We start from the raw sequence: 115,343 nt of genomic DNA on the forward strand, positions 1-115,343 counted from the left end.
GGCTGCGGGATGGCCGGTGGCGGGATCGGCAGCGGGCGAACCAATGTGCTGTCGTTGTCCTCGGCCGGCGCCTGGACCGTCAGGCGGTCCAGCGCGACCAGCAACGCCGCCGCGTCGGCGAAGCGCTCGTTGGGATCCTTGGCCAGCAGACCGCGCAGGATGTCCTGGTAGCGGCCATGTTCGATGGGCAGCTCCGGCAGCGGCTCGGTCAGATGCGCCAGCGCCGTGGACAACGCATCGGTGCCGTTGTACGGCAGCTTGCCGACGAGGATTTCGTACAGCACCACACCCAGTGCATACAGGTCGGCGCGCCCGTCGATCTCCATGCCGCGCGCCTGTTCCGGGCTCATGTAGCTCGGCGTGCCGACGGCGAAACCGGCCTGGGTGAACTGGGTGCGGTCATCCAGCGACTTGGCGATGCCGAAATCCGACAGCACCGCAGTGCCATCAGCGCGGAACAGGATGTTGGCAGGCTTGACGTCGCGATGCACCAGGCCCTGGGCATGGGCATAACCCAGCGCCTGGGCGATCTGGCGTACGTAGGCCAGGCCCTGCTCGGGCGTCAGCCCCGCGGCGATCCGCTCCTTCAGCGTGCCGCTGGGCAGGTACTCCATGGCCATGTAGTACAGCTCGCCGACATTGCCGATGTCATGGATGGTGGCGATGTTCGGGTGCGCCAGCCGCGCCAGGGTGCGGCCCTCGCGCAGGAAGCGCTCGCAGAAGGTCGGGTCGGCGGCCAGGCTCGCTGCCATGATCTTCAGCGCCACCTTGCGCTCCAGGGAGCGCTGGGTGGCGAGGTACACGCTGGCCATGGCGCCCTGGCCAAGCTCGCTGTCGATGTCGAATCCGGGAATCTGCATGTCCATGATGTCTTCAGCTGGCCTTCACGACGACGGCGGTGATGTTGTCGGGGGCGCCACGGGTCAGCCCCAGGTGTACGAGGCTGCGCACCACCTCATAAGGATCGGCGTGGCCGAGCACCTCGGCGATCTCGTGGTCCTCGGCGGTCTTGTTCAGGCCGTCGCTGCACAACAGGTAGGTGTCGCCGGGCTGCACCTGCAAGGCGACGGCCTGCAGCTCGAGGTGGTCCTCGACGCCGATGGCGCGGGTGACGATGTTGCCGCGAGGATGCACACGGGCTTCGGCTTCGTTGAGCAGGCCGCTGTCCTGCAGCTCCTGGACGTAGCTGTGGTCGTGGCTCAGGCGCTCGATACGGCCGTCGCGCAGGCGATACAGGCGGCTGTCGCCGGCCCACAGGCCGATGGCCTGGTCGCCTCGGGCGGCCAACACCACCACGGTACTGCCCATCATCGCCACGCCACGGCGCGCGGTTTCCTCGCGCACGATGCCGTTGACCCAGGCGAGGCCGTCGCGCACTTCGCCGGCAAAGTCGTCCAGGGAATCGAGCCTCGGCAGGCTGCGCAGGCTATCGACCGCCAGGCTGCTGACATAATCGCCCGCCGCATGACCGCCCATGCCGTCGGCCACCGCCCACAGGCCTGCCCAGGTCAACTCCAGGCAGGCGTCCTCATTGATCTTGCGCACCATGCCGACATGGCTGTAGCTGGCGGCTGTGTACTGCATGCCGGTCATCCGATCCGCGCCTCGCTACCCAATAGAAAACCGGCGAAATCCTCGCTACGCGGCAATCCCGCGCAGCGCATCAGCCCCGGGGCGATCCGTTCGGAACCCCTGCCCCACCAAAGGCTCATGCCTTCGCAGGCGCATTCGGCCAAGGCCAGGGCGCGCCCCTGCGGCGTGATCGCATCCAACCGCTGCAGCCCGCCCAGCGTCGCACGCGGCTCTTGCACAAGCGGCCTCGCGCGGCAAAAAGGCTGCAAGGCAGCCTCGAAATCTTCAAAGGCAGCACCCGGCTCAAGCGTCGCCAGCAAGGTCTCCTCGACCGCCTCGAACCATTCCTCGGCCCCGGCCACCACAGGCGCCAGCGGCTCACCCGGCTCCAGCACCTGGGCCACGGTCAGCGGGAAATACCGCCCCACCCGGTCGATGCTCGGCATCAGCACCCCGACCACCGCTTCTGGCCCGCAAAGCCCCGGCGCCAGGGCGAAACGCCACAAGGGGCTGACCAGATAGGCCTCGAGCCAGTGCTCGCCCAGGGCCTGCTGGCTCGCCTGGAGCCCCGCCGCCAGCCACTGGTCCCAGGGCTGGATGAAACCGTGCGGCAGGCCGCGGCTGACAAAGTCGCCGCGGCAGGCCAGCTTTCCGTAGAAACCCACGTCGTTCACAGATGCTCCGGCAGGCTGAAACCGCTGAGCACTCGGCTGCGGAACGGGTTGAAGGCGCTGCTGGCACGCAGCTCGTAGGACACGCTGGCGCCGTCGACGCGCAGGCGCAGGTTGAAGCGCTCCGGCGAGCCACCGGCCACCAGGTCGGACTGGTCGAGCAGGCGGAACCAGGCCCACGGCCCCTCCACGGTCAGTCCCGAACGACCGCTGGCCGAGGGCGGCGAGATCGACAGGCGCACCACGCCGATGCTGTTGGGGTTCGGCCACTGCAACGCCACCGGCCGGCTCGGGCCGTGGTCGTAGCTCACCTGCTGGCCGTCGAGGTCGAGCAGGAACTGGGTGATGGTCGCGTCCATCGCCACCGGCTTGAGCTCGAAGCGCACTCCCGGCTGCACGCCGTTGCTGTTGCGGAAGAACGCGTCGCGGATGCTCGCCGCACGCTGGAAGGTGTACAACACGTTGCTGTTGATCCCCAGCTTCTGCGCCGCGCCCGGCTGCCAGCTCCAGGGGGTGCTGGAGGTGTTGACGTAGGGTTGCAGGTACTTGCGGAAGTAGTTGTCCATCACCCCGCCGACGCCGAAGAACAGGCCGAAGTCCTCCAGGGTCGCATCCCGCGAGCTGCCGGCCACCAACGGATAGCGACCGCTGAGGGACTGGCGATAGACGTTCACCACCTCGCTGGTCCAGGCGGCGTTGAGCTGGTTGCGCACCCCGCCCATGACCAGGTTGTGGGTCGAGCCAAGCACCGAGCTCACCAGGTTCTGCACCACCTTCGGCTGACGCGCGGCCCCTAGGGCAACCCGCTGCGCGGCGGCCTGGGCCTGGTTCTTGGCCTCGCCCAGCAGCGCATCGCCACTGGCGCCGACCATGGCGCTGACCTGAACGTACAGGGCATTGAGGTCGGTAAGCAGGCCGTCGATGGCCGCAGGCTGACCTTCGCCGGTTTCCACCAGCGCGGCCAGTTCAGCGAAGTGCGCGGTGACCGGGTCCACCTCGCGGGCGGCCGGGTTGTCGCTGGGCAACGGGGCATCGCCGAGCAGGCCGCCGAGGCGCTGGCGCAGTTGATCGACGCCCGCCTGTTCAGCCTTGGCCTGGACCTTGTCGAGGGTGGTCGGCTGCTCCAGGTTGGTCTCCTTGGCGACCGCCTGCAGCAGCTTCTTCATCGGCGAAGTCGGCCCGGACAACACCCGCAGCACATCGGCGGCCTGGCCGACGCTGGTGATCGGCACGAAGTCCAGGTCGGCCAGCAAGGCATCCCAATGGCGGATGTAGTCCTGGTAGTACAGCTGCAGCACATCGTCGGCCAGGCGCTTGGCATCGGCCGATTCGCTGGCCTCGCGACCCAGCACCCAGCGCTCCTCGGCCAGGGTCTCGCTGTGGGCCAGGCTGGCGGCGAGGAAGGCCTTGCGGTAGCCCTCGACAGTGAAGATGCCCGGCAGCGGTTCGCTCAGCGGCTTGCCGTCCTTGAAGCGGAACACCAGCGCGGCGTCACGCCCGGCGGCATCGCTGACGCGGAAGTCGCTGACCCCGGCGGGCAGCTTCTGGCGCTTGACCCGATCGTAGACCCGTTGCGCCACCGGCAGTTGCTGCAGCTGGCGGCGGGTATCGTCGATCAGGCGCTGGTCCAGGCGGGCGTTCGGCGGACGCTTGTCGAACAGCGCCGCCAGGTGCTGCTCCAGGGCCTGGCGCAGATCCGGGGCCAGGTCGCGCGGCAGGCTGCGCTCCCAGTCGAGGGTGACCCAGGCCTTGATGAACTCGGCGTCATAGTGTTCGCCGTCGGCCAGCATCAGGTAGGCCTTGAGCCCCTCGTAGAGGTAGTCGGACGGACCACCGCCATACAGCTGCTCCTCGATGCGGGTGACCAGGCGCGGGGCGAAGATGGCGATCAGCAGCTTGCGGTAGACGCTGTCCGACTCGCCTTCGAGCATGTCGCCCTGGTACAGCCCCAGGCCCTCGGCCCAGCCGGGCGGATCCTCGGCCAGGCGGCGCACGCCATTGAGCAGCGGCAGCACCTCGACCACGTTGCGCTGCGCCGGGCTCAGCTCCTGCACGCTCTTGCCCAGCGGCTTGAGGCGGCTGTCGACCTCGGCGATGTATTGCTGGTTGGCGCGGTAGCTCAGTGTCCACAGGGTACCGACCACCAGCACCAGGGCCACGCTCAGGGCCAGGGCGCCACGGGCGATCCACTTGCGCCGCTGCTCGATCTTCGGGTTGCTGCCAACCAGGCCACGCTCGGCGAAGGCCACGGCGCTGAACAGCTTCTCGATGAAGTAGCTGCGCCCGGTGCCGTTCTGTCGTGCCAGATGGGCACGGTCCAGGCCCATGCTCTGGGCCATGCTGCCGATCAGGCGGTCGATGGGGCTGCCTTCCTGGGTACCGCTGGTGAAATACACACCGCGCAGCAGCGCACGCTCTTCGAAGGCGTTGGGCTTGAAGATGCCGTCGAGGAAGGTTTTCAGGTTGCCGCGCAAGGCGGCGAACTGCTGGACGAAGCCGTAGACCAGGTCGCGCCGCGCCGGATCGCGCTCCTGCTGCAGGCGCTCGACCAGGCGTTGGTTCAGGCGCTGTTCCAGCAAGGCGAATTCATTGCCGAACTGCGCCAGCGGCCCGTCGCCCTGCTGGCCATCGTCGAGCGGGAAGGTCATGCCCCAAACCTGGGCGCGTTCTTCCTTGCTCAGGGTGTCGAAGAACTCCATGAACCCCGGCACCAGGTCGAGCTTGGTCAGCATCAGGTAGATCGGGAAGCGCACGCCCAGCTGGCTGTACAGCTCCTGGATGCGGGTACGGATCGCCGCCGCGTGGGCAGCGCGCTCGGCATCGCTGCCCAGCAGCAGGTCGGACAGGCTGATGGCGATGAACGCGCCGTCGATGGGGCGGCGTGAGCGTTGGCTCTTGAGCAGGTCGAGGAAGCCCAGCCAGGCCGCCTTGTCCACTTGGGCATGACTGTCCTGGGTGGTGTAGCGGCCGGCGGTGTCCAGCAGCACGGCCTGGTCGGTGAACCACCAGTCGCAGTTGCGCGTACCGCCAACCCCACGGATGGCGCCCTCGCCCAGCTGCGCCGCCAGCGGGAAGTGCAGGCCGGAATTGACCAGCGCCGTGGTCTTGCCCGAGCCGGGCGGGCCGATGATCACGTACCACGGCAGTTCATACAGGTTGCGTCGCTCGTCGCCACCCAGGCGTGCCTTCTTCAGCAGCACCAGGGCTTCGTCCATGCGCTGGCGCAGGGTCGCCAGCTCTTCAGCGGTGGCCACGCTGGCGGGGTCCGCCGCGGTTTCTGCGGCCAGGCTCTGCATGACCTTGGCCGCCTGACGGCGGGCCTGGACGATGCGCCACACGCGGTAGGCGACCCACACCGCGAACAACAGGCCGATAAGCACCAGGCGCGGAGCGGCAGGCACCAGCATGTCCAGCAGCGGGCCGAGGAACCAGATGATCAGGCTCAGGGCCAGCAGGCCCAGCAGCGGAACTACCCAGCGAATGACAAAACTGAAAAACGCCTTCACTCGACGCCCTCCGCCAGAACGGTGATTTCAACCCGGCGATTCTTCGCCCGGCCTTGCGCGCTGTCGTTTGACGCCAGCGGTTCGGTGTCGCTCAGGCCCTGCGCGGTAAAGCGCTCGGGCTGGCCGGTGCGGGCGGCGAGGAGGTTCTTCACCTCTTCGGCGCGGGCCTGGGACAACGCCCAGTTGGACGGGAAGCGCAGCGTGGCGATGCGCTGGTTGTCGCTGTGGCCGGTGACTTTCACGTTGCCTTTCACTTTCGCCACGGCTTCGGCGATGCGCAGCATCAACGGCTCGAAGTCGCCCTTGATGCTGGCGCTGGCCGAGGCGAACAGTTCGTCGCCACGGATGGTCACCACCGAACGGTCCACCGCGTCCTGCACGGCGACCCGGCCGGCCTTGATGTCTTCGACGAGGAAACCGGCCAGGCGCGGACGCTCCACGGGCTTGGGCTGCACCACCGGACGATCCATGGCCTGCACCGGGATCTCGCCCAGGGCATGAATGCCGCGGAACACAGGCTCCGCGTCGGCCGCCAGCTTCAGGCGCAGGCCGAACAGCACCAGCAGCAGCAACGCCAGGGCCACCGCCAGGCCGACCCAGGGCGGCACGAACTGCGCCAGGCGATCGCGGGCCACGGTGACACCGCGCCAGTGCGGCGACAGCTCGCGCTCGAACTCGCCACGGGCGCTGCGGATGGTCGCGGCGGTGCGTTCGCGCAGGGCCTCGAGCTGGGCGCGGCCACCGTTCATCACCCGGTAGCGGCCTTCGAAGCCCAGGCTGGTGCACAGGTACAGCAACTCCAGCAGGTGCAGGCGTTCACGCGGGCTCTGCAGGCAATGCTCCATCAGCTGGAACACCTTCTCGCCGCCCCAGGCCTCGTTGTGCACGGTGATCAGCAGGCTCTGCTTGCCCCAGTCACTGGCGCTGCCCCAGGGCGTGCTCAGCACCGCCTCGTCGAGCGCGGTGCACAAGGCATAGCGCGCCAGCAGCACCTCGTTGCGCGGCACCCCGGCGGCCTCGGCACGCTCTTCGAACTGGCGCAGGTAGGCCAGCAGTTGCGCACGCAGGCTGGCCGGGGCCGGATGGGCGATGGTGTTGCGCAGGCGCGTGAGCAGCGCCAACAATGGACCGGCCGCCTGCTCCAGCGGGTTCAGGCCCGCCGCCTGGCCCGGCGCCAGCGGTTCGGCCGGCACGTTCAGGGGTGGCGGCGGCGCAGCTTGCGCAGGCCCCGGCGCGGCCGGTTGCGGGCCACGGCCACCGGGGCGCGGCATGAACTGGGTGCGGTCGTTGGCGAGCGGATCGTCCGATTGCATCGCGGCTTATCCTCGAATGGCCCAGAAGGCCAGGTTCAGGCCGGGGAACTCGCCAGCGACGTAGAAGGCAAAACCACCGGAATGCTGCAGTTGCTTCCAGTGTTCGCTGCCCCGGTCGAGTTCGAAGTAGGTGGAACCGGCGTGGAACGGAATCTGCCGTGGCGCCACCGGCAGCGGCAGCAGGCCGATGCCCGGCAGTTGCAGGTTGACCAGGTCGCGGATGTGCTCCACCGCGCCGATCTTGCTCTGCTGGCCAAAGCGGCTGCGCAGGGTCTCGCTGGGCACGTCGGCGCGCACCACCAGCACGAAGCTGGCGCTGTCGAGCAGGCTGCGGTCGGCGAGCATGCCGACATGGATGCCGTAGGCCTTCTCGACCAGCGGGATGGCCACGGCCTTGCTGTCGATCAGCATCGACAGCGCCTCGCGCAGCGCGGCCATTACCGGGGCGAAGGTCGCCGCCAGGTCGTCGTGCTGGTACACCGGGTAGCTTTCCGGACGGCGGCCATCGCGGGTGAAGGTGGCGAACTCGCCGGCCAGGGCCACCAGCTCGCTGTACAGCCGCTCGGGGTGCAGCGGCGTCAGCTGGTTGAGGTGCTCGACCAGCGGCTGGGCGCGGTTGACCAGTTGCAGCAGCATGAAGTCGGCGATCTCCGAGGCGCCGCCATTGGCCGAGGCGACCACGCGCCCGGCCAAGGCTTCGCCGCGCTGGTGCAGCAGGCCCAGCAGCTCGCCACGAAAGCCCGAGAGCTGGTTGCTGGTGGCCACATCGAGCAGCGGCGGGATGTAGCTGTCATCCAGCACCAGTGCGCGGTCGGCACGCTTCTCGCGGATACGCACCACGCCCAACGCGGCATAGTCGCTCAGGCCATCCTCGGCGCGCAGCAGGCGCAGGGCACGGCTGCCCAGGGCAAGCGGCGCGCGGTTTTCGAACGGGGCGTTGTCGTCGCGCACTTCGCTGACGCGGCTGACGTACCGCGCACCGTCAGGCACCTCGCCGTCGTCGACGGTATCGCGGGCGCCGGCACGCTTGAGCGGCAGACCGAGGTGGATCACACCGTTGCGCAGGTCGTCGGGAATCTCCAGCGGCGCGGGCGGCAGGTCGTCACGGGGAATATCGAACGGCGTGCCATCCGGCAGCAGGCCACGGGCGCTGAGGATCGCCAGCTTGCCCTGGGCCAGCAGGCCCTGATCGATCAGCAGTTCGGAAAAGCCCCAGGCGGCGGCACTGAGCGGCCGGCTGCGGGCATCGACGAAGTTTTCCAGGTAGCGGTCGTGCTGCTGGAAGTGCTGGGTGGTGATGAACATCCCTTCCGACCAGACCACGCGATTGTTCCAGGACATGCTTTCTCCGATTGCCTAGCGGGCAGGCTCAGGTTGTGGGGTGGCCACGGCGCTGCGCACGGCGCGCACATCGAGGCTGATCTGATAGTCACGGGGCGGTACCGGCAGCACGCTGCGCCACTGGGCGCGGTCGACCTCGCGGTAACCGACCACCAGGCCGACCTGGCGCGTGGCCGGGTCGAGCGGGCGCTCCAGGCGCAGCTGCTCGCCGGGCTGGAGCAGGACTTCATCCTGATCGATCAGGTCGGCGGCCAAGGTGGCCTGGGCGCGTTCGGCCAGGGCGAAATAGTCGGCACGGGCGAAGGCGGCGCTGTTCTTCAGCTCGTAGATGCGCACCCGTACCGGCGCGGGCATGCCGCTGGCACCGGGGTTGAGCCCGGCGGCGGCGCTGAAGTACAGGGTGACTCCCGTGGCGGGCGCCGCCTCGGGGGCAGGCTCGCTTGGCGTGTCCTTGCTGCAGGCACTGAGCAGCACCATGGCCAGGGCTGCGATCAGTCTTGTTGCACTCATCCTCGTCCTCATGACGTCTTGTGTTCTTCCTGTATCCCGGGCGCTGGCCTCAGGAACGTTGAATGCGTTGGCTGTGGGCCTCGTAGGCGCGGCTGAACTCGCGGCCGAACAGGTCCTGGAAGTCGTCTTCGGCCTCTCGGGAAATCTGGCTGTAGAGCTCGGTGAACTGCTGCCAGCAGTGGGCCTGGCGCGAACCGCCGAACAGCTTGGCCAGCCCGGCGGCAGGTGCCAGACGCTCTTCCAGGCGGGCGGGTTCGAAGCGTTTGAGCAGGTGCTTGAGCGCCGCCTCGATGCCTGCCATCACCGCCAGTTGGTGGGCGCGCAGGTCGTCGAAGCTGTCGCGTACCGCCTGGTCGGGGGCCATGAACGCCTGGTTGCCCTCGCGCAGCAACAACAACAGCGCTTCGTCGGCATTGGGAGCGAACTTCAGCGGGTTGTTCTGTACCGGGGCGATGGTGGTCTGCTGCATGCGGAACTCGCCTTTCAGGCTGCTGCGCGCGCGCAACACATCGATCAGGCCCTCGACCATGAGCCGGTAGCTGCGGCCAATGGCCTCCATCTGCGCGGCGGCATCGACGGCGTCGATGCGCAGGTGCTCGATGCCTGCGCCACGCAGGAAAGCCTGGAGCAGCGCATCGCTGTCAGCAGACGCGGCAGCCGTCACGACGGGCTGCGGCCGAACAACAGGCTCGCTCGGGGTCAGCGGCTCCGGCAGCGGCGGTGGCGGTGCTGGCGCCAGTACCGGGGCGGGCTGGAGAACAGGTGCCGGGGTTTCATCGAACAGGTTCCAGTCATCTGGGATCACGCCCGGCGCGCCGGGCGTGGCTGCCGGTAACGGCGCGGGCGGCGGCGCCACCGGCGTGGGTGGTCGAAAATCATGCTGCTGCGCGGGGACATGATCCGGCTGGCTGACAGGCGGCACGCTGGAAGGGCCGAGGAAATCGAACAGATCCGGCAGGGTGTCGTGGCTCGACGCCCCCTGCAGGAAGGCGGCAGGCGCACCGGCGATGGGCGCATTGGGGGTGGCCCCCTGGTTGGCCATCAAGGCCTCGAAACTATGAGCCTCGGGCTGCCCGGCAAACGGGATCGACAGGCCGGAATCAATACGTGGGCGGTTGCAGGAGCTGAGTGCAACACGGTCATTGAATTGAAACTGGAGCATCATGCCGCATAGCCATGGCCTTCTGCATCACCTCGCCCATAACTTCGATTGGGCATTTGAAGTCGAAGCGCTTACGCGGACGCATGTTCAGTTGCAGTGCGATGGCATTCAGTTCTTCCTGGCTGTGTACCGACAGGTCTGTGCCTTTGGGCAGGTACTGGCGGATCAGGCCATTGATGTTTTCGTTGCTACCGCGCTGCCAAGGGCTGTGCGGGTCGCAGAAGTAGATCGCCACGCCGGTTCTTTGGGTGATCTCGGCGTGTCGCGCCATCTCCCGGCCCTGGTCGTAAGTCATGCTCTTTCGCATCTCCAGCGGCATGCCATTGAGCGCGGCGCTGAAGCCTTCCAGCGCCGAAGTCGCCGTCGCGTCGTTCATCTTTACCAGCATCAGGTAGCCACTGGTGCGTTCCACCAGCGTACCGACGGACGAGGCGTTGGCCTTACCCTTGATGAGGTCGCCTTCCCAATGCCCCGGCATCTGCCTGTCTTCAATCTCCGGCGGGCGCACATGAATACTGACCATCTCGGGGATCTGGCCGCGCCGATCCACACCACCAGAGCGCGGTCGGCGTGTCGTCTTGCTTTGCCGCAGGCAGATGATCAGCTCCTTGCGCAGTTCACCGACCGGCAGGGCATAGATCGCGTTATAGATCGTCTCGCGACAGACGTAGGCATCTCTGAGGCTGGGAATGTTCATGCTGCGCAGCTTGCCGGCAATCTGCTCGGGAGACAAACGCTCACGGAGCATATGCGCCACCAACTCGAAGCGCTCACCACCCGGCAACAGCTTTCGCTTCGGTCGACACACCTGGCGGCGAGCCTGCATCTGCTGCTGGGCCGCGTGGGCCGAGTAGCCGCCACAGACATCTCGATTGCGGCGCAGCTCCCGGCTGATGGTCGAAGGGGATCGGTTGATCAAGCAGGCAATCCTACGCAGGCTGAAGCCTTGAGTACGACCGATTTGAATGGTGGCGCGCTCTTCAACGCTGAGTTCGGTATAAGACATAGTGGCAGCACCGTACCGGAAAGGTCAGGTGTTGCACTCAGTTTTTGCCGCCGCCGTGCCTGGATCTCGTAATCGCCAATTCGAATAACTTCGCCGTCCATCAACGGCTCACTGTTACCGCGACGCAGGCGAATACCGGCATGCACCAACTCCACGCCATTGGTGCTGTTATCGGTCAAATAGTAGCGACCATCCTTGAACTGGATCACACAATGTTTCGAAGAAACAAGGCGTTCCGGATCGGGAAGTACCCAATCATTATCCGCAGCCCGACCGACGCTGATGGCACCGTTTTCCAGCAACTTCTCCGGGCACTGGCCCGGGGTGATCTTGTGATAACTGGTAATGGTCAGGCAAAGTGCCATCATGCCTCCTTGCATATATATGAAACACTCATCTATCCATTTGAGTGGATAAACGAGCCCGACCTGGCATTTCGACCAGACCCTTTGAAATCAAGGGCCCGATGCCAAAACACGCTTCCCGGAAGGTCGTATTAAACCCTATCGGCAAGGCACTTTGATGGCACCTGACCAATGGACGCCAAGGGTTGCCAACTGGTTCACAGTCGCCTTGCGCGGCGCGTAGCTTACCTTGACAGCAATTTGGAAATAAACCATAAATGCGCAACTTAAGAGTGCCAAAGTGATATCACCGTGATATCAACTTCGCATTCTTTGACAAGTTTGTGCGCCAATTCACATTTGTAACTTGGCGCATACGAAGCCCTCGCCAAGGGCCGATATGGAGATCGATTTCTGGTGAACTCACCGCAGCTGCTCGCCGCTGTTTCCGCAGACTTCCCGTGCGGCGACGACCTCGAATACGACGCCGATTTCCTGCAACTGGAACGCGATGCCCAGGGCCGCCCCGAGCGCGTGATGGGCGATGCCGTGCAAGCAGCCGAACCGCCGCAGTGGCGTTCCATCGAACAGTCCTGCACCGACCTGCTGCAACGCAGCAAGGACCTGCGCATCACCCACTTCCTGGTCCAGGCCAACCTGGCCCTGCACGGCCTGCCGGGCCTGGCCGCCAGCCTCGAGCTGATCCGCGACCTGCTCGGCGAGTACTGGCTGCACCTGCACCCGCAGCTGGACGCCGCCGACGACAACGACCCTACCGTACGCATCAATGCCCTGGCCGGCCTTACCTGCGACACCAACATCGGCCTGCTGCGCGACGCCGTGCTGGTGCGCTCCCGGGCGTTCGGCCCGGTGACCCTGCGCGCCGCCCTGCATGCGGCCGGTGTGCAGCACTTCGCCAGCGAACAGCTGAGCGCCGAGGAACTGGCCGCCGCCCTGCGCGATGCCGACCCCGAGCAGCTCGAACAGTGCCGCCAGGCGCTGCAACTGGCCCGCGACGCCCTTGACGTCATCGAGAGCCGGGTCAATGACCAGGTCGGCTCGTCCAGCGGCGTCGATCTGTCTGCGTTGCGCCAGCCGCTGCGCCAGGTCCAGCAAGTGCTGGCCGACTACAGCCCGGAAGGCGCAGCGCCGCCTTCGGGCAGCAGCGAAGAGCAACCCGCCAGCAGCAGCGATGACGACCGGCAACCCGTTGCCAGCGCCGCCGCCCCCCGCCCGACGGCGCGGCCCGGCGAAGTGAACAGCCGCGACGACGTGCTGCAGAGCCTCGAACGCCTGCTCCAGTACTACGCCCGCCACGAGCCCTCGAGCCCGTTGCCGGTGCTGCTGCGCCGGGCGAAGAACCTGGTCAACGCCGATTTCGCGACCATCGTCCGCGACCTGATCCCCGAGGGTCTGTCGCAATTCGAGAACCTGCGCGGCCCCGAAGGCGACAACTGACGCCTCGACACCGCATCAACACCGACGCCCGCAACAAGCAACGCCGCCGTACCGGCGACCAGGAGGAACAACGTGGCGAAAGACAGCTCCCAGAAGTTCATCGCGCGCAACCGTGCGCCGCGGGTGCAGATCGAATATGACGTCGAGCTGTACGGCGCCGAGAAGAAGGTCCAGCTGCCCTTTGTCATGGGCGTGCTCTCGGACCTCGCCGGCAAGCCCGCCGAGCCACTGCCGGCGGTGGCCGACCGCAAGTTCCTGGAGATCGACGTCGACAACTTCGACTCGCGCCTCAAGGCCATGAAGCCCCGCGTGGCGTTCAACGTGCCCAACGAGCTGACTGGTGAAGGCAACCTGAGCCTGGACATCACCTTCGAGAGCATGGACGACTTCAGCCCCGCCGCCGTGGCACGCAAGGTCGACGCGCTGAACCAGCTGCTCGAGGCCCGTACCCAGCTGGCCAACCTGCTGACCTACATGGACGGCAAGACCGGTGCCGAGGACATCATCCTCAAGGCCATCAAGGACCCGGCCCTGCTGCAGGCCCTGGCCAGCGCGCCGAAACCCGCCGACACCGAGCCGAAGGCCTGAGGAGACCGACCATGAACGATCCGTTGCGCGACAGCCAGGCCCCGCAGGCGGCCACCCAGGACCCGAGCGAGTTCGCCAGCCTGCTGCTGCAGGAGTTCAAGCCCAAGACCGAGCGGGCCAAGGAAGCCGTCGAGAGCGCCGTGCGCACCCTCGCCGAGCAGGCCCTGGCGCAGACCAGCCTGGTGTCCAACGATGCCATCGGCTCGATCGAGCAGATCATCGCCGCCATCGACGCCAAGCTCACCGCCCAGGTCAACCAGATCATCCACCACGATGACTTCCAGAAACTGGAAAGCGCCTGGCGTGGCCTGCACTACCTGGTCAACAACACCGAGAGCGACGAGCAGCTGAAGATCCGCGTGCTCAACATCTCGAAGACCGACCTGCACAAGACCCTGAAGAAGTTCAAGGGCACCGCCTGGGACCAGAGCCCGGTGTTCAAGAAGCTCTACGAAGAGGAATACGGCCAGTTCGGCGGCGAGCCGTACGGCTGCCTGGTGGGCGACTACTACTTCGACCAGTCGCCGCCCGACGTCGAGCTGCTCGGCGAAGTGTCCAAGGTCTGCGCCTCGATGCACGCGCCGTTCATCTCCGCCGCCTCGCCGACGGTGATGGGCATGGGCTCGTGGCAGGAACTGAGCAACCCGCGCGACCTGACCAAGATCTTCACCACCCCGGAATACGCCGGCTGGCGCTCGCTGCGCGAATCGGAAGACTCGCGCTACATCGGCCTGACCATGCCGCGCTTCCTGGCGCGCCTGCCCTACGGCGCCAAGACCGACCCGGTGGAGGCCTTCGCCTTCGAGGAAGACACCGACGGCGCCGACAGCAGCAAGTACACCTGGGCCAACGCCGCCTACGCCATGGCCGTGAACATCAACCGTTCGTTCAAGCACTACGGCTGGTGCTCGCGCATCCGCGGCGTGGAGTCGGGCGGTGAAGTCGAAGGCCTGCCGGCGCACACCTTCCCCACCGACGACGGTGGCGTGGACATGAAGTGCCCGACCGAGATCGCCATTTCCGACCGCCGCGAGGCGGAACTGGCCAAGAACGGCTTCATGCCACTGCTGCACAAGAAGAACACCGACTTTGCCGCCTTCATCGGCGCGCAGTCGCTGCAGAAACCGGCCGAGTACGATGATCCGGACGCCACCGCCAACGCCAACCTGGCCGCGCGCCTGCCGTACCTGTTCGCCACCTGCCGCTTCGCCCATTACCTGAAGTGCATCGTTCGCGACAAGATCGGCTCGTTCAAGGAAAAGGACGAGATGCAGCGCTGGCTGCAGGACTGGATCCTCAACTACGTCGATGGCGACCCGGCGCACTCCACCGAGACCACCAAGGCCCAGCACCCGCTGGCGGCCGCCGAAGTGGTGGTCGAGGAAGTCGAAGGCAACCCGGGTTACTACAACTCGCGCTTCTACCTGCGCCCGCACTACCAGCTCGAAGGGCTGACCGTGTCGCTGCGCCTGGTGTCGAAGCTGCCTTCGGCCAAAGGGGCCTGATCATCGCGGGGCCCGCCCGCGCCCACAGTGGGGGCGGGCCCCGCGATCAGCCAATACCACCGCTAACCGACGCGAAATCCCGAGGACATCATGGCTGTAGATATTTTCATCAAGATCGGCGACATCAAGGGCGAGTCCCACGACAAGGCCCACAAGGACGAAATCGACGTGCTGAACTGGAGCTGGGGCATGTCCCAGTCCGGCAACATGCACCTGGGCAGCGGCGGCGGTTCGGGCAAGGTCAACATCCAGGACCTGTCGATCACCAAGTACATCGACAAGTCCAGCCCCAACCTGATGGCTCACTGCTCCAGCGGCAAGCACATCGACAAGGTCAAGCTGACGGTGCGCAAGGCCGGCGGTGAAAGCCAGGTCGAGTACCTGATCATCAACCTCGAAGAGGTGATCATCAGCTCGCTGAGCACCGGCGGTTCGGGCAGCGACGACCGCCTGACCGAGAACGTGACCCTGAACTTCGCCAAGGTCACCGTCGACTACCAGCCGCAGAAAGCCGACGGCACCAAGGAAGGCGGCCCGATCAAGTACGGCTGGAACATCCGCTCGAACGTCAAGATCTGATCGACCGCGCCCGTGCCGCGCCTGGGCGCGGCGCGGGCGCACCTCCCCACGCGTCACCCGCTCACGGTGAACATAATGGCCAAGCCTTCTTTCATCAACCTGTGGAATGCCTACCCGAGCGTGTCCTCGCCCTGCGACGGCCCGTGGGACAACCAGTGCGCCATCCGCATGAGCATCGCGCTCAACGGCGAGATGAGCCTCAAGGTCAACAAATCGACCTATACCGAACCCAAGTGCGCCCACGAGCATGCCCGTGGCGCCGAATCCCTGGCCAACTGGCTGGAGACACGATTGTTCTACCCGCTGAAGATTGCCGGTACCGCCCAGGCCCGCGAAGCGCTCAAGGCCAAGACCGGGATCATCTTCTACAGAGACTGCTTCGCCCGCACCGGGCAGAGCCAGGAGAACCGCACGGGCGACCATATCGACCTGTGGAACCGCGGCCTGACCAAAGGTTTCTCCGACCACAACTACCAGTCGAAGCAAGTCTGGTTCTGGGAGCTCACATGACCCGCGCTGCCCTGGCCGGCGCCCTGCTGTTGGCCTTGAGCGCTTGCGCCGACGCCGAACTGCTGAACCAGGCCAACCTGGGCGGGCAGACCGTGACGCTGAGCGAGAATGCCGGCCAGTGTGTGCTCGATCGCGGCGAACAGCGCCTGGCGCTGGACATGCAATGGCCCTGCGGCCTGAGCCCGGACCGCGCCGGCAAGGCCCGGGTCGAGCAGTTCAATGGCACGCCAATCGTGCTGGTGACCCATGTGCAGCCACACCCGACGCTCAAGGGCGAATGCCTGAAGACCTCGCGCGCCGTGCGCCTGACCCAGGCCGGCCTGCTGGAAGCCTCAACGCCGGCGCCGAGCGCCTCGTGCGACACCGGTTTCGAAGACCAGAAAATGTTCACAGGGATGTTCCAGTGGTAGCCGAAATCGCCACCCGCGACCGCCTGCAGCCTTCGCTGCTGGATCGCCTGACCGACGATGACCCGGGCAACCCACAGGAAGCCCCCGACAAGCGCGTGCTCAGCCTGCAGCAGCTCAAGGCCTCGGTACTGCGCGACCTGGCCTGGCTGCTCAACACCACGTCGCTGCTCGACACCGGCGCCACGCTGAACTCCCCGGCCGGCGCCTCGGTAATCAACTACGGGTTGCCGGCATTGGCCGGCAACAGCGCGTCGAACATCGACCTCAACGCGCTCGAACGCATCATCCACCAGGCCATCGCCACCTACGAGCCGCGCATCCTCGCCCATACCCTGAAGGTACGCGCCCAGGCCGCGCCCGGCGAGATGAACGCCAACGCCCTGAGCTTCGAGATCGAAGGCGACCTGTGGGCCCAGCCTGCAGCCCTGCCGCTGCTGCTGCAGACCGACGTCGACCTGGAATCCGGGCACGTGCGCGTGGCCCCCGCCGACCGCCGGAGGCGCGCATGAACCCGCGGCTGCTCGAGCTGTATAACCAGGAACTGCAGCACATCCGCGAGGGTGCCGCGGAGTTCGCCAAGGAATACCCGAAGATCGCCGGGCGCCTGACGCTGTCCGGGATCGAGTGCGCCGACCCATACGTCGAGCGCCTGCTCGAAGGTTTCGCCTACCTCACCGCGCGGGTGCAGCTCAAGCTCGACGCCGAGTACCCGACCTTCACCCACAACCTGCTGGAAATCGCCTACCCGCACTACCTGGCGCCGACGCCATCGATGACCGTGGTGCAACTGCAGACCGATCCCGACGAAGGCTCGCTGGCCGCCGGATTCCAGCTACCCCGTGACAGCGTCCTGCGCGCCAATCTTGGGCGCAATTCGCAGACGCCCTGCGAATTTCGCAGCACCCAGGACGTCACCCTGTGGCCGTTGCAGGTTGCCCGGGCCGAGTACTTCGGCAACCCCGGGGCTGTGCTCGGGCGCCTGGCCGCCAGCGAACCGAAAGCCCGCGCCGGACTGCGCCTGACCCTGCGCAGCGGCGCCGAGATTCCGTTCTCCAGCCTGCCGCTGACGCACTTGCCGCTGTACCTCAACGGTGCCGACGAAACCCCGTTCCGCCTGTACGAACAACTGCTGGGCAGCGCCTGCGCGGTGTTCGTGCGCCAGCCGGGCGCCGACTGGGTCGAACGCATCCCGGTCGAGGACGCCTTGCTGCCCTGTGGCTTCGATGACCGCGAAGCAGCGTTGCCGGTGGTGCCGCAGGCCTTCCAGGGCTATCGCCTGTTGCAGGAGTATTTCGCCCTGCCCCAGCGCTATCTGTTCGTCGACTTCGCCGGGCTGGAGCGCGCGGTCAAGCGCTGCGACGGCCAGGAGCTGGAGCTGCTGGTGCTGTTCGACCGTATCGACGCCGCGCTGGAAAGCAGCGTGGGCCCCGCCCAGTTCGTGCCGTTCTGCACCCCGGCGATCAACCTGTTCCCGCGCCGGGTGGATCGCATCCACCTGACCGACCGGGTCCACGAGCACCATGTGATCGCCGACCGTACCCGGCCCACCGATTTCGAGATCCACTCACTGCAGCGGGTCACCGGCCACGGTACCGGGCCGGACCAGGAATTCCTGCCGTTCTACGCGGTGCGCGACCCGTCGCGCTATGGCCGTGACCAGGCGTACTACCTGGTGCGCCGCGAACCGCGCGTGCTCTCCAGCGAGCAGCGGCGCAACGGTACGCGCTCCAGCTACATGGGCAGCGAGACCTTCGTCAGCCTGGTCGATGGCAACCAGGCGCCGTACCGCCATGACCTGCGCCAGCTGGGCATCAGCGCGCTGTGCAGCAACCGCGACCTGCCGCTGTTCATGAATGTCGGCGACGGGCGCAGCGACTTCAGCCTGGCCGACAGCGCACCGGTATCCGCCGTGCGCTGCCTGGCCGGCCCCAGCCGACCGAAGGCCAGCCACGCCCACGACAACCGGGCCTGGCGCCTGATCAGCCAGTTGTCGCTGAACTACCTGTCACTGGCCGAGCAAGGCCAGGGCGCCGCCGCCCTGCGCGAGCTGCTGCGCCTGTACGGCGACCAGCAGGACAGCGCCCTGCAGCTGCAGATCGACGGCCTGCGCGAAGTCAGCTGCAAACCCTGCACGCGGCGCCTGCCGATGCCCGGGCCGATCGTCTTCGGCCGTGGCCTGGAGATCACCCTGACGTTCGACGAGAACGCCTTCCGCGGCACCGGTGTGTTCCTGCTGGGCGCGGTGTTCGAGCGCTTCCTGACCCGCTATGTGTCGATCAACAGCTTCACCGAAACCGTGCTGCGCACCAGCGAAAGAGGCGAGATCATGCGCTGGAAAGCCAAGCCCGGGCGCAGGCCGAACCTGTGAACACGCTACAGGCCATGCAGGCCGAGCCCTGGGAATACGATTTCTTCCAGGCGCTGCGTCGCCTCGAGGCGGAGAACCCCGAGCTGCCCCGCTTCGGCCACTCGCTGCGCCTGGCCGACGAACCGGTGCGCCTGGGCCAGCGCCTGGACTGCGGCTTCGCCCCGGCGACGCTGGCCTCGGTCACGGCCAACGACGACCAGCCAGCGCGCCTGGAGCAGTTCTTCTTCGGCCTCGGCGGTCCCAACGGCCCGCTACCGCTGCACCTGACCGAGTACATGCGCGAGCGCCAGCGCAACCACGCCGACCCGACCAGCAAGCGCTTCCTCGATGTCTTCCACCACCGCCTGCTGAGCCTGTTCTATCGCGCCTGGGCCGAGGCCCGGCCGACCGTCAGCCATGACCGCCCGGGCGACGATTACTGGGCCGCGCGCCTGGCCGCCCTCAGCGGCCGCGGTCAACCGGAGCTGCAAGGCCAGGGGCCGCTGGCCGATACCGCCAAGCTGCACTGGTCCGGCCACCTGGCGGCGCAGACCCGCTACCCGGATGGCCTGTGCAGCATCCTGGCCAGCTACTTCGGCGTGCCGGTGAAGCTCGAGGAATACGTCGGCCAGTGGCTGGAGCTGCCTGAACGCAGCCAGCTCGGCGTGCGCGCCAACCGCCTGGGTGTCGACCTGTGCCTGGGCCGCTACGTCTGGGACCGCCAGCACAAGTTCCGCCTGTGCCTGGGCCCGCTGACCCTCGACCAGTACCACGCCCTGCTCCCCGGCGGGCAGGCGTTCGTCGAGCTGGCCGCGTGGGTCGCCGAGTACCTGGGCCAGGAACTGGACTGGGACCTCAACCTCATTCTCGCGCAGGGCCAGGTGCCCGCGCTGCAACTCAATGCCGGCCAACGCCTGGGGTTCGATACCTGGCTCGGCCGGCCGTCGCACGATGCCAACGACCTGAAGCTTGCCCGGTACTACGCCGAGCGGCCGGTCAACGCCCCGCCAACAAGGAGTCAGGACCATGGGTGAAATCAGCCGCGCCGCGCTGTTCGGCAAACTCAACAGTGTCGCCTACAAGGCCATCGAGGCCGCCACGGTGTTCTGCAAGCTGCGGGGCAACCCCTATGTCGAATTGGCGCACTGGCTGCACCAGCTGCTGCAGCTGCAGGACAGCGACCTGCACCGCATCATCCGCCAGTTCAACGTCGAGTCGGCGCGCCTGGCCCGCGACCTGACCGACGCCCTGGACCGCCTGCCGCGGGGTTCGACGTCGATCACCGACCTGTCCTCCCAGGTCGAGGAAGCCGTCGAGCGCGGCTGGGTGTACGGCAGCCTGATGTTCGGCGAAAGCCAGGTGCGCACCGGCTACCTGCTGGTCGGCATCCTCAAGACCCCGAGCCTGCGCAACGCCCTGCTGGGGCTGTCCAGCGAATTCGCCAAGCTGAAGGTCGAGGCCCTGAGCGAGCGCTTCGACGAGTACGTCGGCGACTCGCCGGAAAACAACCTGGCTGCCAGCGACGGCTTCAGCGCTGCCGCCCCGGGCGAAGCCAGCGGCGCGGTGGCGCCAGCGGCGATGGGCAAGCAGGAGGCACTCAAGCGCTTCACCGTCGACCTCACCGAACAGGCGCGCAGCGGCAAGCTCGACCCCATCGTCGGCCGTGATGAGGAAATTCGCCAACTGGTGGACATCCTCATGCGCCGCCGCCAGAACAACCCGATCCTCACCGGCGAGGCCGGCGTCGGCAAGACCGCCGTGGTCGAAGGCTTCGCCCTGCGCATCGTCGCCGGCGATGTGCCGCCGGCCTTGAAAGACGTCGAACTGCGCAGCCTGGATGTCGGCCTGCTGCAGGCCGGCGCCAGCATGAAGGGCGAGTTCGAGCAGCGCCTACGCCAGGTCATCGAAGACGTGCAGGCTTCGCCCAAGCCGATCATCCTGTTCATCGACGAAGCCCACACACTGGTCGGCGCTGGCGGCGCGGCCGGCACGGGCGATGCCGCCAACCTGCTCAAGCCGGCCCTTGCTCGTGGCAGCCTGCGCACCGTGGCGGCGACCACCTGGGCCGAGTACAAGAAGCATATCGAGAAGGACCCGGCGCTGACCCGGCGCTTCCAGGTCGTCCAGGTGGACGAGCCGAGCGAAGCCAAGGCGCTGCTGATGATGCGCGGCGTGGCCTCGACCATGGAGAAGCACCACCAGGTACAGATCCTCGACGAAGCGCTGGAAGCCGCCGTGAAGCTGTCGCACCGCTACATTCCGGCGCGCCAGCTGCCCGACAAGTCGGTGAGCCTGCTCGACACCGCCTGCGCCCGCGTGGCCATCAGCCTGCACGCAGTGCCGGCCGAGGTGGACGACAGCCGTCGGCGCATCGAGGCGCTGGAAGTCGAGCTGCAGATCATCGCCCGCGAAGCCGCCATCGGTGTCAACACCGGGCAACGTCAGGCCCAGGCCGACAGCCTGCTGGCCGAGGAGCGCGAGCGCCTGGCCGCCCTGGAAAGCCGTTGGGCCGAGGAGAAAGCCATGGTCGACGAGCTGCTGGCCACCCGTGCGCAACTGCGTGAACAGGTCGGCGTGGTCGATCAGGAAGTGGACGTGCAGGGCAGCCATGAGCTGCGCGAAAAACTCGTCGACCTGCAGCAGCGCCTGAGCCAGCTGCAAGGCGAGAGCCCGCTGATCCTGCCAACCGTGGACTACCAGGCAGTGGCCTCGGTGGTCGCCGACTGGACCGGTATCCCGGTGGGGCGCATGGCGCGCAACGAAATCGAGACCGTGCTCAACCTCGACTCGCACCTGGCCAAGCGCATCATCGGTCAGGATCACGCGCTGAAGATGATCGCCAAGCGCATCCAGACCTCCCGCGCAGGCCTGGACAACCCGAACAAGCCGATCGGCGTGTTCATGCTCGCCGGCACCTCCGGCGTGGGCAAGACCGAGACCGCCCTGGCCCTGGCCGAGGCCATGTACGGCGGTGAACAGAACCTGATCACCATCAACATGAGCGAATTCCAGGAAGCCCATACCGTCTCGACCCTCAAGGGCGCGCCACCCGGCTACGTCGGCTACGGCGAAGGCGGCGTGCTGACCGAGGCCGTGCGCCGCCGCCCGTACAGTGTGGTGTTGCTGGACGAGGTGGAAAAAGCCCACCCCGACGTGCACGAGATTTTCTTCCAGGTATTCGACAAGGGCGTGATGGAAGACGGCGAAGGCCGCCAGATCGACTTCCGCAATACCCTGATCCTGCTCACCACCAACGCCGGCACCGAGCTGATCGCCAACACCTGCAAGGACCCGCAGGCCCTGCCCGACCCCGAGGCCGTGGCCACCTCGCTGCGCAAGCCGCTGCTGGAGATCTTCCCGCCGGCGCTGCTCGGCCGCCTGGTGACCATCCCCTACTACCCGCTCAGCGACACCATGCTCAAGGCCATCACCCGCCTGCAGCTGGAGCGCATTCGCAAGCGCGTGGAAGGTACCCACAAGGTCGGCTTCGCCTACGACGACGAGGTGGTCGAGCTGATTGTCTCGCGCTGCACCGAGACCGAAAGCGGTGGCCGCATGATCGACGCCATCCTCACCAACGGCCTGCTGCCGGACATGAGCCGCGAGTTCCTCACGCGCCTGCTCGAAGGCAAGCCGCTGGCCAGCGTCAGCATCAGCCGTCGCGACAACGACTTGCACTATGACTTCGGCGCCGCCGACTGACAGGACCGACCATGCTGTTCAAGCAGTTCACGCGCCTGGCGCAGATCAACAGCCCCCTGGGGCCGGACAAGCTGATCCTTGCCGAGATGGGCGGCAGCGAGGAGCTTGGCCGCCTGTTCGACTATGAGCTGCAGCTGACCAGCGACGACCCCGCCATCGACCTCAACCAGCTGCTGGGCAAACCGATGAGCCTGAGCGTGCAGCAGAGCGTCGGCACATCGCGGCACTTCCACGGCATCGTCGCCCGCTGCAGCCAGTCGGTGGACCAGGGCCAGTTCGCCAGCTACCGCGTCACCCTGCGCCCCTGGCTGTGGTTGCTGACGCGCACCAGCGACTGCCGGATCTTCCAGCACCTGAGCGCGCCGCAGATCATCAAGCAGGTGTTTCGCGACCTGGGCTTCTCGGATTTCGAGGACCTGCTCAGCCGCAACTACCGCGAGCGCGAGTACTGCGTGCAGTACCGCGAGACCAGCTTCGACTTCGTCAGCCGCCTGATGGAAGAAGAAGGCATCTACTACTTCTTCCGCCACGAGCAGGAGCGCCACGTGCTGGTGCTCGCAGACGCCTATGGCGCGCACCAGAAGGCCCCCGGCTACGAGACCGTGCCCTACTACCCACCGGACGGCCAGCACCGCGAGCGCGACCATATCAATGACTGGCACCTGGCCCAGGAAGTCCAGCCGGGCTCGCTGGAGCTCAACGACTACGACTTCCAGCGCCCCAGCGCGCGCATCGACGTGCGTTCGGCGATGCCCCGGCCGCACCAGGCCGGCGACTACCCGCTGTACGACTACCCCGGTGCCTATGAACAGACCCAGGATGGCGAGCACTACGCCCGCACCCGCCTGGAATCGCTGCAAAGCCTGCACGAGCGCGTCGAGCTGCGTGGCAACGCCCGGGGCCTGGGCAGCGGCCATCTTTTCAGCCTGAGCAACTTCAGCCGTCAGGACCAGAACCGCGAGTACCTGATCGTCGCCGCCCGCTACTACGTGCACCAGGAACGCCTGGAAAGCGGTGGGGGCAGCGGTGCGGCGCAGTTCGAGAGCAACCTGAGCTGCATCGACGCGCAGCAGAGCTATCGCCCGGTGAGCAGCTCGCTGCGCCCGATCGTCAAGGGGCCGCAGACCGCCGTGGTGGTCGGCCCGGCCGGCGAGGAGATCTGGACCGACCAGTACGGCCGGGTCAAGGTGCACTTCCACTGGGACCGCCACGACCAGTCCAACGAGAACAGCTCGTGCTGGATCCGCGTGTCCCAGGCCACGGCCGGTAAGAACTGGGGTTCGATCCAGGTGCCGCGCATCGGCCAGGAGGTGATCGTCAGCTTCCTCGAAGGCGACCCCGACCGGCCGATCATCACCGGGCGGGTGTACAACGCCGAACAGACCGTGCCCTACGACCTGCCCGGCGGCGCCACCCAAAGCGGGATGAAGAGCCGTTCGAGCAAGGGCGGCAGCCCGGCCAACTTCAATGAAATCCGCATGGAGGACAAGAAGGGCGCCGAGCAGCTGTACATGCATGCCGAACGCAACATGGACACCGTGGTCGAGCATAGCGAGACGCTGTCGGTGGGCATCAACCGCACCCAGACCGTCGGCATGCTCGAGACCATCACCATCGGCCAGGACCGCATCCGCGCCGTGCGCCGCGACGACATGCTGCTGGTCGGCGCGAGCAAGACCGACAGTGTCAGCACCAGCTACCTGATCGAAGTCGGCGAGAATCTGCGCCTGGTCTGCGGCAAGAGCGTGATCGAGCTCAACGCCAGCGGGCAGATCAACATCAGCTGCGAGCAGTTCAGCTTCCACGCCAACGCCGACGCCGAGATCAACACTGGCGGCACCCTTGACCTGAACGTGGGCAGCGGCGCGCAGACCGGCCCGAACAACCAGGGCGTTAAAACGGCCATCGACGGTGCGGTGAAGGCCCTCTTCCCCGGTACCGGCAAGTAACGAGACCAAACCATGAGCTACCGCCTCAACGAATTCCGCTTCGCCCTGCCCGATGCGCAGGTACGCGACACCAGCATCAACATCCTGCGCTTCGAAGCCCTGGGCACCTCGCTGATCGTCAGCCGCAGCCTGCTCGAAGAGGGCGAGACGCTGCAGAGCAACTTTGACGGCCAGTTGCAGCGCCTGCAGCAACAGGTCAAGGACCTGCAGTTCCAGCCGGCCCGCGCCACCCAGGTGGGCGCGGCGCAGCCGATCGAGGCGATCGAGCTGAGCAGCCAGTTCAGCAAGGGCCAGGAAAAGGTCTACCAGTACCAGCTGGCGCTGGTGCTGCCGGGCACGCGCAAGATGTTCGCCCTCAGCTATGTCAAACCCACCCCCCTGGGCGAGACGGAGGCGACGCACTGGGCGGCGCTCAAGCAGTCCCTCGATTTCGACAACCTGGGCTGACACCGCACCATGTCCGACGCACTCTGGGCCGCCCGCGAAGGCGATGCGCTGCTGCACACCTCGGTGATGGCCGACATCATCGGCGGCGTGCTGGAAGTGGCCGCCAACGTCGCCATCGGCGCCCTGGCCACCGCTGCGGTGGGCGCGGCACTGGGCATTACCGTGGTCACCGGCGGCCTGGGCTGCTTTGTGCTTGGCGCGGTGGTGGGCCTGGTGGTCGGCGTGGTCATGGCCAAGACCGGCGCCGACACCGGGCTCAGTCGATTATGCGAAGGCATCGGCAACGCCCTGTTTCCGCCGACCGTGCAAGCCACCATCGCCAGTGGCTCGCCCAACACCAAGACCAACGGCAAGCGCGCCGCGCGCGCGGCCGGCGTGGTCACCGCGCCCTCGGCCCCGGCCACTGGCGAGGGCGGTGACGCGCAGGCCGAGGAGCAGGAAGAGACCTTCCTTGACATGGCCAAGGGCTTCTTCTCACAGATGTGGCGGCCGACCGTCGCCAGCCCAGCGGCCAACACCCAGGAAGCTCCCGACGACAAGGTGCTGTGCACCAAGCACCCGCCGATGCCGCCGCAGTACCTGGCCGAGGGTTCGAGCAAGGTGCTGATCAACGGCCACCCGGCCTGCCGCAGCGGCGACCGTGGCACCTGCGAGGCCGTGATCGTCGATGGCGGGCTGGTGTCGGACAACGTGCGCATCGGCGGCGGGCCGATCGTGGTGCGCGAGATCCGCAGCGGCAAGACGCCGGGGATCGGCCTGGCGATCACGGCGTTGATGATGTTGCGAGGGCGGGGGGGAAAGTTTTACAGCAAGTTTGGGTGCATGTTGATCGGGGGCGTCACCAGCTTGGTGACCAGCCAAGTCACCAGTGCCCTCACTTCGGCCATCGCCGGCTCACCCAACCCGGTGCATGCGCCTACTGGTGCGAAGATCCTCAATGGTGAGGCCGAGTTGGATTTCGAGCTGCCGGCACTGATCCCACTGGACTGGCAGCGCTACTACAACAGCCATGGGGAGCGTGAGGCAGGACTGCTCGGCAGCGGCTGGAGCGTACCTTACGAGGTCCATATCGACGTCATACCCCATGCCGATGGCGGTGAAAGCCTGGTCTTCAACGATGAGCAGGCCCGAGCAATCGACATGGGGCATCTCCCGCTGGGAGATGCGCTTTATAGCACCGGCGAAGGCCTGAGCGTGCGCCGAGCACTCAACGGTGAGGTACTGATCGAAGATCGTGATGGCCGCTATCGTCTATTTGAGCAGGTGCCCGGCAACCCAGCCAGATTGCGCTTGAGCCAGATCGGCGACCGCAACGACAATCGTGTCTACCTGGACTATGACGACCGCGGGCGCCTGCGCGGCCTGCGGGATACCTTCGGCCTGGTCGAGGTGGAACTGCACTACAGCCCGCAATGGCCTCAACGTGTCAGCCATGTGCAACGCCGCTTCGCCGATACCAGCACCGAACAACTGGTCAGTTACAACTACGACGACAGAGGAAACCTCACCGAGGTGCGAGACGCCCAGGGCCAGGTGAAACGACGCTTCGCCTATGACCAGGGCCAGAGGATGATCGAGCACCAACTACCAACCGGCCTGCGCTGCCATTACGAGTGGGTGCTGACCGAAGATGGCTGGCGCGTGGCTCGGCACTGGACCGACGAGGGTGACGAGTACCTTTTTGAGTACGATGTAGCCGCAGGTGTGACCCGTATCACCGATGGGCTTCAACGCCAGAGCATCCGCATTTGGAACAACCAATACCAGGTCACCGCCTACACTGATGCCCTTGGCCGGACCTGGCGCTTCGACTGGAACGACGAGCGCCAACTGCTGGCCGCCAGCGACCCGGACGGTGGGCTGTGGACGTTCGACTACGACACGTCTGGCAACCTCGCACAGACTATCGACCCTCTTGGTCGCAGTGAGTCGACACACTGGATGGAGCACTGGGCACTACCCCGCGCCTGGACCGACGCCGCCGGCAACTGCTGGCAATACGGCTACGATCAGCGTGGTAATTGTGTCCGGGAAACTGATCCGCTAGGCCTGGTAACCCGTTATCGCCATGACGGACACGGACGCACGGTCGAAATCGTCGACGCCATGGGTAAAGCCAGACAACTGCAATGGAACGACCTGGGCCTGATCAGTGCATTTACCGATTGCTCCGGCTACACCACGCGCCTCGTCTATGACCGCCATGGCTACCTGGCCACGGTGGTCGACGCACAAGGGGAACGCACCGACTATCGCCATGATGCACAGGGACGACTGCTGGAGATCCGCACGCCAGATGGTCGCAGCGAGCACTACCGGTACAATACCGCCAGCCTGCTGGTGCGACGTGAGGACCCCACCGGCCATGGCTATGAGTTTCACTACGACGTTTGCGGCCGCCTGCAACGGCAGGTTGATCCCCTGGGGCGGACCGTCGCGTACCGCTACGACACTTATGGTCGTCTGCTCAGCCTGGCCAACGAGAACGGCGAAAGCTATCGATTTACCTGGGACCCCGCCGACCGGTTGGTTGAGCAGCGTGATCTAGATGGCAGCGCCCGACGCTACCATTACGACCGCCTCGACTGTCTGCAGCGCCTTGATTACATGCCTGCGCCCCATGGCTTGGGACTGGCACTGGTACCCGGCACGCCGATGGCGCCGATCAGCCACGTCTTCGAGCGCGATGCCGGTGGTCGCCTCCTGGCCAAGGTGACCGACGACGGACGTACCGAGCACCAATACGATGCACTCGACCAACTGCTCATGGTCCGCTTCACCGACAACCAGGGCGATAGCCAACAGCTTGGCTTTGCCTACGATGCCCTGGGTCGACTGATCGAGGAGCACGGTACATCGGGTGTTTTACGCCATCACTACGATGAACTGGGCAATCGCATCCGCACCCAGTTACCGGACGGCCGCGAGCTGAACCAGCTTTACTACGGCAGTGGCTATCTGCATCAGGTGAATCTCGATGGCAAGGTGATCTGCGACTTCGAGCGTGACCGCCTGCACCGCGAAGTCCTGCGCACCCAGGGCAACCTCGATACCCACAGCGAGTACGACCGATCCGGCCGCTTGCGTTCGCGTCGAAGTCGACCGCGTGGAATGCCCAGGCAGCTGCCAGCCCCCCTGCAGCAGCACTTCGAATACGACCTGGCGGACAACCTCACAACGCGCTTACGGCAGAGCCCTGGCGAGCAGCACGCACAGCATCTGCGCCACGATGCCAGTGAACGCATCATCGCCAGCCAGCCAACCGGTATGCAGCCGGGCGAAACCTTCGCCTATGATGCGGCAGCCAACCTGCTCGATGGCCCACAAGGTGGCTGGGTCCGCCACAATCGCGTGCTGACTTACCAGGACAAGCGTTACCGCTATGACGCTTTTGGCCGACTCATCGAGAAGCGTAGCGCGCGGCGCGGTGTGCAGCGCTTGCGTTACGATGCCGAGCACCGTCTGATCGAAGTGCGCTCCCAGCACAGCGGACGCGAGCGCGTGGTGCGCATGCAGTACGACCCCCTTGGCAGACGCATCGCCAAGAGCGAATACGATGATACGGGGCAGTGCCTCGGCCTCACCCGGTTCGACTGGGACGGCTACCGCTTGCTCGAAGAGCGTCGCCATGGGCAACGCTGCCTCTACCTGTATGAGGACGACAGCCATGAGCCCCTGGCCCGCGTCGACGGCCTGGGCGAGTACCAGCAGATACATCACTACCACAACGACCTCAATGGCCTGGCGGAGCAACTGAGTGATGAAGCTGGCAACATCGTTTGGCAGGCCCGCTATCAGGTCTGGGGTAATACGATGCAGGAACTGCGCGAGCCGGCACTCGTCGAGCAACAGAACCTGAGGTTCCAGGGCCAGTACCTTGATAGGGAAACCGGCCTGCACTACAACTTGTTCCGCTTCTACGATCCGGATGTGGGTCGGTTTACCCAGCCGGATCCGATCGGCCTGGCGGGCGGGCTGAACTTGTACCAATACGCCCCGACACCCGCCACCTGGATCGACCCACTAGGGCTGGAAGTCTGCCGGTTGAGTAGCGCAGACAAGAAGAAGATGGGGCGCGCGCCCAAAAACATGAAAAACCCGCACCGGCACCACATCGTTCGGGAAAACGCGCCACGCAACTGGAAACAGCAGAACCGTGACTACATCCTCAATGCGCAGGCGATCATGGCCAAGCACAAAATCGACCTGAACACCGACTTACGCAATTTCACCTGGGCGCGCAATGGCGGCAAAACCCACACTGTCGCGTCGGCCCAGAAAGTCTTCGAGCGTCTGCAGAAAGCCGATGCCAAAGGATTGAAAGCGGTGGAGCGCGAATTAAAACGCATGGGACTGGCCTTCAAACGGGGAACTTTCATCTGATGATCGACTGGCAACAACTCTACGAAAAGCATGAGACCAAGCTCGACCGCCTCTATGACGATGTAGAAGAGGGCAAGCTGGAGCGGCTACGTGCGTTCGCACAGAAATACCCCGAGCTGCTGGTGCTGCCCCGCTATGGCGAGGCCGACGAGGAAGGGCTGCTGCATATGGCCGCCCGGGCCGGACAGACTGCGAACTGTGGCCTGCTCCTGGAGCTGGGCCTGGCGCCTAACCAGCCGTATGTAGACGAGGGCCATGCCAGTGCACTCGAACTGGCAGCCAGTGAAGGGCACCTTGAAACCTGCGTTTGCCTGCTCGATGCCGGTGCCTGGGTCGATGGCCTGCCGCTCAGCGTCTGCCCACCGCTATACGCAGCGGCCCAATCGGGCCACAACGAGGTCGTCGCACTGCTGCTGACTCGAGGCGCACAGGTCAATCGCCTGCACCGACGCGCCAATGACAGCGCACTGGACGCTGCGCGTGAATGGGGGCATCAGCGCACGGTCGATCTGCTGCTCGAACACGGCGCACGCAGCATCAACGATGTCGAGGGTGCCGATGCCGAAGGCGCCGGACAGGCCATTGTCACCTTCGTGCACAATACTGCTGGGTGGGTCCTGCCCACCGAGTTCTGCCCCCCCAGTGAAGACCCTCGCAGCACGCTGCATGTCAGCCTGATCGATAGCAAGACTGACTACAAGCTGTTGTTCACCAGCGGCCTGTACCAGGTTGCCCCGATGACCGAGTTGTTCCTCTGCCTGCCAGGTGACTGGGCACTGCCCCAGGCCGGATTGCCGGTGCCAGACGCCTGGTGTTTTCCAGTACGAATGCTGGCACGCCTCGCCGCCACAACCTTCGAGCACGGCCCGGTGGCCGAGGGCATGCTGTTCCAGCGTGACGATCCACAATTTGCCGACCTGCACTGGCCTTGCGCGGTGGATGCGCTGTTGGCGGTGGACAAGCCCTGGAACAAGCATGGTGATGACGAGCGGATTCCCGAAAGTGACAAGGTCACCCTGCTGACCCTGGCACCGGTGAAGTTCACCGGCAAGGGTGCTCCGACCGCCAAGGCCCTGGCCGCGCTCATCGAACGTAAACGCAAGGCGAGCTGGAAGGCCTTGGCGCTGGAGGGGCCGACTGAAGCCCCTGTGTAGGGGTATGGATACCTGTATGCCGAGGGACCGGCAGGTACGGCGCGGTAGCCGGTGTCCGCGCCAGGCGCATCCGCGTCGAGTAACAGTCTTTTACCGAAACCCCAGGTTTTCCCTGCGCAACCTTTGCCTATCCTAGGCCGGGTCATCCCGTCTGCGATGGACCCATGAAAGACTCGCTCCCCAGCCGCTATGCCTGCCTGTTCCTGTGTCTGGTCTTCACGATTGCCAGTGCCCCTTTGCTGCTTGCCCACACCTGGCTCTGGCCCTTTACCGTCACCAGCGCCCTGCTCAGCCTGGTCGGCCTCAACGACCTGCGCCAACGCCACCACGCCGTGCGCCGCAACTACCCGATCCTGGGCAATATCCGCTACCTGATCGAGACCATCCGCCCGGAGATCCGCCAGTACCTGATCGAGGGCGACGACGACAAGCTGCCGTTCTCCCGCGCCCAGCGTTCGCTGGTGTACGCCAGGGCCAAGAACGAAAGTGCCGAGAAAGCCTTCGGCACGCTCAATGATGCCTACAAACCGGGCTTCGAGTTCATCAGCCACTCGATGCTGCCGGTGCCGATGCCCGACCCTGCGTCGTTCCGCATCCGCATCGGCGGCCCGCAGTGCCGCCAACCGTACTCGGCGTCGATCTTCAATATCTCGGCCATGAGCTTCGGCGCCCTCAGCGCCAACGCCATCGCCGCGCTGAACAAGGGCGCGCGCCTTGGTCGCTTCGCCCATGACACTGGCGAGGGCAGCATCAGCCCCTACCACCGCGAACACGGCGGCGACCTGATCTGGGAAATCGGCAGCGGCTACTTCGGCTGCCGCACCGAGGACGGCCAGTTCGACCCCGAGCGCTTCGCCGAGCAGGCCCGTGCCGCCCAGGTGAAGATGATCGAGATCAAGCTCAGCCAGGGCGCCAAGCCGGGCCATGGCGGGATCCTGCCGGCGCACAAGGTCAGCGCCGAGATCGCCGCCACCCGAGGCGTGCGCGAGGGCGAGGACTGCATCTCGCCGGCCGCCCACAGTGTTTTCGCCACGCCGCGGGAACTGCTGCAGTTCGTCGCCCGGCTGCGCGAGCTGTCTGGCGGCAAGCCGGTGGGCTTCAAGTTCTGCCTGGGCCACCCGTGGGAGTTCATGGGCATCGCCAAGGCCATGCTGGCCACCGGCATCACCCCGGACTTCATCGTCGTCGACGGCAAGGAAGGCGGCACCGGCGCGGCGCCCCGGGAGTTCTCCGACAACATGGGCGTGCCGCTGCGTGAGGGCCTGATGTTCGTGCACAACACCTTGGTGGGGCTGAACCTGCGCGAGCGCATCCGCATCGGCGCGGCGGGCAAGCTGGTCAGCGCCTTCGACATAGCCTGCGTGCTGGCCATCGGCGCGGACTGGGTCAACTCGGCCCGGGGCTTCATGTTCGCCATCGGCTGCATCCAGTCGCAAAGCTGCCACACCAACAAGTGCCCAACCGGCGTGGCGACCCAGGATGCGTTGCGCCAGCGCGCGCTAGTGGTGCCGGAGAAGGCCGAGCGGGTCGCCAGCTTCCACCGCAATACCTTGCATGCCTTGGCCGAGATGCTTGCCGCCGCCGGCCTGGACCATCCCTCTGAACTCAAGCCCAAGCACCTGGCACGGCGTATCAGCGCCAGCGAGATCAGCCTGTTTTCCCAGCTGCACACCTTCCTCAAGCCGGGCGAGCTGCTCAGCGGTGCTATCGACAGCGAGTTCTATGCACGGATGTGGCGGATGGCGCGCAGTGACAGCTTTGCGCCGGAGACGGGGAGATCGAGGTGGCGGCGTCGGTTAACGTGCGCCGGAAAGAAACAGCCCCGGCATAGGCCGGGGCTGCGGGTGACGCGGGATCAGGATCAGAAGATGCTGATCGGGTACTCGACGAATACGCGGACTTCGTTGCCGTCGTCGTTGTAACCGTTCTGCTGGACAGCATTGTTGGTCCGCAGGAAGGAGCTACGCAGTTTGACGGACAGGTCCTTGGCCGGGCCTTCCTGAACCACGTAACGGATCTGGTTGAAGATCTCGCGCTCTTTACCTTCACCGAAGCCTTGTGGGGCGCCGACTTTACGGGTGTTGATGTTGTCACCCACTACATAGGCAAACTTGTAGGTCAGCCCCGGCACGCCGAAGGCACCGAAGTCCAGGCCGTAGCCCAGCTGCCAGGAGCGCTCGTCTTCTGCGTTGAAGTCGGACCAGTAGGAGTTGGCGAGGTAGATGGTCGAGCCACCGTCACCCACGCCACCATCGTTCTGGTACCAGCCGTAGTTGTAGCCGGTGCTGCCGGTGCTGCGCTGGTGCGCCAGGGTGAACGAGTGCGGGCCGTAAGCGTAGGTGGCGGCCAGGCTCCAGATGGTGTTGGAGTCGCCGTTGAGCTTGGCGGCACGCACGTACTTGTTGTCGATGTCCGACTTGTAGCCGTTGAAGTCCAGGGTCAGGGACTGGTCGCTGGCAATCGGGAAGACGTAGTTCAAGCCCAGGTAGTGCTTCTTCATCACGTCTTCGTTGTCGGCGGTGTACAGCGACGCGGTGAAGTTGTCGGTGAACTTGTAGCTGCCGCCGAGCACGTTGATCGACTTCAGGCCGCCGCCATCGCGACGCTCGGCGCTCTTGCGCGCTTCCTGGGTGAAGCGGCCGGCGTTGATTTCCAGGCCCTTGATCTCCTTGGAGGTGATCATGGTGCCGGTGAAGCTTTCTGGCAGCAGGCGACCGTCGTCGTACTGCAGGACCGGCAGGGCCGGCATCTGGTCACCGTATTTGAGTACGGTGTTCGAAACACGGAACTTCACCGCAGCGCCACCACGGGCCAGGTTGTGCGGAGCGTTGGTCTTTTCACCATCGAAAGTGGGATCGGAACGCTTGAAGAAGTCGACACCGCCACCCTGGTTACGGCCCTTGCCACCATCGAGGCGCAGGGCGTACAGGCCGAAGGCGTCGACACCTACACCGACGGTGCCTTGGGTGAAACCGGAGGAGAAGTTGGCGATGACACCCTGGCCCCACTGGGACTGGTCGTTGGTGTGATGCTTCTTGTCACGGTTGATGAAGGCGTTGCGCAGAAGGACGTTGGCGTGGCTGTCCTCGATGAAGCCCTTGCTCTCGGCCTGGTCATTGGCCTGTGCCTGGGTCGCGGCGATCATCGCCAGGGCGACCAGGCTGATCCTGGTTTTCAACATGTTATTTTCCTTATTTCGTATTCAAAAACGCTCTGCATCAGAACGCCAGGAACCAACGCCCCTTCGTAGGTTCGACGCTATGCGGATCCAAGCCGAAGGCCCGCCAATGGTCTGCAACGGGCCTTGCAGCCGCATGGCCAGGGAATGGCCAGCAGGCGTAGAGCCCGAATCCTAGCCCTGCCTGCTTATACATGTCAAAAAAACGTGAAATGCAGGTTGATATAACCAAAAACAAGGTCAGCGCTGGTGCATTTCCATGCATATCTGTCGTGGGTCAGCGCAAATTTGTCTCTTTTGTGGAAAGCAGTCGAAATCCATAAAACCGTCATACGGCCATGTTCCCGCAGTCCTTCCGAAAGCCTGTTTGAACTGCCCTGTTCTTCCCACTGCGCGGTCACGCGCAGAGCAACGTTGCACTCACCGCCGCTTCCACAAGCCATTCCGAAGCGCATCCTTGTGAATGCCAAGACACTTCAAATCAATTCAAACAAATAGCAACATCTTGAAACATATGTAAAGACAACCCTTTACAAATGTCGATGCAACAGCAAATAGCAAGCATTACCATTCGCGCCAAATTTCTCACTCCTCCCTTGGACGCCTTCGATGCCTGCCCCCTGCCGCCTCTCACCCTTGACTCTGGGCCTGTCGCTGCTGTTCAGCACCGGCCTGGCCAGTGCCGCCACCACCACACTGCCGGAAACCTCGGTGACCGCCGACAGCACCCGCGAGGAAGACAACCCGCGGGTCAAGGACGTAACCACCGCGACCCGCACCTCGACCCCCGCGCGCTACGTGCCACAGGCCATCGATTCGGTGAAGACCCGCAACGTGCTGGACTACGGCAGCAGCAACCTGGGCAAGGCGCTGGAAGGCATCCCCAACGTCAGCAGTGGCGCCGACACCCGCTTCGACAGCCTGCGTATCCGCGGCTTCGACGCCAGCAACGACTTCTACCTGGACGGTGTCCGCGACGACAGCCAGTACACCCGTGATCTGCACAACATCGAGCGGGTCGAGGTGCTCAAAGGGCCGGCGGCAGTGCTGTATGGCCGTGGCAGCCAAGGCGGCATCGTCAACCGGGTGAGCAAGGCGCCGGAACACGGCCGCCGCTCGACCATCGAGGCACAAGGTGGCAGCCAGGACCTGCGCAGCCTGTATGCCGACCTCAGCGCCGACCCCAGCGACACCTTCAGCCTGCGCCTGAACCTGGGCAACGAGGACAAGAACAGCTTCCGCGACGGCATTGACGGCAACCACCGCCAACTGTTCGCCCCGTCCATGAGCTGGCAGATCACCCCCGAGCTGAACTGGCTGGTGCAGTATGAGTACAGCCGTTACGACCGCACGCCCGACCGTGGCATCCCCGGCAACCCGCTCACCGGGCGCCCGGCCGATGTCGGCCGCAAGACCACCTACGGCGACACCCAGCGCGACTACATCAACGACCGCGCCGAGTCGCTGCGTTCGCGCCTGAACTACGAGCTGAATGACCAGTGGCAACTGCGCCACACCTTCAGCCTGTTCACCCTGGAGAGCGACTTCGACAATACCTACCTGACCGCCTACCGCCCCGCTACCGGACTGGTGGACCGCCAGCGCTGGCAGCAGGACCTGAGCACCCGCAATCTCTACAACACCGTCGAACTCGAAGGTCATGTAGAAACCTTCGGTCTGGAGCACACGCTGCTGGTGGGCCTGGAAATGGGCGAACAACGTCGCAACTCGCTGCTGAGCCAAGGCGTGGGCGTGCCCTCGGTACCTCTGCAGGGGGCCACGGCCAGCCAGCAGCACAACGGCACGATGCGTGTGTCCAGCAACAACCACACCGACGTCGAGAGCCGAGGGATCTACCTGCAGGACCAAATCCGCCTCAACGACCAGTGGCAGTTGCTGGCCGGCGTGCGCTTTGACCAGTTCGAGGTGGACACCACCAACAAACTGCGCAACATCTCGGAAAAGCAGAAGGACAACAGTTTCAGTCCGCGTATCGGCGTGGTGTACACCCCCTGGCAGGATCACTCCTTCTATGCCTCCTGGAGCAAGACCTACTCTCCGGTCGGTGGCGGCCTGATAGGCATCACCCCTGGCGCGGCCGGCAACGCCAACCAGACCGACCCGGAACAGACCCGGCAGAAGGAGATCGGGGTCAAGAGCGAATGGTTCAACGAACGCCTGAGCACCACCCTGGCGATCTACGAACTGGAACTGTACAACCGCCGTACCCGCGACCCGCTCAACCCGGAACTGATCCAGCTCAGCGGCCTGCAGCGTTCACGCGGCCTCGAGCTGACCGCCACCGGCAACGTGGTGGGCAACTGGTACGTGCGCGGCGGCATCGGCCTGCAGGACGCGACCATCGTCAAGGACAACAACGGCCAGCAAGGCAACCGCATCAACGACGTGGCCAAGCGTAACGCCAGCCTGTTCGTGACCTGGAAGCCGGAGCTGGGCTGGTACGCCGAAACCGGCCTGACCCTGGTCGGCGACCGCTACGCCGACAACCAGAACACCGTGATCCTGCCGGGCTACGGCGCTGGCCGGTTATCGCACCCACGACTGGGATGTACGCGCGGCGTTGAGCAACATCACCGACAAGACCTACTACAGCTCGGCCACCAGTGCGGCGCAGATCCAGGTGGGCGATCCGCGCAGCCTGGTGGTGACCGGAACCTACAGCTTCTGAGTTGTGACAGCAGCGAGCATCAAGGACGGGCCGCCCAAACGAAAACGCCACCGCAATTGCGGTGGCGTTTTTTTCTGCGACGGGTTCCTTCCCGGTCAATGCCAGACAGCCAGCAGAGCTTCGAGCTCTTCCTCGCTGATCAGGCCTTGGGGGTATCGCCCATCCAGCAGGCGTCGTGGGTCGGTCGTCCTGACCCGATCGTCTCCATGACGTTTCAACCACTGAGCCAGGATTCTGAGCGATTGGTGACTGGCCGCCGTTGAGGGCAAAGCCGACTCACTTGCTGCGTTCATTTCCTCACGTACTCCCTGGGCCGAGTGAGCGGCTAAGTTACTTCAGGCACGTTACAGAACGGCGTAGGCCGATTCCCCTGAAGTACGAGGAAAAATCAATACAATTGCTGTGCCATTCCAAGTGTCCGACTATCGCCAGCAAAAAAAAGCCCGTCTTGCGACGGGCTTTTCTCTCAGTGGCCGATCAGCGTTTGACCGGTGCCGGCTGCTGCTGGGTCAGGCAGTGAATGTTGCCACCGCCAAGCAGCAGTTCACGCCCTGGGATCATCACCACTTCGTGGTCCGGGAAAACCTTGGCCAGGATCGCTCTGGCCTGGGCATCAGCCGGGTCGTCGAAACTCGGGGCGATGATGCCCCCGTTGACGATCAGGAAGTTCACGTAGGAACCGGCCAGGCGTACCGAAGGGTCGCGCTCCTGGCTGCCCGCCACGTGATCGACGCCGTCGCATTCTGCCTGGGTGGCATACAGCGGCCCCGGGATCGGCATTTTGTGCACCACGAACTCGCGCCCTTTGGCATCGCGGGTGTTTTTCAACACCTCGTAGGCGGCGTGGCAGCGTGCATAGTTGGGGTCATTGGAATCATCGGTCCAGGCCAGTAACACTTCGCCTGGGCTGACGTAACAGCAGAAGTTGTCGACGTGGCCATCGGTCTCGTCGTTGTACAGGCCGTCCGGCAGCCAGACGATGGTCTCGACCGCCAGGTGCTCGCGCAGGATCTCCTCGATCTGTTCGCGGTCCAGGTGCGGGTTGCGGTTGCGGTTGAGCAGGCATTCTTCGGTGGTGATCAGGGTGCCTTCGCCATCGACGTGGATCGAACCGCCTTCGAGCACGAAGCCTTCGGTGTGGTAACGCTGCACGCGCTCCATCTCCATGACCTTGGCGGCCAGCTCCTCGTCACGGTTCCAGGGCGCGTACAGGCCGCCGTCGAAACCGCCCCAGGCGTTGAAGCCCCAGTCCACGCCGCGTACCTCGCCGTGGTCGTTGATGACGAAGGTCGGGCCGGTGTCACGCACCCAGGCGTCGTCGTTGCTGATCTCGACCACGCGGATGTTGGGCAGGTCGAGCTGGCGACGGGCGTTCTCGTACTGCCCGGCGGACACCGCCACGGTGACCGGCTCGAAGCGGGCGATGGCCTTGGCCAGGGTCACGTGCGCGGCCTGCGCCGGCTTGCCGCCCAGGCGCCAGTTGTCCGGACGCTCCGGCCAGACCATCCACACCTGGGTCTGCGGGGCCCACTCGGCGGGCATGTGGAAACCGTCGGCGCGGGGGGTCGAGTTGAGGGTCTTCATGGGTAACCTCTGCGAAGGCCCGGGGCCAGGGGCGCCAGGTCGGTGATCGAAAAAGATGCAGGCCCGCCAATATAGGCAGCGTAATGATCCGTCGATAATACAACCGATAAATATCGACATTAAATAGATAATCATAAAATATTTAGGCATAAAAAAGCCTGACAAACCGATAACAATCGATTTACCAGGCCTGCATGCCTTGAATCAGAGCCCTTCGTCGAGGACCCGCTCCACGCTGTCGACGAAGTAGTCCACGCTGGCCCGCGTGGTGCACATCGGTGGCTTGATCTTGAGGATGTTCAGGTAGTCGCCGGTCGGCTGCATGAAGATCCCCAGATCGCGCAGGCGATCACACAGGATCATGGTCTCCTCGGTCGCGGGTTCCAGCGTCTGGCGATCACGCACCAACTCCAGCCCCAGGTAAAACCCAGAACCATGGGCGGCGCCAGCAAGCGGATATTTATCGACCAATGCCTGCAGCCGAGCCTTGAAGTAACGGCCCACGTCTCGGGCGTTGTCCCACAACCCTTCGTCGCGCATCACCTCCAGCACCGCCATGCCGATGCGGCAACTGACCGGGCTGCCACCGGCCGACGAGAAGAAGTAGCCCTCGACCTCCAGCGCCTCGGCGATCTCGCGCCGGGTGATCACCGCGCCCAGCGGCTGGCCGTTGCCCATGCCCTTGGCCATGGTGATGATGTCCGGCACCACGCCCTGCTCCTCGAAGCCCCAGAAGTACTCGCCCAGGCGCCCGTAACCGACCTGCACCTCGTCGGCGATGCACACCCCGCCGCGTTGGCGCACCTTGGCGTAGGCCTCGCGCAGGTAGCCCGGCGGCAACGAGATGCCCCCAGCGTTTCCGTACACCGGTTCGCAGATCATCCCGGCCAACTGGCGACCACGGGCGTCGAGGTCGGCCAGCTTGGCATCGACATCGCGCAGGTAGTCGGCGGCGCTGTCAGCGCCCCGGTAGCGACCGCGGAAGGTGTTCGGCGCCTCCACCGGATGCACCCAGTCTGGCCGGGTCTCCAGGGCCTGGGGGTTGTCGGCGATGGAGGTGGAGATCGCGTCAGTGGCCACCGACCAGCCGTGATAGGCCTCCAGCACGCTGAGCAGGTCGCGCCCGCCGCTGTAGGCCCAGGCCAGACGAATCGCCAGGTCATTGGCCTCGGTGCCGCTGTTGACCAGGAACACCCGGTCGAAGCCTTCCGGGGCCACTTCCAGCAGGCGTTCGGAGAATTCGGCGATGGCTGCGTAGTGAAAGCGCGAGTTGGTGTTGACCTGCGACCACTGGCGCGCCGACTCGGCGGCCATGCGCGGATGACCATGGCCAAGCACCGCGACGTTGTTGAGCATGTCCAGGTACGAGCGGCCCTGCATGTCGATGAGGTAGTTGCGCCAACCGCGCTCGATATGCGGAGGCTGGGCGTAGTAGTGCTTCTGCGAGCGTGCGAAGCTGGCATCGCGACGGGCCAGCAGGGCCTGTGCGTCGGCCAGCGGCTCGGCATCGCAGTCGAAGCCGAGCAGGGTGCGCGGTGACGGGCACAGGGCCAGCCAGGCGGCAGCGTGGGAGGGCGTGGCAAAGAATGGCGGACGGATATCGGTATCCACGCACAGCTGCACGCGAAGGTACCCACAGGTCGCGCCGATGGCCTGGCCCTTGCGCAACGCCTGGCCATCGGTCGGTGCCTCCTCCAGGCCATCGAGCCACAGACTCCAGTGCGCGGTGCGCAGGCAGCCACGGCCATCGCCGATGCATTGCCATACCCCAGCAGCGGGCGCCTGCAACGCGGTGCCGGGTAACAGGTTCAGCTCCACGCCCAAGGCGCAGGTAGCCGGTTCTTCAGGCCGGTCGATGTGGGTTTGCGACAGGCGGTACTGCCCATGCAGGCTGCACGCCGGCCCCGGCTGGGCAGCAAGCAGGCGCTGGTCAAAGCCGGGTTGCTCCCAGTTGCCCGCCTCGCAGTGGGGGCTGAGCACGCCCAAGTCGACCCGGGTCATCGCCTCGCCGTTCAGCGTCGGCAGCAACACGGCGCAATCGCCAAGATCGATGCTGGCCGGTTTGCGCCCAGCCGCCTGGAGGATCGCCGCCTCCATCAAAGCTGCGGGCACGGCGCAGGCCGTATCGAAGATCTCCCACTCATGGGCGATGTTGTCACGGGTGTACTGGTTGTCCGGATCGATGGCCAGTTGCTGTTCGCTGCTGAGCACCAGCACGGCTGCTCGGTTCAGCACCAGCGGCCAGAGGGCGCGCAACTCCGAGTCCTGCAGGGGATTCACGGCATGGTAGGCGCTGACCGCCGGCAGGATCCGCAGCGGGTCGCCCTCGGCGTGATGCAGCAAGGCCGCGCAGGTCACCGACAGATCAGCGATGCGCCAGGTACGCACCAGGTCACCGAAGTCGATGACACCCTGCACCTGCCACTGCCGCTCGGCATCGCGCGCCCAGACCACGTTGTCGTCGGTGATGTCCAGGTGCACGGCCTGGATCGGCAGCAGGTCGACCAACGGTTGCAGACGTGCGGCTGCCGACTGGGCGACCTGCTCCACCTGCGCCCGGCGCTGGGCATTCTGCAACACGGGCGACAAATGCGGGATCAGTACCTGGGCATGGCGCGGATCCCACTGCAAGGTGCGCTCGAGGCCTGGATGGTCGAAATCGGCTAGCGCCTCATCGACACGGGCGCAAAGCGTACCGAGCTCAGCCATCACCCGCGCTGGCAAATGGCCCAGGCGGGTCAGTGGCTGCCCGTCGATGTAATCGAGCAGGCGGGCCCGAAGCGGCTGGCCATCGACCTCGAGGTCCAGCAATAGCTCGCCGGTACTGGCTTTGCGCACTACCGGCACTGGCACGCCTTGCCCATGCAGGAACGCCAGCGCCGCATGCTGGGCTTGCAGTTCGACCGCCGCATAGCCGCCATGGCAGACCTTGAGCACGAAGCGGCCCTGGTCGCTGTCCACGCGAAAGTTGAGGTCCTGCTGGCTGCCCAGCACCTGCAACGTGCCCTGCAAGTCGTAGTGCGACCTCAGCAGGGCATGGGCCTGGGCCTCGCCAAGTGAAGGACTGGGCTGGCTCGAACGCTGGATCAGGGTGCTCAGGAGCATGAACGGGAAACCTCGTTTTTTTGTCGCTTATATCGCCACCACCGCTGCCGATAAGCAAGTGGCAGCCTTGCACAGACGACAGGCCGCCCTGCAACAAGACTTGCAACAGACGACGCCAGCCAACAAGCTAGGCATCTGCCACCACGTTTTCCGCACAGGCATCTGCACATGCGCATTCTCGTCACCGGCGGCGCCGGCTTCATCGGCTCGGCCCTGATCCGCCACCTGATTGACCATACCGAGCATGAAGTGCTCAATCTCGACAAGTTGACCTACGCGGGCAACCTGCAGTCCCTGCAGCGGATCGCCGACAACCCCCGCTATGAATTTGTCCAGGCTGATATCGCCGACCAGGTCAGTGTCAGCGCCATGCTTGCCAGGTTCCAGCCACACGCCATCATGCACCTGGCCGCAGAGTCGCACGTCGACCGCTCCATCGATGGCCCGGCGGACTTCATTTACACCAATATCGTCGGCACCTACAGCCTGCTGGAGGCCGCTCGCGGTTACTGGAGCTCGCTGGAAAAGCCTGCCCGCGACACGTTCCGCTTCCACCACGTTTCCACCGACGAAGTGTTCGGCGACCTGCACGGCCCCGACGGACTGTTCGATGAAAACACCCCGTACGCCCCCAGCTCTCCCTACTCGGCCAGCAAGGCGGCAGCCGATCATCTGGTCCGCGCCTGGCAACGTACCTACGGCCTGCCGACGGTGATCAGCAACTGCTCCAACAATTACGGCCCGTATCACTTCCCAGAAAAGCTGATCCCGTTGATGATCCTCAACGCCCTGGCCGGCAAGCCGCTTGCGGTGTACGGCGATGGCCAGCAAGTCCGCGACTGGCTGTACGTCGAGGATCACGTCCGAGCCCTGCTCCGGATCGTTACCGCTGGAGAGGTCGGCCAGACCTACACCATCGGCGGCCACAACGAGCAGCGGAACATCGACGTGGTGCAGGCCGTGTGTGCGCTGCTGGAAGAGCTGGCCCCTGCGCACCCCGCCGGGGTGACCCGCTACACCGACCTGATCACCCACGTCCAGGACCGCCCGGGGCATGACCTGCGCTACGCTATCGATGCCGGCAGGATCGAGCGTGAGCTCGGTTGGGTACCGCAGGAAACCTTCGCCTCAGGCTTGCGCAAGACCGTGCAGTGGTACCTGAACAATCTCGACTGGTGCCGCCAGGTCCAGGACGGCAGCTATCAAGGACAGCGCCTGGGCAATTCGGACTTCAAGGACCTGATCGCATGACTAAAGGAATCGTCCTGGCCGGCGGCACGGGCACCCGCCTGCACCCCATCACCCTCGGTGTCTCCAAGCAGTTGCTGCCGATCTACGACAAACCGATGATCTACTACCCGATATCGGTGCTGATGCTCGCCGGCATCCGCGACATCCTGCTGATCTCCACGCCACAAGACCTGCCGCAGTACCGCCAGTTGTTCGGTGACGGCAGCCCGTTCGGCATTCACATAAGCTATGCCGAACAGCCGTCCCCCGACGGGCTGGCACAGGCGTTCCTGATCGGAGAGTCGTTCATCGGTGAAGATGCCGTCTGCCTGATTCTTGGCGACAATATCTTCCACGGCCAGAGCTTCAGCGAACAGTTGCAGCGTGCAGTGAAGCACACCTCGGGCGCCACCGTGTTCGGCTACTGGGTCAAGGACCCGGAGCGATTTGGCGTGATCGAGTTCGACGCCGATGGCCGGGCGTTGTCGATCGAGGAGAAGCCCCGGCAACCCAAGTCCAGCTTTGCCGTGACCGGCCTGTACTTCTACGACAACGATGTGGTGAACATCGCCAAGAGCATCCGCCCGTCAGCCCGCGGCGAACTGGAGATCACCGACATCAACAACGCCTACCTGGCACGCGGCGACCTGCGCGTAGAACGCTTCGGCCGTGGCTTCGCCTGGCTCGACACCGGCACGCACGACAGCCTGCTGGAAGCCTCGCAGTACGTGCAGACCCTCGAACATCGCCAGGGGCTGAAGGTGGCCTGCCTGGAAGAGATCGCCTTCCAGAACGGTTGGATCAGCCGTGAGCAACTGCTGGCCAAGGCCTGCGAACTGCAAAAGACCGGCTACGGCCAATACCTGAGCCAACTGGCCGAAGAACAGCCATGAATGTCATCTCCACCGCACTTCCCGACGTCCTGATCATCGAGCCCAAGGTGTTCGGTGACAGCCGAGGGTTCTTCTACGAAAGCTACAACGCCCGCGACTTCGCCCTGCGCACCGGCATCGATACGCCATTCGTCCAGGACAACCACTCTCGCTCCCTACACGGAGTGCTACGTGGGCTGCACTACCAGTTGCAAAATGCCCAGGGCAAACTGGTCCGCGTGCTGCAAGGCGATATCCTCGACGTGGCGGTGGACATCCGTCGCAGCTCGCCAACCCTGGGCCAGTGGGTGGCGGTGCGACTGTCCGCCACCAACCACCGCCAGCTGTGGCTGCCACCCGGTTTCGCCCATGGTTTCCGGGTGTTGAGCGAGTCGGCCGAAGTGCTCTACAAGACCACCGACTACTACAACCCCGACGCCGAGTACGGCATCCGCTGGGACGACCCGCAGCTGGCCATCGACTGGCAGCTGAACGGCCTGCAACCGTTGCTGTCGGCCAAGGACCAGGCCGCCATGTCATTTGCCGATGCACAGCTGTTCCCATGAAGATCCTCGTCTGCGGCCGCCACGGCCAGGTTGCACTGGCACTCCAGGAAGCATTGCGCGGCCTGGGCGATGTGCAGCGGCTCGGTCGTGACGGGTTCGACATGGCCCGACCAGGGCAACTGCGCGCCGTGCTGCGCCAGATGGCGCCCGACCTGATCATCAACGCCGCCGCCTACACGGCAGTCGACCAGGCCGAAAGCGAAACGCAGATGGCCCATGCCATCAACGCCGAAGCGCCCCGGATACTGGCCGAAGAAGCCGCACGGCTCGGCGCACCGCTGATCCACTACTCCACCGACTATGTCTTCGACGGCAGCAAGCCAGCTCCCTACAGCGAGGATGACGCCCCCAATCCACTGAGCGTCTATGGCCGAAGCAAGCTGGCGGGCGAACAGGCCATCACCGCTGTCGCCGGTGAACATCTGATCCTGCGCACCAGCTGGGTCTATTCGCTGCATGGACGCAACTTCCTGCTGACCATGCAGCGCCTGCTTCAGGAACGTCCACAGCTGAAAGTCGTCAACGACCAGATCGGCGCCCCGACCTGGGCAGGCACCCTCGCCGCCAGCACCCGCGCGCTGATCGAGCGCTGGCGCAACGGCCAGGCCGGTGCCTGGGGCACCTACCACCTGACCGCCCAGGGCGAGACCTCCTGGTTCGGCTTCGCCCAGGCCATCGCTGACCAACTCAAGGCCCAGGGGCGGCCTTGCGCCGAACTGCTGCCGATCCCTTCCAGCGAGTACCCGACACCGGCAAGACGACCGCTCAACTCACGCCTGGATTGTTCCCGCCTGGCCCGTGAATGGCACGTCAGCCAACCGCACTGGCACGATGCACTCATCGACTGCCTCAAGTAGCGCATAATTGCGCCAGATCCTACTGGCGCCCTTATTGCGATGATCCCAAGACCCACGCCTCCCCGCCGCCCCCGCTGGCGCAGCCTGGCCCTGCTGGCGCTGTGCCTGGCCCCGCTGCTGTGGCCGCTGCACCACCTGGCCGAGCGCTACTACCAGGACGAACTGGCCTCGCAGAATCGCCAGACCCTCGACCTTTACGTCGCCAACCTGCTGGGCACCTTGCACCGCTACGAAACCCTGCCGCAGATCCTCGGCGACCTGCCGGCGCTGCGCGGCGTGCTGGCCGACCCGTTCCGCCTCGAGGCGGTGACCAACGCCAACCGGTTGCTCAAGGGCATCACCCAGCAGACCGGTGCCGAGGTGATGTACCTGATGGATGTCAGCGGCAACACCCTGGCCGCGTCCAACTGGGACAAGCAGGACAGCTTCGTCGGCCGCAACTTCTCGTTCCGCCCGTACTTCATCGAGGCGATGGAGGGGCGGCTGGGACGGTTCTTCGGCCAGGGCACCACTTCGGCCAAGCGCGGCTACTTCTTCGCCGCCGCCGTGCACGACCGCGACAAGGTGATCGGCGTGCTGGTGGTCAAGGTCGACCTCGACCACACCGAAACCCTGTGGGGCCGCACGCCGGAACAACTGCTGCTGACCGACCAGAACGGCGTGGTGGTGCTCACCTCACGCCCGGACTGGCGGTTCCGCGCCACCCGCGAATTGACCGCGGCCGAGCGCCAGGCCATCGTCGCCATCCAGCCCTACCCGACCCAGGCTCCACAGCCGCTGAGCCTTGACCGTGACGCCTGGCTGATCCAGACCCGCGACATCAAGGAAACCGGCTGGCAGGTGAACATCCTCGCCCCACGCCTGCTGGTCGACCGCTCGGTGCAGACGGTCATGGCCATCGGCGGTGGCGCGCTGCTGGTGACCATGCTCCTGGCTGGCCTGGTGATGCAGCGCCGACGCCACTATATCGACCGCATCGACTTCGAGGCCCGTGCCCGACAAGAGCTGGAAAAGCGCGTGATCGAGCGCACCGCCGATTTGGAAGGCCTCAATACCCGGCTTAAGAGCGCGGTGCTGGAGCGCGAAAGCGCCCAGCAAGAGCTGGTGCGCGCCCAGGACGAACTGGTCCAGGCCGGCAAGCTCTCCGTGCTGGGCACCATGTCGGCGAGCATAAGCCATGAGCTCAATCAGCCGTTGGCGGCGATTCGCAGTTATGCCGAGAACGCCGAGATCCTCCTCGACCATCAGCGCACCGAGGACGTGCGCGGCAACCTCAAGCTGATTGGCGAACTGACCGGGCGCATGGCCTCGATCATCGCCCACCTGCGCGCCTTCGCCCGCCGCGACCAGCACGCCCCGGAGAGCGTTGCCCTGCAACCGGCCCTGGATGATGCCCTGGCGCTGCTGGCCAAGCGTCGCCGGGCCATGGCCGTAGAGCTGGTGCGCGACCTGCCTGAGGCCACCCTGTGGGTGCAGGCCGGCGAAACCCGCCTGCGCCAGGTACTGGGCAACCTGCTGGCCAACGCCCTCGATGCCCTGACCGAAAAAGCCAACCCGCGCAGGCTCTGGCTAAGTGCCGAACGCCAGGACGGCTGCGTCTACCTGTACATCCGCGACAATGGCCCAGGCTTCAGCCGCCAGGCCCTGGAGCACGCCAAGGAGCCGTTCTTCACCACCAAGACCCGCACCCAGGGCCTCGGCTTGGGGCTGGCTATCTGCGAAAGCCTGATGCACGCGCTCGGCGGCGAGTTGCTGCTGGGCAACCACCCTGAAGGCGGTGCCCTGCTGACCCTGAAACTGCGCGTGGCCAAGCCCGGCGCCAATCTGCAATCTTCGGAGGACACCTCGGCATGAGCACCGAGACACCCATCGACAGCCGTGCCCAGGTGATCCTGGTCGATGACGACCCGCACCTGCGCCAAGCCCTGAGCCAGACCTTGGACCTGGCCGGGCTCAAGGTGGTGGCCCTGGCCGAAGCCCAAGGCTTGGCCGAACGCCTCGAGGAAGACTGGCCGGGGGTTGTGGTCAGCGATATCCGCATGCCCGGCATCGATGGCCTGCAACTGCTGGAGCAACTGCACGCCCGCGACAGCGAATTGCCGGTGCTGCTGATCACCGGCCACGGTGATGTGCCATTGGCGGTGCAGGCCATGCGCGCCGGGGCCTATGACTTCCTCGAGAAGCCCTTCGCCAGCGACGCCCTGCTCGACAGCGTGCGCCGCGCCCTGGCCCTGCGCCGCTTGGTGCTCGACAACCGTAGCCTGCGCCTGGCCCTGAGCGATCGCCAGCAGTTGGCCACGCGCCTGCTCGGCCAGTCCCCCGGCATGCAGCGCCTGCGCGAGCAGATCGGCGCCCTGGCCGGCACCCGCGCCGACGTGCTGATCCTTGGCGAAACCGGCGCCGGCAAGGAGGTGGTGGCGCGTGCGCTGCACGACCTGTCGAGCCGGCGCGACGGCCCCTTCGTGGCGATCAACGCCGGCGCACTGGCCGAGTCGGTGGTCGAGAGCGAGTTGTTCGGCCATGAGCCGGGCGCCTTCACCGGTGCGCAGAAGCGCCGCATCGGCAAGTTCGAGTTCGCCAATGGCGGGACGCTGTTCCTCGATGAAATCGAGAGCATGAGCTTGGATGTTCAGGTCAAGCTGCTGCGCCTGCTGCAGGAGCGGGTGGTCGAGCGTCTGGGCGGCAACCAGCTTATCCCGCTGGATATCCGTATCATCGCCGCCACCAAGGAAGATCTGCGCCAGGCCGCTGACCAGGGGCGTTTCCGTGCTGACCTCTACTACCGCCTGAACGTCGCACCGTTGCGTATCCCCGCGCTGCGTGAGCGCGGCGACGACATCCTGATGCTGTTCCAGCACTTCGCCGACGCCGCCAGCGACCGGCATGGCCTGCCCCCCCACAACCTGCAACCGGTGCAGCGTGCCCTGCTGCTGCGCCACGACTGGCCGGGCAATGTACGCGAGCTGCAGAATGCCGCCGAACGATTCGCCCTTGGCCTGGAGCTGGCCCTCGATGGCCAGGCGCCTGCGGTGGCCAACGATAGCCATGTCCCGGTGCCAGCCGGCAACCTCAGCGAGCAGGTCGAACAATTCGAGCGCTCGCTGATCGCCGCCGAGCTGATGCAGCCGCACAGCTCCATGCGCAGCCTCGCCGAGGCCCTTGGCATCCCGCGCAAGACCCTGCACGACAAACTGCGCAAGCACAGCCTGAGCTTTGGCGGACACGACGACCAGGAGGACAACCGTCAATGAGCAACGACAGCCAGTACCTGCAGTCCGTACTGCACAGCGATATTCCGCTGACCCGCGAAATGGGCATGGAGGTCATCGATTGGCAGGCGCACACCTTGCGTCTGAAGCTGCCTTTGGCGCCCAACGTCAACCACAAGAGCACCATGTTCGGCGGCAGCCTGTACTGCGGCGCTGTGCTGGTGGGTTGGGGCTGGCTGCACCTGCGTCTGCGCGAGCTGGGGATCGATGACGGGCATATCGTCATCCAGGAGGGGCAGATCAGCTACCCGCTGCCAGTCACCGGGGCCGCCGTGGCGCGTTGCCCGGCGCCGGACGAGAGGACCTGGGAGCGGTTTCTGACAATGTATCAACGTCGTGGACGGGCACGCCTGACGCTGGAGACGGTGGTGAGCAACGAGGGTAGTGACGAGCCTGCGGTGACGTTCAGCGGGCAATACGTGCTGCATCGCTGAAAGCTTGGGGCGCGTAGCGGCCCCGACAAGCTCAAGCTTTGATCGCACTCGCCAGTTCGACGAGCGCCTGTCGCCATTCAGCAGCGCGGGGCAACGCCAGGAAGAACGGATTGAGCAACGACTCACGCGGTGGGTAGCGGAACGGCAACCCGTCCAGCCCGATCACCTCGCCCCCGGCACCTTCCAGCACGCCCTGGGCGGCGGCAGTATCCCACTGCGAGGTCGGCGCCAGCCGCGGATAACAGTCGGCACTGCCTTCGGCGAGCAGGCAGAACTTCAAGGAGCTGCCGATGTTGGCCAGTTCCAGCTCCCCTAACGCACTCCCAAGCCCCGCCAGCAGCGCTTCCTGCTCCGGGCTGGAATGCCGACGGCTGGCGACGACGGTAAACCGCTCATGCGCCGGTGGGGCATTACGCACCTGGATCGGTTGAGCCTCTTCGTTATGCTCGGTCTTCCAGGCACCTAACTCGCGCCCACCGGAATAACAGCGGCCATTGGTCGGCATTGCCACCACGCCAAACACCACCTCGCCGTTTTCGATCAGCGCGATGTTGACGGTGAACTCCTCACTACCGGCGATGAACTCCTTGGTGCCATCCAAAGGATCGACCAGCCACCAGCGCTGCCAACCTGCGCGGGTTGCCAGCGGGATGTCGCAGTCCTCCTCGGAGAGCACCGGAATCTGCGGCGCCAACGCCTGCAAGCCATCGGCGATAACCCGATGGGCTGCCAGGTCGGCAGCGGTCACCGGTGAATCGTCGGCCTTGTTGCTTACCGCCACGTCAGCGCGCCAGAACGGCAGGATCGCCTCGCCAGCCAACAGGGCGAGCTTGACCACGTCCTGCATCAGTTGCCGATCATTCATACGCTCAGCACCCCACGCTGGATCAGCAGGTCACGGGCCAGGTACAACGCCGCCAGTGCTCGGCCTTCGCTGAACTGCGGGTGCATGGCCAGGGCCGAGAGCTCGCGCAGGTTGACCTTGTCGACCCGCATCGGCTCGGGCTCGTCGCCCTCCAGACGCTCTTCGTACAGGTCGGTGGCTAGGACCACCTGGATCTTCTGGCTCATGTAGCCGGGCGACAGCGACAGCTCGGTCAGGTGCTCCAGCTGACGCGCGCCAAAACCAGCCTCTTCCTTGAGCTCCCGGTCGGCGGCGGCGAGCACGTCCTCGCCCGGCTCGATCAGGCCTTTGGGCAACGACAGCTCGTACTCGTCGGTACCGCCGCAATATTCCTCGACCAGCACAGCATGCTCGGCATCGAGCATGGCCACGATCATCACCGCGCCATAGCCGTTGCCGCGGCCAACCAGTCGCTCATAGGTGCGCTCGGTGCCGTTGGAGAAGCGCAACTGCACGGCTTCCACGCGGAACAGGCGGCTGCTGGCGACGATTTCGCGGCTGAGAACGGTGGGTTTCTGGCGCATGGGGCGGCTCCTTGGCGTGAACGGGTTACTATACCGTGGCTTGCCGACTGATCGAGAATTTCCCATGCCCGTTCTTCCCTGGTCCACCATCGATACCGTCCTGCTGGACATGGACGGCACCCTGCTCGACCTCCATTACGACAACCGCTTCTGGCTGCAGCACCTGCCCCAGCGCTACGCCGAGCTGCATGGCGTGAGCCGGGCCATGGCCGAGCTCGAGCTGCGCCCGCTGTTCGAACAGCATGCCGGCACGCTCAACTGGTACTGCCTGGACTTCTGGAGCCGTGAACTGCGCCTGCCGATCCGCGAGCTCAAGCTGGAGATCGCCGACCTGATCGCCTTGAAGCCGGATGCCGATACCTTCCTCGCCGCCATTCGCAAGGCCGGCAAGCGGGTGGTGATGATCACCAACGCCCACCGCGACTCGCTGTCGCTGAAGCTGGAGCGGGTTGAACTGGCGCCGTACTTCGAGCGGCTGATCAGCTCGCACGACTATGGCTATCCGAAGGAGAGCCCGCAGTTCTGGGATGCGCTGCAGGCGGACATCGGCTTTGAGCCGGCGCGCAGCCTGTTCATCGATGACACCCTGGCGATTCTGCGCAGTGCCCGGCAATTTGGCGTGGGGCACCTGCTGGCTGTGCGCCAGCCGGATAGTCGGGCCGAGCCACGCGATACCCAGGAGTTCACGGCAGTAGAGGATTACCGGGAGTTGCTGGAAGGGTTGTAACTGCGCAATCGCCCCGTAGGAGCGGCTTCAGCCGCTCCTACAAGCGCCCCCTCAGTCGGGAATACGCAGCACCTGCCCCGGATAGATCTTGTTGGGATCCTTCAGCATCGGCTTGTTTGCCTCGAAGATCTTCTGGTACTTGTTGGCATCGCCGTAGACTCGCTTGGAGATGGCACTCAGGGTGTCACCCTTCTCGACCTCGACGAACCGGGCAGCTTGAGCAATTGGCCCGGTGACGGTGATCTGGTCATCCACCGAGGCCACACCGGCGATGTTGCCTGCAGCCAGGATGATCTTCTCTTTCTCTTCCTGGCTGCTTACCTCACCCTTGAGGATGACCTTGTCACCCTCTACAGTGGCCGAGATGTTCGGGTTGCCCAAGCCAACGTCACTGACGTGTTTCTTCAACTGTTCCTCGGCATTGGCATTGCCGGGGGTCAGCAGGTCGATCAACTTCTCGCCGGCTTCCTTCACGAAACTGAACAGGCTCATGTGGCGCTCCTTTGATGGTGAATCCATGGAAGCAGGAGTCTAGGCCAGGATCGGCCAACCCGCCCCGGTGCGACCAATCGACGCGCTCTATCACGGGATAGACGCTAGCGATTAGACGCCATCTGCACAGGGGCCTAGGCTTGTGGGGTCAAACTGCCAGCCGGTATTCGAGCCGATGAACAGCAAGCCACCGGTCTGCGCGGCGTCAACGCCTCTCGCCCTGCCCGCCGCCAGCAACACCTACGACTACGTCCAGCTTTCCGATGCCGCCCGCGACAATACCCCGCTGGCCGAGGAAGTGGCGTTGGCGATCGTCTACAACGGCCTGAACCAGGCGGTGATGCTGGTCAGCCCGACCGACCTGGAAGACTTCGCCGTCGGTTTCAGCATCGGCAGCGGCATCGTTGCCGGTACCGAGGAAATCTACGACATGAAGCTCTCCGGCAGCGGTTCGGCGCTCTACGCCGACCTGGAGATATCCAGCCGCGCCTTCTGGAACCTGAAGAACCAGCGCCGCCAGCTGGCCGGCACCAGCGGTTGCGGCCTGTGCGGCGTCGAGGCATTGGAGCAGGCGCTGCCCGAGCTGAACGTGCTGCCTGGCGCGCCGCTGCCACCTGCCCACTGGCTGAAGGACCTGCGCCAGCGCATCGACGCCTTCCAGCCACTGGGCCAGCACTGCGGTGCGGTGCACGCGGCACTGTTCATGGACCGCGACGGCCAGCTGCTGCTGGGTCGCGAGGACATTGGCCGGCACAACGCCCTGGACAAGCTGATCGGCGCCCTGCTGCGCCAGCGCATCGAGACCCAAGGGGGGCTGGCCATCGTCACCAGCCGCTGCAGCCTGGAACTGATCCAGAAGGTCCTGCGCGCCGGCATCCAGACCCTGGTAAGCCTTTCCGCGCCCACCGGCCTGGCCCTGCAATGGGCCCGCAAGCACAACCTCAACCTCATTCATCTGCCCAAACACAGCGCACCGCGGGTGTTCAGCCCAGCGGCGGAGTAGCAACAGCCGTGACCTCCTACGAAAAACTGCCAGACAACGCCCCCGCCTCCACCCCTCGCTACAAACCTTATCCCGGCCCCGCCGGCGGCTGGGGCGCGCTGCGCAGCGTGGCCAAGGCCTGGGTGGGCAGCGACAACGCCCTGAAGAACATCCGCGCCCTGCTCAAGACCAACCAGAACGGCGGCTTCGACTGCCCCGGCTGCGCCTGGGGCGACTCGCCCGAAAGCGGCATGGTCAAGTTCTGCGAGAACGGCGCCAAGGCGGTCAACTGGGAAGCCACCAAGCGCCGGGTGGATGCCGCGTTCTTCGCCCGCTACAGCGTGAGCGCGCTGCTGGGGCAGAGCGACTACTGGCTCGAGTACCAGGGCCGACTGACCGAGCCGATGGTCTATGACCCGATCACCGACCGTTACCGGCCGATCGACTGGGACGCCGCCTTCGCCCTGATCGCCCGGCACCTGAACAACCTGGCAAGCCCCGACCAGGCCGAGTTCTATACATCCGGCCGGGCCAGCAACGAGGCGGCTTATCTCTATCAGCTGTTCGTGCGCGCCTACGGCACCAACAATTTCCCCGACTGCTCGAACATGTGCCACGAGGCCAGCGGCGTGGCCTTGGGCCAGAGCGTCGGCGTGGGCAAGGGCACGGTCACGTACGACGATTTCGAGCACGCCGACACGATCTTCGTCTGGGGCCAGAACCCCGGCACCAACCACCCTCGCATGCTCGACCCGTTGCGTGACGCGGTGAAACGCGGCGCCCAGGTGGTGTGTGTCAACCCGCTCAAGGAGCGTGGCCTGGAGCGTTTCCAGCACCCGCAGAACCCGTTGGAGATGCTGACCAACAGCGACCGACCGACCAACACCGCATTCTTCCGCCCGGCGCTGGGCGGCGACATGGCGCTGCTGCGCGGCATGGCCAAGTTCCTGCTGCAATGGGAGCGTGAGGCCCAGGCCAGCGGCGCGCCGGCGATCTTCGATCATGCCTTCATCGCCGAACACGGCCATGGCGTGGACGAATACCTGGCGGTGGTCGACGCCACCCCATGGGAACAGATCCAGGCCCAGTCCGGGCTGACCCTGGCCGATATCGAGCTGTCGGCACACATGTACTGCAAAGGCAAACGCGTGATCATGTGCTGGGCCATGGGCATCACCCAGCACCGCCATTCGGTGCCGACCATCCAGGAAATCGTCAACCTGATGCTGCTGCGCGGCAACCTCGGGGTACCGGGCGCCGGCCTGTGCCCGGTGCGCGGCCACAGCAACGTGCAGGGCGACCGCACCATGGGGATCAACGAACGCCCACCGGTGTTGCTGCTCGATGCCATCGAAAAACGCTTCGGCTTCCCGGTGCCGCGCCATAACGGCCACAACACCGTCGAGGCCATCCACGCCATGTTGGAAGGCCGGGCCAAGGTGTTCATCGGTTTAGGCGGCAACTTCGCCCAGGCCACGCCGGACACCGAGCGCACCGCCCAGGCGCTGCGCAACTGCGAGCTGACCGTGCACATCAGCACCAAGCTCAACCGCAGCCACCTGATTCATGGCAAACAGGCGTTGATCCTGCCGTGCCTGGGCCGCACCGATATCGACCTGCAGGGCGAAGGCCCGCAGGCGGTGACGGTGGAGGACTCGTTCAGCATGGTCCACGCCTCCAACGGCCAGCTCAAACCACTGTCCCGACAGATGCGCTCGGAGCCCGCCGTGGTTGCCGGCATCGCCGCCGCCACCTTGGGCAAGCAGCCAGTGGACTGGCACTGGCTGGTGGCCGACTACGACCGTATCCGCGACCTGATCGCCGACACCATCCCGGGCTTTGCCGACTTCAACGAGCGTCTGCGCCTGCCCGGCGGCTTCTACCTGGGCAACAGTGCCGGCAGCCGCCAGTGGAAGACCGCCAGCGGCCGCGCCAACTTCAAGGCCAATCTGCTACCGGACAGCCTGCTCGACGAGCGCGTGCGTGCCAGCGGCCAGATACCGGACCTGATCATGCAGTCGATGCGCTCGCACGATCAGTACAACACCACCATCTATGGCATGGACGATCGTTATCGTGGCGTGCGCGGCCAGCGTGACGTGCTGTTCGTCAACGAGGCCGACATCGTCCGCCTGGGCTTCCAGCCGGGGCAGAAGGTCGACATTGTGTCGCTCTGGGGCGATGAACATCTGCGCCGGGTGCATGGGTTTACCCTGCTGGCGTTCGACATCCCCGCTGGCCAGGCGGCGGCCTACTACCCGGAGGTGAACCCGCTGGTGCCGCTGGAGAGCATCGGTGACGGCAGTTACACGCCGACGTCGAAGTTCATCGCCATCAAGTTGGAGCGCGCGCGGGACGACGGGCGCATCATCTGATTCGCGCCCGGCAAAGCTGAACGCCGCCCACAAAAAAGCCCTGTTCCGCAACGGTTCAGGGCTTTGTCATAAGTACCTCAGACAAGCAAAAATCGAGAAAGTTTCATACAAAATTCAATAACTTAGAGAATTGTGTACAACTCGTGCTACTCGTCGGATTCCGATTGCCAGCCGCTTCGCCGAGCCTCAAATTCCGCTTCGTCATCCCTCTGAGGCTCTCTTGATGAAGAAGTACTCCTCGATTCTGTTGTTGTCTTTTGGTCTGCTCAGCGGCGTTGCCATGGCAGGCGGCACCACCGAGGCCGGCATTGGCGGCGCATTGGGTGGGGTACTGGGCTCCGTGGTGGGCAACTCCATCGGTGGTAGCACCGGCGGCGCCATCGGTGCCGGTCTGGGCGGCGCGGCCGGCGGTGCCCTGGGTGCCGACAAGCGCCAGCGCGGCGAAGCGGCCATCGGTGGCGCACTGGGCGCGGCCGGCGGCAACGTGGTCGGTCGCTCGGTGGGGGGTACCACCGGTAGCTACATCGGTGCGGCGGCCGGCGGCGGCGCTGGTGGGGCACTGGGCAACTACATGGGCAACAAGGCCGATGAAGACGAGCGCCATGAGTCGCGCCGCTACCGCCGTGACTATGATGATCGCCGCCACTATGACCGTGGCCACCACTACGGTCACCGCAAACACAAGCGCCACTGGCGCGACTGATCGCCAGGCTTACGCCTGACGCCTAAGGCCCTGCCCTCATCGGCAGGGCCTTTTCATTTGCAGGCACGCCAAGGGATTAAGGGCCGCCCCGATATGGAGGCCACTAGCCACTAGTTATTATCGCTGTTTTGACCAAGCACAGGACGCAGGGAATGCGCGCGACCTTCACCGACTCCATCTGTCTACCCCGGGCCAGGAGAGGCTGAGGAATGCCAAGCCGCCGCCCACCTCTGCTCAGCGAAGCAAGCTTTGCGTCAATACGTCAGCGGGTAATGCAGGCTACGGGTGTGCAACTGGCCGATGATCGCCGGACCGTGATCGCGACGCGCCTGCACAAGCGCTTGAAGGCTCTCGGCCTGGCTAGCTTCGAGCATTACCTCGACTTGCTCGACAGCCCACAAGGCACAAACGAGCACGAACAGTTGCTGCGCCTGCTGGTCGCCCGCGACAGTTATTTCTTTCGCGAACATCGGCATTTCGAATGCCTGGCCTCCTGGCTGGCCGAACTCGACCACCCCGCCCGTCTGTGGAGCGCCGCCTGCGCCACCGGTGAGGAGGCCTGGAGCCTGGCAATGGTAGCCGCAGAAAAAGCCCGCCACCCCGGTTGGGAGGTGCTGGCCAGTGATTTCGACCCGCAACTGCTGGAAAGCGCAGACAATGGGATCTACGACATTGCCCAGGCCCGTTACTTCCCCGAGGGCTGGCTGACCCGTCACTGCCTGTGCGACGTCGGCGAGATGGCCGGGCGGCTGTGCATCGCTCAGGCTCTGCGAGAGCGGGTACGCTTCCAGACCATCAACCTGATCCGCCCCATGCCTGCTTATCTCGGCAGCTTCGACGTCATCCTGCTGCGCAACCTGTTGTCGAGCCTGGCACCACGCTACAAGAGCGAGGTGCTTCAACACCTGCTGGCACACCTGCGCCCCGGAGGCCTGCTGATCATCGGCCACAGCGAAAGCGTCCATGCGCCGGGCCTGCCCCTGCGCCCACTACTGCCGTCGGTGTTCGAACGCCTATGATAAGAGGCACTGCCGCGCCCATCGGCAGACAAGGACTGATCGCGCAGTTGCGCGGCAGTGCGCTTTCGGATCGAGCAGGCCTGCCGCCCCCCTTCTCTTGCGAAACAGGCCCTAATCCATGCCTTGCCGAATTCTGCTTGCCGATCATTCGCCCCTCTTCCGCGCCGGCCTACGTGCCCTGCTGGAGCAGAAGAAAGATTTCGTCGTGGTGGGCGACACCGGTGATGCCATGAGTGCCGTGAGCCTGGCCGAAAAGCTCAAGCCAGATATTGTGGTGCTCGACATGAGCGGCGAGCTGGACAGTCAGCAGGCCCTGCAGGAACTATTCATCCGCGCCCCTGCCAGCCGAGTGCTGATGTTCTCGTCGCGCTCGGAGCTTGAGCATGTAATGAGCTGCCTGCAGCTCGGCGCCCATGGTTTTCTGCTCAAGAACGCTACGGTGACCGAACTGGAGCAGGCTCTGCAAACCCTGCGCGGTGGTGGCCAGTACCTGTCTTCAGCGGTACTGCCGATGGTCATCGGCCAGGCTCTCAAACACAGTCGCAAGCGCGTTGCGAATCAGGTCCAGCCACCACCCCTGACCACTCGCCAGCTGGAAATCCTGCGCCTCATCGCCCGGGGCGAGACCACCCGCTCCATCGCCGACGGCCTGGGTTTGAGCATCAAGACTGTCGAGGCGCACCGCTCGCAGATCATGCACCGCTTGCAGATCCACGACGTGCCCGGCCTGGTGCTGTTCGCTGTACGCGAAGGGATCATTCGCCTCAACGATTGAGCGACAGCCCGGCGAGGATCAGTTGCAGCGTTTCCGGCAGTGCCGCCGGGCGGCCCGAGGCACGCTCGATGAACACCTGCACCATGCTGCCCGCCGCACAGGCTTCGGCCTCGCCCGGGCGGAACAGCGCCAGGCGGAACTCAACGGTACTGCCCGCCAGACGGGTCACACCCAGGCCCACCTCAAGCACGTCGGGAAAGCCAGGCAAGGCGAAGAAATCTGCCGCCGAACTTACAACAAAACCGGCCAGTTCACCGTCGCGCAGGTCCAACTCGGCCTGTTCGACCAAGAAGGCCTGGATCGCGGTTTCAAAGCAGGCATGCACGGTGGAGCCGGCGAGGTGGCCGTTGTGGTCATTGTCCTGCGGACGGGTGAGGATGGGATGGAAATGGGAGAAGGCGGAGCGTTGCGGAGACTCGGTCATGGGGCCATCTGCATTCTGGTGGGTACCCTGCAAGTGAAACAGATTCTGCCGGTACTGTATCGCCTCCATCGCAGCTCAAACCCGGTCCTACATCGAATAACGAAAAAGCCGCCCCGAGGGGCGGCTTCCTTATCCGAACCGGCAGCAGCTTACAGCTGCGGACCAGCGGCCTTGATGGCGTCGGAAACGTCGAACTTCTTGAAGTTCTCGGTGAACAGCGTAGCCAGCCCCTTGGCAGCTTCGTCGTAGGCAGCCTTGTCAGCCCAGGTGTTGCGGGGGTTGAGCAGCTCGGTCTCGACGCCCGGAACGGCCTTGGGTACGTCCAGGTTGATGATGTCCAGGTGCTCGGTTTCTGCACCGACCAGCGCGCCGCTCTGGATGGCAGCGATCACACCACGGGTGGTGGGAATGCTGAAGCGCTTGCCAACGCCGTAGCCACCACCGGTCCAGCCAGTGTTGACCAGGTAGACCTTGGAGCCGAACGCCTTGATGCGCTTGATCAGCAGCTCGGCGTAGACGCCAGCTGGGCGTGGGAAGAACGGTGCGCCGAAGCAGGTGGAGAAGGTCGACTTGATGCCGCTGCCCGAACCCATTTCGGTGGAACCGACCAGCGCGGTGTAGCCGGACAGGAAGTGGTAGGCCGCCTGCTCGTTGTTCAGGATCGACACTGGCGGCAGCACGCCGGTCAGGTCGCAGGTCAGGAAGATGACTGCGTTCGGCTCGCCGCCCAGGTTCTTCTCGGAGACCTTGGCCACGTGGGTCAGCGGGTAGGCTGCGCGGCTGTTCTGGGTCAGGCTCACGTCGGCGTAGTCGGCGTGCTTGGCATCGTCGATGACGACGTTTTCCAGCACCGCGCCGTGCTTGATGGCTTTCCAGATGACCGGCTCGTTCTTCTCGGACAGGTCGATGCACTTGGCATAGCAACCGCCCTCGATGTTGAAGACCACGCCTTCGCCCCAACCGTGCTCGTCGTCACCTATCAGGTAACGGCTTTCATCGGCCGACAGGGTGGTCTTGCCGGTACCGGACAGGCCGAAGAACAGGGTGACGTCACCCGCTTCGCCGATGTTGGCGGCGCAGTGCATCGGCAGCACGTCGGCGGCCGGCAGCAGGAAGTTCTGCACCGAGAACATGGCTTTCTTCATTTCACCGGCGTAACGCATGCCGGCGATCAGCACTTTCTTCTGGGCGAAGTTGATGATCACGCAGCCGTCGGAGTTGGTGCCGTCACGCTCTGGCACGCACTCGAAGTTGGCGACGTTGAGCACCTGCCATTCATCGCGGCCAGCCGGGTTGTACTGGGCCGGGTTGATGAACAGGCAACGGCCGAACAGGTTCTGCCAGGCGGTCTGGGTGGTCATCTTGACCGGCAGGTAGTGCTCGGCGGCAGCGCCTACGTGAACGTAGGAAACGAAGTGATCCTGGGCGTTGTTGAACGCCTCGACGCGGTTCCACAGGGCATCGAACTTGTCGGCCGGGAACTTGCGGTTGATCGGGCCCCAGCCAATCTGGTCCTGGGTGGAAGGTTCTTCGACGATGAAACGGTCAGCCGGCGAACGGCCGGTGCGATGACCGGTTTCCACCACCAGCGCGCCGGTATCGGCCAGCACGCCTTCACCGCGGGACAGCGCTTCTTTTACCAGCTCATCGACGCTCAGGTCGGTGTACACGGTGTTGTTGGCTTGCGTCATGAGATACCCCATCCGGCCCGAGGCCGAGTGCTCCAAACGTTTTGTAGTTGTCTCGAAAAAACTACTACAGCGAAAAAAGTGGCCGGATTATGCCAGAAAAGCCCAAAAAAAGTAGGCCCCTCCTGTCAGAACTGCGCTTTTGCGCAATTCGACAGGAATATTTCCTGTAGTTAACCGTTTCAGTGCTGAGTTTCTGACGGCGCCTCAGTGCCACCGCCGGCAAACAATTGCGCGACATCGCTCGCATCGAACAAATAACGTTCGTTACAAAACTGGCAATCGATCTCGACCTGGCCGCCACATTCGGCCACCAGCGCCTTGGCATCCTGCTCGCCGAGACTGACCAGTGCATTGCCGGAGCGCTCGCGCGAGCAGCTGCAGCGGAACCGTAGCGGCTGGATATCGAACAGGCGAACCGCGTCCTCGTGGTACAGGCGGTGCAGCACGGTTTCGTTGTCCAGACCGAGCAGCTCCTCGATCTTCACGGTGTTGGCCAAGGCCTTGACGTGGGCCCAGCTTTCATCGCGCTCCTCGCTGTCCTTGTGGATCTCGGCCGGCAGTTGCTGCACCAGCAGGCCACGGGCACGGGCGCCATCGGCGGCCAGAGAGATGCAGGTGTTCACCTGCTGCGACATGACGAAGTAATTGGTGAAGCACTCCGACAGGTCCTTGCCGTCCAGTTCGACGGTGCCCTGGTAACGCTGGCCGTTGACAGGAATGATAGTCAGCACCAGGTGACCGCCAGGCATCAGATCGGCAAGGCTGGCATCCGCCTTGATCTGCTCGGTCTCGTAACGCGCCAAGCCACGGATATCGTGCTCGCTGGTGTACTCGATGGCTAGCAGCGGAACCGGGCCCTGGGACTGCGCCTGGAGCACCAGCAACCCGTCGAACTTCAAAGTGCCGACCAGCAGCGCGGCCGCGGCCATCAGTTCACCGAGCAGATGCTTAACCGGCTGCGGGTAGTCGTGCTTCGCCAGCACCTCGGCATAGCTGCGTTCCAGCACCACCATCTCGCCGCGCACATCGCGGTCATCGAAAAGGAAGCGTTGGGTGAAATCGGTATCTGGCAAGTCGCTCATGGTTGTCTGGCTTTCTGAAAATGGTTACAAAATAATTACAGGAGACTGAAAGGTCTGTCGCAGAGCGCTAAAAGGCGCTTATTTCCTGCTGGATATCGAGGTATTTTATGGATAATCGACCACTGTTCCAAGCAAGGTGGTCCTGGGGACCTTTGGCAACCTGCACCCTGCTGCCCATCGCGCTACTGTGTTTCTGGTTGTGGCCCGTTGGCCAGATCCTTTGCCTGACATTCGACGAGTGGCTGTTCCACAGCCTGAATGCGCCGCTGGCCAATAACACAAGCTGGCGCTACATATGGACCGTCGGCAGCCTGCGCCCGTTCGACATCGTCGTCGGCCTGATCCTTCTGGCAGTGCTTATTCGTGGTGACTGGGTGTTCAAGGCAGCCCAGGTCCGCCAGGCCTTCTTCGGCTTTCTGGTCACGCTACTCCTCTTAGTGGTGATTCGCGCGCTGTTTTCCAAGTGGGTGGATGCAGCCGGTTGGCAACACAAGAGCCCGTCGATGATGTTCGACGACGTGGTGCACCTCAGTGACTACTACCCCAACCTGGAGGCGTCCTGGGAGCTCAAGGACCGATCGAGCAAGAGTTTCCCGGGGGATCACGCCTCTGTGTTGTTGATCTGGGCACTGTTCATGAGCCTGTTCAGCCGTCGCCTGCTGCAGTACCTGCTGGTGTGGGGGCTGGCCTTGTTGTTCATGCTGCCGCGCCTGGTCGCCGGCGCTCACTGGGGGCAGGATGACTACATCGGTGGCCTGCTGATGGCAGTGCTGGCGCTAGGCTGGAGCTGCTATACGCCGCTGGCGGCCAAAGGCAGCGCAGCGTTGCTGCGCTGGACGGGACCGCTGTTCGACCTGCTGGGCAAGCTGCCATTGATCGGGCGGATGAGCGTGGTTCGCGCCGCCTGATCATGACTGGGGCCGCTGCGCGGCCCTCGTCACTCGAAACTGCCGTGCAGCTGGTGAATCTGCCGGCGCTGCTTCTTGGTCGGCCGCCCGTCGGTGGTCACGCCCATCGCCCCCGCCTTGCGCATTTCAGCAGCCTGCTCGCGGCGCGTCACACTCTCGGCGGTTTCCTCGTACAACGTCTGTGCTTCGGGCGCGCCACGGCGCACCACCGACAACGCCCTGACCACCACGGTGCGCTCGTCGAAACCGGTGCGCAAAACGAACTCATCGCCCACCCGTGGCTCCTTGCCCGGCTTGCAGCGCTCGCCCCGGCAGTGCACCTTGCCACTTTCAATGGCCGCCTTGGCCAATGCGCGGGTCTTGTAGAAGCGCGCTGCCCACAGCCACTTGTCCAAGCGTACCTTGTCGTCGTCTTCAGGCTTTTGTGCCATGGTTTTTCCTCGAATTCTGTCTTTCACGGAACTGTACTACCGTGACTGACAGATGCAAAAAGTCCGTGCCGTCATTACAGTTCACCTCCTTATCCGCAGGGCACGCTAAGTGAAGACATTTGACCACCTGACTGTGATCGGCCTGCGCGAGTGGGTCGCCCTGCCCGGCCTCGGCGTCGCCGGCCTGCGCGCCAAGATCGACACCGGAGCCAGCACCTCCAGCCTGCACGCCACGGAGGTCGAGCCGTTCGAGCGCGATGGCCAGCAATGGGTACGCTTCACCGCCCACCTGGGTTCGGTGGTGCAACTGCGCCATCGACGGTGCGAAGCGCCCATGGTGACCATGAAGACGATCAAGAGCTCCAACGGCCATGCCCAGACCCGCTATGTGATCCGCACACCCCTGGCGCTCGGTGACCGGGTCTGGGAGGTCGAATTCACCCTGGCCTGCCGCAAGAGCATGCGCTATCGCCTGCTGCTTGGTTCGAAGGCGCTCATCCATGGCCAACTGGTGGTCAACCCCGGCCTCAAGTACGTTCAGGACAAACCGGCCTTCGCGGCCACCCTTTCCCCTGTCACAGGTGCTGCATGAAGATCGCTGTGCTGTCGCGCAATCCGCGTCTGTATTCCACCCGCCGCCTGGTCGAAGCCGGTACCCAGCGGGGCCACGAAGTGGTGGTGATCGACACGCTTCGGGCCTACATGAACATTGCCAGCCACAAGCCGCAGATCCACTACCGCGGCAAACCCCTGGAAGGCTTCGACGCGGTCATACCGCGCATCGGCGCCTCGGTCACCTTCTATGGCTGTGCGGTGCTGCGCCAGTTCGAGATGATGGGCGTCTATCCGCTCAACGAATCGGTGGCCATCGCCCGCTCGCGGGACAAACTGCGCTCTCTGCAACTGCTGTCACGTCGGGGTATCGGCCTGCCGATCACCGGTTTCGCCCACTCGCCGGACGACATCCCCGACCTGATTCAGATGGTCAACGGCGCGCCGCTGGTGATCAAGGTACTGGAAGGTACCCAGGGCATAGGCGTGGTGCTGTGCGAGACCACCAAGGCCGCCGAGTCGGTGATCGAGGCATTCATGGGCCTGAAGCAGAACATCATGGTCCAGGAATACATCAAGGAAGCTGGTGGCGCCGACATCCGTTGTTTCGTGGTCGGTGACAAGGTGATCGCCTCTATGAAGCGCCAGGCCAAGCCGGGCGAGTTCCGCTCCAACCTGCACCGCGGGGGCGTGGCCAGCCTGATCAAGATCACCCCTGAAGAACGCATGACCGCGATTCGGGCGGCCAAGGTAATGGGGCTGAGCGTGGCGGGCGTGGATATTCTGCGTTCGAACCATGGCCCACTGGTAATGGAAGTGAACTCGTCGCCGGGCCTGGAGGGGATCGAGGTGACTACCGGCAAAGACGTGGCCGGGATGATCATCGAGCACCTGGAAAAGAACAGCGGGCCGAATCAGACGCGGACCAAAGGCAAGGGTTGAAATTAATCGCGGGGCAAGTCGCACCGGCGCACCGGTGCGACTTGCCCCGCGATGGGTCTAGACGGCATTACGCGGCAGCAACAAACCCAACGGCAACCTCACTCGCGCCTCGATCCCGCCACCGGACCGGTTGCGCAACTCGACATTGCCGCCATGCTGCGCGGCGATGCGCTTGACGATCGCCAACCCCAGCCCGGTGCCCTTGCCGCCCCGCGCCCGGTCGCCCCGGATGAACGGGTTGAAGATGGTCTCCAGTTCCGACTCGTCGATGCCCGCCCCGCGATCCAGCACGCTGAGCACCACATAAGGCGCACTCTGGTCACCCGACACATAGGCCGCCACCTCAACCCCCTTGCCGGCGTGATGCAGCGCGTTGCCGATCAGATTGCCGAGCATACGCTTGAGCGAGACACGGCGCAGCGGGAACGGCGGAATCGGCTCGAGGCACAGGCGCACCTGTTCTTCATGCTGGTTATAGGGGGCCACCACTTCGTAGATCAGCTCATTCAGGTCGACCTCTTCCACCGGCTCGTCACGCCCATCACGAATGAACGCCAGGAACTGGTCGAGGATCGCGTCCATGTCCTCGATATCGCGGACCATGTCCTCACTGAGGTCGCTTTCGTTGCCCATCAGCGACAACGACAAGCGCAACCGAGTCAATGGTGTGCGCAGGTCGTGGGATACCCCCGCGAGCATCAACTCGCGCTCGCGACCGGCCTGCTCGACATCCTCGGCCATCTGGTTGAACGCCCGATACACCTCGGTCATTTCGCTGGGGGTATCGCTGATCGGCAGGCGCACACTGCGCCCCTGGCCCAGCTGACGGGCAGCGAACACCAGACGCTTGAGCGGCTGATTGAGCTGGCGCACGAAGATCCAGGCCGAAGCGGTGGACAGCAGGCCGATGGCCAGGAACCAACCAAGCACGTTCCAGATCTTCTGGCCACGTAGCGGATGCGGGTACAGCGGCACCTTGAGCCAGCCTGGTCCCAGGCTCGGCGCGTTCACCCAGAGCGCGGGCGGTGCGTGGATACGCAACCGCACCTCGGTGTCCTCGCCCAGCTCGGCTTGCATCTGCCGCTGGTAGATCTCGCTGTAGGGCCAATGCTGCTCACCCTCCGGGACACCGGCGCCGGTCACGCGGATCAGGCCAGCAGCCTCGGCTATCTGCTCGCGGTTCTCTTCATCCGCTGCCCAATAGGCACGCAGCGTCAGGGCCACGCCGTGGCTGTACTGGCGGTCGACCAGCACGTCCTCATTCATCAACAGGTACACGAGCGTCAGTGCCTTGGAAAACAGCACGACGATCAGCACCAGCCAGAGGGTGCGGGCGAAGAAGCTTTGCGGGAACCAGAGAGGCGTTTTCATCGATCAACTACTGTACTGAAAAGGCCGGTCGCCGTAGACGAAACAGGGCGACCCGCATGGGTCGCCCTGCTGCACCCTGACGAGCCGGCAGGCTCATTTGCCGGCGTTTCCGTCCGGCACGAAGACGTAGCCCACACCCCATACGGTCTGGATGTAACGCGGCTTGGAAGGATCGGGCTCGATCATCCGGCGCAGGCGCGAGATCTGCACGTCGATGGAACGCTCCAGGGCATCCCACTCACGGCCACGGGCCAGATTCATCAGTTTGTCGCGGGTCAGCGGCTCGCGAGCATGCATCACCAGGGCCTTGAGCACGGCGAACTCGCCGGTGGTGAGCATGTGCGTTTCTTCACCGCGCTTGAGCTCACGGGTGGCCAGCGAAAGTTCGTAGTCGCCGAAGGTGACGGTCTCTTCCTCGCTGCCCGGCGCGCCCGGCACGGCCGGGGCCTGGCGGCGCAGCACGGCCTTGACCCGGGCCACCAGCTCATCTGGGTTGAACGGCTTGGCCAGGTAATCGTCGGCGCCAAGCTCCAGCCCCTTGATCCGGCTGAGCTCATCGCCCTTGGCGGTAAGCATGATGATCGGGATCTGGTTGTTCGCGGCGCGCAGGCGCTTGCACGCCGACAGGCCATCCTCGCCCGGCAGCATCAGGTCGAGCACCACCAGGTTGAACACTTCACGGGCCAGCAGGCGATCCATCTGTTCGACGTTGGGCACGGTGCGCACACGGAAGCCCTTGCTGGTGAAGAAACGGTCCAGCAGGCTGCTCAGGCCCGGGTCGTCGTCGACGATGAGAATCTTGTCGCCTTCTACGGCGTTTGCGGTGCTGGTCATGAATTACTCCTCTGATATCGCCGCGCATTATGGCGTAGCCATTGCCGCGCGTGCCGTGTGCATTGTTAGCAGATTTTTCCCGCCGTGCCACTGCCGCCCCATCGACGACCGGCCCCGCGCCATCACCGCAAGCCCGGCCCGATGGGTATAATGCGCGGCTTTCACCCAGCGTCGCCGGGGCTGAACGCCCACCCGCGGCCTTGCATTCACTATTTGTCAGGTGGTTTTCATGGACAGCATCAACAGCCGTATCGCCGAGGAACTGGGCGTGCGCCCACAGCAGGTCGAAGCGGCCGTGGGCCTGTTGGACGAAGGATCGACCGTGCCCTTCATCGCCCGTTACCGCAAGGAAGTGACCGGCAGCCTGGATGACACTCAACTGCGCCACCTGGAAGAGCGCCTGCGCTACCTGCGCGAGCTCGACGAGCGTCGCGCCAGCATCCTGGCCAGCATCGAGGAGCAGGGCAAGCTGACCCCGGAGCTGGCGCGCGATATCAAGCTGGCCGACACCAAGACCCGCCTCGAAGACCTCTACCTGCCGTACAAGCAGAAGCGCCGCACCAAGGGCCAGATTGCCCTGGAAGCCGGCCTGGGCGAGCTGGCCGACAGCCTGTTCAGCGACCCGCAACTGAACCCGGAAGCCGAAGCCGCACGCTTCGTCGACGCGGGCAAGGGCGTGGCTGACGTCAAGGCCGCCCTGGAAGGCGCCAAGTACATCCTCATGGAGCGCTTCGCCGAAGACGCCGGCCTGCTGGACAAGCTGCGCAACTTCCTCAAGCAGGAAGCGGTGCTCACCGCCCGCGTAGTCGCCGGCAAGGAAGACGAAGGCGCCAAGTTCCGCGATTACTTCGCCCACGACGAACTGCTGCGCACCACGCCGTCGCACCGTGCCCTGGCGATCTTCCGTGGGCGCAACGAAGGCGTGCTGAGCGCGTCGCTGAAAGTCGGCGAAGAACTGCCAGGCACCCTGCACCCTTGCGAGATGATGATCGGCAACCATGTCGGCATCGAAAACCGCAACCGCCCCGCCGACAAGTGGCTGGGCGAGGTGGTGCGCTGGACCTGGAAGGTCAAGCTCTACACCCACCTGGAAACCGACCTGTTCGGTGAACTGCGCGACAATGCCGAAGGCGAGGCGATCAACGTCTTCGCCCACAACCTGCACGACCTGCTGCTGGCCGCCCCGGCCGGCCCGCGCGCCACCCTGGGCTTCGACCCGGGCCTGCGTACCGGCTGCAAGATCGCCGTGGTCGATGCCACCGGCAAGTTGCTGGACTACACCACGGTCTACCCGCACGCGCCGAAGAACGACTGGGACCGCACCATTTCCGTGATGGCCGCGCTGTGCGCCAAGCACTCGGTGGAGTTGATCGCCATCGGCAACGGCACTGCCAGCCGCGAGAGCGACAAGCTGGTGGCGGAGCTGGTCAAGAAGTACCCAGCACTGAAGGTCACCAAGATCATGGTTTCCGAGGCTGGCGCTTCGGTGTACTCGGCCTCTGAACTGGCCGCCCGCGAGTTCCCCGATCTGGACGTGTCGATCCGCGGCGCGGTGTCCATCGCCCGCCGTCTGCAGGACCCGCTGGCCGAACTGGTGAAGATCGACCCGAAATCCATCGGTGTCGGCCAGTACCAGCACGACGTGTCGCAGGTGAAACTGGCCCGGGGCCTGGACGCCGTGGTCGAGGACTGCGTGAACGCCGTGGGCGTGGACGTAAACACCGCCTCGGTGGCGCTGCTGACACGCATTTCCGGCCTCAATGCCACCCTGGCGCAGAACATCGTCGCCCACCGCGACGCCAACGGCCCGTTCGCTACCCGCGCCGCGCTGAAAAAGGTCAGCCGCCTGGGCGAGAAAACCTTCGAGCAGGCCGCCGGCTTCCTGCGGGTGATGAACGGCGACAACCCGCTGGACGCCTCGGCGGTGCACCCGGAAGCCTACCCACTGGTGCAGCGCATCGCCGCCGACACCGACCGTGATATCCGCTCGCTGATCGGCGACAGCGGCTTCCTCAAGCGCCTGGACCCGAAGAAATTCACCGACGAGTCCTTCGGTCTGCCGACCGTCACCGACATCCTCCAGGAACTCGACAAGCCAGGTCGCGACCCGCGCCCGGAGTTCAAGACCGCCACCTTCCAGGACGGCGTCGAGGACCTCAAGGACCTGGAACCCGGCATGATCCTCGAAGGCGTGGTGACCAACGTCACCAACTTCGGTGCTTTCGTCGACATCGGCGTGCACCAGGATGGGCTGGTGCACATCTCGGCGCTGTCGGAGAAGTTCGTCAAGGACCCGCGTGAAGCGGTCAAGGCCGGCGACGTGGTCAAGGTCAAGGTCATGGAAGTGGACATCCCGCGCAAGCGCGTCGGCCTGTCCATGCGCATGAGCGACACCCCGGGCGAGAAGGTCGAGGGCAACCGCGGCGGCAACCGCTCCAATGGCGGCAACCGCCAGCAGCAGGCGCCGCGCCAGCGCGAGGCCACCGCCGCCGCGCCGGCCAACAACGCCATGGCGGCGCTGTTCGCCAATGCCAAGCAACTGAAGAAGAAGTGATGGAAGTACCGAAGGAGTACGTCGAAAGCGCCTTCAGCCAGCTCCTCGGCTGCCGCCTGCAACGCCTGGAAACGGGTGTTGCAGAAGTGGCCCTGGCGCTTGAGCCGCACCTGCGCAACCGTGGCCAGAAGCTGCACGGCGGGGCGATCTTCAGCCTGGTCGATATCAGCATGGGCCTGGCCTGCTCGGCCAGCCATGGCTTCGACCAGCAGAGCGTGACCATCGAGTGCAAGATCAACTACATGCGCGCCGTCAGCGAGGGCGAGGTCGTGTGTACCGCCCGGGTGCTGCATGCGGGACGGCGCACCCTCGTGGTCGACGCCGACGTGCTCCAGGACGACAAGCTGGTGGCCAAGGCGCAGGGAACCTTCGCGGTTCTCTAGCTGACAGGCCCCGATCTGCGGTATTTTCGGCGTAATGCTGTACACCTGATCGCGGGGCAAGCCGCTCCCACGAACGTTTCTACGCTTCGTGGGAGCGGGCTTGCCCCGCGATCAGACGCATACAGGCCAGCGACGGAACCGCGTAAACCAGGCGACAACGCCAGTTCCTTTCCCAACTACCCTTGTAGACCGTCATCTCTACCCCCATATTGGGGCGACTGACGCGTGAAGGAATCCATCTTGAGCGACCTCCTCAACCGCCGCCTGAGCCTGCTCGGCGACAATATCGACCTGCTCAAGCAGTGCCTGCACGGCATTGAGCGCGAATGCCTGCGCGTGACCAAAGAAGGTCGCCTGGCCCAGACCCCGCACCCCGAAGCACTGGGTTCGGCGCTGACCAACGAGCAGATCACCACCGACTATTCCGAGTCGCTGCTGGAGTTCATCACCCCAGCCCTGGCGGACCCTGCCAAGGTGCTCGAGAGCCTCGAACAGACCCACCGCTTCGTTTACAGCAAACTGGGCGACGAACTGCTTTGGAGCCCGTCGATGCCCTGCGCGCTGCCGGCCGAAGAAGACATTCCGATCGCCGAGTACGGCAGCTCGAACATCGGCAAGCTCAAGCACGTGTACCGCAAGGGCCTGGCCCTGCGTTACGGCCGCACCATGCAGTGCATCGCCGGCATCCATTACAACTTCTCGCTGCCCGAGACGCTGTGGCCGCTGTTGCGCGATGCCGAAGGCGGCGAGCAGGACGACCGCGACTACCAGTCCTCGGCCTATATCGCGCTGATCCGCAACTTCCGCCGCTACAGCTGGCTGCTGATGTACCTGTTCGGCGCGTCCCCGGCCCTGGACAAGGGCTTCCTGCGCGGCCGCCCGCACCAGCTCGAAGAACTCGACGCCGAAACACTGTACTTGCCCTACGCCACCAGCCTGCGCATGAGTGACCTGGGCTACCAGAGCAACGCCCAGGCGGGCCTCACGCCCTGCTACAACAACCTGGCCAGCTACACCGATAGCCTGCGCAAGGCCGTCGGCACGCCCTACCCGCCCTATGTCGAGGTCGGCACGCACGTCGATGGCGAGTGGGTGCAGTTGAACACCAACATCCTGCAGATCGAGAACGAGTACTACTCGAACATTCGCCCCAAACGCGTCACCTACACCGGCGAGCGGCCAATCCAGGCCCTGACCTCGCGTGGCGTGCAATACGTGGAAGTACGCTGCCTGGACATCAACCCGTTCCTGCCAGTGGGCATCGACCTGACCGAAGCCCGTTTCCTCGACGCCTTCCTGCTGTTCTGCGCCCTCGAAGAGAGCCCGCAACTGGACAACGGCGAGTGCGGCCAGTGCACCGACAACTTCCTCACCGTGGTCAAGGAAGGTCGGCGCCCGGGCCTGGAGCTGCGCCGTGACGGCCAGCCGGTCGCATTGAAGGAATGGGCAAGCGAACTGATCGAGCGGATCGGCCAGCTGGCCGGGCTGCTCGACCGTGCCAAGGGTGGCAATGACCACGCCAAGGCCCTGGAAGCACAGCAGGCCAAGGTCGACGATCCCGAGCTGACGCCATCGGCGCAGGTGCTGGCGCGCATGACCGAACATGACGAGAGCTTTGTCCAGTTCTCCCTACGCCAGAGCCGCCTGCACGCCGAGAGCTTCCGCGAGCAGCCACTGACCAGCGCGCAGCAACAGGCCTTCGAAACCCTTGCTCGCGAGTCGATCGCCAAGCAGTCCGAGCTGGAACAGGAAGAGGTCGGTGACTTCGACCTGTTCGTCGGCGCCTACCAGGCCAGCATCCTGGCAATCAGCAACTGATGAACCGCACCGCCACCCCGCGCAAGCCACGCGCCAGCAGCCAGGCCAGGATCGAAGCGATCCTCGCCGCGGCACGCGAGCTGCTGGCAGGCCAAGGGGTGGCGGGGTTGTCGATCTACAGCGTGGCGGAACGGGCGCAGATCCCGCCATCGTCGGTGTATCACTTCTTCGCCAGCGTGCCGGCCTTGCTGGAGGCGCTGACCGCCGATGTGCACCGGGCTTTTCGCGAGGCCCTGAGCGCACCGATCGACAGCACGGCGTTCAGCACCTGGCCTGGCCTGTCGCGCCTGATCGAGCAGCGCATGCTCGACATCTACAACGAGGACGCCGCGGCGCGGCAGCTGATCCTCGCCCAGCATGGTTTGAGCGAAGTGGTCCAGGCTGATCGCCAGCATGATCTGGAACTGGGCGAGTTGATGCACCAGCTGTTCGACCGACATTTTCAGTTGCCAGCGATGCCGAGGGAGGTGCACGTGTTCGCCCTGGCGATGGAACTGAGCGACCGGGTGTATGCCCGCTCGATGCAGCTGCATGAGACGATCACGCCACGCATGGCGGAGGAAGGGATGCGCGTGTTCGAGGCGTATCTGGGGCTGTATCTGCCGCCTTATCTGGCCAAACGCTGATTCGGCGTGGGAGCGGCGGTGCGCCGATGCGACTTGCCCCGCGATAGCGTCAAGTCAGGCAACGTAGATGTGTCGACTGACGCCATCGCGGGGCAAGCCCGCTCCCTCGCAAGACACCGGAAATCAGAGCTTGGCGATGGACACCTCGGTCGATTTCACGAAGGCGATCACCTCGCTGCCTACCTGCAACTCGAGCTCCTTCACGGAACGGGTGGTAATCACCGAAGTGACGATGCCAGAGGCGGTCTGCACGTCGATTTCAGAGAGTACCGGGCCTTCGAGGATTTCCTTCACGGTGCCTTTGAACTGGTTGCGAACGTTGATGGCTTTGATGGTCATGGCGTCATTCCTTTTTGCGGTTTCGGGGATTCAATGAGCCCAACGCAACTGCGTGGGCAACGGGGCGACAGGTTCCGGATCGGGCGGCGTGCCCGGGACGGAGAGAACACGGTTGAGCACTTCGCTTTCCAGCGCCGCCAGGCGGTGCGAACCCCGCACTCGAGGTCGCGGCAGGTCGATGACCAGGTCCAGGCCGACGGCGCCGTCTTCGATCAGGATCACCCGGTCGGCCACGGCGACGGCTTCGCTGACGTCGTGGGTGACCAGCAGCACGGTGAAACCGTGCTGGCGCCACAGGCGCTCGATCAGTTGCTGCATCTCGATACGGGTCAGGGCGTCCAGCGCGCCCAAGGGCTCATCCAGCAGCAGCAGACGCGGCTGATGAATGAGCGCCCGGGCCAGGGCCACCCGCTGTTTCTGGCCACCGGACAAGGCCGCCGGCCACTCATTGGCGCGATCGACCAGGCCGACCGCCTCCAGGGCTTCCAGGGCGCGTGGCCGCCAGTTGCCGGACAACCCCAGGCCGACGTTGTCGATCACCTTCTTCCAGGGCAGCAGGCGCGCGTCCTGGAACATCAGCCGGGTATCCTCGCGGGCCTCGGCAAGCGCCGCGGCGCCCGCCAGCAATTGGCCGCCGCTGGGCTGGTCGAGCCCGGCCAGCAGGCGCAGCAAGGTGCTTTTACCGCAACCACTGCGACCAACGATGGCGACGAACTGGCCAGCCGGAATGTGCAGATCGATCCCGCGCAGCACTTCGCGCTGGCCGAACGTACGACGCAGGTCCCTGGCCGCCAGGGGGATGCCACGCAGCAGGCGTGGCGGTTGTGCCTTGAGCACCGTCATCACGCGCCCTCCTTCTTCGCCACCTGGTACGCCGGGTGCCAACGCAGCCACACACGCTCCAGGCCACGGGCGGCCAGGTCGGCCAGCTTGCCGAGCACCGCGTACAGGACAATGGCCAGCACCACCACGTCGGTCTGCAGGAACTCACGGGCGTTCATCGCCAGGTAGCCGATGCCCGAGTTGGCCGAAATGGTCTCGGCGACGATCAGTGTCAGCCACATGAAACCCAGGGCGAAGCGCACGCCGACCAGGATCGAGGGCAGCGCCCCCGGCAGGATCACCTGGCGGAACAGCGCGAAGCCCGACAGCCCGTAGCTGCGCGCCATCTCCACCAGCGCCGGATCGACGTTGCGGATCCCGTGATAGGTGTTCAGGTAGATGGGGAACAGCGTCCCCAGGGCCACCAGGAAAATCTTTGCCGACTCGTCGATGCCGAACCACAGGATCACCAGCGGGATCAGCGCCAGGTGCGGCACGTTGCGGATCATCTGCACCGAACTGTCGAGCAGGCGCTCGCCCCAGTTCGACAGGCCTGTGATGAAACCGAGCAACAGGCCGAGACTGCCGCCGATCACGAAGCCCAGGCCGGCACGCCAGCCGCTGATGGCCAGGTGGGTCCAGATCTGGCCACTGCGCACCAGCTCGACGCCAGCACTGACCACCGCGCTCGGCGCCGGCAGGATGCGGGTCGACAGCCAGCCTGCGCTGACCGACAACTGCCATACCGCCAGCAGCAGGATCGGCAGGGCCCAGGGCGCCAGGCGCTTGGACCAGGTGGTGGTGGATGCACGACTCATGGCCCCGGCCCTCAGCTCTGCGACACGGATTTGGGCAGGATGTCGTTGGCGACCATTTCACCGAACGGGCTTACGTAGCCACCGGTTTTCGGCTGCTCCGGGCGCTGCACGTCCAGATGCGGGAACAGCAGCTCGGCGACGCGGTACGACTCTTCGAGGTGTGGATAGCCCGAGAAGATGAAGGTATCGATGCCAAGATCGGCGTATTCCTTGACCCGCGCCGCGACGGTCGGGCCATCGCCCACCAGCGCGGTGCCGGCGCCACCACGTACCAGGCCGACACCGGCCCACAGGTTCGGCGCCACTTCGAGGTTGTCGCGCTTGCCACCGTGCAGCGCGGCCATGCGCTGCTGACCGACCGAGTCGAAGCGCGCCAGCGACGCCTGGGCGCGGGCGATGGTGTCGTCGTCCAGGTGCGAGATCAGCCTGTCGGCGGCGGCCCAGGCCTCCTCGTTGGTTTCTCGCACAATCACGTGCAAGCGAATGCCGAAGCGCACCTCACGGCCCTGGGCGGCCGCTTTCTCACGTACCGCAGCAATCTTCTCGGCCACCGCGGCCGGCGGCTCGCCCCAGGTCAGGTACAGCTCGACCTGTTCGGCGGCCAGGTCCTGGGCAGCGTCAGACGAGCCACCGAAGTACAGCGGCGGGCGCGGCTGCTGGATCGGCGGGTAGAGCAGCTTGGCGCCTTTGACCTGGATGTGCTTGCCGTCGTAGTCGACCGTTTCGCCTTCGAGCACCTTGCGCCAGATACGGGTGAATTCCACCGACGCCTCATAGCGTTCCTGGTGGTTCAGGTGCAGGCCATCACCGGCCAGTTCGTCCGGATCGCCACCGGTCACCAGGTTGAACAATGCACGGCCGTTGGACAGACGATCCAGGGTCGCGGCCTGACGGGCTGCGACGGTCGGCGAGATGATCCCCGGGCGCAGGGCCACCAGGAACTTCAGGCGCTCGGTCACCGGGATCAGCGACGCCGCCACCAGCCAGGAGTCCTCGCAGGAACGTCCGGTGGGGATCAGCACGCCGCCGAAGCCCAGGCGGTCGGCGGCCTGGGCGATCTGGCTCAGGTAACCGTGGTCGACGGCGCGGGCGCCTTCGCTGGTGCCCAGGTACTTGCCGTCACCATGGGTAGGGAGGAACCAGAAAATGTTAAGGCTCATTGGAGTTGTCTCCTCAAGGGTGGCTCATGCCGGGGCGACGCCCCGGCGCAGGCGAAACGTTCAAGGCGCACTGGCGACCTTGGCCGGGGGTGTCCAGATCACGTCCTTGATGCTCAAGGGCTTGGGAATCAGCTTCAGGGCCTGGAAGGTGTCGGCAATCTTCTGCTGTGCGGCGATCACTTCCGGGGTCAGCGGCGCGGCTCCGTAGCCTTGGCGCTTGACCGAAGTCAGGGTGATGTCGGCAGGCAGGCCGAGCAGCGGCGCAACCTGGTCGGTGACCTGATGCGGATTGGCCTGGGACCATTCGCCCACGGCGCGCACTTCTTCAACCAGGGTGTTGATCACCGCCGGGTGCTGGGTCGCATAGCTGCGGGTGGCGAGGTAGAACTGGTGATTGTCGACCAGATCCTTGCCGTCACGCAGGGTGCGTGCCTGCAGCTGTTGCTCGGCGGCGGCCTGGTACGGATCCCAGATCACCCAGGCATCGACACTGCCGCGCTCGAAGGCGGCGCGGGCATCGGCCGGGGGCAGGTAGACGGGCTGGATATCGGTGTACTTGAGACCGGCGTCTTCCAGGGCACGCACCAGCAGGTAATGCACGTTGGAACCCTTGTTGAGGGCGACTTTCCTGCCCTTGAGTTCCTTCACCGACTGGATCGTCGACCCCTTCGGCACCAGGATCGCCTCGCTGTGCGGAGCTGGCGGCTCATAGGCGACGTAGAGCAGATCGGCGCCCGCGGCCTGGGCAAACACCGGCGGCGTTTCGCCGGTCACGCCGAAGTCGATGGAGCCGACGTTGAGCCCTTCGAGCAGCTGTGGACCGCCGGGGAACTCGGTCCATTGCACGTCGATGCCCTGCTCCTTCAGGCGCTTTTCCAGCGAGCCCTTGGCCTTGAGCAGCACCAGGGTGCCGTATTTCTGGTAACCGATACGCAGGCTCTCGGCCTGGGCTTGGCTGATGGCGCCGAAGGACACAGCCGCCGCGAACAGGGCGACCAGACCACGACGCAAGAAGACTGTGCGCATGGCGCTCTCCTGTGCGAGTTGGGTTCGGGTAGCACCTGCTTGCCTCGTTGACGGGCGAGTAAGGTGGGGACAGCGATAGAGCGGTCAAGCCTGGTTCAGATACTCCAGCGGGCACTGATCAGGCGTTCGTTGAGCACGCCGGGGGCGACAGGTTGGGGCCGGCGCGCCATGGCGCTGTGGAACGTTTCCAGCGAATCCTGCAGGCGCTGCTCCAGGGCAGCGGCCAGTTGCGCGGGCCTGGCGCCCTCGCCGTAGGCAATCTGGCTGTCGTCGGCGAAGATCCCTTGCAGGGTCTCCTGCGCCTTGAGGGCCGACAGCACGGGCTTGAGCGCGTAGTCCACGGCCAGCATGTGGGCGATGCTGCCACCGGTTGCGATCGGCAACACCACCTTGTGTTCCAGGGCCCGCTCGGGCAGCAGGTCGAGCAAGGTCTTCAAGGCCCCGGCGAAGGACGCCTTGTACACCGGGGTGGCCACCACCAGGCCGTCGGCCTGGGCTACAAGTTCGTTGAAGTGGCGCACCTGCGGGCTGTCGAAACGGGCATGCAGCAGATCTTCGGCGGGAAACTCACGCACCTGGAAGGTCACCACTTCGACGCCCCGCTCTTGCAGCCAGTCGCGCGAGCGTTCTAGCAGCACGCCGGAGCGTGAACGAAGACTGGGGCTACCACCGACAGAGACAACCAGCATTGAAAGCGCTTCCTTCGATTCGATTGCAGGGCCGCGAGGGGTTGTCCCCGCTGGATGTAACGACATTAACAGCTCGTCACATATACCTATAAATCATATTTTTTCATTTGTTTATTCCATTTATGAATTTATGATTTGTTGTAGCCACGCAATAAAAAAGGGCCGTCGAAACGGCCCGAAGATCCCTGCTTGGCTAAGAGCAATGCAACGAGGAATGCCTCAACGATTGGGTTGCGGGGTCAGCCGCAGATAGGGTTTAACCGCCCGATATCCTTTCGGGAAACGACGTTTGATTTCATCTTCGTCCTTGAGCGAAGGCACGATCACTACCTCATCGCCGTCCTGCCAGTTGCCCGGCGTGGCGACCTTGTAGTTGTCGGTCAGCTGCAGCGAATCGATCACCCGCAGGATCTCGTTGAAGTTGCGCCCGGTACTGGCCGGATAGGTAATGGTCAGGCGCACCTTCTTGTTCGGGTCGATGACGAACAGCGAGCGCACGGTCAGGGTGTCGCTGGCATTGGGGTGGATCAGGTCGTACAGGTCGGAGACCTTGCGGTCGGCATCGGCGATGATCGGGAAGTTGACCACGGTGTTCTGGGTCTCGTTGATATCGTCGATCCACTTGTGGTGCGAGTCCACCGGGTCCACCGACAGGGCGATGGCCTTGACCCCGCGCTTGGCGAAATCATCCTTGAGCTTGGCGGTCAGGCCCAGCTCGGTGGTGCACACCGGGGTGAAGTCGGCCGGGTGGGAGAACAGCACGCCCCAGCTGTCGCCCAGCCATTCGTGGAAACGGATCTTGCCGGCGCTGGAATCCTGTTCGAAATCGGGGGCGATATCGCCGAGTTTGAGGCTCATGGAAGCGGCTCCTGTGCTGTGTCTGGCCTTGTGGGTTCAATGTGCCTGCTTCCGAATAAAAATAAAAAGAATAAATATCGATTTATTTATAACCAGATCGCATACGGAATCGCAGACACAAAAAGCCTCGCACAAGGCGAGGCTTTCTTTGTGCAGCTACGACTTACATGAAGGCGTAAGTGTAGTTGACGATGAAGCGAGTCTGGTCCTGGTCTTTGGTGTATTCAGTGTTGCCGGCAGGACCGTTGGTCCCGCGGTAAACACCTTGACGCAGGCTGAAGCCCAGTCCCTTCAGAGTACCTTCCTGGATCACGTAGTCGACACGCGCGTCCCGCTCCCACTCGCTGTAGGAACCGTTGCCCGAAGCGTTGCGAACGTCGGTACCGCGCAGATATGCAACGGACGCCTTCAAGCCTGGCACGCCAAGACGAGCGAAATCGTACGAGTACTGGCCGAAGGTAGTGTTTTCACCTGCACGAGCGAACTGGTTGATCATGCTGTCGGTGAACAGGTAGAAGCTAGCACCGCCCGCGCCTTCCGGACGGCCATTGCCATCGCGCACGCTACCCTGGTTCAGCCAGACGAACGCACCGTCATCGCTGACCTGCTGGTGACCGAGCATGAGTGCATGGCCGCCCAGAGTATAGGTGAACATCGCCGACCAGGTTTTGTTGTCAACTTCACCGACATGCTTGGCATAACCGTTGTTGTTGTTGAAGTTGTAGCCGCCACCACTGCCGTTCCGGCCGTCGCTGCTGCTGTCAAAGTAGCGCAGGTCGGTCTTGAATGACTGGTCGTCCGAGATCTTGAAGACGTGAGTCGCACCCAGGAAGTGCTGTTTGTAGAAGTCTTCCAGGTTCGAGTAGTAGTACTGCAGGGTCAGGTCTGGAGTGAGCTTGTAGTCCAGGCCGCCGTAGCGGAACTTGTTGCTGTCAGCGGTAGCACCGTTGACCGACAGGCCGGTGCGGTTGCTCGAAGCACGACCCATGGCGTGGGTCAGTTGACCGGCGTTGACAGTCAGATTGTCGATTTCCTTCGAGGTGATGGTTGCACCTTCAAAGGTTTGCGGCAGCAGGCGACCGTCGTTGGAGACCAGGATCGGCAACATTGGCGCCAAGGCGCTACCGAAGTGAGCTTCAGTTTTGGAGAAGCGGGCTTTGGCGTTGGCGCCAAGACGAGCCCATTGGGCCGCTGCCGAACCGTTGGTCTCACTCGGGAAGAAGGAGCTGTTGTCAGGGTGCTTGCCTTTGCCACCGTCGAGGTGAATACCCCACAGCGCCTGAGCGTCCACACCGAAGCCTACGGTACCTTCGGTGAAACCAGAAATGTAGTCGAGCTTGAAGCCCTGACCCGATTCACGGTTGTCCGCACCGACTTCACGGTTATCGTTGTTGAAGTACATGGTGCGCGAGCTCAGGGACAGCTTGCTGTCCTCGACGAAACCTGCAGCGCCTGCTTGTTGGGCGAGAACCCCCAGTGCCACGGCCAGGGCCAGGCTGGACTTGTACATGTTTTGCTCCTCTACGTTCTAATTTTTGTGCGTCTCAAGCGGCGGAGTCTGCTGCCCCACTCACCCGGATTGGCGATTTAGCCCTAAAGCGTGACCGCCAAGTCAATCGCTAACGATCGATTCGCGACTTTGGTCTAATCCGTCGATCTGCGCTACAGGATAATGACAATCCTATAAATCCAAAATGACCGTTTTATGAATCTGTAAGATTTTTACGGAATAACATCGGAACCATTCCTGCAAATCGTTGTATCGACGCCGTCAATCATACCTTTAGGTTATGTGCAAACGTTTGCAGGCGTGACGACCGCCCCGTCGAAACCGATCAAGCCTAGCTGGCTTGGCAGATTCCGCCACCAGTACCGCCGCCCCACAGGGCCGTGGGTCAGAGCGATTGGCTTTTAAGCTAATTCTAAAAAGTTATTTATTTCATATTTCTTAGATCATCTAGTCTTCTCGCCATCTATCCCAGAATGCCTGACGAGAGGTTCAACCATGATCCCGCATGCTCCGCTGCGCCTGTTCGCCGCCCTGACCCTCACCAGTGCCAGCTGGCTGGCCCAGGCCGCCGACCTGACCGTTGCCTACCAGACCACCGTCGACCCGGCAAAGGTGGCCCAGGTCGATGGCACCTATGAAAAGGACAGCAAGGCCAGCATCGACTGGCGCAAGTTCGACAACGGCGCCGACGTGATCACCGCTGTCGCCTCGGGCGACGTGCAGATCGGCTACCTCGGCTCCAGCCCGCTGGCCGCCGCCGCCACCCGCAAATTGCCTGTGGAAACCTTCCTGATCGCCACCCAGATCGGCGCCGGCGAAGCCCTGGTCGCCCGCGACAGCATCAAGACCCCGCAGGACCTGGTGGGCAAGAAAGTCGCCGTGCCGTTCGTTTCCACCGGCCACTACAGCCTGTTGGCCGCGCTGAAGAGCTGGAACATCGACCCGTCGAAAGTGCAGATCCTCAACCTCGCGCCACCAGCGATCATCGCCGCCTGGAAACGCGGCGACATCGACGCCACCTACGTCTGGGACCCAGCCCTGGGCGTGGCCAAGGAGAACGGCAAGGTACTGATCACCTCCGGCGAGCTTGCCGAGAAAGGCGCGCCGACCTTCGACGCCTGGATCGTGCGCAAGGACTTCGCTGCCAAGCACCCGGAGATCGTCAAGTCGTTCGCCAAGGTCACCCTCGACGCCTATGCCGACTACCGCAAGGACCCGCAAGCCTGGCTGGCCGACAAAGACAACGTCGCCAAGCTGGTCAAGCTGTCTGGCGCCAAGCCCGCCGATATCCCGGTGCTGCTGCAGGGCAACGTCTATCCACTGGCCGCCGACCAGGCCAGCGCACTCGGCGCACCGACCACCCAGGCGCTGACCGACACCGCCACCTTCCTCAAGCAGCAGGGCAAGGTCGATGCCGTGCTGCCGGACTACGCGCCCTACGTCAGCGCCCAGTACCTGCCCAACTGATCTGGAGCCCGTCATGGCCTTGCTCGAGCTGGAGCGCATCAGCGCACAGTACCCCGGCGCCCCCACCCCGGTGCTGGCCGATATCAACCTGAGCCTGGGTCCGCGCCAGTTGCTGGTGGCCCTCGGGCCTTCAGGCAGCGGCAAGACCTCGCTGCTCAACCTGATCGCCGGCTTCGTCGCCCCCAGCGGCGGGCGCATCACCCTCGATGGCGCACCGGTGCAAGGCCCGGGGGCCGAGCGCGGCGTGGTGTTCCAGGACGACGCCCTGCTGCCCTGGCAGGACGTGCTCGGCAACGTCGCCTTCGGCCTGGAGCTGGCAGGCGTACCGCGTGCACAGCGTGAAGCCAAGGCACGAGAGATGCTGGCACTGGTAGACCTGGCCGGCTTCGGCGAGCGGCGCGTATGGCAATTGTCCGGTGGGCAGAAGCAGCGCGTGGGCCTTGCCCGGGCGCTGGCGGCCGACCCGCGAGTGCTGTTGATGGACGAACCGTTCGGCGCCCTCGATGCCTTTACCCGCGAACAGATGCAGGAGCTGCTGCTGCAGGTCTGGCAGCGCACCGCCAAGCCAGTGTTCCTGATCACCCACGACATTGAGGAAGCGGTGTTCCTCGCCACCGAGCTGGTGCTCCTGGCGCCCAATCCGGGACGGGTGGTCGAGCGCCTGCAACTGGACTTCGGCCAGCGCTACGCCGCTGGCGAGTCGGCGCGGGCGATCAAGTCCGATCCACGCTTCATCGAGACCCGCGAGCACGTGCTGGCGCGGGTGTTCTCGCAACGTCAGGAGTCCGCATGAGCAGTATCGAATTGCCAGCCACCGCCAAGCGGCCCCCCCGGACGCCACCTGTCGTGAAAACCCGCAAGCCCTTACCGACCCGCTGGATCAGCGCCCTCACCCTGGCCTCGCTGCTGTTGGTGTGGTGGCTGGTTACCGCCGCCGGCTGGATCGAGCCGCTGTTCCTGCCCTCGCCCGCCGATATCCTGGCCAAGGGCTGGACGCTGCTCACCCAGGGCTACATGGACGCCAGCCTGTGGCAGCACCTGGGCGCGAGCCTGGGGCGCATCGGCCTGGCGCTGCTTGCCGCCACCCTGACCGCCATCCCGGTGGGCATCGCCATCGGCTACAACCGCGTGGCCCGCGGCGTTCTCGACCCGCTGATCGAGTTCTACCGGCCGATTCCGCCGCTGGCTTACCTGCCGCTGATCGTCATCTGGTGCGGCATAGGCGAGCTGTCGAAAGTGCTTTTGATCTACCTGGCGATCTTCGCCCCGATTGCCATCGCCACCGCCACCGGCGTGCGCACCGTCGACCCGGCCAAGTTGCGCGCCGCGCAGTCGCTGGGCGCCAGCAAAATCCAACTGATCCGCCACGTGATCCTGCCTAGCGCACTGCCCGACATCCTCACCGGCATCCGCATCGGCCTCGGCGTGGGCTGGTCGACGCTGGTCGCCGCCGAACTGATCGCCGCCACCAGTGGCCTGGGCTTCATGGTGCAGTCCGCCGCGCAGTTCCTGGTCACCGATGTGGTGGTCCTGGGGATCCTGCTGATTGCCCTGATCGCCTTCGCCCTTGAGATGGGCCTGCGCGCCCTGCAGCGCAAGCTGGTGCCCTGGCACGGCCAGAGCCATTGATCCCCAAATGACCACGCCGGCAAACCGGCACCTGGAACGAGAAAAGACATGAGCCTGACCGTTACCCCCTTGAGCCCGGCACTGGGCGCGCAGATCAGCGGCGTGGACATCAGCCGCGACATCAATGCCCAACAGCGTGACGCCATCGAGCAGGCGCTGCTCGAGCACCAGGTGCTGTTCTTCCGCGATCAACCAATCACTCCCGAGCAGCAGGCGCGCTTCGCCGCCCGCTTCGGCGACCTGCATATCCACCCGATCTATCCCAATGTGCCGGAGACACCGCAGGTGTTGATCCTCGACACCGCAGTCACCGACGTGCGCGACAACGCCGTGTGGCACACCGACGTGACCTTCCTGCCGACCCCGGCGCTGGGCGCGGTGCTCAGCGCCAAGCAGTTGCCGGCCTTTGGTGGTGACACTCTGTGGGCCAGCGGCATCGCTGCGTTCGAGGCGCTGTCGGCGCCGCTGCGCACAATGCTGGACGGCCTGACCGCCACCCATGATTTCACCAAGTCGTTCCCGCTGGAACGTTTCGGCACTACGCCCGAGGACCTGGCCCGCTGGGAGACGACCCGGCGCAACAATCCGCCGCTGTCGCACCCGGTGGTGCGCACGCACCCGGTCAGCGGACGCAAGGCGCTGTTCGTCAATGAAGGTTTCACCACGCGGATCAACGAATTGAATGAGCAGGAGAGCGAGGCGCTGCTCAAGCTGCTGTTCGCCCATGCGACGCGGCCGGAGTTCAGCATTCGCTGGCGTTGGCAGGAAAATGACGTGGCGTTCTGGGACAACCGCGTGACGCAGCACTTTGCGGTGGATGATTACCGGCCCAGCCGGCGGGTGATGCATCGGGCGACCATCCTGGGGGATGCGCCGTTCTGAAAGATCGGGGGAGGCCTTTGGCTTCCTTTCGCTGGCAAGCCAGCTCCCACAGGTTTTGCAACAACCCTGTGGGAGCCTGCGAAAGGGCCGCATAGCGTCGCCAGCGATCTACCTGACCAGGTGCAGGTACTGCATGTGCCGCTCGTACTGGTCGAGGATGTCGTTGATGATCTGCTCCTTGCTGTAGCCCACCAGGTCGTAGTTCTGGCTGCCTTCGGACAGATGCACCTCCGCACGGTAGTAGCGGCGGTTCTTCAAGTCCTGGGTGCCCAGCCCGCCCAGGGCGAACGACGGCGTAAAGTACCCGCGCATCTGCACCTGGTAGATGAACGGCTGCTCCTCGCCATGGCCGATCTTCAGGCTGACGTTGTCGTGGCTCGGGTCGTCCTGGGTGATCAGCACCAGGCCCTTCTGCTCGAACACCTCGCGCACTTCGGCGATCGCCGGGCGCACCACGTCGTCCATGAAGCGATACACCTCGTCCCGAGACGGGAAGTGCACCGCCTGGCTCAGGCGTTGGCGCCAACCGCCACGCCCACGCCGGGACTGGGCGAACGGCGCCAGCGAATGCATCTGCGCGATCTGCCGCTGGCTTTCCAGGTAGAAGGCCTTGTGCAGCCCCCACATCATGCACAGCAGGATCAGCGAGAACGGCAGCGAGGTCAGCACCACCGCCGACTTCAGCGAATCGATGCTGCCGGCGAACAGCAGGCTGCTGGTAATCAGCGCGGTCATCGCCCCCCAGAAGATCCGCAGCCAGTTCGGGCCGTCCTCGTCGGCGCCACCGCCCTTGGCCGACAGCGTCGACAGCACCACGGTGCCGGAGTCGGCCGAAGTGACGAAGAACACAAAGCTGATGAACACCGTCACGGCTATCACCGCCTTGCTCCACGGGTAGGTTTCCAGCAGCAGGTACAAGCTCATCGACGGGTTGTCGAGGGCTGACTGGCCGAGCGCGGTCATGCCGTGGTTGATCACCTGGTCAAGGGCGCTGTTACCGAAGATCGACATCCACGCCAGGGTGAAGCCCAGCGGGATCAGCAGCACGCCGAAGACGAACTCGCGGATGGTCCGGCCCCGCGAGATACGGGCGATGAACAACCCCACGAACGGCGCCCAGGCAATCCACCAGGCCCAGTAGAACACCGTCCAGCCGCCCAGCCAGTCGCGCTGCTCGCCGTAGGCGTACACATCGAAGCTCTTGCGTGGCAGGGCGCCAAGGTAGTCACCGAGGTTCTGGATCAGGGTGTTGAACAGGTGCTGGGTGGGCCCGGCGAACAACACGAACAGCAGCAGCGCGCAGGCCAGGAACAGGTTGATGTCGCTCATCACCCGCACGCCCTTCTCCACCCCGGCGACCGCCACGGCCACGGCCGCGCCCATCATCAGGGTGATGAGGATCACCTGCACCCATTGGCTGTGGCTGATGCCGAACAGGTAGTCCAGGCCTGCGTTCAGGTGCAGCACGCCAAAGCCCATGTCGGCGCCCAGGCCGAATACCGTGGCGATAATGCCAAAGCCATCCACCGCGTAGCCGATCGGCCCGTTGATGCGCTTGCCGATCAGCGGGTACAGCGCCGAGCGCAGGGCCAGTGGCAGGTTGTGGCGGTAGGCGAAGTAGGCGAGCGCCATGCCGACGAAGGCGAACACACCCCAGCCGTGCAGGCCCCAGTGCAGGAACAGGATCTGCATCGCCTGGCGCCCGGCCTCGGCCGTGCCCGCCTCGCCTTGGGGCGGCTGGAGCATGTGGGTCAGAGGTTCAGAGACGCAGAAGAAGAACAGCGTGATGCTGATGCCGGCGGCGAACAGCATGCCGGCCCAGGACAGGTAGCTGAACTCGGGCTCGTCATGGTCGGCGCCGAGCTTGATCTTGCCGTAGCCCGACAAGGCGGTGACCACCACGAAGACCAGGTACAGGGTCATGGCCAGCATGTAGTACCAGCCGACCGTGTTGGCCGCCCAGTTCTGCGCTGCCAGCAACCACTCGCCGGCAGCCTGGGGCTGAGCGATGACGATCAAGCCGAAAATGAGGATGAAGCTTGCCGCGAAATAGAACACGGGGGGGTTCATGCGGATCTTGCCGTTGGCAAGGTCGGGGGTCGGTGCACTCATTGAACGGGCACCTCGTCACGGGACGTGAGGTTCGGATTGAACGGGTTCAGCAAAGGCGATTCCTCCTTTTGAACACCGGCAATGGACCAGCGTTTTTCGTTGAACAAGCGTTCAAGTTAAACATGGATTGGATTTCAATGCGACCCGATGCCGCTCCAGGGCGTGATCGAGGTGGTGGCGGGAAGTCCCGCCGCCACGCCTCATAAGCCTAGAGCTAGAGGGCTTTCTTGCCCTCGCAATCGAGCTGCAGGTTCGCCTGGGTAATGTTGCTGTCAGCCGGCACGCTGCGGGTCAGCCAGACGTTGCCGCCAATGGTCGAACCCTTGCCGATGGTGATACGCCCGAGGATGGTCGCGCCGGCGTAGATCACCACGTCGTCCTCGACGATCGGGTGCCGCGCCAGGCCCTTGTGCAAGGTGCCGGACTCGTCGCTGGGGAAGCGCTTGGCGCCCAGGGTCACCGCCTGGTAGATACGCACCCGCTCGCCGATGATCGCGGTCTCACCGATTACCACGCCTGTGCCGTGGTCGATGAAGAAGCCAGGGCCGATCTGCGCACCGGGATGGATATCGATGCCGGTGGCCGAGTGCGCCAGCTCCGAACTGATCCGCGCCAGCAGCGGCAGGCCGGCCCGGTACAGGTGATGGGCCAGCCGGTGGTGGATGATCGCCAGGATGCCCGGGTAGCACAGCAGCACCTCGTCTACGCTGCGCGCCGCCGGGTCGCCGTGGTAGGCGGCGAGTACGTCGGTGTCCAGCAGCACGCGCAGCGCCGGCAGGGCTGCGGCGAAGTCCTGGATCAGACGCAGGGCGTGGGTATCGACATCGATCACATCAGTCTTGCCATGACGCGCCGCATAGCGCAGCTCCAGGCGTGCCTGGGCCAACAGCGCGGTCAGCGCAGCGTCGAGCGTATGGCCCACATAAAAGTCCTCGCTCTCCTCGCGCAGGTCCACCGGCCCTAGGCGCATCGGGAACAGCGCGCCGCAAAGCTGCTCGAGGATTTGCCGCAGCGCCTCGCGCGACGGCAGTTCGCGCCCGCCCTGCTCGCCGCTGCTGCGGCCATTGCTGCTGCGCCACTGCTCGCGGGCGTTGCGCAGGCCACTGACGATACCCTGCAACTGCCAGTGCCCGGTTGATGGTTGTTCGCTCACGGTGTTTCTCCTGCCAGGCGGCTTTCTCGGTATGCATACGCTCCTACAAGGAGGTGCAAAACACGATACGTCAAATCTGCCTCTTGGAAAAAACAACGCTTTATTCCATCCTGAGCTAAGTCGGGTATAAGCCGCTGCAATTTGCAGATTTGGAATAATAACCTGATTTTTTATTATTTCCCGGCCTATGAAGCCCACCTCTATAGTCGCCACCTCACTACTTCCACAACAAGCGCGGGGCATGCCATGACCAAATTCGCCAAACCCCTTCTCAACGCCAGCCTGGCGCTCCTGCTCGGCGCCGGCTTGCTCGGCCAGGCCTTTGCCGGCGAGCAGTTGAAGACCATCCAGGAAAAAGGCGTGATCAACGTCGGCCTGGAAGGCACCTATCCACCGTTCAGCTTCCAGGACGAAAACGGCAAGCTGACCGGCTTCGAGGTCGAGCTGTCCGAGTTGTTGGCCAAGGAGCTGGGGGTCAAGGCCAAGGTCCAGCCGACCAAGTGGGACGGCATCCTCGCTGCACTGGAATCCAAGCGCCTCGACGTGGTGATCAACCAGGTGACCATCTCCGAGGATCGCAAGAAGAAGTACGATTTTTCCGAGCCGTACACCGTTTCCGGCATTCAGGCCCTGGTACTCAAGGGCAGTGACAACGAGAAAAACATCAAGACTGCCGCCGATCTCGGTGGCAAGAAGGTCGGTGTCGGCCTGGGCACCAACTATGAGCAATGGGTCAAACAGGATGTGCCGACAGCCGATGTGCGCACCTACGAAGATGACCCGACCAAGTTCGCCGACCTGCGCAACGGTCGTATCGACGCCATCCTGATCGATCGCCTGGCTGCACTCGAGTACGTCCAGAAAACCGCCAAGGACAAGAAACCGACCGCACTCGCTGGCGAGAAATTCTCCAAGCTGGAATCGGGCGTGGCCTTGCGCAAAGGCGAACCTGAACTGCTCGATGCGCTGAACAAGGCCATCGACAAGCTCAAGGCCGACGGCTCGCTGGCCAAGCTGTCCGAAAAATACTTCGGTGCCGATGTCACCAAATGATCGCTGAAAGCCTGCAACTCGTTGTCGATTCCGCGCCCTTCCTGTTGAAGGGTGCGGGTTATACCGTGCTGCTCAGCGTCGGTGGCATGTTCTTCGGCCTGGTGCTGGGCTTTGCCCTGGCGCTGATGCGGCTGTCGAAGATCCTGCCGCTGGACTGGCTGGCGCGCATCTATGTGTCGTTCTTCCGCGGCACGCCGCTGCTGGTGCAGCTGTTCGTGATCTACTTCGGCCTGCCGCAGATCGGCATCGAGCTCGATCCGATCCCCGCCTCGCTGATCGGCCTGTCACTGAACATGGCGGCCTATGTCTGCGAAATCCTCCGCGCGGCAATCTCCTCGATCGACCGTGGCCAGTGGGAAGCCGCAGCCAGCATCGGCATGACCCGCACCCAGGCCATGCGCCGGGCGATCCTGCCGCAAGCCCTGCGCACTGCCCTGCCTCCGCTGGGCAACAGCTTCATCTCGCTGGTCAAGGACACCGCCCTGGCGGCGACCATCCAGGTGCCCGAGCTATTCCGCCAGGCACAGCTGATCACCGCACGGACCTTCGAGGTCTTCACCATGTACCTGGCTGTCGCGGTGGTCTACTGGATCCTCTGCAGCATCCTGGCGCACTTCCAGAACCGCATGGAAGCGCGGGTCAACCAGCACGACCAGGAGCACTGAGATGATCGTAGTAGAAGGCCTGACCAAGCAGTTCAAGGGCCAGACCGTGCTCAACGGCATCGACCTGAGCGTGCAGCCCGGCGAAGTGGTGGCCATCATCGGCCCCAGCGGCTCGGGCAAGACCACTTTCCTGCGCTGCCTGAACCTGCTGGAAACCCCCGATGCCGGGCGCATCCAGATCGGCGATATCAGCATCGATGCCAACCGTCCGCTCGGCGGCCAACAGGGTGCTATCCGCCGCCTGCGCCAACAGGCCGGGTTCGTGTTCCAGAACTTCAACCTGTTCCCGCACCGCACCGCCCTGGAAAACGTCATCGAAGGGCCGGTGATCGTCAAGAAGACGCCCCGCGACAAGGCCATCGAGCTGGCCAGGCGCCTGTTGGCCAAGGTCGGCCTGGCGGGCAAGGAAGACGCCTACCCCAGGCGCCTGTCCGGCGGCCAGCAGCAACGGGTGGCCATCGCCCGGGCCCTGGCCATGGAGCCGGAAGTGATCCTGTTCGACGAACCCACTTCGGCGCTCGACCCCGAACTGGTCGGTGAAGTGCTGGAGACCATCCGTAGCCTGGCCGAGGAAAAGCGCACCATGATCATCGTCACCCACGAGATGAGCTTCGCCCGCGATGTCGCCAACCGGGTGATCTTCTTCGACAAGGGCGTGATCGTCGAGCAGGGCGAGGCCAAGGCACTGTTCGCCAACCCGAAGGAAGAGCGCACACGCCAGTTCCTGCGCAAGTTCCTCGGCACCGCCGCCGGCCAGGAGTGAAGCCGATGCGCGGGGCTCACACCTCGCGCAGGTTGTGGCAACGCCTGAAGCGCGCTTCCAGGTTGCGATCGGGCATCTGGTGGCTGCGTAGGGCGTTGAGGGTCTGCTCCACGTAATCGCGCGTGGTGCCGTAGCGCCCCTTGGCGCTGGCGAGGATCTGGCTGAGCAGGGTGTCCGGCAGGTTGCCCGCGTAGCACGGCAGGTGCCGCTCCAGCACAAAACCCAGCGCCTGCACCTTGCTGCCATCGCCCAGGCGGCAGCTCAGCCAATGCGGACGATAGGCCGGGAACGGCATCTCACGCTGCCACAGGGCCATGAGCGAGTCGTGCAGGTTGGTTTCGTCCAGACGGAAGGCAAAGCCGCTGCAGGAGCCGCCACGGTCCAGGCCGAACACCAGGCCTGGGCACTCCGGTGTACCACGGTGTTCGTGGGACCACAGGTAGAGGCCGCGGTGATAACCATGCACCCGCGCCCGCTGCCGCTCGACCGAGTTGCATTCGGGGCGCCAGATCAGCGAACCATAGGCAAACAGCCAGACCGGGCCGCCTTCGTGCTGGGACATGGTTTCCTGCATCGAACGCTGCAGTTGTTCACGGGTCAACTGCTGCCCGAAGTCGAGTGACGGCGGATAGGCTATTTGCCAGGATGAACTTTCAAGCGTCGACATGAGCTGCCGCCATTAATTCCTGAGAACTACCAAAGTGCAGGTATTGCCGTGCCTGTTCGGATGCTATCGCGGAGCAAGCCCGCTTCCACAAAGGCCCGCCAGGATCGCATGGGAACGGGCTTGCCCGGCGATTTACCTGGCGCCTAACGTAAGGCAAATCGCTCTTTGCACTCAACCCCGAAAACAGGATTTCATTAAAGCATCCGCTGAACGGAAACTAATAGTCCGAGTATAGCGAAACTTATTACCCGCACCGGTAACAATCCCCACCATATAACCAACAGAAAAAACTTGGTTATTAAACCCGACACTCCCTTGCAGCGTGCCGGGTGACTCAGCCGCGTGGCGCGTAGGCAAACACGTCAGCCCGCATGCGGTGGGCATCCATGCCGGCCTCGACCAATGCATCGAGGGTGGCGTAGACCATGTTCGGCGAGCCACTGGCATAGACATGCACCTGGTTCAGGTCGCCGATGTCCTCGCATACCGCTTCGTGGAGCAGGCCACAGCGCCCCTCCCAACCGCACAGATCGCTGACCACTTTGTGCAGGAACAGGTTCGGCAGACGCTCCCACTCGGCCCAGTGCTCGATCTGGTAGAAGTCTTCAGGCCGGCGTACACCCCAGTACAAGTGCACCGGGTGCTTGAAGCCCTGCGCCCGGCAGTGCTCGATCAGGCTGTGCATCTGCCCCATGCCGGTCCCGGCGGCGATCAGTACCAGCGGGCCATCCGGCAACTCCGCCAGGTGAGCATCACCAAATGGCAGTTCGATGCGGGCCAGGCCATTGCGCTGCAACTGCTTGATCAACTGCACGGCACTGCTTTCGCGGGCCAGCACATGCAACTCCAGCTCACGCCCACCGTGGGGCGCCGAAGCGAGCGAAAAAGCCGCCTTGTCCATACCCTCGCGCTCGATCATCAGATATTGCCCGGCGTGGTAGCGGGGCGGCTTGCCGGCCGGCGCGCGCAGGCGCACGCGCCAGACATCGCCACCGATCTCGACGCACTCGGTCACGGTACAGGCCAGCTTGCGCAGCGGCAGCTCGCCCAGGGCCAGCACACCATCCCACAGCAACACACAGTCCTCCAGCGGCTCGGCGATGCAGGTGAACAGCTCACCGTGATCGCGCACCTGGCCTTCCTGGCGAACACTGCCTTCCACCAGCAGCGCGGCACATACATGGCAGTTGCCGTTGCGGCAGCTGCTCGGGCAGTCATAGCCCAGGCGCCGTGCCGCATCCAGAATCCTTTCACCCGGTTCGACCGCCAGTACCGCCCCGGAAGGCTGCAAGGTTACCTGCATCAATCTATTCCCAACTGGTCCCACAACTCATCGATACGGCGGGTGACGGCCTCGTCCTTGACGATGACCCGGCCCCATTCGCGTGTAGTCTCGCCCGGCCATTTGTGCGTGGCGTCCAGGCCCATCTTCGACCCCAGCCCCGATACCGGCGACGCGAAGTCGAGGTAGTCGATGGGGGTGTTGTCGATCATCACCGTATCACGCTTGGGGTCCATGCGCGTGGTGATGGCCCAGATCACATCGTTCCAGTCGCGGGCGTTGATATCGTCGTCGGTGACGATAACGAACTTGGTGTACATGAACTGTCGCAGGAACGACCACACACCCAGCATGACGCGCTTGGCATGGCCCGGGTACTGCTTCTTCATGGTCACCACCGCCATGCGGTACGAGCAGCCTTCCGGCGGCAGGTAGAAGTCGGTGATCTCGGGGAACTGCTTCTGCAGGATCGGCACGAACACTTCGTTCAGCGCCACGCCGAGAATCGCCGGCTCATCCGGCGGCCGGCCGGTGTAGGTGCTGTGGTAGATCGGCTTTTGCCGGTGGGTGATGCGCTCGACGGTGAACACCGGGAAGCTGTCCACTTCGTTGTAGTAGCCGGTGTGGTCGCCGTACGGGCCTTCCGGGGCCATCTCGCCGGGGTGGATCACGCCTTCGAGGATGATCTCGGCGGTAGCCGGTACCTGCAGGTCGTTGCCACGGCACTTGACCAGTTCGGTGCGGTTGCCACGCAACAGGCCAGCGAAGGCGTATTCGGAAAGCGTGTCCGGGACCGGGGTCACGGCACCGAGGATGGTCGCCGGGTCCGCGCCCAACGCCACGGCTACCGGGAACGGCTGGCCAGGATGCTTCTCGCACCATTCGCGGTAGTCCAGCGCCCCGCCGCGGTGGCTCAGCCAGCGCATGATCACCTTGTTGCGGCCAATCACCTGCTGGCGATAGATGCCCAGGTTCTGGCGTTCCTTGTTCGGCCCGCGAGTCACGGTCAGGCCCCAGGTGATCAGCGGCGCAACATCGCCCGGCCAGCAGTGCTGGATCGGCAGCTGGCCGAGGTCAACGTCATCGCCTTCGACCACGATTTCCTGGCATACCGCGTCCTTGACCACCTTCGGCGCCATGGACACGACCTTCTTGAAGATCGGCAGCTTCGACCAGGCGTCCTTCAGGCCCTTCGGCGGCTCGGGCTCCTTGAGAAACGCCAGCAGCTTGCCGATCTCGCGCAGCTCTTCGGTCGACTCGGCGCCCATGCCCATGGCCACGCGCTCGGGGGTGCCGAACAGGTTGCCCAGCACCGGCATATCGAACCCAGTGGGCTTTTCGAAGAGCAAGGCCGGGCCCTTGGCGCGCAGCGTGCGGTCGCAGACTTCGGTCATTTCCAGAACTGGGGAGATGGGAACCTGGATGCGCTTGAGTTCACCGCGCTGTTCCAGGCCACGAATGAAGTCGCGCAGATCGCGATACTGCATGCAAAGGCCTCGTGTTGGGCGTATCGGTCGGGGTGCAGAGTGTAGCGCCGTTCACGCCTTGTTTGGGGGCAAAAAATGAAAAGGGGCCGCTTCGCGATCCCATCGCCGCGTTGCCGGCGATGGGCTGCAAAGCAGCCCCTTTCAGTACCTGGCCGGGAAGCTTACTTGCGCTTCATCGACAGGAAGAACTCATCGTTGGTCTTGGTCTGCTTGAGCTTGTCGACCAGGAACTCGATGGCGGCGATTTCGTCCATCGGGTGCAGCAGCTTGCGCAGGATCCACATGCGCTGCAGTTCGTCGTCGGCGGTCAGCAGCTCTTCGCGGCGGGTACCGGACTTGTTGATGTTGATGGCAGGGAACACACGCTTCTCGGCGATGCGGCGGTCCAGGGGCAGCTCCATGTTGCCGGTACCCTTGAACTCTTCGTAGATCACTTCGTCCATCTTCGAGCCGGTCTCGACCAGCGCGGTGGCGATGATGGTCAGCGAACCGCCTTCCTCGATGTTACGGGCGGCACCGAAGAAGCGCTTCGGCTTCTCCAGGGCGTGGGCATCGACACCACCGGTCAGCACCTTGCCAGAGCTCGGGATCACGGTGTTGTAGGCACGCGCCAGACGGGTGATGGAGTCGAGCAGGATGACCACGTCTTTCTTGTGCTCGACCAGGCGCTTGGCCTTCTCGATGACCATCTCGGCGACCTGCACGTGGCGGGTCGGCGGCTCGTCGAAGGTCGAGGCGACCACTTCGCCGCGCACGGTGCGCTGCATCTCGGTCACTTCTTCCGGGCGCTCGTCGATCAGCAGGACGATCAGGTGGCACTCGGGGTTGTTGCGGGTAATGTTGGCCGCGATGTTCTGCAGCATGATGGTCTTACCGGCTTTCGGCGGTGCGACGATCAGGCCACGCTGGCCTTTGCCGATCGGGGCACACAGGTCGATGACGCGACCGGTGAGGTCTTCGGTGGAGCCGTTACCGGCTTCCATCTTCAGGCGCTTGTTCGGGAACAGCGGCGTCAGGTTTTCGAACAGGATCTTGTTCTTCGCGTTTTCCGGACGGTCGAAGTTGATGGTATCGACCTTCAGCAGCGCGAAGTAACGCTCGCCTTCCTTCGGTGGGCGGATCTTGCCGACGATGGTGTCGCCGGTGCGCAGGTTGAAGCGACGGATCTGGCTGGGCGAAACGTAGATGTCGTCAGGGCCGGCCAGGTAAGAGGCATCCGCCGAACGCAGGAAACCGAAACCATCCTGGAGAATCTCCAGCACGCCGTCACCCGAGATCTCTTCGCCGCTTTTCGCATGCTTTTTCAGCAGGGCGAAAATCACGTCCTGTTTGCGCGAACGGGCCATGTTTTCGATGCCCATCTGTTCGGCCATTTCCAAAAGATCGGTAATCGGCTTTTGCTTGAGTTCTGTCAGGTTCATAAGGGGAGTGACGTAATCATGTAAGGAAGGGAAAAATTAAGCAGTTGGCTTAATGAGGCCGCGCCGCTAGATGGCGACAGGATCGCGTACTGATTCGAATTAGGGATGCTTCGGCGACGGCGTGCAGAGGGCACTGGAGAAGCAGTGCGAGGCCGAATGTAACACTTGCTTTTTTCGACGTCTAGTGGTTTTGGCCAGTGTTTTACGGGGCCATCCGACTGGATGGCCGCAAGGCCGGGGCTCGCCAGCCCTCAGGAAAACCACCTACAACAGATAAAGAAAAGCCCCGCATTTGCGGGGCTTCTTCACATCACAGGCTGGCGTCGAGGAACGCTTTGAGCTGCGACTTGGACAACGCGCCGACCTTGGTGGCCTCGACGTTGCCGTTCTTGAACAGCATCAGCGTCGGGATGCCACGCACGCCGTGCTTGGCCGGGGTTTCCTGGTTTTCGTCGATGTTCAGCTTGGCGATGGTCACCTTGCCTTCGTATTCAGTGGCGATGTCGTCCAGAACCGGAGCGATCATCTTGCATGGACCGCACCATTCAGCCCAGTAGTCGACCAGTACCGCACCTTGAGCCTGCAGGACTTCGGCTTCGAAGGTAGCGTCGGTGACATGTTTGATAAGATCGCTGCTCATGGATATCTCCAGGTCGTAAGCACAAAAAACGTTGCCCATCATAGCCGCACCCAGGCGCGACAGGAAGCCACAGACGATTGAGTGTAACTATAGTTGTGCAAGACGCCACGAATCGAAACTGTCATATCACGGTCATAACATTGCTATGACATTGCCATGCATCAAGCCTTGCAGTGCCGCTCGTTGGCGTAGGACCACGATCGTGGCACGATTGCCGGGTTAACGACCGAGAACCTCCAGACCATGCCGCATACCACCGCGAAGAACCTGTCTCTGATCGCCGCCATCGACCTGGGCTCCAACAGCTTCCACATGGTCGTGGCCAAGGCCCATCATACGGAAATCCGCATCCTCGAAAGGCTTGGAGAAAAGGTTCAGCTCGCCGCCGGCATCGACGATGAGCGCAAGCTCAGCGAAGAAGCCATGCAACGCGGCCTGGAATGCCTCAAGCGCTTCGCCCAGCTGATCAACGGCATGCCCCAGGGCGCGGTGCGCATCGTCGGCACCAACGCCTTGCGCGAAGCACGCAACCGCAACGAATTCATCCAGCGCGCCGAGGCCATCCTCGGCCACCCGGTCGAGGTCATTTCCGGCCGTGAAGAGGCGCGCCTGATCTACCTGGGCGTGTCCCACACCCTGGCCGACACCCCGGGCAAGCGCCTGGTTGCCGACATCGGCGGCGGCAGCACCGAGTTCATCATCGGCCAGCGTTTCGAGCCGCTGCTGCGCGAAAGCCTGCAAATGGGCTGCGTCAGCTTCACCCAGCGTTATTTCCGCGACGGCAAGATTACCCCGGCGCGCTACGCACAGGCCTACACCGCCGCGCGCCTGGAGCTGATGAGCATCGAGAACGCCCTGCACCGCCTGACCTGGGATGAGGCCATCGGCTCGTCCGGGACCATCCGCGCCATCGGCGCCGCCATCAAGTCCGGCGGACTGGGTAATGGCGAGGTCAACGCCGAGGGCTTGGCCTGGGTCAAGCGCAAGCTGTTCAAGCTGGGCGAGACCGACAAGATCGACTTCGAAGGGGTCAAGCCCGATCGCCGAACCATTTTCCCCGCAGGCCTGGCCATCCTCGAGGCGATCTTCGATGCGCTGGAGCTGCAGCGTATGGAACACTGCGACGGTGCCCTGCGCGAAGGCGTGTTGTTCGACCTGCTGGGCCGCCACCATCACGAAGATGTGCGCGAGCGCACCCTGAACTCGCTGATGGAGCGTTACCACGTCGACCAGGGCCAGGCCGCACGGGTCGAGCGCAAGGCGCTGCACGCCTTCGACCAAGTGGCCAAGGCATGGGACCTCGAGGACGGCAACTGGCGCGATCTTCTTGGCTGGGCGGCGAAAGTGCACGAAGTGGGCCTGGACATCGCCCATTACCACTACCACAAGCACGGTGCCTACCTGATCGAGCACTCCGACCTGTCCGGCTTCTCCCGCGAGGACCAGCAGATGATGGCCCTGCTGGTGCGCGGCCATCGCCGCAACATTCCCAAGGACAAGTTCGCCGAGTTCGGCGACGAAGGCATCAAGCTGATCCGCCTGTGCGTGCTGCTGCGCTTCGCCATCCTCTTCCATCACATCCGCGGCACCCAGCAGATGCCGAAAGTGGTGCTGCAGGCCGGCGACAACAGCCTGGAAGTGATCTTCCCTGGAAACTGGCTGGAAGAAAACCAGCTGACCCAGGCCGACTTCGCCAACGAGGCGGAGTGGCTGGCCCGGGTCGGCTTCGTTCTCAGCGTACGTTGAGGACCGGGTTGCTCAGGCGCTCCAGCAGGGTCGCCTGGGCACTGCGCGGATTCTGGTTGCCGGTCGGGGTGCTGCGCACGTAGCGCCCGTCCGGTTGCAGGGTCCAGGCCTGGGTGTTGTCGGTCAGGTACCCTTCCAGCTCCTTCTTGACCCGCAGCAACAGCTTCTTGCCTTCCACCGGGAAGCAGGTCTCGACACGCTTGTCGAGGTTGCGCTCCATCCAGTCGGCACTGGACAGGTAGATCTGCTCCTCGCCGCCATTGAGGAAGTAGAACACCCGGGTATGCTCGAGGAAGCGGCCGATGATCGAGCGCACATGGATGTTGTGCGACACCCCCGGTATACCCGGACGCAGGCAGCACATGCCACGCACCACCAGGTCGATGCGCACGCCCGACTGGCTGGCCTTGTACAGCGCCTTGATGATCTTGGCGTCGGTCAGCGAGTTGAACTTGGCGATGATGTGCGCAGGCTTGCCCTCCAGGGCGAACTGGGTCTCCCGGGCGATCATGTCGAGCATGCCCTTTTTCAGGGTGAAGGGCGCGTGCAGCAGCTTCTTCATGCGCAGGGTCTTGCCCATGCCGATCAACTGGCTGAACAGTTTGCCGACGTCCTCGGTGAGGGCGTCGTCGGAGGTCAGCAGGCTGTAGTCGGTGTACAGGCGGGCGTTGCCGGCGTGGTAGTTGCCGGTGCCCAGGTGTGCGTAACGGACGATCTCGCCCTGCTCGCGGCGCAGGATCAGCATCATCTTGGCGTGGGTCTTGAAACCGACCACCCCGTAGATCACCACCGCGCCGGCGGCCTGCAGGCGGCTGGCCATCTGCAGGTTGGACTCTTCGTCGAAGCGTGCGCGCAATTCGATCACTGCCGTGACCTCCTTGCCGTTACGCGCCGCGTCCACCAGGGCGTCGACGATCTCCGAGTTGGCACCCGAGCGATAGAGCGTCTGGCGCACGGCAAGCACGTGCGGGTCCTTGGCGGCCTGACGCAGCAGGTCGATCACTGGGGTGAACGATTCGAACGGGTGCATCAGCAGGATGTCCTGCTTGCCGATCACACTGAAGATGTTGTCGGCGTTCACCAGCAGCTTGGGGATCGCCGGGGTGAACGGCGTGTACTGCAGCTCGGGGTGGCTGTCGAGCCCGGTGATGCTGAACAGACGGGTCAGGTTGACCGGGCCGTTGACCTGGTACAGTTCGCTCTCGCTCAGGCTGAACTGCTTGAGCAGATAGTCGGAGAGGTGTTTGGGGCAGGTATCGGCTACCTCGAGGCGCACGGCATCGCCGTAGCGGCGCGAGAACAACTCGCCGCGCAGGGCACGGGCGAGGTCGTCGACCTCTTCCGAGTCCAGCGCCAGGTCGGCGTTACGGGTCAGGCGGAACTGGTAGCAGCCCTTGACCTTCATGCCCTGGAACAGGTCATCGGCATGGGCATGGATCATCGACGACAGGAACACATAGTTGTCGCCAGGCCCGCCGACGTCTTCCGGCACCCGGATTACCCGCGGCAGCAGGCGCGGTGCCGGGATGATCGCCAAGCCCGAATCGCGGCCGAAGGCGTCGACACCCTCGAGCTCGACGATGAAGTTCAGGCTCTTGTTCACCAGCAACGGGAACGGGTGGGTCGGGTCGAGGCCGATCGGGGTGATGATCGGCGCGATCTCGTCGCGGAAGAAGCGTCGTACCCAGGTCTTGAGCTTGGGTGTCCAGTAACGGCGCCGGATGAAGCGAATGGCGTGTTTTTCCAGCTCCGGCAGCAGCACGTCGTTGAGGATCGCGTACTGCCGATCCACTTCAAGGTGCACCAGCTCGCTGATCCGCGCCAGCGCCTGGTGCGGCTGCAGGCCATCGGCGCCGGCCTGTTCGCGGGCGAAGTTGATCTGCTTCTTCAGGCCCGCCACACGGATTTCGAAGAACTCGTCCAGGTTGCTGGAGAAGATCAACAGGAACTTCAGGCGCTCGAGCAGCGGGTACGACTCGTCCAGCGCCTGCTCCAGCACGCGGATATTGAACTGCAGCTGCGAAAGCTCGCGATGAATGTACAGGCTGCTGTCGTCCAGGCTCGGCACGGCGATCGCCGGGGCCGGCGCAGGCACAGGGGCCGGGGCGGCTTCAGCGACAGGTTCCGGCTGCGCTACCGCCGGCAGGTCGGGCGGGGTCTGCACCATTTCTTCGGGCACGGCCTGGGCATCCTTGATCGCGACAGGGTTGAGCACTTCGTTATTCATCTGACGTTCCTGGAGAGCGTTACTGCCCTCTCATCATTTGAGCGGCACGCACGGCGAAATAGGTCAGGATGCCATCGGCGCCTGCCCGTTTGAATGCGGTGAGGGATTCGAGGATCACGGCTTCGCTGAGCCAGCCGTTCTGGATCGCGGCCATGTGCATGGCGTACTCGCCGCTGACCTGATAGACGAAGGTCGGCACCTTGAACTCGGTCTTCACCCGGTGAACGATGTCCAGGTACGGCATGCCCGGCTTGACCATGACCATGTCGGCGCCTTCGGCAAGGTCGGTGGCCACTTCGTGCAGGGCCTCGTCGCTGTTGGCCGGATCCATCTGGTAGGAGGCCTTGTTGGCCTTGCCCAGGTTCAGCGCCGAGCCGACCGCATCACGGAATGGGCCGTAGTAGGCACTGGCGTACTTGGCCGAGTAGGCCATGATGCGCACGTTGACGTGGCCGGCCACTTCGAGGGCTTCACGGATCGCGCCGAGACGGCCGTCCATCATGTCCGACGGGGCGACCACCTGGGCGCCGGCCTCGGCATGGGACAGCGCCTGACGCACCAGGGCGTCGACGGTGATGTCGTTCTGCACATAGCCTTCCTCATCGAGGATGCCGTCCTGACCGTGGGTGGTGAACGGGTCAAGGGCCACGTCGGTGATCACCCCCAGTTCCGGGAAGCGGGCACGCAGGGCGCGGGTGGCACGCTGGGCGATGCCGTCCGGGTTCCAGGCTTCGGCGCCATCGAGGGATTTCTTTTCGGTCGGGGTCACCGGGAACAGCGCCAGCGCCGGAATGCCCAGCTCTACCCAAGCCTGCGCGGCTTCCAGCAGCAGGTCGATCGACAGGCGCTCGACGCCCGGCATGGACGGCACTTCTTCGCGGCGGCCCTCGCCGTCCAGTACGAATACCGGAAGAATCAGGTCATCGACAGTCAGGGTGTTTTCGCGAACCAGACGACGGGAGAATTCGTCCCGACGGTTGCGACGCAGACGGGTGGCAGGAAACAGACGATTGGCGGGGGTAAAGCTCACGGCAGACTCCTGAGCCCGCGCAGGCGGGCGAGCGCGACAGTTATAAGCGGCCATTATGACGCCTGTGTGACACCCGAGGGCAACCCTGCGACTTGTGGCCGCAGTCATTGTCCTTGTAGGAATTGTTCACGTCGAGACACATTTGGACACTTTCCCGAACGCGCCCGAAGGGGTAGGCTGCGCGTTCATTTCGCCAGCACGCCAGAAAATGCTTCAACAATTCCTGAACGATTTCGGCTACTTTGCCCTTTTTCTCGGCACGTTCTTCGAAGGCGAGACCATCCTCGTGCTCGCAGGGTTTCTTGCGTTTCGCGAATACATGGATATCAAGCTGGTGGTCCTGGTGGCCTTCTGTGGCAGTTATGCCGGTGACCAGTTGTGGTATTTCATGGGTCGACGCCACGGGCGCAAGATCCTCGCCCGCAAGCCTCGCTGGCAAGCCATGGGCGACCGCGCGCTGGAGCATATCCGCCGCCATCCGGACATCTGGGTGCTGAGCTTCCGCTTCGTCTACGGCCTGCGCACGGTGATGCCGGTGGCCATCGGCCTGTCCGGCTACCCGCCACGCCGCTACCTGCTGCTCAACGGCATCGGCGCCGCAGTCTGGGCCCTGGCCCTGGGCCTGGCCGCCTATCACTTCGGCGCCATACTCGAAGGCATGCTGGGCAGCATCAAGAAATACGAGCTATGGGTGCTCGGCGGCCTGCTGGTGCTGGGCCTCGCGCTCTGGCTGCGCCGGCGCTTTCGCAACAGCCGCGCCGAGCGTCGCGCGGCGGCAGAGGGCCAGGCCGCCGAGGCTGAGCAGGCTGTAACCCAGGAGCAGCAGCCAGAACAGGGGCGTGACCAGCACTAAGCCCAGCGCGCCGGCCAGGTACAGCGCTGGCGCATTCGACAGCAGGCGCGCCAGCTCCAGGCGCGCTGCCCAGGGTCGATCCTCGAGCGCCACGCCCAGCACGAACAGCCCGAACGCCATTACCGTCCAGCCCAATGCCAGGGCTGCGGGCGTCACCTGGTCCGCCATCTCCATCAGATAACTGCCCAACGCCACGTAGACCGCGAACTGCGCCGTGACGTACAACTGCTGTGCACCGCCCAGCGGGATCGCGAACTTGCGAAACGCGGCGAGGTCCTGCTTGGCCTGTGGATAAGCGGCGGTCACGTCCGCTGGCCGCCAGCCAGTGGGCATGAACCAGATACGCAGCTTGTCCCACCAACGGGCCGTTCGCCGGGCGTCGTCCCACAGCTGGGCGTAGAACTGCACGTTGGCCCACAGCGGGTTCCAGCTCGCCAAAGGCGTGGTCACGCCGAAGATCACCGGCTCACGATCGTCCTCTTCCTGGAAGGTGCCGAACAGCCGGTCCCAGATTATGAACACGCCGCCGTAGTTGCGATCCAAGTACAGAGGATTCTGCGCATGGTGGACGCGATGGTTGGACGGCGTAATGAAAATCCACTCGAGCCAGCCCAGCTTGGGCACATGGCGAGTGTGCACCCAGAACTGGTAGAGCAGGTTCAGCGAGGCCACGGTGAGGAACACCAGGGGCGGCACGCCCAGCAACGCCAGCGGCAGGTAGAAGATCCAGGAAAACAGAAAACCGCTGCTGGTCTGGCGCAAGGCGGTGGTGAGGTTGTACTCCTCGCTCTGGTGATGCACCGAGTGCGCGGCCCACAAAACGTTGCGCTCGTGGCCCAGGCGGTGCAGCCAGTAATAGCAGAGGTCGTAGAGCACGAAAGCGACCACCCACACCCACCAGGCACCCTCCGGCAGCCGCAGCCAGGCCAGGTGCTCCCAGGCCACGGCATAGGTGATCAGCCCCACCCCTTTGGTCAGAAGGCCGGTGCTGGTGGACAGCGCACCGGTGCTCAGGCTGTTGATCGAGTCGGCAAGCTGGTAGTTGCGGCGCCCGCGTACGCGGTCGGCGATCAGCTCCACCGCGATCAGCACGAAGAAGAACGGCACGGCCAGCAGAATCAGGTCCATGAACGGCCACCTCCAAGGTTGTCCACGAAGATTAGGCCCGCACTGGGGCAAATCCCATGGCTACATCTGCCAAACTAGAGGACATTTAGCGCCTCGACACTGGAGTATTGAGCATGACGAAAAAAGTTGCGGTGATTCTGTCCGGTTGCGGCGTGTACGACGGCGCCGAAATCCACGAGAGCGTGATCACCCTGCTGCGCCTGGACCAGCGCGGCGCCCAGGTGCAGTGCTTCGCGCCGAACATCGCGCAGATGCATGTGATCGACCACCTGACCGGGGAAGAGATGCCCGAATCGCGCAATGTGCTGGTGGAGTCGGCGCGCATCGCCCGTGGCGAGGTGAAGGACATTCGCGAAGCCAAGGTCGAGGACTTCGACGCCCTGATCGTGCCGGGAGGCTTCGGCGCGGCGAAGAACCTGTCGAACTTTGCCGTCGAAGGCGCCAACTGCACCGTGCAACCGGACGTGCTGGCGCTGGCCGAGGCCTTTGCCGGCGCCTGCAAGCCGGTCGGGCTGATCTGCATCTCGCCGGCCCTGGCGGCGAAGATCTATGGGCCGGGCGTGGTCTGCACCATCGGCACTGACGCCGATACCAGCGCGGCGGTGGTGAAGATGGGCGGCACCCATGAAGAGTGCGATGTGCATGACATCGTCGAAGATACCCAGCGCAAGCTGGTGACTACCCCGGCGTACATGCTGGCCAAGTCGATCAGCGAGGCGGCGGGTGGAATCTACAAGTTGGTGGATCGGGTGCTGGAGCTGACCCACGAGGGTGACAAGTAAGGCCTCGAAGGCCTGCTACGCAGGCCATCGCCGGCAAGCCGGCTCCCACAGGATCACCTACACATGCGGGAACCGGCAACCCCACGTACTCAACGCTTGGAAAGCCGTCCCAGAATTCGGTCCAGGGCATTGGCGAACGCCTGCTTCTCGCGTTCGCCATAAGGTGCCTGCCCGCCACCCACCTGCCCCTGCTCGCGCAGTTCGGTGAACAGGTTGCGCACCGCCAGGCGCTCGCCCATGTTGCGCTCGTCGAACTCGCGGCCACGCGGGTCCAGCGCGGCCACGCCTTTCTTGATCAGGCGGTCGGCCAGCGGCACGTCGCTGCAAATCACCAGCTCGCCGGGCTCGGCGTTGTCCACCAGGTAGTCGTCGGCCGCGTCCATGCCGCTGGGCACCACGATAAGCCGCACGCAGGCGAAAGCCGGCTTGATCTGCGGCTGGCCGGCCACCATCACCACCTCCAGCTTGCGCTTGAGGGCGAACTTGACGATCAGGTCCTTGGCCGCCTTGGGGCAGGCGTCGGCATCGATCCATACACGCATGAGATTAATCCTGTGCTCCGGGCGGACATTATGCCAGCCCCAGCCTCATTGCGGGGCGGGGTGGCGGCACACCACCCCTTCCCACTGCACAGACTCAGCTGGCCGCCGCCCGGCGCTTCTCGGCCAAGCGGCTGCGCCCATAGAGGAACACGATAGCCAGCAACGCCACCGCCTGCGCGCTCAGTGAGTAGAGATCGGCGTGGATCCCCAGCCAGTCGAACTCGAAGAACGCCACCGGCCGCGTACCCAGGACGCCGGCCTCCTGCAGCGCCTTGACGCCATGCCCGGCGAACACCACCGACAGCGCACAGAGCAAAGCCGCGTTGATGCTGAAGAACAGCGACAGCGGCAGCTTGGCCGAGCCGCGCAGGATCACCCAGGCCAGGCCCACCAGCAGCACCAGCGCCGTGGCACCGCCTGCCAGAACCGCCTGGTGGCCAGCCGGCCCGGCCTGCAGCCACAGGGTCTCGTAGAACAGGATCACCTCGAACAACTCGCGATACACCGAGAAGAACGCCAGCACGGCAAAGCCGAAGCGCCCGCCGCCACTGACCAGGCTGCTCTTGATGTAGTCCTGCCAGGCGGCCGCGTGGCGGCGGTCGTGCATCCACACGCCGAGCCACAGCACCATCACCGCGGCGAACAAAGCCGTGCAGCCTTCGAGCAGCTCACGCTGCGCGCCACCGACATCGATCACGTAGGCCGCCAGGGCCCAGGTGGCGAAACCGGCGACCAGCGCCAGGGCCCAGCCGACGTTGACGCTACGTACCGCAGACTGCTGGCCGGTGTTGCGCAGGAAAGCGAGGATCGCCGCCAGCACCAGGATCGCCTCCAGGCCCTCGCGCAGCAGGATCAGCAGGCCGGAGATGTAGCTCAACGACCAGCTAAGGCCATCGCTGCCCAGCAGCTTCGAGGCCTGTTCGAGCTTGACCTTGGCTTCAGCCAGGCGCTGTTCGGCCTGGGCCACCGGCAGGCCGTCCTGCAGCGACTGACGGTAGGCCATCAGCGACTTCTCGGTGTCCTTGCGGGCCTGGGTGTCGATGTTGTCAAGCGAGCTTTCCACCAGCTCGAAGCCTTCCAGGTAAGCCGCCACCGACAAGTCGTAGGCCTGGTCGTGGTCGCCGGCACGGTAAGCCGCCAGGCTCTTGTCCAGGGTGCTGGAGGTGTACTCGAGCAGCTGCGCCGGGCCACGCTTGACCTGCGGCGGTTGCGCCCGCTGGGCGCGGAACGCGCCCACGGCGTTTGCGCCTTCATTGGCGGCAACCTCGGCCGGGGTCTGCCGGGCCAGGTCGGCGAGGTTCCAGGTCTTGTCGCTCTTTGCCGCCTGCGGATCGGCGGTGAAACTGGCGATGTAGGCCGCCACGTCCCAGCGTTGGCGCTCGTCGAGCTGGTCAGCGAACGAGGGCATCTCGGTGCCCTCGATGCCCAGCCCGAGGGTGTTGTACAGGTCGAACAGGCTGAGCTGGTCGAGGCGCGCGGCATCGCGCAGGTTGGCCGGCGCAGGCTCCAGGCCGACGCCGGCCGGGCCATCGCCCAGCCCGGTATCGCCGTGGCAGATCGAGCAATTCTGGGCATACAGCGATGCGCCGCGGGCCGGGTCCGGGGTGATCACCGGTGCCTGGCTTACCTCGTAGGCCACGGCCAGCCGCGCACCCAGCTGGCGGGCCTGACGGGCAACGCCGGCGCCATCCTGACGCTGGTCGATGGCCTGGCGCAGGCTCTGGACACCCTGCTCCAGCGCGCCGCGCTCGGCATGCTCGGGCAGCCCCTTGACCAGCTCGGCCAGCACCCCGCTGAACTCCTGTTGCTCGCGGTATTCCCCGTCGTCCACCACCTTGCCGTCGCGCACGGTCGGTGGGTAGTCGGCACCGATGTAATCCAGCAGATGCAACGCCTTGGTCGCCTCGGCGGGTGCTTCGGCCAGCGTCGGGGTGCTGCACAGCGCCATCACCGGGCCAAGCAACAGGGCAGGCAGCCAGGCAAGCAGACGGGAACGGGAAATCATGGCCAATCTCGACGGAAATACGAAAGAGAACATTGTTCACTTCCACTCTCTCCCGCTCAAGGCTCACTGGCAGATTTCATGAAAAATCTTGCGACAAATTGACCTGTCAACAGCCTGGAAAGCGCTTTTTCGACCGATGGCACGCCTGCAGAAAATGCGAAGCAATTCGCCATCACATAGCTACTACTTTGGGTATAATTCCGCGCCGCCGTAATAGCCATTAGCAATCAAGGCGCCTCCATCGAGAGGTTCTGGCGATAAAACAGAGGGATCTGCCGCCCCCGCCCACGCGGCCAACCGTTTCAGGGAAAGAAGAAGTCCGATGGTATCCCGCGCCCTCACCCTGGCGACCCTGGTCGCCGCCGTGCAGCTTACCGGCTGCTCGGTGTTCCGCAGCTACGACAGCGAACTGCAGGAGACCAACAAGCAGTTGGCCGCCGGCAATGTCGACGCCGCCCTCGCCCTGCTGGAAAGCAACAACAAGGGCGACAAGAAAGACCTGCTCTACTACTTCGAGAAAGGCGAGCTGCTGCGCTCCAAGGGCGACCTCAAGGGCAGCCAGGACGCCTGGCGCTCGGCCGACAGCGTGGTGTTCCAGTGGGAAGAGTCGGTCAAGCTCGACACCGACAAGTACCTGAGCCAGTTTGGCAGCTACTTGGTCAACGACAAGGTGCGCCGCTACGAAGGCTACGACTACGAAAAAGTCATGTTGACCACGCAAATGGCCTTGAACCTGCTGGCGCAGAACGACTTCGACGGCGCCCGCACCGAGATCAAGAAGACCCACGAGCGTGAGGCGATCATCGCCGAGCTGCGCGACAAGGAATACCTCAAGCGCGAGGAAGAGGCCGAGAAGGAAGGCATCAAGACCGAATACAAGGACCTGCAGGGTTACCCGGTCGCCAGCCTCGACGCCCCTGAGGTGGTCGGCCTGAAGAACAGCTACCAGAGCGCCTTCAGCCATTACCTGTCCGGCTATGTCTACGAAGCCCTCGGCGAGAAGGGCCTGGCCGCGCCGGGTTACCGCAAGGCCGCCGAGCTGCGCCCGAATACCCCGCTGCTGGACCAGGCGCTGCTGGAGCTGGACAAGAACAGCGCCAAGGCCGGTGAAAGCGACGTGCTGATCGTGGTACAGACCGGCCTGGCCCCGGCTCGTGATTCGATCCGCATCCCGCTGCCACTGCCGATCCAGGACAACCTGGTGATCACTCCGTTGTCGTTCCCGATCATCAGGGAGGACACTTCGACCGCGCACCTGAGCGAGATTCAGCTCAACGACAAGGTCCTGGCCCTGACCGCGCTCAACAGCACCACCGCCATGTCACGCCGCGCCCTGCGCGACGACATGCCTGGCATCATCCTGCGCACCAGCGTGCGCGCCATCAGCCGCGGCGTGGCGCAGAAGAACTTGAACCAGACCAACCCGATGGCCGGGCTGGTGGTGGGCATTGCCTCCACCGTGCTGGAAGGTGCCGATACCCGTACCTGGCGCACCCTGCCAAACGAAACCCAGGTGGCCCGTGTACGCCTCAAGCAGGGCGAACACCACGTGAGCCTGCCGTCGAGCCTCGGCGGTACCCAGGTCACGGTGAAAGTCGATCGCCCCTACCAGGTGGTCAGCCTGCGCGTGGTCGGCAACCGCGTGTTCGCTGGCGGCCCGTCCGTCGAAGTCGCCCCGCAGGCCGCAGCCACTGCTGTCGCCAGCCTCAAGTAACCCAAGGATCGAACATGCGCAAAACATGCCTCGCCCTGGCCGCCGTCGCCCTCCTGGCCGGCTGCGCCACCCCGCCCCCTGCCCCGGGCAGCGCCGCCAGCAAGGTGGTGACCATGGGCCAGCTGGATGACATCGAGATCGGCCAGATGCGCGTCGCCCGCGAAAACGGCTATCTCACCGTCAACGTGGCGCTGACCAACAGCAGCCGCAGCAACCAGACCCTGTTCTACCGCTTCGCCTGGCTGGGCAGCGATGGTTTCCCGGTGGCCGATGAAGAGAGCTGGAAGGCCCTGCCGCTGTACGGCAAGCAGGCCAAGTTCCTGCCCGCCATCGCACCGACCCCCGCAGCCCGTGACTTCCGCCTCGAAGTCCACACCCGGTAACCCCCTTTCAGGAGCACGTTCGATGTTTGCACGCCTTTCCCTCGCCGCCCTCGCCATCGCCCTGGTCAGCGGCTGCAGCACCCCTTCGCCGGTTCTCGGCGGCAAGAACATCAGCTACGGCGACAGCAAGGCCGTCGAACTGGTGACCAACGAGTTCGGCTCCACCGACCTGCAGATGATAGCCGAGAGCATGACCCGCTCGCTGGCCCAGTCCGGCGTGCTGCACGGCCGCCCGGTGGTGCAGGTGTACGACGTGAAGAACAAGACCAGCGAGTACATCGACACCCGCGAGATCACCACCTCGATCAAGACCCAGCTGATGAAATCCGGCGCCGCCCGCTTCGCCAGCGACAACACCGACATGCAGAGCCAGGTCGACCAGCTCAAGCTGCAGAACCAGAGCGGCCTGTACAAGAAGAAGACCGTGGCCAAGACCGGCAACATGATAGCCGCCAAATACCGCCTGGAAGGCTCGATCAGCTCGATCGTCAAGCGCAGCAGCGACTACAAGGACGTGTTCTACAAGTTCAGCCTGCAGCTGATCGACGTGGAAAGCGGCCTGGCCGAGTGGATGGACGAAAAAGAAATCCGCAAGACCACGGAGCGCTGATCGATGCGTGCATGGATGGCAATAATCGGCCTGGCCTGCGCCTTCGGCGCGCAGGCGGCCCCCAAGGTGGCGGTGACCGACCTGGCCTACCAGGCGCAGGTGGAGGAATACATCCACACCATCAACGCCCAGAGCAGCGGCCAGGCCGGCATGTACCACGCCAGCGGCCAGTCGAGCTACAGCGAGTACGAGAGCCTCAACAGCTACATCGAGCAGACCGAGCTGCGCAAGTTCGGTGGCGACATCAAGGGTGAGATCCTCAAGACCGGCATGTTCCAGCTGGTCCAGGGCCGCCCCTACACCGCCGACTCGAAGGAGGACGTGTACGACGTGATCCGCCGCATCAAGAACGGCGCGTTCAAGGGTGCCGACTACGTGCTGTTCGGCACCCTGTCGGACATCGACTTCCAGCAGGACATCAACTCGCTGGACCACACCGACAGCTACTCGGCGGTGCTGGGCCTGACCGTGGTCGCCGACTTCAGCCTGATCAACACCCGCACCTACGAGATCACCTCGGCGTTCACCGCCATGGGTGAAGGGCAGGACACCAAGCTGGTGAAAAGCCAAGACCGCCGCGTGACGTTGAACCGTCCGCGGGTGGTGCGCGATGTATCGAAGGCACTGGGCGAGGATGTGGCGCAGCAGTTGGCCGAGCAGTTGGGCGGCTCGGTGCCCGGGCAGGCGAAGCAGCCGCGTGGGCGGGACAACCTGCCGCCGGATGAGCCGGCGCGGGTGCTGAACTAAGCCTCTCCCCCAAGGGAAATGGGGGCTTCATAGGGGTTCGTGGGAGCGGCGATGCGTCGCTCCCACACTCTTCCTCAAGGTCTGGCACTGCTTTTCCAGCCGCCACCCAAGGCCAGGAACACGCCTATCTGCCCCATCGCCACCTGACTGTTGGCCGCCGCCAGCTGCGCCCGTGCATCGGTGTAGGTCCGCGTCGCTTGCAGATCCGCCAGGAACGACTCACGCCCCACCTGATAGCGCATGTGGGTCTGGTCCGCCGACTCCTTGGCGGAGCGCTCCGCCTCGGCCAGCGCGTCGCGCCGATCCAGCAGCGCGCTGTATTGCGCCAGGCGGGTCTGGGTTTCGCGAATGGCATTCAGTACCACCCCATCGAAATGTGCCAGCGCCGCTTGGGTCGAGGCCTCGGCCATGCGGATGCGCGCGCGGGTGCCGTTGGTGGGGATGGCCCAACTGACCTGCGGGCCGAAGCCCCAGCGGTTGGTGGCCGGCTCACCGAGGTTGTCGAGGATGCCGATGGTGCCCACCTGGGCGCCGATGCTGATATCCGGGTACAGCGCGCCGGTGGCCACACCGATGGTGGCAGTGGCTGCCGCCAGCTGGCGTTCGGCCTGACGCACATCCGGGCGGCGCTTGAGCAGAGCGGCGCCATCGCCGACCGGAACCAGTTGTGACAGCTGTGGCAGCTCGGCGCAATCGGCGGTGCCGGCAGGCAATTGCTCGACAGGCCTGGCCAGCAACGCGGCCAGCGTGTAGAGGCCCGCCTCGCGCTCGGCCTTGAAGCGCGGCAGCTCGGCGCGCAAGGACTTGAACTGGGTCTGCGACCGGGTGACCTGGCTCTCGTCGCCACGCCCGGCGTCGCGCAGACGCTGGGTCAGTTGCACGCTCTGCTGCTGCAGGTCCAGCGACTCGCGGGCGATGTGGTACTCCTCGTTGGCCGAGCACACCTGGGTGTACGCCTTGACCACATCGGCCACCAGGGTGATGCGCGCAGTGTCGGCGGCGGCTTGCACGGCATCGGCATTGGCCTTGGCGGCCTCGGTGCCGCGCTTGAAGGTGCCCCAAAGGTCGAACTGGTAGCTGGCGCTGATGATCGCCTCGCCAATGTTGGCAACCGGCACTTTCTCCGGCAGCAGGAACGCTTCGCCGGACTCCTGTAGGCGCTGGGCACCCAGCTTGACGCCACCATTGAAGCCACCCTGCGACTCGGCCACCTCCACCTGGGCGCGGGCCTTGGCGATGTTGGCGGCAGCCACGCGCAGCTCGGTGTTGGCGCCGAGCGCCTCGCGCACCAGCTGGTTGAGCCTTTGATCCTGGTACAGCTGCCACCAGTCCTCGGGCACTGGCGCCGAGACCACGCTATCGGCGTCCTGGCGCAGCGGGCCGTTGAGGTCGCCGCGCTGCACGGCGGCCTCCTTGGGCAGCTCGTAGTCCGGGCCGACCATCATGCAGGCGCCAAGGGACAGGCACAGCCCCGCCAGGATCAGCTGTTTCATGGGCGTTGGCCCTCTACGATCGACACCGTGGCGGTGCGCCCGGCGATCATGCGAAAGTCCGCCGGCACTTCGTCGAAGGTGATGCGTACCGGGATCCGCTGGGCCAGGCGCACCCAACTGAACGCCGGGTTGACGTTGGGCAGCAGGTTGGCGCCGCTGCTGCGGTCGCGGTCCTCGATACCGGCGGACAGGCTCTGCACTCGGCCGCGCAGGCGGGTGGGGTCGCCCATCACACGGATATCCACGGCGTCGCCGATATGGATCCCGCCCAGCTTGGTTTCCTCGAAATAGCCATCGACGTGATACGAGGCGCTGTCGACCACCGACAACACCGGGCGCCCGGCGCTGACGAACTCATGAGCGCGCGGGGCGCGGTCGTTGAGGTAGCCATCCACCGGGCTGCGCACCACCGAGCGGTCGAGGTTGAGCTGGGCGACATCCACCTGCACCTGGGCCTCGCTCACCGCCGAACGGGCGCGGGCCTCGCGCGACTGGCTCTCTTCCAACTGCTCGGCCGCCACCAGGTTGCCCAGCTTACGGTTGCGCTGGGCCTCGCGGGAGGCCTGGGCCAGGGTTTCCTGGCGTTCGGCCAGGGTTGCCTTGGCCTGGCGCAGGGCCAGGGTGAAACGGTCCTGGTCGATGGTGAACAGCACGTCACCGCGCTTGATGGTCTGGTTGTCGCGCACCTCGACCTGCTGGATCAGCCCGGAGACATCCGGGGCGATCTGGATCACGTCAGCGCGGATATGGCCGTCGCGGGTCCAGGGGGCGAACATGTAGTACACCACCATCTGCCACACGAGCACGGCGGCGAAGGTCACTACCAGCAAGGTCAGGACCACGCGGCCCAAGGTCAGCAAAGGTTTTTTCATGGCAGCATCAGGCTTCGGCAAAAGTGGTCCACCGCGCCAAGCAGCACGGCATACAGGGCAACGTTGAACAGCGCCCGGTGCCAGACCAGGCGGTAGAAATGCAGGCGCACCAGCACTGCGTGCACCCCCAGGTACAACAGGTAGGTGCCAAACATCATCACCAGCAGCGTGGGCAGGAACACCCCGCTGATATCCAGTTCACCGATCACAGGGGTGCTCCGTCGAGGCCCGGGGGCAGTTGCGTTTGTTCGGCGGGCTCGAGCATCACCTCGACACCTGGCAGCAGCGCCAGGCGCAAACCGGCCAGGGCGTGCAGCAGGTGGGTGCGGGCATCGCCGCGCTCGTAAAGCTCATCGAGGTTCAGCGCCAGGCGCGCGCGCTCCATGTTGCGCAGCAGTGCCGCCGGGGCATGCAGGCGCTCGCCGGCGCGCAGGCAGGCGGCATAGTGCGCGCCGACTTCCTCGATCACCGTCTGCAGGCGCTCGCGAGCCTGGGCGCCGGCGCGCGGCATGTACGCCAGCAGGTCGAGCAGATTCAGGCCCACGCGCAGGTCGCGCAAGGCCACGCCACTGTCCTGGCCGGTCTGCGACAGGCGAGGCAGGTGCTGCATCAGGCGGTCGAGCATCTGCACGCCGACCTGGCGGTGCTCGGCCAGGGTGGCCGGCGCGGTCATCTCGACAATGTCGCGCCAGGCGAAGCGGGTCATGCGCTTGGCCGCCAGTTCCACGCCGAACGGGCGTACCACCAGGGTCCAGATGAAGGCGAACAGCAGCCCCACGGGACCGGCCAGGTTGGAATTGAGGAAGGTGAAAAAGTCAGCGTCGTAGGCACCCTGGATGCTGATGAAGGTCGAGGTGTTGACGATGGTCAGCAAGGTGCCGAGGTAGAAGCGCGGCTGCACGGTCAGGGTGCCGACGCAGATGAACGGCACGGCAAACGCCAGCACCAGCATGGCGAAATCATGCAGGTTGGGCAGCACCAGGAACAGGTACAGGCTGGAGAAGATCACCGACATCAGCGTCCAGAAGAAGAACCGGTAGATCTGCGGCGCCGGGTCGTCCATGGCGGCGAAGAAACTGCACGACACGGCGGCGAGGATCACCGCGCTGGCGCCGTCGTTCCAGCCAAGGCCGATCCACAGGCCGCAGGCGACGACGATGGCGGTGACGGTGGAAAACACCGAGTAGAGCATCAGGCCGCGATCGAAGAACGGCGTCAGCCGGCCCAGGCGCCAGTGACGATAGACCGCGCGCCAGGGCGTGGCGTCGTCCTTGCGCAGGGCGTGCTGCAGGCTGCAGCAGTCCTGCCAGAGGTCGGCCCATTCGGTCAGGCGATAGAGGGCGTTGGACAGCAGCAGCTCGGCGCGCTGGTCGAGGGCGGCGGCGCCCGGCTGCAGGCGGTCGATCTGCTCGTGCAGGGCGGTCCAGCGTGCCACCGAGGCGCTGTCGGCGGTGCCTTCGAGCCATTTACGGGCGCTGTCCAGCACCGGTTGCAGCAAGGCGAACTGCGCCGGGGCACGACCTTCAAGGGCGATCAGGGCATCGTCGAGCGCGTCGATCACCGGCAGCAGATGGATCATCCGCCCGCGCAATTCGCGGGCGTTCTTCAAGGTATGCGGGCCGGCGCCTTCATGGCCGAGCTGGCCGATCATCAGCTCCAGCGAGTTGAAGGTGGCGACCATCGCGCCACGCATGCCGCCGACCTTGTCGGCGCCGGCTTCGCGGGCCAGGTAGGTGTCGCAGTAGCGAATCGCTTCGCCGAACCAGCTGCCGGTGGCGCCGACCACCACAGGTGCCAGCCGGCGCGGCCAGAACACCGCGCCAACCACCGCCGCGCAGACGATTCCCAGGCAGATTTCCTGGGCCCTGGACGAGGCCACGTCAAACACTGCCAGCGGGTTATCGACCACCGCCAGGGCGATCATCGGCAGGGTGTAGCCGGCCAGCATCAGCACGTAGTTGTTGGCCGTGCGCAGGTTCAGCGAGAGGAACAGCAACGTGCCGGTCCACAGGGCGATGGCGATGCTCAGCAGCAGCGGCGATTGCACCAGCGGTGGCACCAGCAGGATCGCCCCGCCAGCGCCCAGCAAGGTGCCCAGGGCGCGGTACAGCGCCTTGGATGTGGTCGGGCCGAGGAATGGGCTGGAGACGATATAGACCGTGGCCATGGCCCAGTACGGGCGCGGCAGCTGCATCAGCAGGGCGATATACAGGGCAATCATCGAGGCGGCGAAGGTGCGCACGCCGTAGAACCAGTTGCGGGCAGGCGGGACCGAGCTGAAGAAGCCACTCATGGCTGCAGGCCTGCCTGTTCGAAGGCATGGATGACCCGCAAGGTGGCCTCCAGGTCGGCCTGGTCTATGCCTCCAAGCACCTCACGACGCAGGCGCACCAGCTCGCCTTCGATGGACTCGGCCAGGGCGCGGCCCTCGACGGTCAGGCTCAGCGCCTTGGCACGACGGTCCAGCGGATCCTCGCTGCGGCATACCAGACCAGCCTTGCACAGCTGGTCGAGCAGGCGCACCAGCGACGGGCTTTCCAACCCGGCCGCCTGGGCCACCGCCACCTGATGCACGCCATCGCCCAGGCGCACGATCATCAGCAAGGGGACGGCGCAGGCTTCGGAAATACCGTAGCCGGTCAGGGCGCCCTGGCACAGGCGGCGCCAGTGCCGGGCAGCCACAACCATGCCGCTGCTGATTTTCAGGTGCAGTGCGTCGAGGGACATGTGAGAACCGAGGATATTCATAGTTTGCTAACTATCAATATACGCCCTGCCCTCCCCCTGTCGTCAACCGCAGGTGACGGAGGGAAAACATGAAAGGTTGTTCATGATCCCGGCAGGCGCGCTGCGCTAAGGCTGGATCTGGTCTTCCAGCTTCATGGTCAGTGCCAGCGTGCTGCCCAGTTGGATTGCCTGGTCGCGCCAGCCCAGGTAACGCGACGCGTCGCGGCTGCTGAAATGCACCGCCAACTCCTCGGCGGCCTGCATCACCCCGGTTGCCGCCGCCAACTCCAGCCAGTAGAGGCCGGCCTTGGTGTCCGCCTCGATGTACAAGCCATGCAACAGCCTGTATCCCACCTCGAAGCGGCAGCGCTTCTCGCCTCGCTCGGCGCCACGGAGAAACCACTGGTAGGCCTCGAGAGGGTCGACCTGCCACTCCTGTTCGCCGTCGCACACCTCTTCCTCGTACAGATCGCCCAGCGCCGCAGCGGCATGCACCATGCCCCGCTCGAAAGCATGGCGGTAGTATTCGGCCGCGTTAACGTAGGAAACATCGACGCCCTTGCCGAAGTATTGCTGCTGGCCGAGGTTGAACCAGGCGGCAGCGTTGCCCTGCAACGCCGCCATGCGCAACAGGTGCCCCGCCAGCACCGTGTCGCCGCGCCAGTACTTGCCATTGAGCCAGATCCAGCCCAGGTCGTTGAGCGCCGCGACATTGCCCAGCAGGGCCTGGCGGCAGAGGTCGTGGTAGACCGCCTGCAGGTCGACTGCCTCGTCCAGGCGGTCGATCAGGCCAAAGCGCTCGCCGCTCAGGGCCTGTTGGGCGGGCATGCCGACCCCGGCGAACAGCCGGTGGCGCTGCCCCGGGCGAGCCGGCGCCGGGACGATCCGCTCCGGTAGAAGCCGGGCAAGCAGCGAGTGGATATTGCTGGCGGCAGACATGTTCATCCTCATTGAACGACCCACAGCTCCAACCTCCACTGTGATGAGGCGTGATTCTGCGCGATGCCACGACAAAACCTGTCGCGAACGAATTGATCCCAGGCAACCAATTGCATCTTCCTTGATCTGAGCAGGCTGTGGCCAATTGCCATGCCCTGCACGTGCCGCCATCCTATGCCCGCAAGCCTAGACAAGGACGTTTCCTTTTGCCGTTCGCCACCACCCGTGCCACCCTCAGCCGCCAATGGGCATTGCTGCGCCAGTTGCCCAGCCGCTCCCCCGGGATCACCAGTGCCGAACTGGTGTGGCGCCTGCGTGACGTGGGCTTCAATGTCAGCAAACGCACGGTCGAGCGCGACCTCAACGAGCTGTCGCTGATCTTTCCACTGGAGCGCAATGACAAGAGCATCCCGTTCGGCTGGCACTGGTCGGCCAACGCCGGCGGGGAGTTACGCGGAAATTTCGACCTGCAGGGGTATCTGCGCGGCGATACTTTGCAGCCTGGACAAGGTCAGGGCATCGAACTGCAGGCGTGGATCAGCGATTTGCTGGCCCGCCGCCTGCGCGAGACACCGCTGAGCGCGGATATGCGGTTGACCGCCCTGGATCAGGGGCACCGACTGCGAGCGACGGTGGCGGACGGTTGGCCCTTGCGCTGGTGGTTGCTGAGCCAGGGCGATGGACTGGTGGTGGAAGCGCCGCAGACGCTACGTGAAGAGATTGCACGGACATTGGTCAACGCGGCGGCGCAATATCTGGAATGACTGACTGCCCCGCCATGGCATCGGACCAAGCAACATCTCTGCTTGCACTTACGCCATCGCGGGCGCAGCCCGCTCCCACAAGCACTGCTGATGCCCCTTGAGGCGATCAGCGCTCACGCAGCGCTTCGCTGCGCGCCTTGATGATCGGCTTGAGCAGGTAGCTCATGATGGTCTTCTTGCCGGTCATGATGTCTACCGTCGCCACCATTCCCGGGATGATCAGCAGCGGCTTCTCGTCGCTGCCCAGGTGGCTCTTCTCGGTGCGCAGCTTGATCAAGTAGTAGGTGGTCTTCTTGTCTTCGTCGGTGATGGTATCGGCGCCGATCTGCTCCAGCTTGGCCTTCATCCCGCCATAGATGGTGTAGTCATAGGCTGTGAACTTGACCGTGGCTTCCTGGCCTGGATGCAGGAAGGCGATATCCTTGGGCAGGATCTTCGCCTCGATCACCAAGGTATCGTCCAGCGGCACGATCTCGATGATGTCGCTGCCCGGTTGGATCACTCCACCGATGGTGTTGACCAGCAACTGCTTGACGATACCTCGCACTGGCGAAGTGACCATGGTGCGGTGCACGCGGTCATCCAGCGCCTTGCTGGTGGCGGTGGCCTTGTTCAGCTCGGTGCGGGCCTCGTTGAGCTGGGTCAGCGCCTCGCTGCGGAACTTGCCGCGGGTCTCCTCGATCTTGCTCTCGACCTCCTTGATCGCCGCCTCGGCCCGCGGGATAGCAAGGGCGGTGGAGTCCATCTGCCCACGGTTCTCAACCTCGGCCCGGCGCAGCCGCAGCACCTCGACCTGAGAGATAGCGCCTTGGGCCACCAACGGCTCGGACATGGCGATCTCCTGGCGCAGCAGCTGCAGGCTGTTGGCGTACTGGGCGCGCTTGGAGTTGAACTCGCGTAGCTCTTGTTGCTTTTGCACGAGTTGCTGTTGCAGACCGCCAATCTCGTCCTGCAGCTGCTGACGCCGACTCAGGTACAGCGACTGCTCGTTGGCCGCCTGGCTTGGGGCGGCTTTGCGCAGTTCCTCGTCAATCTGCAGCGGCTTGTCCTCGACCTCGGCGTTCAGACGCTGCACACGCAGAGCCATGGCCAAGCGCGAGGCCTCGGTCTCGTCGACGTTGGAGGCAAAGCGGGTCTCGTCCAGGCGCAGCAGCGGCTGGCCGACTTCGACGATCTCCCCCTCCTTGGCGAAGATCTCGGCAACGATGCCACCTTCAAGGTTTTGGATTTTCTGCACCTTGGATGACGGGATGGCCTTGCCCTCCCCACGGGTCACCTCGTCGATGGGCGCGACGCTGGCCCAGACGATGAGAAACAAGAAGAACGCGATCACGCCCCAGATGGTCAGACGCACCACTCGCGGCGCGTCCTCGATCAGCGCCTTGTTGACCTCGGGCAGCGGCTGCCCGGCCAGCGACTCGGAGCCCTTGAAGTAGCGGCGCAGGTTGTCCTTGAAACGCCCCATATCCAGCTTATGCAACACTGATCTGCCCCTTCTTCAGCGCATCCATGACGGCGGCTTTCGGGCCATCCGCGACGATCTGTCCACGATCGATGACGATCAATCGATCCACCAGCGACAGCAGCGACGCCCGGTGGGTAACCAGCAGCACGGTCTTGTTCTCGACCACTGCGGCGAGGCGCTGCTTGAGCCGCTCCTCGCCGGTGTTGTCCATGGCGCTCGTGGGCTCGTCGAGCAGCAGAATCTGCGGGTTGAGCAACAACGCACGACCCAGAGCGACGTTCTGCCGCTGGCCACCGGAAAGATTTTGGCCGCGCTCGCCGACCTGCAATTCGTAGCCGTCGGGGTGCAGGCGGGCGAACTCGTGCACGCCGGCCAGTTCCGCGGCCTGGAGAATCAGCTCGTCCTCGATGTAGCGGGCGCCGCTGACCAGGTTGTCGCGCAGGGTGCCGGCCAACAGCTGGATGTCCTGGGGCACGTAGCCGATGTTATGGCGCAGTTCGCTGACGTCGATCTGG

The 115,343-nt window shown here is 64.5% G+C and carries 98 protein-coding genes and 4 pseudogenes (2 of these 102 running past the window's edge); 51 read left to right on the forward strand and 51 right to left on the reverse strand.

Annotated elements, in window-relative coordinates:
- The 10 genes and pseudogenes from C3F42_RS15615 to tagH (C3F42_RS15660) all read right to left on the reverse strand — a co-directional run.
- Positions 1-866: the 5' end (the start) of a serine/threonine-protein kinase gene (locus tag C3F42_RS15615; RefSeq protein WP_104444612.1), read on the reverse strand. It extends 2,137 nt beyond the left edge of the window; only the first 866 of its 3,003 coding nucleotides appear in the window; its start codon is at positions 864-866; the stop codon falls past the left edge of the window.
- A gap of 7 nt (positions 867-873) precedes the next feature.
- Positions 874-1,593 (reverse strand): PP2C family serine/threonine-protein phosphatase, encoded by a 720-nt coding sequence (locus C3F42_RS15620; RefSeq protein WP_023633199.1) that lies wholly within the window; start codon positions 1,591-1,593, stop codon positions 874-876.
- A complete protein-coding gene (gene tagF / locus C3F42_RS15625; RefSeq protein WP_104444613.1) occupies positions 1,590-2,246 on the reverse strand; it encodes a type VI secretion system-associated protein TagF in 657 nt (218 codons plus the stop codon). The genes C3F42_RS15620 and tagF overlap by 4 nt, the downstream gene beginning before the upstream one ends.
- Positions 2,243-5,749 carry a type VI secretion system membrane subunit TssM gene (gene tssM / locus C3F42_RS15630; RefSeq protein WP_104444614.1) on the reverse strand — a complete coding sequence of 1,169 codons (3,507 nt, stop codon included), beginning with the start codon at positions 5,747-5,749 and terminating at the stop codon, positions 2,243-2,245. Before tssM ends, tagF begins: the two co-directional genes overlap by 4 nt.
- Positions 5,746-7,062, reverse strand: a complete 1,317-nt coding sequence (locus C3F42_RS15635) for a DotU family type VI secretion system protein (RefSeq protein ID WP_104444615.1) — start codon at positions 7,060-7,062, stop codon at positions 5,746-5,748. The genes tssM and C3F42_RS15635 overlap by 4 nt, the downstream gene beginning before the upstream one ends.
- Before the next feature lie 6 nt (positions 7,063-7,068).
- Positions 7,069-8,403 (reverse strand): type VI secretion system baseplate subunit TssK, encoded by a 1,335-nt coding sequence (tssK, locus tag C3F42_RS15640; protein ID WP_094011581.1) that lies wholly within the window; start codon positions 8,401-8,403, stop codon positions 7,069-7,071.
- A gap of 15 nt (positions 8,404-8,418) precedes the next feature.
- Positions 8,419-8,913, reverse strand: coding sequence for a type VI secretion system lipoprotein TssJ (gene tssJ, locus C3F42_RS15645; RefSeq protein WP_094011582.1), 495 nt, complete (start codon positions 8,911-8,913; stop codon positions 8,419-8,421).
- Between the two features lie 49 nt (positions 8,914-8,962).
- Positions 8,963-10,078: a type VI secretion system-associated FHA domain protein TagH gene (gene tagH, locus C3F42_RS15650; protein WP_104444616.1), complete on the reverse strand. Its 1,116-nt coding sequence runs from the start codon at positions 10,076-10,078 to the stop codon at positions 8,963-8,965.
- Positions 10,053-11,081, reverse strand: coding sequence for an IS30 family transposase (locus C3F42_RS15655; RefSeq protein ID WP_100774681.1), 1,029 nt, complete (start codon positions 11,079-11,081; stop codon positions 10,053-10,055). Before C3F42_RS15655 ends, tagH (C3F42_RS15650) begins: the two co-directional genes overlap by 26 nt.
- A 53-nt stretch (positions 11,082-11,134) precedes the next feature.
- Positions 11,135-11,446, reverse strand: a pseudogene (tagH, locus tag C3F42_RS15660) (type VI secretion system-associated FHA domain protein TagH); the annotation flags it as partial.
- 396 nt (positions 11,447-11,842) lie between these two features.
- Here tagH (C3F42_RS15660) and tssA point away from each other — a divergent pair.
- From tssA to C3F42_RS15735, 15 genes and pseudogenes are all read left to right on the forward strand, one after another.
- On the forward strand, positions 11,843-12,883 hold the full coding sequence (tssA, locus tag C3F42_RS15665; protein ID WP_104444617.1) for a type VI secretion system protein TssA: 1,041 nt from the start codon (positions 11,843-11,845) through the stop codon (positions 12,881-12,883).
- A gap of 72 nt (positions 12,884-12,955) precedes the next feature.
- On the forward strand, positions 12,956-13,471 hold the full coding sequence (tssB, locus tag C3F42_RS15670) for a type VI secretion system contractile sheath small subunit (RefSeq protein WP_023632506.1): 516 nt from the start codon (positions 12,956-12,958) through the stop codon (positions 13,469-13,471).
- An 11-nt stretch (positions 13,472-13,482) separates the two neighbouring features.
- Complete coding sequence (tssC, locus tag C3F42_RS15675) at positions 13,483-14,976, forward strand: type VI secretion system contractile sheath large subunit (protein WP_023632507.1); 1,494 nt, start codon at positions 13,483-13,485, stop codon at positions 14,974-14,976.
- Positions 14,977-15,066: 90 nt separating this feature from the next.
- Positions 15,067-15,555, forward strand: a complete 489-nt coding sequence (locus tag C3F42_RS15680) for a type VI secretion system tube protein Hcp (RefSeq protein ID WP_023632508.1) — start codon at positions 15,067-15,069, stop codon at positions 15,553-15,555.
- A 75-nt stretch (positions 15,556-15,630) separates the two neighbouring features.
- On the forward strand, positions 15,631-16,065 hold the full coding sequence (locus tag C3F42_RS15685) for a type VI secretion system amidase effector protein Tae4 (protein WP_023632509.1): 435 nt from the start codon (positions 15,631-15,633) through the stop codon (positions 16,063-16,065).
- Positions 16,062-16,475, forward strand: a complete 414-nt coding sequence (locus C3F42_RS15690) for a hypothetical protein (RefSeq protein WP_104444618.1) — start codon at positions 16,062-16,064, stop codon at positions 16,473-16,475. The genes C3F42_RS15685 and C3F42_RS15690 overlap by 4 nt, the downstream gene beginning before the upstream one ends.
- Positions 16,469-16,984 (forward strand): type VI secretion system baseplate subunit TssE, encoded by a 516-nt coding sequence (gene tssE / locus C3F42_RS15695; protein WP_038707176.1) that lies wholly within the window; start codon positions 16,469-16,471, stop codon positions 16,982-16,984. The genes C3F42_RS15690 and tssE overlap by 7 nt, the downstream gene beginning before the upstream one ends.
- Positions 16,981-18,843 (forward strand): type VI secretion system baseplate subunit TssF, encoded by a 1,863-nt coding sequence (tssF, locus tag C3F42_RS15700; RefSeq protein ID WP_104444619.1) that lies wholly within the window; start codon positions 16,981-16,983, stop codon positions 18,841-18,843. The genes tssE and tssF overlap by 4 nt, the downstream gene beginning before the upstream one ends.
- Positions 18,807-19,856, forward strand: a complete 1,050-nt coding sequence (gene tssG, locus C3F42_RS15705; RefSeq protein ID WP_038707645.1) for a type VI secretion system baseplate subunit TssG — start codon at positions 18,807-18,809, stop codon at positions 19,854-19,856. The genes tssF and tssG overlap by 37 nt, the downstream gene beginning before the upstream one ends.
- On the forward strand, positions 19,849-22,524 hold the full coding sequence (gene tssH / locus C3F42_RS15710; protein ID WP_104444620.1) for a type VI secretion system ATPase TssH: 2,676 nt from the start codon (positions 19,849-19,851) through the stop codon (positions 22,522-22,524). The genes tssG and tssH overlap by 8 nt, the downstream gene beginning before the upstream one ends.
- Before the next feature lie 11 nt (positions 22,525-22,535).
- Positions 22,536-24,473: a type VI secretion system Vgr family protein gene (locus C3F42_RS15715; protein WP_104444621.1), complete on the forward strand. Its 1,938-nt coding sequence runs from the start codon at positions 22,536-22,538 to the stop codon at positions 24,471-24,473.
- A gap of 12 nt (positions 24,474-24,485) precedes the next feature.
- On the forward strand, positions 24,486-24,920 hold the full coding sequence (locus C3F42_RS15720; protein ID WP_104444622.1) for a DcrB-related protein: 435 nt from the start codon (positions 24,486-24,488) through the stop codon (positions 24,918-24,920).
- A 9-nt stretch (positions 24,921-24,929) separates the two neighbouring features.
- Positions 24,930-29,303, forward strand: coding sequence for an RHS repeat-associated core domain-containing protein (locus tag C3F42_RS15725; protein ID WP_104444623.1), 4,374 nt, complete (start codon positions 24,930-24,932; stop codon positions 29,301-29,303).
- The gene (locus C3F42_RS15730; protein ID WP_104444624.1) at positions 29,303-30,457 is read left to right on the forward strand and encodes an ankyrin repeat domain-containing protein; all 1,155 of its coding nucleotides are present in this window, start codon (positions 29,303-29,305) and stop codon (positions 30,455-30,457) included. Before C3F42_RS15725 ends, C3F42_RS15730 begins: the two co-directional genes overlap by 1 nt.
- 164 nt (positions 30,458-30,621) lie before the next feature.
- Positions 30,622-32,217 (forward strand): annotated as a pseudogene (locus tag C3F42_RS15735) (FMN-binding glutamate synthase family protein); the annotation flags it as partial.
- A gap of 101 nt (positions 32,218-32,318) precedes the next feature.
- Here C3F42_RS15735 and C3F42_RS15740 read toward each other — a convergent pair.
- Both C3F42_RS15740 and C3F42_RS29385 read right to left on the reverse strand, forming a co-directional pair.
- Positions 32,319-33,638, reverse strand: a complete 1,320-nt coding sequence (locus C3F42_RS15740) for an OprD family porin (protein WP_023630145.1) — start codon at positions 33,636-33,638, stop codon at positions 32,319-32,321.
- Between the two features lie 194 nt (positions 33,639-33,832).
- Positions 33,833-34,078, reverse strand: coding sequence for a hypothetical protein (locus C3F42_RS29385; protein ID WP_146229515.1), 246 nt, complete (start codon positions 34,076-34,078; stop codon positions 33,833-33,835).
- 166 nt (positions 34,079-34,244) lie between these two features.
- On the opposite strand from C3F42_RS29385, the pseudogene C3F42_RS15745 reads away from it, so the two are divergent.
- Positions 34,245-36,324: pseudogene (locus C3F42_RS15745) on the forward strand (TonB-dependent receptor).
- A 477-nt stretch (positions 36,325-36,801) separates the two neighbouring features.
- Here C3F42_RS15745 and aguA read toward each other — a convergent pair.
- Positions 36,802-37,908 carry an agmatine deiminase gene (gene aguA, locus C3F42_RS15755; protein ID WP_023630147.1) on the reverse strand — a complete coding sequence of 369 codons (1,107 nt, stop codon included), beginning with the start codon at positions 37,906-37,908 and terminating at the stop codon, positions 36,802-36,804.
- 204 nt (positions 37,909-38,112) lie between these two features.
- Positions 38,113-41,013: an aminotransferase gene (locus C3F42_RS15760; RefSeq protein WP_104444625.1), complete on the reverse strand. Its 2,901-nt coding sequence runs from the start codon at positions 41,011-41,013 to the stop codon at positions 38,113-38,115.
- Positions 41,014-41,181: 168 nt separating this feature from the next.
- On the opposite strand from C3F42_RS15760, the gene rfbB reads away from it, so the two are divergent.
- Genes rfbB through C3F42_RS15795 form a run of 7 tightly spaced genes read left to right on the forward strand, consistent with a single transcriptional unit; the run spans position 41,182 to position 48,241 of the window.
- Positions 41,182-42,264 carry a dTDP-glucose 4,6-dehydratase gene (gene rfbB, locus C3F42_RS15765; protein ID WP_104444626.1) on the forward strand — a complete coding sequence of 361 codons (1,083 nt, stop codon included), beginning with the start codon at positions 41,182-41,184 and terminating at the stop codon, positions 42,262-42,264.
- Positions 42,261-43,136: a glucose-1-phosphate thymidylyltransferase RfbA gene (gene rfbA, locus C3F42_RS15770; protein ID WP_094011589.1), complete on the forward strand. Its 876-nt coding sequence runs from the start codon at positions 42,261-42,263 to the stop codon at positions 43,134-43,136. The genes rfbB and rfbA overlap by 4 nt, the downstream gene beginning before the upstream one ends.
- Positions 43,133-43,681, forward strand: coding sequence for a dTDP-4-dehydrorhamnose 3,5-epimerase (gene rfbC, locus C3F42_RS15775; protein ID WP_094011590.1), 549 nt, complete (start codon positions 43,133-43,135; stop codon positions 43,679-43,681). The genes rfbA and rfbC overlap by 4 nt, the downstream gene beginning before the upstream one ends.
- Positions 43,678-44,538 carry a dTDP-4-dehydrorhamnose reductase gene (gene rfbD / locus C3F42_RS15780; RefSeq protein WP_104444627.1) on the forward strand — a complete coding sequence of 287 codons (861 nt, stop codon included), beginning with the start codon at positions 43,678-43,680 and terminating at the stop codon, positions 44,536-44,538. The genes rfbC and rfbD overlap by 4 nt, the downstream gene beginning before the upstream one ends.
- Positions 44,539-44,577: 39 nt before the next feature.
- Positions 44,578-46,392, forward strand: a complete 1,815-nt coding sequence (locus C3F42_RS15785) for an ATP-binding protein (protein ID WP_038707169.1) — start codon at positions 44,578-44,580, stop codon at positions 46,390-46,392.
- Complete coding sequence (locus tag C3F42_RS15790) at positions 46,389-47,789, forward strand: sigma-54 dependent transcriptional regulator (RefSeq protein ID WP_094011593.1); 1,401 nt, start codon at positions 46,389-46,391, stop codon at positions 47,787-47,789. Before C3F42_RS15785 ends, C3F42_RS15790 begins: the two co-directional genes overlap by 4 nt.
- On the forward strand, positions 47,786-48,241 hold the full coding sequence (locus C3F42_RS15795; RefSeq protein ID WP_094011594.1) for a YiiD C-terminal domain-containing protein: 456 nt from the start codon (positions 47,786-47,788) through the stop codon (positions 48,239-48,241). The genes C3F42_RS15790 and C3F42_RS15795 overlap by 4 nt, the downstream gene beginning before the upstream one ends.
- A 31-nt stretch (positions 48,242-48,272) precedes the next feature.
- Here C3F42_RS15795 and cysQ read toward each other — a convergent pair whose 3' ends face one another.
- The gene (gene cysQ, locus C3F42_RS15800; protein ID WP_094011595.1) at positions 48,273-49,106 is read right to left on the reverse strand and encodes a 3'(2'),5'-bisphosphate nucleotidase CysQ; all 834 of its coding nucleotides are present in this window, start codon (positions 49,104-49,106) and stop codon (positions 48,273-48,275) included.
- Positions 49,103-49,669: an ADP compounds hydrolase NudE gene (nudE, locus tag C3F42_RS15805; protein ID WP_023630347.1), complete on the reverse strand. Its 567-nt coding sequence runs from the start codon at positions 49,667-49,669 to the stop codon at positions 49,103-49,105. Before nudE ends, cysQ begins: the two co-directional genes overlap by 4 nt.
- Positions 49,670-49,733: 64 nt before the next feature.
- Here nudE and yrfG point away from each other — a divergent pair, with 64 nt between their 5' ends.
- Positions 49,734-50,396, forward strand: a complete 663-nt coding sequence (gene yrfG / locus C3F42_RS15810) for a GMP/IMP nucleotidase (RefSeq protein WP_104444628.1) — start codon at positions 49,734-49,736, stop codon at positions 50,394-50,396.
- Positions 50,397-50,447: 51 nt separating this feature from the next.
- Here yrfG and lysM read toward each other — a convergent pair whose 3' ends face one another.
- Entirely contained in the window at positions 50,448-50,888 is a 441-nt protein-coding gene (gene lysM, locus C3F42_RS15815) for a peptidoglycan-binding protein LysM (RefSeq protein WP_023630345.1), read from the reverse strand.
- Between the two features lie 175 nt (positions 50,889-51,063).
- Here lysM and fdhD point away from each other — a divergent pair, with 175 nt between their 5' ends.
- From fdhD to C3F42_RS15840, 5 genes are all read left to right on the forward strand, one after another.
- Complete coding sequence (gene fdhD, locus C3F42_RS15820; RefSeq protein WP_094011596.1) at positions 51,064-51,891, forward strand: formate dehydrogenase accessory sulfurtransferase FdhD; 828 nt, start codon at positions 51,064-51,066, stop codon at positions 51,889-51,891.
- A gap of 8 nt (positions 51,892-51,899) precedes the next feature.
- Positions 51,900-54,245: an FdhF/YdeP family oxidoreductase gene (locus C3F42_RS15825; RefSeq protein WP_094011597.1), complete on the forward strand. Its 2,346-nt coding sequence runs from the start codon at positions 51,900-51,902 to the stop codon at positions 54,243-54,245.
- Between the two features lie 223 nt (positions 54,246-54,468).
- Positions 54,469-54,948, forward strand: coding sequence for a glycine zipper domain-containing protein (locus C3F42_RS15830; RefSeq protein WP_038707165.1), 480 nt, complete (start codon positions 54,469-54,471; stop codon positions 54,946-54,948).
- Between the two features lie 209 nt (positions 54,949-55,157).
- Entirely contained in the window at positions 55,158-55,967 is an 810-nt protein-coding gene (locus C3F42_RS15835) for a protein-glutamate O-methyltransferase CheR (RefSeq protein ID WP_104444629.1), read from the forward strand.
- Positions 55,968-56,085: 118 nt separating this feature from the next.
- The gene (locus C3F42_RS15840) at positions 56,086-56,742 is read left to right on the forward strand and encodes a response regulator transcription factor (protein ID WP_023630630.1); all 657 of its coding nucleotides are present in this window, start codon (positions 56,086-56,088) and stop codon (positions 56,740-56,742) included.
- On the opposite strand, the gene C3F42_RS15845 is transcribed toward C3F42_RS15840, so the two are convergent.
- The 3 genes from C3F42_RS15845 to hslO all read right to left on the reverse strand — a co-directional run bounded on the left by C3F42_RS15845 (position 56,732) and on the right by hslO (position 59,939).
- Positions 56,732-57,166, reverse strand: coding sequence for a thioesterase family protein (locus C3F42_RS15845; protein WP_094011634.1), 435 nt, complete (start codon positions 57,164-57,166; stop codon positions 56,732-56,734). The genes C3F42_RS15840 and C3F42_RS15845 overlap by 11 nt on opposite strands.
- A gap of 149 nt (positions 57,167-57,315) precedes the next feature.
- Positions 57,316-58,857: a phosphoenolpyruvate carboxykinase gene (locus C3F42_RS15850; protein WP_038707164.1), complete on the reverse strand. Its 1,542-nt coding sequence runs from the start codon at positions 58,855-58,857 to the stop codon at positions 57,316-57,318.
- A 179-nt stretch (positions 58,858-59,036) separates the two neighbouring features.
- On the reverse strand, positions 59,037-59,939 hold the full coding sequence (gene hslO / locus C3F42_RS15855) for an Hsp33 family molecular chaperone HslO (RefSeq protein WP_094011599.1): 903 nt from the start codon (positions 59,937-59,939) through the stop codon (positions 59,037-59,039).
- 107 nt (positions 59,940-60,046) lie between these two features.
- Here hslO and C3F42_RS15860 point away from each other — a divergent pair, with 107 nt between their 5' ends.
- On the forward strand, positions 60,047-60,847 hold the full coding sequence (locus C3F42_RS15860; RefSeq protein WP_094011600.1) for a phosphatase PAP2 family protein: 801 nt from the start codon (positions 60,047-60,049) through the stop codon (positions 60,845-60,847).
- 29 nt (positions 60,848-60,876) lie between these two features.
- Here C3F42_RS15860 and C3F42_RS15865 read toward each other — a convergent pair whose 3' ends face one another.
- The gene (locus C3F42_RS15865; RefSeq protein ID WP_104444630.1) at positions 60,877-61,278 is read right to left on the reverse strand and encodes an RNA-binding S4 domain-containing protein; all 402 of its coding nucleotides are present in this window, start codon (positions 61,276-61,278) and stop codon (positions 60,877-60,879) included.
- A gap of 160 nt (positions 61,279-61,438) precedes the next feature.
- Between C3F42_RS15865 and C3F42_RS15870 the strand changes: the two genes are divergently transcribed.
- Positions 61,439-61,870 carry an ATP-dependent zinc protease gene (locus C3F42_RS15870; RefSeq protein ID WP_244891328.1) on the forward strand — a complete coding sequence of 144 codons (432 nt, stop codon included), beginning with the start codon at positions 61,439-61,441 and terminating at the stop codon, positions 61,868-61,870.
- Complete coding sequence (gene rimK, locus C3F42_RS15875; RefSeq protein ID WP_011531656.1) at positions 61,867-62,772, forward strand: 30S ribosomal protein S6--L-glutamate ligase; 906 nt, start codon at positions 61,867-61,869, stop codon at positions 62,770-62,772. Before C3F42_RS15870 ends, rimK begins: the two co-directional genes overlap by 4 nt.
- Positions 62,773-62,829: 57 nt before the next feature.
- Here rimK and C3F42_RS15880 read toward each other — a convergent pair whose 3' ends face one another.
- Complete coding sequence (locus C3F42_RS15880) at positions 62,830-64,143, reverse strand: ATP-binding protein (RefSeq protein ID WP_094011602.1); 1,314 nt, start codon at positions 64,141-64,143, stop codon at positions 62,830-62,832.
- 93 nt (positions 64,144-64,236) lie between these two features.
- Positions 64,237-64,977, reverse strand: a complete 741-nt coding sequence (gene ompR, locus C3F42_RS15885; protein ID WP_038707160.1) for a two-component system response regulator OmpR — start codon at positions 64,975-64,977, stop codon at positions 64,237-64,239.
- A gap of 229 nt (positions 64,978-65,206) precedes the next feature.
- On the opposite strand from ompR, the gene C3F42_RS15890 reads away from it, so the two are divergent.
- From C3F42_RS15890 to C3F42_RS15905, 4 genes are all read left to right on the forward strand, one after another.
- Positions 65,207-67,531: a Tex family protein gene (locus tag C3F42_RS15890; RefSeq protein ID WP_038707159.1), complete on the forward strand. Its 2,325-nt coding sequence runs from the start codon at positions 65,207-65,209 to the stop codon at positions 67,529-67,531.
- Positions 67,531-67,914, forward strand: a complete 384-nt coding sequence (locus C3F42_RS15895) for a PaaI family thioesterase (protein WP_023630730.1) — start codon at positions 67,531-67,533, stop codon at positions 67,912-67,914. The genes C3F42_RS15890 and C3F42_RS15895 overlap by 1 nt, the downstream gene beginning before the upstream one ends.
- 240 nt (positions 67,915-68,154) lie before the next feature.
- Entirely contained in the window at positions 68,155-69,732 is a 1,578-nt protein-coding gene (gshA, locus tag C3F42_RS15900; protein WP_177182918.1) for a glutamate--cysteine ligase, read from the forward strand.
- Positions 69,732-70,358 carry a TetR/AcrR family transcriptional regulator gene (locus tag C3F42_RS15905; RefSeq protein WP_104444631.1) on the forward strand — a complete coding sequence of 209 codons (627 nt, stop codon included), beginning with the start codon at positions 69,732-69,734 and terminating at the stop codon, positions 70,356-70,358. The genes gshA and C3F42_RS15905 overlap by 1 nt, the downstream gene beginning before the upstream one ends.
- A gap of 123 nt (positions 70,359-70,481) precedes the next feature.
- Here the strand turns inward: C3F42_RS15905 and C3F42_RS15910 are convergent, their stop codons facing one another.
- From C3F42_RS15910 to C3F42_RS15945, 8 genes are all read right to left on the reverse strand, one after another.
- Positions 70,482-70,697: a molybdopterin-binding protein gene (locus C3F42_RS15910; protein ID WP_008095172.1), complete on the reverse strand. Its 216-nt coding sequence runs from the start codon at positions 70,695-70,697 to the stop codon at positions 70,482-70,484.
- 30 nt (positions 70,698-70,727) lie between these two features.
- Positions 70,728-71,540 carry an aliphatic sulfonates ABC transporter ATP-binding protein gene (gene ssuB, locus C3F42_RS15915; protein WP_038707158.1) on the reverse strand — a complete coding sequence of 271 codons (813 nt, stop codon included), beginning with the start codon at positions 71,538-71,540 and terminating at the stop codon, positions 70,728-70,730.
- Positions 71,540-72,337: an aliphatic sulfonate ABC transporter permease SsuC gene (gene ssuC, locus C3F42_RS15920; RefSeq protein WP_094011605.1), complete on the reverse strand. Its 798-nt coding sequence runs from the start codon at positions 72,335-72,337 to the stop codon at positions 71,540-71,542. Before ssuC ends, ssuB begins: the two co-directional genes overlap by 1 nt.
- 11 nt (positions 72,338-72,348) lie before the next feature.
- A complete protein-coding gene (gene ssuD, locus C3F42_RS15925) occupies positions 72,349-73,497 on the reverse strand; it encodes an FMNH2-dependent alkanesulfonate monooxygenase (protein WP_094011606.1) in 1,149 nt (382 codons plus the stop codon).
- Between the two features lie 60 nt (positions 73,498-73,557).
- The gene (locus C3F42_RS15930) at positions 73,558-74,523 is read right to left on the reverse strand and encodes a sulfonate ABC transporter substrate-binding protein (RefSeq protein ID WP_104444632.1); all 966 of its coding nucleotides are present in this window, start codon (positions 74,521-74,523) and stop codon (positions 73,558-73,560) included.
- Between the two features lie 95 nt (positions 74,524-74,618).
- Positions 74,619-75,212 carry an NADPH-dependent FMN reductase gene (ssuE, locus tag C3F42_RS15935; RefSeq protein ID WP_104444633.1) on the reverse strand — a complete coding sequence of 198 codons (594 nt, stop codon included), beginning with the start codon at positions 75,210-75,212 and terminating at the stop codon, positions 74,619-74,621.
- Positions 75,213-75,431: 219 nt separating this feature from the next.
- Positions 75,432-76,070, reverse strand: a complete 639-nt coding sequence (locus tag C3F42_RS15940) for a peroxiredoxin (protein WP_046857522.1) — start codon at positions 76,068-76,070, stop codon at positions 75,432-75,434.
- A gap of 163 nt (positions 76,071-76,233) precedes the next feature.
- Entirely contained in the window at positions 76,234-77,580 is a 1,347-nt protein-coding gene (locus C3F42_RS15945) for an OprD family porin (protein WP_094011609.1), read from the reverse strand.
- A 495-nt stretch (positions 77,581-78,075) separates the two neighbouring features.
- Here C3F42_RS15945 and tauA point away from each other — a divergent pair, with 495 nt between their 5' ends.
- The 4 genes from tauA to tauD are packed head-to-tail and all read left to right on the forward strand — an operon-like array spanning position 78,076 to position 81,558.
- Complete coding sequence (gene tauA / locus C3F42_RS15950; RefSeq protein ID WP_094011610.1) at positions 78,076-79,047, forward strand: taurine ABC transporter substrate-binding protein; 972 nt, start codon at positions 78,076-78,078, stop codon at positions 79,045-79,047.
- A gap of 13 nt (positions 79,048-79,060) precedes the next feature.
- Positions 79,061-79,840, forward strand: a complete 780-nt coding sequence (gene tauB / locus C3F42_RS15955) for a taurine ABC transporter ATP-binding subunit (protein WP_038707154.1) — start codon at positions 79,061-79,063, stop codon at positions 79,838-79,840.
- Positions 79,837-80,676 carry a taurine ABC transporter permease TauC gene (tauC, locus tag C3F42_RS15960; protein WP_038707153.1) on the forward strand — a complete coding sequence of 280 codons (840 nt, stop codon included), beginning with the start codon at positions 79,837-79,839 and terminating at the stop codon, positions 80,674-80,676. Before tauB ends, tauC begins: the two co-directional genes overlap by 4 nt.
- 48 nt (positions 80,677-80,724) lie before the next feature.
- Positions 80,725-81,558 (forward strand): taurine dioxygenase, encoded by an 834-nt coding sequence (tauD, locus tag C3F42_RS15965; protein ID WP_094011611.1) that lies wholly within the window; start codon positions 80,725-80,727, stop codon positions 81,556-81,558.
- A gap of 108 nt (positions 81,559-81,666) precedes the next feature.
- Here tauD and betT read toward each other — a convergent pair whose 3' ends face one another.
- Both betT and epsC read right to left on the reverse strand, forming a co-directional pair.
- Complete coding sequence (gene betT, locus C3F42_RS15970) at positions 81,667-83,628, reverse strand: choline transporter BetT (protein ID WP_167335944.1); 1,962 nt, start codon at positions 83,626-83,628, stop codon at positions 81,667-81,669.
- 256 nt (positions 83,629-83,884) lie between these two features.
- A complete protein-coding gene (gene epsC, locus C3F42_RS15975; protein WP_023630288.1) occupies positions 83,885-84,823 on the reverse strand; it encodes a serine O-acetyltransferase EpsC in 939 nt (312 codons plus the stop codon).
- Between the two features lie 246 nt (positions 84,824-85,069).
- Between epsC and tcyJ the strand changes: the two genes are divergently transcribed.
- Genes tcyJ through tcyN form a run of 3 tightly spaced genes read left to right on the forward strand, consistent with a single transcriptional unit; the run spans position 85,070 to position 87,304 of the window.
- Entirely contained in the window at positions 85,070-85,876 is an 807-nt protein-coding gene (tcyJ, locus tag C3F42_RS15980; protein ID WP_094011612.1) for a cystine ABC transporter substrate-binding protein, read from the forward strand.
- The gene (gene tcyL, locus C3F42_RS15985) at positions 85,873-86,541 is read left to right on the forward strand and encodes a cystine ABC transporter permease (RefSeq protein ID WP_028689228.1); all 669 of its coding nucleotides are present in this window, start codon (positions 85,873-85,875) and stop codon (positions 86,539-86,541) included. Before tcyJ ends, tcyL begins: the two co-directional genes overlap by 4 nt.
- A gap of 1 nt (position 86,542) precedes the next feature.
- A complete protein-coding gene (tcyN, locus tag C3F42_RS15990; protein WP_094011614.1) occupies positions 86,543-87,304 on the forward strand; it encodes an L-cystine ABC transporter ATP-binding protein TcyN in 762 nt (253 codons plus the stop codon).
- 16 nt (positions 87,305-87,320) lie between these two features.
- On the opposite strand, the gene C3F42_RS15995 is transcribed toward tcyN, so the two are convergent.
- The 5 genes from C3F42_RS15995 to trxA form a co-directional block, all read right to left on the reverse strand.
- Positions 87,321-87,971: a gamma-glutamylcyclotransferase gene (locus C3F42_RS15995; RefSeq protein WP_023630291.1), complete on the reverse strand. Its 651-nt coding sequence runs from the start codon at positions 87,969-87,971 to the stop codon at positions 87,321-87,323.
- Positions 87,972-88,305: 334 nt separating this feature from the next.
- Positions 88,306-89,274: a CDP-6-deoxy-delta-3,4-glucoseen reductase gene (locus C3F42_RS16000; protein WP_038707150.1), complete on the reverse strand. Its 969-nt coding sequence runs from the start codon at positions 89,272-89,274 to the stop codon at positions 88,306-88,308.
- Positions 89,274-90,740 (reverse strand): 4-hydroxy-3-polyprenylbenzoate decarboxylase, encoded by a 1,467-nt coding sequence (ubiD, locus tag C3F42_RS16005; RefSeq protein WP_023630294.1) that lies wholly within the window; start codon positions 90,738-90,740, stop codon positions 89,274-89,276. The genes C3F42_RS16000 and ubiD overlap by 1 nt, the downstream gene beginning before the upstream one ends.
- 161 nt (positions 90,741-90,901) lie before the next feature.
- Positions 90,902-92,161, reverse strand: coding sequence for a transcription termination factor Rho (gene rho / locus C3F42_RS16010; protein ID WP_011536308.1), 1,260 nt, complete (start codon positions 92,159-92,161; stop codon positions 90,902-90,904).
- Positions 92,162-92,471: 310 nt separating this feature from the next.
- On the reverse strand, positions 92,472-92,801 hold the full coding sequence (gene trxA / locus C3F42_RS16015) for a thioredoxin TrxA (RefSeq protein ID WP_094011616.1): 330 nt from the start codon (positions 92,799-92,801) through the stop codon (positions 92,472-92,474).
- Positions 92,802-93,044: 243 nt separating this feature from the next.
- On the opposite strand from trxA, the gene ppx reads away from it, so the two are divergent.
- Positions 93,045-94,547 (forward strand): exopolyphosphatase, encoded by a 1,503-nt coding sequence (gene ppx / locus C3F42_RS16020; RefSeq protein WP_023630296.1) that lies wholly within the window; start codon positions 93,045-93,047, stop codon positions 94,545-94,547.
- Here the strand turns inward: ppx and ppk1 are convergent.
- Both ppk1 and hemB read right to left on the reverse strand, forming a co-directional pair.
- Positions 94,534-96,714 carry a polyphosphate kinase 1 gene (ppk1, locus tag C3F42_RS16025; RefSeq protein WP_371041541.1) on the reverse strand — a complete coding sequence of 727 codons (2,181 nt, stop codon included), beginning with the start codon at positions 96,712-96,714 and terminating at the stop codon, positions 94,534-94,536. The two genes, ppx and ppk1, sit on opposite strands and share 14 nt — an antisense overlap.
- 79 nt (positions 96,715-96,793) lie before the next feature.
- Positions 96,794-97,804, reverse strand: coding sequence for a porphobilinogen synthase (gene hemB, locus C3F42_RS16030; RefSeq protein ID WP_094011618.1), 1,011 nt, complete (start codon positions 97,802-97,804; stop codon positions 96,794-96,796).
- Positions 97,805-98,012: 208 nt separating this feature from the next.
- Here hemB and C3F42_RS16035 point away from each other — a divergent pair, with 208 nt between their 5' ends.
- Complete coding sequence (locus C3F42_RS16035; RefSeq protein WP_081941314.1) at positions 98,013-98,657, forward strand: DedA family protein; 645 nt, start codon at positions 98,013-98,015, stop codon at positions 98,655-98,657.
- Between the two features lie 549 nt (positions 98,658-99,206).
- Here C3F42_RS16035 and C3F42_RS29960 read toward each other — a convergent pair.
- Positions 99,207-99,785 (reverse strand): annotated as a pseudogene (locus C3F42_RS29960) (sterol desaturase family protein); the annotation flags it as partial.
- A 113-nt stretch (positions 99,786-99,898) separates the two neighbouring features.
- Between C3F42_RS29960 and elbB the strand changes: the two are divergent.
- Positions 99,899-100,567: an isoprenoid biosynthesis glyoxalase ElbB gene (gene elbB, locus C3F42_RS16045; protein ID WP_094011619.1), complete on the forward strand. Its 669-nt coding sequence runs from the start codon at positions 99,899-99,901 to the stop codon at positions 100,565-100,567.
- An 89-nt stretch (positions 100,568-100,656) separates the two neighbouring features.
- Here elbB and C3F42_RS16050 read toward each other — a convergent pair whose 3' ends face one another.
- On the reverse strand, positions 100,657-101,109 hold the full coding sequence (locus C3F42_RS16050; protein WP_023630873.1) for a YaiI/YqxD family protein: 453 nt from the start codon (positions 101,107-101,109) through the stop codon (positions 100,657-100,659).
- A 94-nt stretch (positions 101,110-101,203) separates the two neighbouring features.
- Entirely contained in the window at positions 101,204-103,147 is a 1,944-nt protein-coding gene (locus C3F42_RS16055; RefSeq protein WP_094011620.1) for a cytochrome c/FTR1 family iron permease, read from the reverse strand.
- 289 nt (positions 103,148-103,436) lie between these two features.
- Between C3F42_RS16055 and C3F42_RS16060 the strand changes: the two genes are divergently transcribed.
- From C3F42_RS16060 to C3F42_RS16075, 4 genes are read left to right on the forward strand one after another with little or no spacing between them, the layout of a single operon-like run.
- Complete coding sequence (locus C3F42_RS16060; protein WP_094011621.1) at positions 103,437-104,828, forward strand: COG3014 family protein; 1,392 nt, start codon at positions 103,437-103,439, stop codon at positions 104,826-104,828.
- A gap of 14 nt (positions 104,829-104,842) precedes the next feature.
- Entirely contained in the window at positions 104,843-105,211 is a 369-nt protein-coding gene (locus C3F42_RS16065) for a YcfL family protein (RefSeq protein ID WP_038707145.1), read from the forward strand.
- A gap of 22 nt (positions 105,212-105,233) precedes the next feature.
- Positions 105,234-105,821 carry a penicillin-binding protein activator LpoB gene (gene lpoB / locus C3F42_RS16070; RefSeq protein WP_023632455.1) on the forward strand — a complete coding sequence of 196 codons (588 nt, stop codon included), beginning with the start codon at positions 105,234-105,236 and terminating at the stop codon, positions 105,819-105,821.
- A gap of 3 nt (positions 105,822-105,824) precedes the next feature.
- The gene (locus C3F42_RS16075; protein ID WP_046857545.1) at positions 105,825-106,568 is read left to right on the forward strand and encodes a hypothetical protein; all 744 of its coding nucleotides are present in this window, start codon (positions 105,825-105,827) and stop codon (positions 106,566-106,568) included.
- Positions 106,569-106,642: 74 nt separating this feature from the next.
- Here the strand turns inward: C3F42_RS16075 and C3F42_RS16080 are convergent, their stop codons facing one another.
- The 6 genes from C3F42_RS16080 to C3F42_RS16105 all read right to left on the reverse strand — a co-directional run bounded on the left by C3F42_RS16080 (position 106,643) and on the right by C3F42_RS16105 (position 112,599).
- Positions 106,643-108,061, reverse strand: a complete 1,419-nt coding sequence (locus C3F42_RS16080; RefSeq protein ID WP_094011622.1) for an efflux transporter outer membrane subunit — start codon at positions 108,059-108,061, stop codon at positions 106,643-106,645.
- Positions 108,058-108,933: an HlyD family secretion protein gene (locus C3F42_RS16085; protein ID WP_094011623.1), complete on the reverse strand. Its 876-nt coding sequence runs from the start codon at positions 108,931-108,933 to the stop codon at positions 108,058-108,060. The genes C3F42_RS16080 and C3F42_RS16085 overlap by 4 nt, the downstream gene beginning before the upstream one ends.
- Positions 108,930-109,142, reverse strand: a complete 213-nt coding sequence (locus C3F42_RS16090; RefSeq protein WP_011531590.1) for a DUF1656 domain-containing protein — start codon at positions 109,140-109,142, stop codon at positions 108,930-108,932. The genes C3F42_RS16085 and C3F42_RS16090 overlap by 4 nt, the downstream gene beginning before the upstream one ends.
- A complete protein-coding gene (locus tag C3F42_RS16095) occupies positions 109,139-111,226 on the reverse strand; it encodes an FUSC family protein (RefSeq protein WP_104444634.1) in 2,088 nt (695 codons plus the stop codon). Before C3F42_RS16095 ends, C3F42_RS16090 begins: the two co-directional genes overlap by 4 nt.
- Positions 111,223-111,660: a MarR family winged helix-turn-helix transcriptional regulator gene (locus C3F42_RS16100; protein ID WP_023630816.1), complete on the reverse strand. Its 438-nt coding sequence runs from the start codon at positions 111,658-111,660 to the stop codon at positions 111,223-111,225. The genes C3F42_RS16095 and C3F42_RS16100 overlap by 4 nt, the downstream gene beginning before the upstream one ends.
- 126 nt (positions 111,661-111,786) lie before the next feature.
- Positions 111,787-112,599 (reverse strand): tetratricopeptide repeat protein, encoded by an 813-nt coding sequence (locus C3F42_RS16105; RefSeq protein ID WP_104444635.1) that lies wholly within the window; start codon positions 112,597-112,599, stop codon positions 111,787-111,789.
- A gap of 206 nt (positions 112,600-112,805) precedes the next feature.
- Between C3F42_RS16105 and C3F42_RS16110 the strand changes: the two genes are divergently transcribed.
- Complete coding sequence (locus tag C3F42_RS16110; RefSeq protein ID WP_094011625.1) at positions 112,806-113,363, forward strand: WYL domain-containing protein; 558 nt, start codon at positions 112,806-112,808, stop codon at positions 113,361-113,363.
- A gap of 106 nt (positions 113,364-113,469) precedes the next feature.
- Here the strand turns inward: C3F42_RS16110 and C3F42_RS16115 are convergent, their stop codons facing one another.
- On the reverse strand, positions 113,470-114,828 hold the full coding sequence (locus C3F42_RS16115) for an HlyD family type I secretion periplasmic adaptor subunit (RefSeq protein WP_031315213.1): 1,359 nt from the start codon (positions 114,826-114,828) through the stop codon (positions 113,470-113,472).
- A gap of 7 nt (positions 114,829-114,835) precedes the next feature.
- Positions 114,836-115,343, reverse strand: the 3' portion of a protein-coding gene (locus tag C3F42_RS16120; protein WP_038707141.1) for a type I secretion system permease/ATPase. The gene runs 1,649 nt beyond the window's last position; only the last 508 of its 2,157 coding nucleotides appear in the window; its start codon lies off the right edge, out of view — the gene reads right to left on this strand; it ends in the stop codon at positions 114,836-114,838.

The organism is Pseudomonas sp. PONIH3 (assembly GCF_002934345.1).
Lineage (GTDB): Bacteria > Pseudomonadota > Gammaproteobacteria > Pseudomonadales > Pseudomonadaceae > Aquipseudomonas > Aquipseudomonas soli.

Coding starts and splice junctions, on each gene's coding strand:
- C3F42_RS15895 (WP_023630730.1), top strand. CDS start 67,531: ATGGAAGTACCGAAGGAGTACGTCGAAAGCGCCTTCAGCCAGCTCCTC.
- C3F42_RS16080 (WP_094011622.1), bottom strand. CDS start 108,061: ATGAAACAGCTGATCCTGGCGGGGCTGTGCCTGTCCCTTGGCGCCTGC.
- elbB (WP_094011619.1), top strand. CDS start 99,899: ATGACGAAAAAAGTTGCGGTGATTCTGTCCGGTTGCGGCGTGTACGAC.
- ubiD (WP_023630294.1), bottom strand. CDS start 90,740: ATGCAGTATCGCGATCTGCGCGACTTCATTCGTGGCCTGGAACAGCGC.
- C3F42_RS15930 (WP_104444632.1), bottom strand. CDS start 74,523: ATGCGCACAGTCTTCTTGCGTCGTGGTCTGGTCGCCCTGTTCGCGGCG.
- C3F42_RS15940 (WP_046857522.1), bottom strand. CDS start 76,070: ATGAGCCTCAAACTCGGCGATATCGCCCCCGATTTCGAACAGGATTCC.
- C3F42_RS16055 (WP_094011620.1), bottom strand. CDS start 103,147: ATGTTCTCTTTCGTATTTCCGTCGAGATTGGCCATGATTTCCCGTTCC.
- tcyN (WP_094011614.1), top strand. CDS start 86,543: ATGATCGTAGTAGAAGGCCTGACCAAGCAGTTCAAGGGCCAGACCGTG.
- ppk1 (WP_371041541.1), bottom strand. CDS start 96,714: ATGGTGCAGACCCCGCCCGACCTGCCGGCGGTAGCGCAGCCGGAACCT.
- tauA (WP_094011610.1), top strand. CDS start 78,076: ATGATCCCGCATGCTCCGCTGCGCCTGTTCGCCGCCCTGACCCTCACC.
- C3F42_RS29385 (WP_146229515.1), bottom strand. CDS start 34,078: ATGGCTTGTGGAAGCGGCGGTGAGTGCAACGTTGCTCTGCGCGTGACC.
- rfbA (WP_094011589.1), top strand. CDS start 42,261: ATGACTAAAGGAATCGTCCTGGCCGGCGGCACGGGCACCCGCCTGCAC.
- aguA (WP_023630147.1), bottom strand. CDS start 37,908: ATGAAGACCCTCAACTCGACCCCCCGCGCCGACGGTTTCCACATGCCC.
- C3F42_RS15890 (WP_038707159.1), top strand. CDS start 65,207: ATGGACAGCATCAACAGCCGTATCGCCGAGGAACTGGGCGTGCGCCCA.
- ssuC (WP_094011605.1), bottom strand. CDS start 72,337: ATGAGTCGTGCATCCACCACCACCTGGTCCAAGCGCCTGGCGCCCTGG.
- C3F42_RS16115 (WP_031315213.1), bottom strand. CDS start 114,828: ATGGGGCGTTTCAAGGACAACCTGCGCCGCTACTTCAAGGGCTCCGAG.
- C3F42_RS16065 (WP_038707145.1), top strand. CDS start 104,843: ATGCGCAAAACATGCCTCGCCCTGGCCGCCGTCGCCCTCCTGGCCGGC.
- C3F42_RS16105 (WP_104444635.1), bottom strand. CDS start 112,599: ATGTCTGCCGCCAGCAATATCCACTCGCTGCTTGCCCGGCTTCTACCG.
- C3F42_RS15860 (WP_094011600.1), top strand. CDS start 60,047: ATGGATAATCGACCACTGTTCCAAGCAAGGTGGTCCTGGGGACCTTTG.
- rimK (WP_011531656.1), top strand. CDS start 61,867: ATGAAGATCGCTGTGCTGTCGCGCAATCCGCGTCTGTATTCCACCCGC.
- C3F42_RS16100 (WP_023630816.1), bottom strand. CDS start 111,660: ATGTCCCTCGACGCACTGCACCTGAAAATCAGCAGCGGCATGGTTGTG.
- C3F42_RS16035 (WP_081941314.1), top strand. CDS start 98,013: ATGCTTCAACAATTCCTGAACGATTTCGGCTACTTTGCCCTTTTTCTC.
- C3F42_RS15730 (WP_104444624.1), top strand. CDS start 29,303: ATGATCGACTGGCAACAACTCTACGAAAAGCATGAGACCAAGCTCGAC.
- C3F42_RS15690 (WP_104444618.1), top strand. CDS start 16,062: ATGACCCGCGCTGCCCTGGCCGGCGCCCTGCTGTTGGCCTTGAGCGCT.
- tssH (WP_104444620.1), top strand. CDS start 19,849: ATGGGTGAAATCAGCCGCGCCGCGCTGTTCGGCAAACTCAACAGTGTC.
- C3F42_RS15715 (WP_104444621.1), top strand. CDS start 22,536: ATGCTGTTCAAGCAGTTCACGCGCCTGGCGCAGATCAACAGCCCCCTG.
- trxA (WP_094011616.1), bottom strand. CDS start 92,801: ATGAGCAGCGATCTTATCAAACATGTCACCGACGCTACCTTCGAAGCC.
- fdhD (WP_094011596.1), top strand. CDS start 51,064: ATGAACAGCAAGCCACCGGTCTGCGCGGCGTCAACGCCTCTCGCCCTG.
- C3F42_RS15850 (WP_038707164.1), bottom strand. CDS start 58,857: ATGACGCAAGCCAACAACACCGTGTACACCGACCTGAGCGTCGATGAG.
- cysQ (WP_094011595.1), bottom strand. CDS start 49,106: ATGAATGATCGGCAACTGATGCAGGACGTGGTCAAGCTCGCCCTGTTG.
- yrfG (WP_104444628.1), top strand. CDS start 49,734: ATGCCCGTTCTTCCCTGGTCCACCATCGATACCGTCCTGCTGGACATG.
- betT (WP_167335944.1), bottom strand. CDS start 83,628: ATGAACCCCCCCGTGTTCTATTTCGCGGCAAGCTTCATCCTCATTTTC.
- tauB (WP_038707154.1), top strand. CDS start 79,061: ATGGCCTTGCTCGAGCTGGAGCGCATCAGCGCACAGTACCCCGGCGCC.
- lysM (WP_023630345.1), bottom strand. CDS start 50,888: ATGAGCCTGTTCAGTTTCGTGAAGGAAGCCGGCGAGAAGTTGATCGAC.
- C3F42_RS15655 (WP_100774681.1), bottom strand. CDS start 11,081: ATGTCTTATACCGAACTCAGCGTTGAAGAGCGCGCCACCATTCAAATC.
- tauD (WP_094011611.1), top strand. CDS start 80,725: ATGAGCCTGACCGTTACCCCCTTGAGCCCGGCACTGGGCGCGCAGATC.
- C3F42_RS16075 (WP_046857545.1), top strand. CDS start 105,825: ATGCGTGCATGGATGGCAATAATCGGCCTGGCCTGCGCCTTCGGCGCG.
- rfbB (WP_104444626.1), top strand. CDS start 41,182: ATGCGCATTCTCGTCACCGGCGGCGCCGGCTTCATCGGCTCGGCCCTG.
- C3F42_RS15830 (WP_038707165.1), top strand. CDS start 54,469: ATGAAGAAGTACTCCTCGATTCTGTTGTTGTCTTTTGGTCTGCTCAGC.
- C3F42_RS15620 (WP_023633199.1), bottom strand. CDS start 1,593: ATGACCGGCATGCAGTACACAGCCGCCAGCTACAGCCATGTCGGCATG.
- rho (WP_011536308.1), bottom strand. CDS start 92,161: ATGAACCTGACAGAACTCAAGCAAAAGCCGATTACCGATCTTTTGGAA.
- C3F42_RS15880 (WP_094011602.1), bottom strand. CDS start 64,143: ATGAAAACGCCTCTCTGGTTCCCGCAAAGCTTCTTCGCCCGCACCCTC.
- C3F42_RS15635 (WP_104444615.1), bottom strand. CDS start 7,062: ATGCAATCGGACGATCCGCTCGCCAACGACCGCACCCAGTTCATGCCG.
- C3F42_RS15685 (WP_023632509.1), top strand. CDS start 15,631: ATGGCCAAGCCTTCTTTCATCAACCTGTGGAATGCCTACCCGAGCGTG.
- C3F42_RS15790 (WP_094011593.1), top strand. CDS start 46,389: ATGAGCACCGAGACACCCATCGACAGCCGTGCCCAGGTGATCCTGGTC.
- C3F42_RS16095 (WP_104444634.1), bottom strand. CDS start 111,226: ATGAGTGGCTTCTTCAGCTCGGTCCCGCCTGCCCGCAACTGGTTCTAC.
- rfbD (WP_104444627.1), top strand. CDS start 43,678: ATGAAGATCCTCGTCTGCGGCCGCCACGGCCAGGTTGCACTGGCACTC.
- C3F42_RS15795 (WP_094011594.1), top strand. CDS start 47,786: ATGAGCAACGACAGCCAGTACCTGCAGTCCGTACTGCACAGCGATATT.
- ssuE (WP_104444633.1), bottom strand. CDS start 75,212: ATGCTGGTTGTCTCTGTCGGTGGTAGCCCCAGTCTTCGTTCACGCTCC.
- tssK (WP_094011581.1), bottom strand. CDS start 8,403: ATGTCCTGGAACAATCGCGTGGTCTGGTCGGAAGGGATGTTCATCACC.
- C3F42_RS15785 (WP_038707169.1), top strand. CDS start 44,578: ATGATCCCAAGACCCACGCCTCCCCGCCGCCCCCGCTGGCGCAGCCTG.
- C3F42_RS15720 (WP_104444622.1), top strand. CDS start 24,486: ATGAGCTACCGCCTCAACGAATTCCGCTTCGCCCTGCCCGATGCGCAG.
- C3F42_RS15865 (WP_104444630.1), bottom strand. CDS start 61,278: ATGGCACAAAAGCCTGAAGACGACGACAAGGTACGCTTGGACAAGTGG.
- C3F42_RS15945 (WP_094011609.1), bottom strand. CDS start 77,580: ATGTACAAGTCCAGCCTGGCCCTGGCCGTGGCACTGGGGGTTCTCGCC.
- C3F42_RS15905 (WP_104444631.1), top strand. CDS start 69,732: ATGAACCGCACCGCCACCCCGCGCAAGCCACGCGCCAGCAGCCAGGCC.
- tcyL (WP_028689228.1), top strand. CDS start 85,873: ATGATCGCTGAAAGCCTGCAACTCGTTGTCGATTCCGCGCCCTTCCTG.
- C3F42_RS15840 (WP_023630630.1), top strand. CDS start 56,086: ATGCCTTGCCGAATTCTGCTTGCCGATCATTCGCCCCTCTTCCGCGCC.
- hslO (WP_094011599.1), bottom strand. CDS start 59,939: ATGAGCGACTTGCCAGATACCGATTTCACCCAACGCTTCCTTTTCGAT.
- C3F42_RS15740 (WP_023630145.1), bottom strand. CDS start 33,638: ATGTTGAAAACCAGGATCAGCCTGGTCGCCCTGGCGATGATCGCCGCG.
- ssuB (WP_038707158.1), bottom strand. CDS start 71,540: ATGACGGTGCTCAAGGCACAACCGCCACGCCTGCTGCGTGGCATCCCC.
- tcyJ (WP_094011612.1), top strand. CDS start 85,070: ATGACCAAATTCGCCAAACCCCTTCTCAACGCCAGCCTGGCGCTCCTG.
- C3F42_RS16050 (WP_023630873.1), bottom strand. CDS start 101,109: ATGCGTGTATGGATCGATGCCGACGCCTGCCCCAAGGCGGCCAAGGAC.
- tssC (WP_023632507.1), top strand. CDS start 13,483: ATGAACGATCCGTTGCGCGACAGCCAGGCCCCGCAGGCGGCCACCCAG.
- tssF (WP_104444619.1), top strand. CDS start 16,981: ATGAACCCGCGGCTGCTCGAGCTGTATAACCAGGAACTGCAGCACATC.
- tssJ (WP_094011582.1), bottom strand. CDS start 8,913: ATGAGTGCAACAAGACTGATCGCAGCCCTGGCCATGGTGCTGCTCAGT.
- C3F42_RS15835 (WP_104444629.1), top strand. CDS start 55,158: ATGCCAAGCCGCCGCCCACCTCTGCTCAGCGAAGCAAGCTTTGCGTCA.
- ssuD (WP_094011606.1), bottom strand. CDS start 73,497: ATGAGCCTTAACATTTTCTGGTTCCTCCCTACCCATGGTGACGGCAAG.
- C3F42_RS16060 (WP_094011621.1), top strand. CDS start 103,437: ATGGTATCCCGCGCCCTCACCCTGGCGACCCTGGTCGCCGCCGTGCAG.
- C3F42_RS15845 (WP_094011634.1), bottom strand. CDS start 57,166: ATGACCGAGTCTCCGCAACGCTCCGCCTTCTCCCATTTCCATCCCATC.
- C3F42_RS16000 (WP_038707150.1), bottom strand. CDS start 89,274: ATGCAGGTAACCTTGCAGCCTTCCGGGGCGGTACTGGCGGTCGAACCG.
- ompR (WP_038707160.1), bottom strand. CDS start 64,977: ATGACCAGCACCGCAAACGCCGTAGAAGGCGACAAGATTCTCATCGTC.
- C3F42_RS15910 (WP_008095172.1), bottom strand. CDS start 70,697: ATGACCATCAAAGCCATCAACGTTCGCAACCAGTTCAAAGGCACCGTG.
- tauC (WP_038707153.1), top strand. CDS start 79,837: ATGAGCAGTATCGAATTGCCAGCCACCGCCAAGCGGCCCCCCCGGACG.
- lpoB (WP_023632455.1), top strand. CDS start 105,234: ATGTTTGCACGCCTTTCCCTCGCCGCCCTCGCCATCGCCCTGGTCAGC.
- C3F42_RS15760 (WP_104444625.1), bottom strand. CDS start 41,013: ATGCTCCTGAGCACCCTGATCCAGCGTTCGAGCCAGCCCAGTCCTTCA.
- nudE (WP_023630347.1), bottom strand. CDS start 49,669: ATGCGCCAGAAACCCACCGTTCTCAGCCGCGAAATCGTCGCCAGCAGC.
- ppx (WP_023630296.1), top strand. CDS start 93,045: ATGCCGCATACCACCGCGAAGAACCTGTCTCTGATCGCCGCCATCGAC.
- rfbC (WP_094011590.1), top strand. CDS start 43,133: ATGAATGTCATCTCCACCGCACTTCCCGACGTCCTGATCATCGAGCCC.
- tagH (WP_104444616.1), bottom strand. CDS start 10,078: ATGATGCTCCAGTTTCAATTCAATGACCGTGTTGCACTCAGCTCCTGC.
- C3F42_RS15725 (WP_104444623.1), top strand. CDS start 24,930: ATGTCCGACGCACTCTGGGCCGCCCGCGAAGGCGATGCGCTGCTGCAC.
- C3F42_RS15680 (WP_023632508.1), top strand. CDS start 15,067: ATGGCTGTAGATATTTTCATCAAGATCGGCGACATCAAGGGCGAGTCC.
- C3F42_RS16085 (WP_094011623.1), bottom strand. CDS start 108,933: ATGAAAAAACCTTTGCTGACCTTGGGCCGCGTGGTCCTGACCTTGCTG.
- C3F42_RS15995 (WP_023630291.1), bottom strand. CDS start 87,971: ATGTCGACGCTTGAAAGTTCATCCTGGCAAATAGCCTATCCGCCGTCA.